115 protein-coding genes, 4 tRNA genes and 1 pseudogene (1 of these 120 only partly in view) are annotated in these 110847 nt (G+C 69.1%); 95 read left to right on the top strand and 25 right to left on the bottom strand.

Annotation, left to right across the window (positions count from 1 at the left end):
* From ACIOHP_RS03210 to ACIOHP_RS03190, 5 genes are all read right to left on the bottom strand, one after another.
* Positions 1-150, bottom strand: partial view of a 2-oxoacid:ferredoxin oxidoreductase subunit beta gene (locus ACIOHP_RS03210; RefSeq protein ID WP_401882822.1) — the beginning only. Its footprint begins 930 nt before the window's first position; only the first 150 of its 1080 coding nucleotides appear in the window; its start codon is at positions 148-150; its stop codon lies off the left edge, out of view.
* On the bottom strand, positions 143-2071 hold the full coding sequence (locus tag ACIOHP_RS03205; protein ID WP_401882819.1) for a 2-oxoacid:acceptor oxidoreductase subunit alpha: 1929 nt from the start codon (positions 2069-2071) through the stop codon (positions 143-145). Before ACIOHP_RS03205 ends, ACIOHP_RS03210 begins: the two co-directional genes overlap by 8 nt.
* A gap of 255 nt (positions 2072-2326) precedes the next feature.
* On the bottom strand, positions 2327-2986 hold the full coding sequence (locus ACIOHP_RS03200; protein WP_307037267.1) for a response regulator transcription factor: 660 nt from the start codon (positions 2984-2986) through the stop codon (positions 2327-2329).
* A gap of 305 nt (positions 2987-3291) precedes the next feature.
* A complete protein-coding gene (locus ACIOHP_RS03195) occupies positions 3292-4638 on the bottom strand; it encodes a sensor histidine kinase (RefSeq protein WP_401882817.1) in 1347 nt (448 codons plus the stop codon).
* A 149-nt stretch (positions 4639-4787) separates the two neighbouring features.
* On the bottom strand, positions 4788-5993 hold the full coding sequence (locus ACIOHP_RS03190; RefSeq protein ID WP_401882814.1) for a sensor histidine kinase: 1206 nt from the start codon (positions 5991-5993) through the stop codon (positions 4788-4790).
* Between the two features lie 204 nt (positions 5994-6197).
* On the opposite strand from ACIOHP_RS03190, the gene ACIOHP_RS03185 reads away from it, so the two are divergent.
* The 12 genes and pseudogenes from ACIOHP_RS03185 (at position 6198) to ACIOHP_RS03130 (ending at position 18532) form a co-directional block, all read left to right on the top strand.
* Positions 6198-6605, top strand: a complete 408-nt coding sequence (locus ACIOHP_RS03185) for an NADH-quinone oxidoreductase subunit A (protein WP_361481269.1) — start codon at positions 6198-6200, stop codon at positions 6603-6605.
* Positions 6596-7172, top strand: a pseudogene (locus ACIOHP_RS03180) (NADH-quinone oxidoreductase subunit B); the annotation flags it as partial. The gene ACIOHP_RS03185 and the pseudogene ACIOHP_RS03180, both read left to right, overlap by 10 nt.
* Positions 7173-7476: 304 nt before the next feature.
* A complete protein-coding gene (locus ACIOHP_RS03175) occupies positions 7477-9222 on the top strand; it encodes an NADH-quinone oxidoreductase subunit C (protein WP_401882811.1) in 1746 nt (581 codons plus the stop codon).
* Positions 9219-10187, top strand: a complete 969-nt coding sequence (locus ACIOHP_RS03170; protein WP_361481260.1) for a complex I subunit 1 family protein — start codon at positions 9219-9221, stop codon at positions 10185-10187. The genes ACIOHP_RS03175 and ACIOHP_RS03170 overlap by 4 nt, the downstream gene beginning before the upstream one ends.
* The gene (locus ACIOHP_RS03165; RefSeq protein ID WP_401882809.1) at positions 10187-10816 is read left to right on the top strand and encodes a NuoI/complex I 23 kDa subunit family protein; all 630 of its coding nucleotides are present in this window, start codon (positions 10187-10189) and stop codon (positions 10814-10816) included. Before ACIOHP_RS03170 ends, ACIOHP_RS03165 begins: the two co-directional genes overlap by 1 nt.
* A complete protein-coding gene (locus ACIOHP_RS03160) occupies positions 10813-11607 on the top strand; it encodes an NADH-quinone oxidoreductase subunit J (protein ID WP_401882806.1) in 795 nt (264 codons plus the stop codon). Before ACIOHP_RS03165 ends, ACIOHP_RS03160 begins: the two co-directional genes overlap by 4 nt.
* Entirely contained in the window at positions 11607-11990 is a 384-nt protein-coding gene (nuoK, locus tag ACIOHP_RS03155; RefSeq protein WP_046262863.1) for an NADH-quinone oxidoreductase subunit NuoK, read from the top strand. The genes ACIOHP_RS03160 and nuoK overlap by 1 nt, the downstream gene beginning before the upstream one ends.
* Positions 11987-13981 carry an NADH-quinone oxidoreductase subunit L gene (locus ACIOHP_RS03150; protein ID WP_401882802.1) on the top strand — a complete coding sequence of 665 codons (1995 nt, stop codon included), beginning with the start codon at positions 11987-11989 and terminating at the stop codon, positions 13979-13981. The genes nuoK and ACIOHP_RS03150 overlap by 4 nt, the downstream gene beginning before the upstream one ends.
* Positions 13982-13987: 6 nt before the next feature.
* Positions 13988-15562: an NADH-quinone oxidoreductase subunit M gene (locus tag ACIOHP_RS03145; protein WP_361481246.1), complete on the top strand. Its 1575-nt coding sequence runs from the start codon at positions 13988-13990 to the stop codon at positions 15560-15562.
* Complete coding sequence (locus ACIOHP_RS03140) at positions 15559-17091, top strand: NADH-quinone oxidoreductase subunit N (RefSeq protein WP_401882799.1); 1533 nt, start codon at positions 15559-15561, stop codon at positions 17089-17091. Before ACIOHP_RS03145 ends, ACIOHP_RS03140 begins: the two co-directional genes overlap by 4 nt.
* Positions 17092-17276: 185 nt before the next feature.
* On the top strand, positions 17277-18140 hold the full coding sequence (gene htpX, locus ACIOHP_RS03135; protein ID WP_361481240.1) for a zinc metalloprotease HtpX: 864 nt from the start codon (positions 17277-17279) through the stop codon (positions 18138-18140).
* The gene (locus ACIOHP_RS03130) at positions 18137-18532 is read left to right on the top strand and encodes a YccF domain-containing protein (RefSeq protein WP_266823342.1); all 396 of its coding nucleotides are present in this window, start codon (positions 18137-18139) and stop codon (positions 18530-18532) included. The genes htpX and ACIOHP_RS03130 overlap by 4 nt, the downstream gene beginning before the upstream one ends.
* 331 nt (positions 18533-18863) lie before the next feature.
* On the opposite strand, the gene ACIOHP_RS03125 is transcribed toward ACIOHP_RS03130, so the two are convergent.
* On the bottom strand, positions 18864-20114 hold the full coding sequence (locus tag ACIOHP_RS03125; RefSeq protein WP_401882794.1) for an APC family permease: 1251 nt from the start codon (positions 20112-20114) through the stop codon (positions 18864-18866).
* Between the two features lie 190 nt (positions 20115-20304).
* On the opposite strand from ACIOHP_RS03125, the gene ACIOHP_RS03120 reads away from it, so the two are divergent.
* A complete protein-coding gene (locus ACIOHP_RS03120) occupies positions 20305-20571 on the top strand; it encodes a GlsB/YeaQ/YmgE family stress response membrane protein (protein WP_046262857.1) in 267 nt (88 codons plus the stop codon).
* Between the two features lie 107 nt (positions 20572-20678).
* Here the strand turns inward: ACIOHP_RS03120 and ACIOHP_RS03115 are convergent, their stop codons facing one another.
* Entirely contained in the window at positions 20679-21167 is a 489-nt protein-coding gene (locus ACIOHP_RS03115) for a YajQ family cyclic di-GMP-binding protein (RefSeq protein ID WP_266888997.1), read from the bottom strand.
* Between the two features lie 235 nt (positions 21168-21402).
* Between ACIOHP_RS03115 and ACIOHP_RS03110 the strand changes: the two genes are divergently transcribed.
* The 3 genes from ACIOHP_RS03110 to ACIOHP_RS03100 all read left to right on the top strand — a co-directional run bounded on the left by ACIOHP_RS03110 (position 21403) and on the right by ACIOHP_RS03100 (position 22349).
* Positions 21403-21484 (top strand) — tRNA-Tyr (locus ACIOHP_RS03110).
* Positions 21485-21846: 362 nt separating this feature from the next.
* The gene (locus tag ACIOHP_RS03105; protein ID WP_401882789.1) at positions 21847-22080 is read left to right on the top strand and encodes a hypothetical protein; all 234 of its coding nucleotides are present in this window, start codon (positions 21847-21849) and stop codon (positions 22078-22080) included.
* 44 nt (positions 22081-22124) lie between these two features.
* Positions 22125-22349 (top strand): hypothetical protein, encoded by a 225-nt coding sequence (locus ACIOHP_RS03100; protein WP_401882786.1) that lies wholly within the window; start codon positions 22125-22127, stop codon positions 22347-22349.
* 260 nt (positions 22350-22609) lie between these two features.
* On the opposite strand, the gene ACIOHP_RS03095 is transcribed toward ACIOHP_RS03100, so the two are convergent.
* A complete protein-coding gene (locus ACIOHP_RS03095; protein ID WP_401882783.1) occupies positions 22610-22798 on the bottom strand; it encodes a hypothetical protein in 189 nt (62 codons plus the stop codon).
* Between the two features lie 285 nt (positions 22799-23083).
* Between ACIOHP_RS03095 and ACIOHP_RS03090 the strand changes: the two genes are divergently transcribed.
* Positions 23084-23413: a hypothetical protein gene (locus ACIOHP_RS03090; RefSeq protein WP_401882780.1), complete on the top strand. Its 330-nt coding sequence runs from the start codon at positions 23084-23086 to the stop codon at positions 23411-23413.
* 360 nt (positions 23414-23773) lie between these two features.
* Positions 23774-23986, top strand: coding sequence for a hypothetical protein (locus ACIOHP_RS03085; RefSeq protein WP_307027127.1), 213 nt, complete (start codon positions 23774-23776; stop codon positions 23984-23986).
* A 60-nt stretch (positions 23987-24046) separates the two neighbouring features.
* Here the strand turns inward: ACIOHP_RS03085 and ACIOHP_RS03080 are convergent, their stop codons facing one another.
* The 3 genes from ACIOHP_RS03080 to ACIOHP_RS03070 form a co-directional block, all read right to left on the bottom strand.
* Positions 24047-24427, bottom strand: coding sequence for a nuclear transport factor 2 family protein (locus ACIOHP_RS03080; protein WP_401882777.1), 381 nt, complete (start codon positions 24425-24427; stop codon positions 24047-24049).
* Between the two features lie 2 nt (positions 24428-24429).
* The gene (locus ACIOHP_RS03075; RefSeq protein WP_401882775.1) at positions 24430-25086 is read right to left on the bottom strand and encodes an NAD(P)H-binding protein; all 657 of its coding nucleotides are present in this window, start codon (positions 25084-25086) and stop codon (positions 24430-24432) included.
* 161 nt (positions 25087-25247) lie between these two features.
* Entirely contained in the window at positions 25248-26504 is a 1257-nt protein-coding gene (locus tag ACIOHP_RS03070; protein ID WP_401882772.1) for an amidohydrolase family protein, read from the bottom strand.
* Positions 26505-26808: 304 nt separating this feature from the next.
* Here ACIOHP_RS03070 and ACIOHP_RS03065 point away from each other — a divergent pair.
* The 9 genes from ACIOHP_RS03065 (at position 26809) to ACIOHP_RS03025 (ending at position 33150) form a co-directional block, all read left to right on the top strand.
* Positions 26809-26881: transfer RNA gene (locus ACIOHP_RS03065), tRNA-Thr, on the top strand.
* A 46-nt stretch (positions 26882-26927) separates the two neighbouring features.
* A tRNA-Met gene (locus tag ACIOHP_RS03060) sits at positions 26928-27000 on the top strand.
* A gap of 88 nt (positions 27001-27088) precedes the next feature.
* Positions 27089-27253, top strand: a complete 165-nt coding sequence (gene rpmG / locus ACIOHP_RS03055) for a 50S ribosomal protein L33 (RefSeq protein ID WP_003948671.1) — start codon at positions 27089-27091, stop codon at positions 27251-27253.
* A gap of 106 nt (positions 27254-27359) precedes the next feature.
* Complete coding sequence (locus tag ACIOHP_RS03050) at positions 27360-27812, top strand: MaoC family dehydratase N-terminal domain-containing protein (protein ID WP_361557527.1); 453 nt, start codon at positions 27360-27362, stop codon at positions 27810-27812.
* 5 nt (positions 27813-27817) lie between these two features.
* Positions 27818-28246: a MaoC family dehydratase gene (locus ACIOHP_RS03045; protein WP_361481400.1), complete on the top strand. Its 429-nt coding sequence runs from the start codon at positions 27818-27820 to the stop codon at positions 28244-28246.
* Between the two features lie 104 nt (positions 28247-28350).
* Positions 28351-28920 carry a TetR/AcrR family transcriptional regulator gene (locus ACIOHP_RS03040; protein WP_361481137.1) on the top strand — a complete coding sequence of 190 codons (570 nt, stop codon included), beginning with the start codon at positions 28351-28353 and terminating at the stop codon, positions 28918-28920.
* A gap of 82 nt (positions 28921-29002) precedes the next feature.
* Entirely contained in the window at positions 29003-30454 is a 1452-nt protein-coding gene (locus tag ACIOHP_RS03035; protein WP_401882768.1) for a DHA2 family efflux MFS transporter permease subunit, read from the top strand.
* 757 nt (positions 30455-31211) lie between these two features.
* Entirely contained in the window at positions 31212-32357 is a 1146-nt protein-coding gene (locus tag ACIOHP_RS03030) for a UDP-N-acetylmuramate dehydrogenase (RefSeq protein ID WP_401882765.1), read from the top strand.
* Positions 32358-32442: 85 nt separating this feature from the next.
* Positions 32443-33150 carry a hypothetical protein gene (locus tag ACIOHP_RS03025; RefSeq protein WP_401882762.1) on the top strand — a complete coding sequence of 236 codons (708 nt, stop codon included), beginning with the start codon at positions 32443-32445 and terminating at the stop codon, positions 33148-33150.
* Here ACIOHP_RS03025 and ACIOHP_RS03020 read toward each other — a convergent pair.
* Both ACIOHP_RS03020 and ACIOHP_RS03015 read right to left on the bottom strand, forming a co-directional pair.
* Positions 33095-34135 carry an adenosine deaminase gene (locus ACIOHP_RS03020; protein ID WP_401882760.1) on the bottom strand — a complete coding sequence of 347 codons (1041 nt, stop codon included), beginning with the start codon at positions 34133-34135 and terminating at the stop codon, positions 33095-33097. The two genes, ACIOHP_RS03025 and ACIOHP_RS03020, sit on opposite strands and share 56 nt — an antisense overlap.
* 121 nt (positions 34136-34256) lie before the next feature.
* Positions 34257-35483 (bottom strand): pyridoxal phosphate-dependent aminotransferase, encoded by a 1227-nt coding sequence (locus ACIOHP_RS03015; RefSeq protein ID WP_361557542.1) that lies wholly within the window; start codon positions 35481-35483, stop codon positions 34257-34259.
* A gap of 272 nt (positions 35484-35755) precedes the next feature.
* Between ACIOHP_RS03015 and ACIOHP_RS03010 the strand changes: the two genes are divergently transcribed.
* The 12 genes from ACIOHP_RS03010 to ACIOHP_RS02955 all read left to right on the top strand — a co-directional run bounded on the left by ACIOHP_RS03010 (position 35756) and on the right by ACIOHP_RS02955 (position 50766).
* Positions 35756-35828: transfer RNA gene (locus tag ACIOHP_RS03010), tRNA-Trp, on the top strand.
* A gap of 106 nt (positions 35829-35934) precedes the next feature.
* The gene (gene secE / locus ACIOHP_RS03005) at positions 35935-36219 is read left to right on the top strand and encodes a preprotein translocase subunit SecE (RefSeq protein ID WP_046262539.1); all 285 of its coding nucleotides are present in this window, start codon (positions 35935-35937) and stop codon (positions 36217-36219) included.
* 81 nt (positions 36220-36300) lie between these two features.
* Positions 36301-37161: a transcription termination/antitermination protein NusG gene (gene nusG, locus ACIOHP_RS03000; protein ID WP_401882756.1), complete on the top strand. Its 861-nt coding sequence runs from the start codon at positions 36301-36303 to the stop codon at positions 37159-37161.
* Between the two features lie 169 nt (positions 37162-37330).
* Positions 37331-37765 (top strand): 50S ribosomal protein L11, encoded by a 435-nt coding sequence (gene rplK, locus ACIOHP_RS02995; protein ID WP_020132675.1) that lies wholly within the window; start codon positions 37331-37333, stop codon positions 37763-37765.
* An 85-nt stretch (positions 37766-37850) separates the two neighbouring features.
* Positions 37851-38576, top strand: coding sequence for a 50S ribosomal protein L1 (rplA, locus tag ACIOHP_RS02990; RefSeq protein WP_046262541.1), 726 nt, complete (start codon positions 37851-37853; stop codon positions 38574-38576).
* A gap of 144 nt (positions 38577-38720) precedes the next feature.
* Positions 38721-39638, top strand: a complete 918-nt coding sequence (locus ACIOHP_RS02985; RefSeq protein ID WP_401882753.1) for a hypothetical protein — start codon at positions 38721-38723, stop codon at positions 39636-39638.
* A 92-nt stretch (positions 39639-39730) separates the two neighbouring features.
* Complete coding sequence (locus tag ACIOHP_RS02980; protein WP_401882750.1) at positions 39731-40672, top strand: hypothetical protein; 942 nt, start codon at positions 39731-39733, stop codon at positions 40670-40672.
* Positions 40673-40958: 286 nt separating this feature from the next.
* Complete coding sequence (gene rplJ / locus ACIOHP_RS02975; protein WP_266888980.1) at positions 40959-41489, top strand: 50S ribosomal protein L10; 531 nt, start codon at positions 40959-40961, stop codon at positions 41487-41489.
* A gap of 110 nt (positions 41490-41599) precedes the next feature.
* Positions 41600-41983, top strand: a complete 384-nt coding sequence (gene rplL, locus ACIOHP_RS02970) for a 50S ribosomal protein L7/L12 (RefSeq protein WP_266888979.1) — start codon at positions 41600-41602, stop codon at positions 41981-41983.
* A gap of 624 nt (positions 41984-42607) precedes the next feature.
* Entirely contained in the window at positions 42608-46093 is a 3486-nt protein-coding gene (gene rpoB, locus ACIOHP_RS02965) for a DNA-directed RNA polymerase subunit beta (protein ID WP_361557550.1), read from the top strand.
* A gap of 94 nt (positions 46094-46187) precedes the next feature.
* Positions 46188-50087 (top strand): DNA-directed RNA polymerase subunit beta', encoded by a 3900-nt coding sequence (locus ACIOHP_RS02960; protein ID WP_361557553.1) that lies wholly within the window; start codon positions 46188-46190, stop codon positions 50085-50087.
* A gap of 148 nt (positions 50088-50235) precedes the next feature.
* Positions 50236-50766, top strand: a complete 531-nt coding sequence (locus ACIOHP_RS02955) for a DUF1707 and DUF4190 domain-containing protein (RefSeq protein ID WP_361557556.1) — start codon at positions 50236-50238, stop codon at positions 50764-50766.
* 85 nt (positions 50767-50851) lie between these two features.
* On the opposite strand, the gene ACIOHP_RS02950 is transcribed toward ACIOHP_RS02955, so the two are convergent.
* The 6 genes from ACIOHP_RS02950 to ACIOHP_RS02925 form a co-directional block, all read right to left on the bottom strand.
* The gene (locus tag ACIOHP_RS02950) at positions 50852-52051 is read right to left on the bottom strand and encodes a M48 family metalloprotease (protein WP_401882744.1); all 1200 of its coding nucleotides are present in this window, start codon (positions 52049-52051) and stop codon (positions 50852-50854) included.
* A gap of 39 nt (positions 52052-52090) precedes the next feature.
* Positions 52091-52651, bottom strand: a complete 561-nt coding sequence (locus ACIOHP_RS02945) for a Pycsar system effector family protein (protein ID WP_401882742.1) — start codon at positions 52649-52651, stop codon at positions 52091-52093.
* A complete protein-coding gene (locus ACIOHP_RS02940; protein ID WP_401882739.1) occupies positions 52648-54339 on the bottom strand; it encodes a hypothetical protein in 1692 nt (563 codons plus the stop codon). The genes ACIOHP_RS02945 and ACIOHP_RS02940 overlap by 4 nt, the downstream gene beginning before the upstream one ends.
* Before the next feature lie 37 nt (positions 54340-54376).
* A complete protein-coding gene (locus ACIOHP_RS02935) occupies positions 54377-56623 on the bottom strand; it encodes a hypothetical protein (RefSeq protein ID WP_401882736.1) in 2247 nt (748 codons plus the stop codon).
* The gene (locus ACIOHP_RS02930) at positions 56620-57468 is read right to left on the bottom strand and encodes a hypothetical protein (protein ID WP_401882733.1); all 849 of its coding nucleotides are present in this window, start codon (positions 57466-57468) and stop codon (positions 56620-56622) included. Before ACIOHP_RS02930 ends, ACIOHP_RS02935 begins: the two co-directional genes overlap by 4 nt.
* Before the next feature lie 215 nt (positions 57469-57683).
* Positions 57684-58439 (bottom strand): Crp/Fnr family transcriptional regulator, encoded by a 756-nt coding sequence (locus ACIOHP_RS02925; RefSeq protein ID WP_361481083.1) that lies wholly within the window; start codon positions 58437-58439, stop codon positions 57684-57686.
* Positions 58440-58853: 414 nt separating this feature from the next.
* Here ACIOHP_RS02925 and rpsL point away from each other — a divergent pair, with 414 nt between their 5' ends.
* The 4 genes from rpsL to tuf all read left to right on the top strand — a co-directional run bounded on the left by rpsL (position 58854) and on the right by tuf (position 63206).
* A complete protein-coding gene (rpsL, locus tag ACIOHP_RS02920) occupies positions 58854-59225 on the top strand; it encodes a 30S ribosomal protein S12 (protein WP_003948652.1) in 372 nt (123 codons plus the stop codon).
* A 3-nt stretch (positions 59226-59228) separates the two neighbouring features.
* Entirely contained in the window at positions 59229-59699 is a 471-nt protein-coding gene (gene rpsG, locus ACIOHP_RS02915) for a 30S ribosomal protein S7 (protein ID WP_003992340.1), read from the top strand.
* 39 nt (positions 59700-59738) lie between these two features.
* On the top strand, positions 59739-61868 hold the full coding sequence (gene fusA, locus ACIOHP_RS02910) for an elongation factor G (protein ID WP_401882729.1): 2130 nt from the start codon (positions 59739-59741) through the stop codon (positions 61866-61868).
* Between the two features lie 144 nt (positions 61869-62012).
* Positions 62013-63206 (top strand): elongation factor Tu, encoded by a 1194-nt coding sequence (gene tuf / locus ACIOHP_RS02905; protein WP_307027081.1) that lies wholly within the window; start codon positions 62013-62015, stop codon positions 63204-63206.
* Positions 63207-63292: 86 nt separating this feature from the next.
* Here tuf and ACIOHP_RS02900 read toward each other — a convergent pair whose 3' ends face one another.
* Both ACIOHP_RS02900 and ACIOHP_RS02895 read right to left on the bottom strand, forming a co-directional pair.
* The gene (locus ACIOHP_RS02900) at positions 63293-63670 is read right to left on the bottom strand and encodes a phage holin family protein (protein WP_401882725.1); all 378 of its coding nucleotides are present in this window, start codon (positions 63668-63670) and stop codon (positions 63293-63295) included.
* Between the two features lie 45 nt (positions 63671-63715).
* Complete coding sequence (locus ACIOHP_RS02895) at positions 63716-64687, bottom strand: hypothetical protein (protein WP_401882722.1); 972 nt, start codon at positions 64685-64687, stop codon at positions 63716-63718.
* A 156-nt stretch (positions 64688-64843) separates the two neighbouring features.
* On the opposite strand from ACIOHP_RS02895, the gene ACIOHP_RS02890 reads away from it, so the two are divergent.
* The 42 genes from ACIOHP_RS02890 (at position 64844) to ACIOHP_RS02685 (ending at position 95549) form a co-directional block, all read left to right on the top strand.
* Positions 64844-65059: a hypothetical protein gene (locus ACIOHP_RS02890; RefSeq protein ID WP_361481069.1), complete on the top strand. Its 216-nt coding sequence runs from the start codon at positions 64844-64846 to the stop codon at positions 65057-65059.
* A gap of 23 nt (positions 65060-65082) precedes the next feature.
* Positions 65083-65730: a hypothetical protein gene (locus tag ACIOHP_RS02885; protein WP_401882718.1), complete on the top strand. Its 648-nt coding sequence runs from the start codon at positions 65083-65085 to the stop codon at positions 65728-65730.
* A gap of 115 nt (positions 65731-65845) precedes the next feature.
* Positions 65846-66568: a Crp/Fnr family transcriptional regulator gene (locus ACIOHP_RS02880; RefSeq protein ID WP_361557587.1), complete on the top strand. Its 723-nt coding sequence runs from the start codon at positions 65846-65848 to the stop codon at positions 66566-66568.
* Between the two features lie 100 nt (positions 66569-66668).
* Complete coding sequence (locus tag ACIOHP_RS02875; RefSeq protein WP_401882715.1) at positions 66669-67442, top strand: hypothetical protein; 774 nt, start codon at positions 66669-66671, stop codon at positions 67440-67442.
* On the top strand, positions 67439-69685 hold the full coding sequence (locus tag ACIOHP_RS02870) for a hypothetical protein (RefSeq protein WP_401882712.1): 2247 nt from the start codon (positions 67439-67441) through the stop codon (positions 69683-69685). The genes ACIOHP_RS02875 and ACIOHP_RS02870 overlap by 4 nt, the downstream gene beginning before the upstream one ends.
* Entirely contained in the window at positions 69682-70959 is a 1278-nt protein-coding gene (locus ACIOHP_RS02865) for a hypothetical protein (RefSeq protein ID WP_401882710.1), read from the top strand. Before ACIOHP_RS02870 ends, ACIOHP_RS02865 begins: the two co-directional genes overlap by 4 nt.
* A 479-nt stretch (positions 70960-71438) precedes the next feature.
* Entirely contained in the window at positions 71439-71747 is a 309-nt protein-coding gene (rpsJ, locus tag ACIOHP_RS02860; RefSeq protein ID WP_003948644.1) for a 30S ribosomal protein S10, read from the top strand.
* 17 nt (positions 71748-71764) lie between these two features.
* Positions 71765-72409: a 50S ribosomal protein L3 gene (gene rplC, locus ACIOHP_RS02855; protein ID WP_020135811.1), complete on the top strand. Its 645-nt coding sequence runs from the start codon at positions 71765-71767 to the stop codon at positions 72407-72409.
* Between the two features lie 7 nt (positions 72410-72416).
* Positions 72417-73073 (top strand): 50S ribosomal protein L4, encoded by a 657-nt coding sequence (rplD, locus tag ACIOHP_RS02850; RefSeq protein ID WP_266823224.1) that lies wholly within the window; start codon positions 72417-72419, stop codon positions 73071-73073.
* A complete protein-coding gene (gene rplW, locus ACIOHP_RS02845) occupies positions 73073-73492 on the top strand; it encodes a 50S ribosomal protein L23 (protein ID WP_361557600.1) in 420 nt (139 codons plus the stop codon). The genes rplD and rplW overlap by 1 nt, the downstream gene beginning before the upstream one ends.
* A 38-nt stretch (positions 73493-73530) precedes the next feature.
* Entirely contained in the window at positions 73531-74367 is an 837-nt protein-coding gene (gene rplB / locus ACIOHP_RS02840) for a 50S ribosomal protein L2 (RefSeq protein WP_059192905.1), read from the top strand.
* Between the two features lie 12 nt (positions 74368-74379).
* On the top strand, positions 74380-74661 hold the full coding sequence (gene rpsS / locus ACIOHP_RS02835; protein ID WP_003992359.1) for a 30S ribosomal protein S19: 282 nt from the start codon (positions 74380-74382) through the stop codon (positions 74659-74661).
* Positions 74662-74705: 44 nt separating this feature from the next.
* Positions 74706-75053 (top strand): 50S ribosomal protein L22, encoded by a 348-nt coding sequence (gene rplV / locus ACIOHP_RS02830; protein ID WP_030619142.1) that lies wholly within the window; start codon positions 74706-74708, stop codon positions 75051-75053.
* Positions 75053-75889 carry a 30S ribosomal protein S3 gene (gene rpsC / locus ACIOHP_RS02825; RefSeq protein ID WP_171143557.1) on the top strand — a complete coding sequence of 279 codons (837 nt, stop codon included), beginning with the start codon at positions 75053-75055 and terminating at the stop codon, positions 75887-75889. The genes rplV and rpsC overlap by 1 nt, the downstream gene beginning before the upstream one ends.
* A gap of 5 nt (positions 75890-75894) precedes the next feature.
* Entirely contained in the window at positions 75895-76314 is a 420-nt protein-coding gene (gene rplP, locus ACIOHP_RS02820; protein WP_006140905.1) for a 50S ribosomal protein L16, read from the top strand.
* Complete coding sequence (gene rpmC / locus ACIOHP_RS02815; RefSeq protein WP_005481220.1) at positions 76314-76538, top strand: 50S ribosomal protein L29; 225 nt, start codon at positions 76314-76316, stop codon at positions 76536-76538. The genes rplP and rpmC overlap by 1 nt, the downstream gene beginning before the upstream one ends.
* Positions 76538-76825: a 30S ribosomal protein S17 gene (gene rpsQ, locus ACIOHP_RS02810; protein ID WP_046263523.1), complete on the top strand. Its 288-nt coding sequence runs from the start codon at positions 76538-76540 to the stop codon at positions 76823-76825. Before rpmC ends, rpsQ begins: the two co-directional genes overlap by 1 nt.
* Positions 76826-76925: 100 nt before the next feature.
* A complete protein-coding gene (rplN, locus tag ACIOHP_RS02805) occupies positions 76926-77294 on the top strand; it encodes a 50S ribosomal protein L14 (RefSeq protein WP_003992364.1) in 369 nt (122 codons plus the stop codon).
* A 2-nt stretch (positions 77295-77296) separates the two neighbouring features.
* A complete protein-coding gene (gene rplX / locus ACIOHP_RS02800) occupies positions 77297-77620 on the top strand; it encodes a 50S ribosomal protein L24 (protein WP_046263522.1) in 324 nt (107 codons plus the stop codon).
* Complete coding sequence (gene rplE, locus ACIOHP_RS02795; RefSeq protein WP_003974255.1) at positions 77620-78177, top strand: 50S ribosomal protein L5; 558 nt, start codon at positions 77620-77622, stop codon at positions 78175-78177. The genes rplX and rplE overlap by 1 nt, the downstream gene beginning before the upstream one ends.
* A 5-nt stretch (positions 78178-78182) precedes the next feature.
* The gene (locus ACIOHP_RS02790) at positions 78183-78368 is read left to right on the top strand and encodes a type Z 30S ribosomal protein S14 (RefSeq protein WP_003948630.1); all 186 of its coding nucleotides are present in this window, start codon (positions 78183-78185) and stop codon (positions 78366-78368) included.
* A gap of 212 nt (positions 78369-78580) precedes the next feature.
* On the top strand, positions 78581-78979 hold the full coding sequence (gene rpsH, locus ACIOHP_RS02785) for a 30S ribosomal protein S8 (RefSeq protein ID WP_013001411.1): 399 nt from the start codon (positions 78581-78583) through the stop codon (positions 78977-78979).
* Between the two features lie 21 nt (positions 78980-79000).
* Positions 79001-79540, top strand: a complete 540-nt coding sequence (gene rplF / locus ACIOHP_RS02780; RefSeq protein WP_307027057.1) for a 50S ribosomal protein L6 — start codon at positions 79001-79003, stop codon at positions 79538-79540.
* 3 nt (positions 79541-79543) lie between these two features.
* Positions 79544-79927, top strand: coding sequence for a 50S ribosomal protein L18 (gene rplR, locus ACIOHP_RS02775; RefSeq protein WP_189925237.1), 384 nt, complete (start codon positions 79544-79546; stop codon positions 79925-79927).
* A 41-nt stretch (positions 79928-79968) separates the two neighbouring features.
* A complete protein-coding gene (rpsE, locus tag ACIOHP_RS02770) occupies positions 79969-80577 on the top strand; it encodes a 30S ribosomal protein S5 (protein ID WP_013001409.1) in 609 nt (202 codons plus the stop codon).
* Entirely contained in the window at positions 80577-80759 is a 183-nt protein-coding gene (rpmD, locus tag ACIOHP_RS02765; protein ID WP_005481207.1) for a 50S ribosomal protein L30, read from the top strand. The genes rpsE and rpmD overlap by 1 nt, the downstream gene beginning before the upstream one ends.
* A gap of 2 nt (positions 80760-80761) precedes the next feature.
* Positions 80762-81217, top strand: coding sequence for a 50S ribosomal protein L15 (gene rplO, locus ACIOHP_RS02760; RefSeq protein WP_361481030.1), 456 nt, complete (start codon positions 80762-80764; stop codon positions 81215-81217).
* Between the two features lie 244 nt (positions 81218-81461).
* Entirely contained in the window at positions 81462-82775 is a 1314-nt protein-coding gene (gene secY / locus ACIOHP_RS02755; protein WP_361481027.1) for a preprotein translocase subunit SecY, read from the top strand.
* Entirely contained in the window at positions 82775-83437 is a 663-nt protein-coding gene (locus ACIOHP_RS02750) for an adenylate kinase (RefSeq protein WP_046263517.1), read from the top strand. The genes secY and ACIOHP_RS02750 overlap by 1 nt, the downstream gene beginning before the upstream one ends.
* Positions 83438-83531: 94 nt before the next feature.
* Entirely contained in the window at positions 83532-84368 is an 837-nt protein-coding gene (gene map / locus ACIOHP_RS02745) for a type I methionyl aminopeptidase (RefSeq protein WP_266888952.1), read from the top strand.
* A 247-nt stretch (positions 84369-84615) separates the two neighbouring features.
* Positions 84616-84837, top strand: coding sequence for a translation initiation factor IF-1 (gene infA / locus ACIOHP_RS02740; protein ID WP_003948620.1), 222 nt, complete (start codon positions 84616-84618; stop codon positions 84835-84837).
* A 57-nt stretch (positions 84838-84894) separates the two neighbouring features.
* Positions 84895-85008, top strand: coding sequence for a 50S ribosomal protein L36 (gene rpmJ / locus ACIOHP_RS02735; RefSeq protein WP_003998809.1), 114 nt, complete (start codon positions 84895-84897; stop codon positions 85006-85008).
* A 192-nt stretch (positions 85009-85200) separates the two neighbouring features.
* Positions 85201-85581: a 30S ribosomal protein S13 gene (gene rpsM, locus ACIOHP_RS02730; protein ID WP_046263515.1), complete on the top strand. Its 381-nt coding sequence runs from the start codon at positions 85201-85203 to the stop codon at positions 85579-85581.
* Between the two features lie 70 nt (positions 85582-85651).
* On the top strand, positions 85652-86056 hold the full coding sequence (gene rpsK, locus ACIOHP_RS02725; RefSeq protein WP_003956432.1) for a 30S ribosomal protein S11: 405 nt from the start codon (positions 85652-85654) through the stop codon (positions 86054-86056).
* A 119-nt stretch (positions 86057-86175) separates the two neighbouring features.
* The gene (locus ACIOHP_RS02720; RefSeq protein WP_003966937.1) at positions 86176-87198 is read left to right on the top strand and encodes a DNA-directed RNA polymerase subunit alpha; all 1023 of its coding nucleotides are present in this window, start codon (positions 86176-86178) and stop codon (positions 87196-87198) included.
* Positions 87199-87280: 82 nt separating this feature from the next.
* Positions 87281-87790 carry a 50S ribosomal protein L17 gene (rplQ, locus tag ACIOHP_RS02715; protein WP_361550690.1) on the top strand — a complete coding sequence of 170 codons (510 nt, stop codon included), beginning with the start codon at positions 87281-87283 and terminating at the stop codon, positions 87788-87790.
* Positions 87791-87870: 80 nt separating this feature from the next.
* Positions 87871-88734, top strand: a complete 864-nt coding sequence (truA, locus tag ACIOHP_RS02710; protein ID WP_361550693.1) for a tRNA pseudouridine(38-40) synthase TruA — start codon at positions 87871-87873, stop codon at positions 88732-88734.
* Positions 88735-89119: 385 nt separating this feature from the next.
* Positions 89120-90535: a glycosyltransferase family 2 protein gene (locus ACIOHP_RS02705; RefSeq protein WP_361551066.1), complete on the top strand. Its 1416-nt coding sequence runs from the start codon at positions 89120-89122 to the stop codon at positions 90533-90535.
* Entirely contained in the window at positions 90535-91548 is a 1014-nt protein-coding gene (locus ACIOHP_RS02700; RefSeq protein WP_361550696.1) for a glycosyl hydrolase, read from the top strand. Before ACIOHP_RS02705 ends, ACIOHP_RS02700 begins: the two co-directional genes overlap by 1 nt.
* Entirely contained in the window at positions 91548-93386 is a 1839-nt protein-coding gene (locus ACIOHP_RS02695; RefSeq protein ID WP_401882692.1) for an ArnT family glycosyltransferase, read from the top strand. Before ACIOHP_RS02700 ends, ACIOHP_RS02695 begins: the two co-directional genes overlap by 1 nt.
* A gap of 56 nt (positions 93387-93442) precedes the next feature.
* Positions 93443-94759 (top strand): UDP-glucose dehydrogenase family protein, encoded by a 1317-nt coding sequence (locus ACIOHP_RS02690; RefSeq protein WP_401882689.1) that lies wholly within the window; start codon positions 93443-93445, stop codon positions 94757-94759.
* 19 nt (positions 94760-94778) lie between these two features.
* Positions 94779-95549 carry a polyprenol monophosphomannose synthase gene (locus tag ACIOHP_RS02685; RefSeq protein ID WP_401882686.1) on the top strand — a complete coding sequence of 257 codons (771 nt, stop codon included), beginning with the start codon at positions 94779-94781 and terminating at the stop codon, positions 95547-95549.
* 54 nt (positions 95550-95603) lie between these two features.
* Here the strand turns inward: ACIOHP_RS02685 and ACIOHP_RS02680 are convergent, their stop codons facing one another.
* On the bottom strand, positions 95604-96482 hold the full coding sequence (locus tag ACIOHP_RS02680) for a hypothetical protein (protein WP_401882683.1): 879 nt from the start codon (positions 96480-96482) through the stop codon (positions 95604-95606).
* A gap of 261 nt (positions 96483-96743) precedes the next feature.
* On the opposite strand from ACIOHP_RS02680, the gene rplM reads away from it, so the two are divergent.
* From rplM to glmM, 3 genes are all read left to right on the top strand, one after another.
* Positions 96744-97187, top strand: coding sequence for a 50S ribosomal protein L13 (gene rplM, locus ACIOHP_RS02675; protein WP_045559465.1), 444 nt, complete (start codon positions 96744-96746; stop codon positions 97185-97187).
* Between the two features lie 41 nt (positions 97188-97228).
* The gene (gene rpsI, locus ACIOHP_RS02670; protein ID WP_401882680.1) at positions 97229-97756 is read left to right on the top strand and encodes a 30S ribosomal protein S9; all 528 of its coding nucleotides are present in this window, start codon (positions 97229-97231) and stop codon (positions 97754-97756) included.
* 179 nt (positions 97757-97935) lie between these two features.
* Entirely contained in the window at positions 97936-99294 is a 1359-nt protein-coding gene (glmM, locus tag ACIOHP_RS02665; protein ID WP_361550712.1) for a phosphoglucosamine mutase, read from the top strand.
* Between the two features lie 80 nt (positions 99295-99374).
* Here the strand turns inward: glmM and ACIOHP_RS02660 are convergent, their stop codons facing one another.
* Positions 99375-100307 carry a DUF389 domain-containing protein gene (locus ACIOHP_RS02660; protein WP_401882676.1) on the bottom strand — a complete coding sequence of 311 codons (933 nt, stop codon included), beginning with the start codon at positions 100305-100307 and terminating at the stop codon, positions 99375-99377.
* Between the two features lie 37 nt (positions 100308-100344).
* The gene (gene coaA, locus ACIOHP_RS02655) at positions 100345-101334 is read right to left on the bottom strand and encodes a type I pantothenate kinase (RefSeq protein ID WP_307027030.1); all 990 of its coding nucleotides are present in this window, start codon (positions 101332-101334) and stop codon (positions 100345-100347) included.
* A gap of 167 nt (positions 101335-101501) precedes the next feature.
* On the opposite strand from coaA, the gene glmS reads away from it, so the two are divergent.
* Both glmS and ACIOHP_RS02645 read left to right on the top strand, forming a co-directional pair.
* Complete coding sequence (gene glmS, locus ACIOHP_RS02650) at positions 101502-103349, top strand: glutamine--fructose-6-phosphate transaminase (isomerizing) (protein WP_401882673.1); 1848 nt, start codon at positions 101502-101504, stop codon at positions 103347-103349.
* A gap of 34 nt (positions 103350-103383) precedes the next feature.
* Positions 103384-103755 carry a holo-ACP synthase gene (locus ACIOHP_RS02645; protein WP_351679577.1) on the top strand — a complete coding sequence of 124 codons (372 nt, stop codon included), beginning with the start codon at positions 103384-103386 and terminating at the stop codon, positions 103753-103755.
* A gap of 30 nt (positions 103756-103785) precedes the next feature.
* Here ACIOHP_RS02645 and ACIOHP_RS02640 read toward each other — a convergent pair whose 3' ends face one another.
* On the bottom strand, positions 103786-104931 hold the full coding sequence (locus ACIOHP_RS02640; protein ID WP_401882670.1) for a hypothetical protein: 1146 nt from the start codon (positions 104929-104931) through the stop codon (positions 103786-103788).
* A gap of 134 nt (positions 104932-105065) precedes the next feature.
* Between ACIOHP_RS02640 and ACIOHP_RS02635 the strand changes: the two genes are divergently transcribed.
* The 5 genes from ACIOHP_RS02635 (at position 105066) to tsaE (ending at position 110434) form a co-directional block, all read left to right on the top strand.
* Positions 105066-106499 (top strand): NAD(P)H-hydrate dehydratase, encoded by a 1434-nt coding sequence (locus ACIOHP_RS02635; RefSeq protein WP_401882667.1) that lies wholly within the window; start codon positions 105066-105068, stop codon positions 106497-106499.
* A 76-nt stretch (positions 106500-106575) separates the two neighbouring features.
* Positions 106576-107451, top strand: coding sequence for a L,D-transpeptidase family protein (locus ACIOHP_RS02630; protein WP_401882665.1), 876 nt, complete (start codon positions 106576-106578; stop codon positions 107449-107451).
* Between the two features lie 45 nt (positions 107452-107496).
* The gene (gene alr, locus ACIOHP_RS02625) at positions 107497-108669 is read left to right on the top strand and encodes an alanine racemase (protein ID WP_401882662.1); all 1173 of its coding nucleotides are present in this window, start codon (positions 107497-107499) and stop codon (positions 108667-108669) included.
* A 51-nt stretch (positions 108670-108720) separates the two neighbouring features.
* Complete coding sequence (locus tag ACIOHP_RS02620; protein WP_401882659.1) at positions 108721-109956, top strand: alpha/beta fold hydrolase; 1236 nt, start codon at positions 108721-108723, stop codon at positions 109954-109956.
* A complete protein-coding gene (gene tsaE, locus ACIOHP_RS02615) occupies positions 109922-110434 on the top strand; it encodes a tRNA (adenosine(37)-N6)-threonylcarbamoyltransferase complex ATPase subunit type 1 TsaE (protein WP_361480976.1) in 513 nt (170 codons plus the stop codon). Before ACIOHP_RS02620 ends, tsaE begins: the two co-directional genes overlap by 35 nt.
* The last annotated feature ends 413 nt before the right edge of the window (positions 110435-110847 follow it).

The raw sequence follows: 110847 nt of genomic DNA, 5'->3' as shown, positions 1-110847 counted from the left end.
GGCGGCGAGGATCGCGTAGTCACCGCAGCCGGGGCACCAGCGCACTTCCTGATCGGACTTGAAGTCCTTCATGGACTGCTTGGCCTCGGCCTTGGGGACGAGGGAGAGTGCCTCGATCGTGCCCGTGCCTTCCGTGGACGTCTCAGCCATCGATGGCCTCCTTGAGAGCCGTGGCGAGCTGCTCGGCCTTGAACGGCATGCCGTTCACCTGGTTGTACGAGTGGGCGTCGACCAGGTACTTCGCCCGGATCAGCGTGGCGAGCTGCCCGAGGTTCATCTCGGGGATCACCACCTTGTCGTAACGCTTCACCACCGCGCCGAGATTCCGCGGGAACGGGTTGAGGTGGCGTAGATGGGCCTGTGCGATGGACTCCCCGGCGGTCCGCAGTCGCCGTACCGCCGCCGTGATCGGTCCGTAGGTGGAGCCCCAGCCCAGGACGAGGGTGCGTGCCTCGTGCGGGTCGTCGACCTCCAGGTCCGGTACGTCGATGCCGTCGATTTTGGCTTGGCGGGTGCGGACCATGAAGTCGTGGTTGGCGGGGTCGTAGGAGATGTTGCCGGTGCCGTCCTGTTTCTCGATGCCGCCGATGCGGTGTTCCAGGCCGGGTGTGCCGGGGATGGCCCAGGGGCGGGCCAGGGTCTGCGGGTCCCGCTTGTAGGGCCAGAAGACCTCGCTGCCGTCGTCCAGGGTGTGGTTCGGTCCCTGGGCGAACTGGACGGTCAGGTCCGGGAGTTCGTCGATCTCCGGGATCCGCCAGGGCTCGGAGCCGTTGGCCAGATAGCCGTCCGACAGGAGCATCACCGGCGTGCGGTAGGTGAGTGCGATGCGGGCCGCTTCCAGGGCGGCGTCGAAGCAGTCCGCGGGCGTCTTCGGCGCGATCACCGGGACGGGGGCTTCGCCGTTGCGGCCGAACATCGCCTGGAGCAGGTCCGCCTGCTCGGTCTTGGTCGGCAGGCCGGTGGAGGGCCCGCCGCGCTGGATGTCGATCACCAGCAGCGGCAGCTCCAGCGACACCGCCAGACCGATCGTCTCCGACTTCAGCGCCACCCCGGGACCGGACGTGGTGGTCACCGCGAGGCTGCCGCCGAAGGCGGCGCCCAGGGCGGCGCCGATGCCGGCGATCTCGTCCTCGGCCTGGAAGGTGCGGACGCCGAAGTTCTTGTGGCGGCTCAGCTCGTGCAGGATGTCGGAGGCCGGGGTGATCGGGTACGAGCCCAGGAACAGCGGCAGGTCCGCCTGGCGGGACGCGGTGACCAGTCCGTAGGACAGGGCCAGGTTTCCGGAGATGTTGCGGTAGGTGCCGGTGGGGAACGCGGTGGCGGCGGGGGCGACCTCGTAGGAGACCGCGAAGTCCTCGGTGGTCTCGCCGAAGTTCCAGCCGGCGTGGAACGCGGCCAGGTTCGCCTTCATGATTTCGGGCTTCTTGGCGAACTTGGTCTTCAGGAAGCGTTCGGTGCCCGCGGTGGGGCGGTGGTACATCCAGGACAGCAGGCCGAGCGCGAACATGTTCTTGCTGCGTTCGGCTTCTTTGCGGCTGAGGTCGAATTCCTTGAGGGCCTCGACGGTCAGCGTGGTCAGGGGGACGGGGTGGAGGCTGTAGCCGTCCAGGGAGCCGTCGTCCAGGGGTGAGGCCGCGTAGCCGACCTTCTGCATGGCCCGCTTGGTGAACTCGTCGGTGTTGACGATGATCTCGGCGCCGCGTGGCAGATCGGCGATGTTGGCTTTGAGGGCGGCCGGGTTCATCGCGACCAGCACGTTGGGTGCGTCGCCGGGGGTGAGGATGTCGTGGTCGGCGAAGTGCAGCTGGAAGCTGGAGACACCCGGCAGGGTTCCGGCGGGTGCCCGGATCTCGGCGGGGAAGTTCGGCAGGGTCGACAGATCGTTGCCGAAGGTCGCTGTCTCGGAGGTGAAACGGTCACCGGTGAGCTGCATACCGTCACCCGAATCGCCCGCGAAGCGGATGATCACCCGGTCCAGCCGGCGGACGTCCTTGGTCCCTGCCGGTTTGCGCTGCTCTCCCACGACGGCTTCGTCGGCCTGCTCCGCTGGGCTACTGACCTGGCTGGTCACTGAACTGGACCTCCTTCGAGGCAGCTGTCCGGGACAGGCGCTCCCGCAGGCCCGCCCACGATCAACCCTACGTCCGTAAGGGTCGCCTTCCTGTGGCCATTCGCACGATGGACACGATTTTGAGACGGTCCGCCGCCCTGACTTGTCATGATTTACTCGCCCCCCGGCGCTTCCCTACAAGACGCTCCCCGCTGACGTTCGGTTCTGGACCCGCTTATCGGGTGTCACTCATATGGCTGACACGGTGTCAGGGCATCAGGAGTTCAGATAGGTGAGGACCGCAAGAACACGTCGGTGATCCCCGTCACTCGGGGAGAGGCCCAGCTTGAGAAAGATGTTGCTGACGTGCTTCTCGACGGCGCCGTCGCTCACCACGAGCTGGCGTGCGATCGCCGAGTTCGTCCGGCCCTCGGCCATCAGCCCCAGCACCTCCCGCTCCCGCGGGGTGAGTCCCGCGAGCACGTCCTGCTTGCGGCTGCGGCCCAGCAGCTGCGCGACGACCTCGGGGTCCAGCGCCGTGCCGCCCCCGGCGACCCGTACCACCGCGTCCACGAACTCACGAACCTCGGCTACCCGGTCCTTGAGGAGATAGCCGACGCCGGTACTGGAACCGGCGAGCAGTTCCGTCGCGTACCGCTCCTCCACGTACTGCGACAGCACCAGGACCCCGAGTCCGGGATGAGCCTTCCGCAGCTGTACGGCGGCCCGTACCCCTTCGTCGGTGTGCGTCGGCGGCATCCGCACATCGGCGACGACGACATCGGGCAGTTCCCCCTGTGCGTCCAGCTCGGTAATGGTCTTGACCAGTGCCTCACCGTCGCCGACGCCGGCGACGACGTCGTGCCCTCGGTCGGTCAACAGCCGGGTCAGCCCTTCCCTGAGCAGAACCGAATCCTCGGCGATGACCACCCGCACCCTGTCCTCCACGATCCTCGGCCCCCCACAGCCCGCCTTCGCGCCCGACTCCCCGACGGACGAAGTCCAGCATTCCAGCATTCGCACCCTGGTGCGCCGGGGCGACGGGAATCAATGGGAATACGTGCACGGCACGGCGGGTTTCGGCCTCCCGCCAGGCTTGTTGTCGATCATCCGGCGCCGATGTCGAGGGGGAAGGGCCACGCGAGGGCCGGGCCGGGGGCGAAGGGGCAGCGCCCCTGAGGATGGGAACGGGTGAGGGCGGCGGGGGCGAAAACCCCCGCCGCCCTCACCCGGGCGCCCGCTCACCCCAACGCCCGCTCCCCCCGCCAGGGCAGCTCCGCCGTGACCCGGGTAGGCCCGCCCACCGGCGAATCCACCACCAGAATCCCGTCCACCGCATCCAGCCGCTCCGCCAGCCCACCGAGCCCGGACCCCGTAGCCGCGTCGGCGCCGCCCACCCCGTTGTCCACGACCTGCAGCATCAAGCGGTTCTCCACCCGCCACACATCCACGGCCGCCCACGTCGCCCGCGAATGCTTGCTGATGTTCTGCAGCAGCTCCGACACCGTGAAGTACGCGATCCCCTCGATCGCCGGCGCCGGCCGTGCCGGAAGATCCACCTCCACCTGCACCGGCACCGTGCACCGCGACGCCACCGAGGACAACGCCGCGTCCAGCCCGCGATCCGTCAGCACCGCCGGATGAATCCCGCGCGCCAGATCCCGCAGCTCCTGGAGCGCCGTCTTCACCTCACCGTGCGCCTCGTCCACCATCCGCGCCGCGGCCTGCGGATCCTCCGTGAGCTTCTCCTTCGCCAGCCCCAGATCCATCGCCAGCGCGACGAGCCGGGCCTGCGCCCCGTCGTGCAGATCGCGCTCGATCCGCCGCAGATCCGCCGCCGCCGTATCCACCACGACCCCCCGGTCGGACTCCAGCTCCACCACCCGCGTGGCCAGCCGGGACGGCCCGAGCAGCCCGTGCACCATCACCCGGTCCACCATCGTCAGCGCCCGCACGATCCACGGCGTGGCCAGCGTGAACAACAGCCCCACCAGCGCGGTCACCCCGATCTCGAACGGGTTGTCGAGATAGATGTGGTGGGTCTGGTCGCCGTACAGCTGAAGCCCGTCCTGACCGCCGTACACCGGAAAGAGCCAGAACCACAGCGGATACGTCAGCAGCGCCCACCCGTACGCCCAGAAGTTCACGGCGACGACGAACGAGAACACCGCCCACGGCAGATGGATCACCGAGTACAGCAGCGTCCGCCAGGACGTGCCGCTCTTCAGTACGGCCCCCATCCACGCCAGAAACCCGTTCCCCCGCATCCTGAGCGGCTCCGGATCGGCGACATCGAGCTCCAGCAGCCCCCGCGCCCGCGCCCGCTCCAGCGCCCCGAACCCCCGGCACCCGGCCAGCCCCGCCGCCAGGACCGGGACCCCCAGGAACGTCACCAGCAGCCCGGCACCGATGGCCACCATCGTGACGGCGTACGTGAACAGCACGATGCTGATCGGCAGGCCCAGCAGCACATATCCGAACTCCCGCCAGGTCCGCCCCTCGAACGGCGCCCGCAGCCCCGTCGGCAGCCGGCGCCGGCGCGTCCCCTTGTCGAGGAACCCGTAGCTCTGTCCGTAGTCCGTGGCCATCGGCGTCGTCCTTCTCTCGTCCCCCGCCCGGGGTGTCTGGAGTGTGGTGTCGCTGTCGTACCTCCACCCTGCTGGGCCGCAGGTCGGCGGACCATGGAGCCCATCGGCGTCTTGGGAGGGGGGTTTTCCCTACCCCGGCCTGACCTGCGTCACCTGCGGCCCGTGTCGAACGACCGGTCCCGCCACGGCAGCTCCGCCGTCACCGTCGTAGGACCGCCCGGCGGGGAGTCGATGACGAACAGGCCGTCGACGGCGCCGAGACGTTCCGCGAGGCCCTGCATACCGGTGCCGCCGTCGAGGCGGGCGCCGCCGCGACCGTCGTCCCACACCTGGATGAGCAGCCGGTCCTCCGTGCGCCACACGTCGACGGACGCGGTCCGCGCCCCGCTGTGCTTGCTGACGTTCTGCAGCAGCTCGGACACCGTGAAGTACGCGATGCCCTCGATGGCCGCGGCCGGTCTGGCGTTCAGATCGGCCGTCACCTTCACCGGCACCGTGCAACGCGAGGCGACGGAGGACAGGGCGGCGTCGAGCCCGCGGTCGGTGAGTACGGCGGGATGGATGCCCCGCGCCAGATCCCGCAGCTCCTGCAGCGCGAGCTTCACCTCGCCGTGCGCCTCCGAGACCATCGCCGCCGCGTACTCGGGGTCCTCCAGCAGCTTCTCCTTCGCCAGACCGAGCCCCATCGCCAGATTGACCAGCCGAGCCTGCGCCCCGTCGTGCAGATCGCGCTCGATGCGCCGCAGATCGGACGCGGCCGCGTCCACCACGACCCCCCGGTCCGACTCCAGTTCGGCGATCCGCCGCTCCAGCTCGTCGGAGGGCGACAGCAGTCCGCGCACCATCGCCCGGTCCGCGTTGGTGAGGCCCCGCGCGATGAACGGCAGCACCGGCCACAGCACGAACAGCGAGGTCAGCGTGATGGTGAAGGTGAGGATGCCCCAGGGCAACCGGATGAAGTCGTACAGGATCGTGCGCCAGCCCACCGGGTCCTTCAGCATCATCCACAGCTGCTGGAAGAAACCCGAGTTGCTGGTCTTCAACGGCAGCGGACTCGGCTCGTCGATCCGCACCCCGAGCAGCTTCCGGGCCCGCGCCCGCTCCAGCGCGCCCAGCTTCCGCGCGCCCATCAGCCCGGCCGCGAGCACGGGGAACCCGATCACGGTCACCGTCAGCATGAAGCCGGTGAACAGCACTGTCGTCACATAGACGAACCCGAGCAACGCCACCGGAAGGTTGACGAGGAGATGCGTGATCTCCTTCCAGGTGTGCGCGTCGTAGGCGAACCGGGCGGGCGGAAGCGGCGCGTTGGCCTCGGCTTTCCGTTCCGGGGAGTATCTGGGGCGTTCGGTCATATGGGCTAGCGTGCCGCGCGACGCGCCGCGGCGCCATGAGGCGAGCCGCCGCGATCCCCTGGGGAAAACCCCACCCCGGCAGGTTCAGCCGTGACGGGCTGCTTACGGTCTCTTTAGCAGGCCCTAGACTCCCGTGCGTACAGATCGTCGAACAGCGGGTGTCCAGCGATCTTCGGTGTGTTCACAGGGAGCGAGGGGTCGGACGTGCCGGAACAGACCGTCGGGTCGACCGTCGTCGTTGCGGCGGACTACTTCCAGTCGTACTCGGTCGTCGGACTGCTCGCCGTCGTCGGCGTGCTGTTCGTCGCCGTGGCCTTCGGCGCGAACCGCCTGCTGCGCCCCGTCGTCCCGACCCCCGAGAAGCTCCTGACGTACGAGTGCGGCGTCGACCCCGTCGGCGAGGGCTGGGCACACACCCAGGTCCGCTACTACGTCTACGCCTTCCTCTACGTCATCTTCGCCGTCGACTCGATCTTCCTGTTCCCGTGGGCCACGGTCTTCGCCGCCCCCGGCTATGGCGCGGCCACGCTCGTAGAGATGTTCATCTTCCTCGGCTTCCTGGCCGTGGGTCTGCTGTACGCATACAAGAAGGGCGTCCTGACATGGACGTGACCCCCTCGGAACCGGTGCTGCTCCCCGAGCCGAAACGGCTGGGCGCCCTGGCCCGCCTCGCTCCCGAGCCGATGAAGGTGGTCCTCAACTGGGGCCGCCGCTACTCGCTCTGGGTCTTCAACTTCGGCCTCGCCTGCTGCGCGATCGAGTTCATCGCCGCGTCGATGGCCCGCCACGACTTCATCCGCCTCGGCGTGATCCCCTTCGCACCGGGCCCCCGCCAGGCCGACCTCATGGTCGTCTCCGGCACGGTCACCGACAAGATGGCCCCGGCGGTCAAACGTCTCTACGAGCAGATGCCGGAGCCCAAGTACGTCATCTCCTTCGGCGCCTGCTCCAACTGCGGCGGCCCCTACTGGGACTCGTACTCCGTGACGAAGGGCGTCGACCAGATCATCCCGGTCGACGTCTACGTCCCCGGCTGCCCGCCCCGCCCCGAAGCCCTCCTCCAGGGAATCCTCAAACTCCAGGAGAAGATCGCCCGCGAGTCGCTGGGGGAGCGGTACGGGGTGACCGGGGGCCGGGCGTCCACGGCCGCGCTGCAGAGCGGGTTGGTGCGGGGTCCGGGGACGGCTTCTGGAATGTCGGCCGGATCGGATTCGGACGGTGCTTCGGGGGCGGTGGCCGGGGCGGGTGCGGGGGCGGAACAGGCTTCCGGGTCGGGTGCGGGTGCGGGATCGACGGTCGGGTCGGCTTCGGAAGAGGCTCCGGGCTCGGCGGCCGGGCCGCCTCCGGGCGAGGGTTCGGGTTCGGAGCCGGCTTCGGGCCCCGCTTCAGATACGGCTTCTGATCCGGCCTCGGGCGCGACGCCCGATCGCGCCTCGGGTTCGGCTTCCGGTTCATCCGACGGCCCGGCGTCCCGGGAGGAACGATGACCGCGGTCGGCTGGCTGCCCGCCCCCGCCGAGGAACTCTTCGGCGCGGAGGCCACGGCCGAGGAGTCGTACGAGGTCCTGACGGTGGACGTGCCGCCGGCGTCCTGGATCACGGCGCTGGAGACGGCACGCGACGAACTGGGCTGCACATACTTCGACTGGCTGAGCGCGGTCGACGAACCGGGCACGGGCTTCCGCGTCGCCGTACACCTCGCGGCCCTGTCGCCGGTACGCCGCCTGCTGCTGCGCACCACCGTCCCGCACGAGTCCCCGACCCTGCCCAGCGCCGTGGACGTGTTCGCGGGCGCGGCCTGGCACGAACGCGAGACGCACGAAATGTTCGGCGTCGTCTTCGAGGGTCACCCCGCCCTGGACCACCTCCTCCTCCCCGAGAACTTCGAAGGCCACCCCCTGCGCAAGGACTTCGTCCTGGCAGCCCGGGTCGCCAAGGCCTGGCCCGGCGCCAAGGAACCGGGCGAGTCCGACCATGGCGGCCCCAAACGCCGCCAGATGCTCCCCCCAGGCGTCCCTGACCCGAACGAATGGGGCCCCCTGAAAGGCCAGCTCCCCCCAGCCCCGACCCGCCCCGCCCGAGCCGCCGGAGCCCGCGCGACGGGAACCGGGGCAGCGGGAGAACGCCCGGCCCGAGCGGCCGGCGAACGCCCGGTACGTCGCGCTCGCACCGCGGCTGCGGGTTCGGCGAGTCAGGCGGAGGAGGCCGCGACCCCGGCTGCCGCGCCGCGCCGTTCCCGCACTGCGTCGGAGGGTTCAGCGAGCCAGACGGAGACGCCCTCGTCGTCGGGTGCGCCGACGACCGGGCCACGTGGCGCCGGTACGGCGCCGGAAGACTCGGCGAGTCAGGCCGAGGGAACGGCAGCTGACGGCTCGGCAAGCCAGTCGGAGACGCCCGGGCCTTCGGGTACGGCGGCCGGGCCGCGTCGCGCTCGTACTGCCGCGGAGGGTTCCGCCAGCCAGACCGCCGCGACCGCCGAGCCTCCGGCCCCGGGTACCGTCGACGCCCCGTCGGGCACCGGCACGCCGGCCGGACCGCGTCGTGTGCGGAGCGCGAGCGAGGGCTCGGCGTCCCAGCGCCCCGGACCGGACACCACCCCCTCCGGCCCACGCCGGTCCCGCAGCGCGTCAGACGGCTCCGCGACCCAACGGGCCACGCCCGACGACCCGTCAACGCCCGCCCCGACCGAGGCCACACCCCCGAAGCCCGCCACGGCCCCCCGCAGCCCCGACGCCCCGTGGCATCACGCCCGCCCGGCCTTCGACGAACCGGAAACCGACCAAAAGCCCGAGGCCAAACCGCTCCCGGAGCCCGAGCCCGAGCCCGAGACCCGACCCGAGCCCGGAACGCAGCCCCAGCGGGAGACCGAGCCGCGCACGGGGGCCGAACCGTCCACCGGGCCCGAACCGCGCACGGAGCCGCAGCCTCGACCAGAGGCCGAACCGCGCCCGAAGGCCGGGCTGCACCGGGAGTCCGAGCGTGTGACTCAGTCGCGGCAGACGCCCGAGCCGGAGCCCGAGTCGGATTCTGAGCCGGGTTCTGAGCCGGAGCCGGATTCTGGGCGGGAGCCGGTGGCCAAGCCGCACCCGGAGTCGAAGGCTGAGCCGGAGACCCCGCCCACCGTGGCCCCCACTCCAGAAGAACCCCCGGGAACCTCCGTAAAGCCCGAAGCCCCTGAAGCGCCCGAAGACCCCGCAACTCCCGAAAACCCCGCAGGAGGCCCGCAGTGAACGACGCTCTCGACGTCGCCCTGCGACTCCTGATCGTCTTCGTCGTCTTCCTCACCTTCCCCCTGATCGTCGGCCAGACCGAACACAAGGTCATGGCTCACATGCAGGGTCGCCTCGGCCCCATGTACGCCGGCGGCTTCCACGGCTGGGCCCAACTCGTCGCGGACGGCGTCAAGTTCGTACAGAAGGAAGACGTCGTACCCGCGGGCGCGGACCGCCGTATCTTCCAACTCGCCCCCGCAGTCGCCCTCCTGCCCTACCTCCTGGTCCTCCTCGCCATCCCCATCGGCCCCGGCGAGGGCGCCGTCGGCGAGGTCGTCGACGCCGGCGTCTTCTTCGTCCTGGCCGTCATGGGCGTAGGCGTCCTCGGCTCACTCATGGCCGGCTGGGCCAGCGCCAACAAGTTCTCCCTCCTCGGCGGTCTCCGCACCGCCGCCCAACTCCTCGCCTACGAACTCCCGATGCTCCTGACCGCCGCCTCCGTCGCCATGGCGGCCGGCACGGTCTCCCTCCCCGGCATCGTCGACGCCTTCGAGTGGTGGTGGCTGCCCTGGCAGATCGTCGGCGCGATCGTCTTCTTCATCGCCGGCCTCGCCGAACTCCAGCGCCCGCCCTTCGACATGCCGGTCGCCGACTCGGAGATCATCTTCGGTGCGTACACCGAGTACACCGGCCTCCGCTTCGCTCTGTTCCTGCTCGCCGAGTACGCCGGGATCGTCGTCCTGTGCGGCCTGACCACCGTCCTCTTCCTGGGCGGCTGGCACGGCCCGTGGGGCGCCGACGGCCTGGGCTGGGTCTGGACCCTGCTGAAGGCCGCGATCCTCGCCTTCCTCGTCATCTGGCTGCGTGTGACCTATCCCCGCCTGCGCGAGGACCAGCTCCAGAAGCTCGCCTGGACCCTCCTCGTCCCCCTTTCTCTCGCTCAGATCGCCCTCACCGGCATCGTCAAGGTGGTGATCTCCTGATGGCCGAGTCGCTCCCGCCCACCCGGTCGCGGTTTCCCGGCGCCGGCCTCGCCAAGGGCCTGGCCGTCACCCTGCGGACGATGACGAAGAAGACCGTCACCGAGCAGTACCCCGACGTTCAGCCCGACCTCCCGCCCCGCACCCGCGGTGTCATCGGCCTGTTCGAGGAGAACTGCACGGTCTGCATGCTGTGCGCCCGGGAGTGCCCGGACTGGTGCATCTACATCGACTCCCACAAGGAGACGGTCCCGGCTGCCGCCCCCGGTGGCCGTGAGCGCAGCCGCAACGTCCTCGACCGCTTCGCCATCGACTTCTCCCTGTGCATGTACTGCGGTATCTGCATCGAGGTCTGTCCTTTCGACGCCCTGTTCTGGTCCCCGGAGTTCGAGTACGCCGAGACCGACATCCGCGAACTCACCCACGAACGCGACAAGCTCCGTGAGTGGATGTGGACCGTCCCGGCCCCGCCGGCCCTCGACCCCGCGGCCGAGGAACCGAAGGAGATCGCGGCCGCCCGCAAGACCGCCGAGAAACTGGCAGCGGCCCAGGCCGAACCGACCGAGCCCCGGCCAGAGCCATCGACCGGTCCGTCGACCGGTCCGACCGCACCCGGGGGAGGTGCGTCATGACCCTCGCCGCAGCCACCGCCACGACGGCCCACGCCACGCTGGCCAAAGCTCACGCCACCGTCATCGCCGCCGCCACCGAAACCCACGGGTTCCTCTCGCCGACCGGCGTCGAGATCGCCTTCCTCCTCGTCGGCCTGGTCACCTTCGGGGCCGCCCTCGTCACCGTCACCACCCGGCAGCTGGTACACGCCGCCCTGTGGCTGGTGGTGACCCTCGGCGGTCTCGCCGTCGAATACCTCCTGCTCACCGCGGAGTTCATCGCCTGGGTGCAGGTCCTCATCTACGTAGGTTCCGTCGTCGTACTCCTCCTCTTCGGTCTGATGCTCACCAGGGCCCCCATCGGCCGTTCCCCGGATGCCGACTCCGGCAACCGCTGGGCGGCCCTCACGGTCGCCGTCGCCTCGGCCGCCGCCCTGGTGTGGGTCGTCGTCGACGCTTTCCGCGCGACCTGGATCGACCTGGACGGCCCGGCCGCCGGCTCCACCGAGGCGACAGGAGCGAGCCTCTTCCAGAACTGGGTCCTCCCCTTCGAGGCCCTCTCCGTCCTCCTCCTCGCCGCACTGGTCGGCGCGATCGTCCTGTCCCGCAAGGCGAAGGCGGAGTCGAGCTCTCCCCCTGTGAACTCCCGGCCCGCGACCGGTAGTTCCCCATCCGCCCCGAATTCCCGTAATCACCCGATCGGGCGAAACAGGCCGGTCGAGCGAACCGAACCGCCCGAGCCCCACGCCCCCGCCGAGCGCACCACTCCGGCCGAGCCCGGCACCCCGGCCGAGCAGGAAGGCGCCCGCTGATGCACCTCGCCTATCCCGCCGTACTCTCCGCCCTCCTGTTCTGCACCGGCCTGTACGGCGTCCTCGCGCGCCGCAACGCGATCCTGGTCCTGATGTCGGTCGAGCTGATGCTCAACGCCGTCAACCTCAACCTGGTCGCCTTCGACGTCTGGCTCAGCAGGACCGCCGAGGAGACCCTCCACTCCGGCCAGGCCCTGACCCTGTTCACCATCGCCATCGCCGCCGCCGAGATCGGCATCGGCCTGGCGATCGTCCTCGCCGTGCACCGCAACCGCGGCACCTCGGACATCGACAGACTCCGCGACACCGCCGAGGGCCACGAGCCCGACCACGCCGACGACTCCGACGCCCCCGCGGCCGAGAAGGCTGAGGCCACCGCGTGACCACCACCACCCTCGCCGTCCTCGTCCCCCTCCTTCCATTCCTCGGCGCGGTCGCCGGCCTGCTCCTGGGCCGCACGGCGCCCGGCTTCGTCCGCCCGCTCGCCGTCCTGCCGGCGCTCACCTCCCTCGTACTGGCCGCCGTGGTCGCCGTACGACAGGGCGGCGACGAGGCCGTGAACGCCGCCACCGAGCTCACGCCCACCGGCTCGATCCCCATCGAACTCGCCCTGCACATCGACGGCTTCGCCGCCCTGGTCGCCGTACTCGTCGGCCTCGTCGCCACCTGCGTGCAGATCTACTCGACGGGCTACCTGCGCGACGACCCGCGCTACCCCTCCTATGCCGCCCTCGTCTCCCTCTTCACCGCCGCGATGCTCCTCGTCGTCTACTCCGGCGACCTGATGGTGCTGCTGGTGGGCTGGGAGATCATGGGCATCTGCTCGTACTTCCTGGTCGGCCACTACTGGGAGACCCCGGAGGCCCGCGCCGCCTCCATCAAGGCCTTCCTGGTCACCAAGCTCGGCGATGTCCCGTTTCTGATCGGCCTGTTCGCACTCGCCACCGACGCCGGCTCCTTCCGCATCACGAAGGTCCTCGGCGCCGTCGCGCACGGCGGGCTCGACCACCCGACCCTGATCGCCCTGCTGCTCCTGGCGGGCGTGGCCGGAAAGTCGGCGCAGTTCCCGCTGCACACCTGGCTCCCGGACGCGATGGCGGGCCCGACGCCCGTCTCCGCGCTCATCCACGCCGCGACCATGGTCGCCGCCGGTGTCTACTTCATCGCCCGTCTCCTCCCGGTCTTCGAGGCCTCGCGGGCCGCGATGGCGGTCCTCGCCGTGATGGCCGCCGTCACGATGGTCGGCTCGGCGCTCGCCGCACTCGCCCAGGACGACATCAAGCGCGTCCTCGCCTACTCGACGATCGGCCAGCTCGGCTACATGACCGGCGCCCTCGCCGTCGGTGATCGCGGTGCCGCCGTCTTCCACCTCCTGTCGCACGGCGCCTTCAAGGCGCTGCTGTTCCTCGCGGCCGGCGTGATCATCCACGCCGCCGGCACCAACTCGCTGGCTGCCATGTCCCGCATGGGCCACCTCCGCGACCGCGTGCCGGACGCCTTCTGGACGATGACCGTGGCGCTCCTCGCGCTCGCCGCGATCCCGCCCTTCAGTGGCTTCTTCTCCAAGGAGTCCGTCCTCGGCGCCGCCGAGCACGTCGCCACCGGCCACACCGAGCACGTCCCCGGCGCCGCCGGCTGGGTCGTCCTCGTCGCCGGCCTGCTCACGGCCCTGCTCACCGCGGCGTACGCGACGCGCCTGTGGCTGCTGGCCTTCCACGGCCGGGGTGTGGAGGCCCCCGACCACGGCCGCCAGCCGCTCACCATGACCACGGTCCTGTGGGTTCTCGCGATCCCGTCCCTCGCCGTCGGCGCATTCGCCTACCGCGTGCTCCCGGACTGGTTCGACGGCAACGACCTCACCCCGACCCTCACCACGTCCGTCGTCGGCACCGGCGTCGCCCTGGTCGGCGGCATCGTCACCTACGCAGCCTGGCGGCACACCACCGTGCTCGCCGACCGCGTCCCGCTGGGCGCGGTCGCCGCCCACCCGGACGGTGACGCCGGACGCGTCGAGGCCGAGGCCATCGCCAGCCACGAGCCCGCGTACGGAGACGTGGCCTACGCACCCGATCCCTCGGACCCGGGCCGCCTCCTGCTCGGCCCGCTGCATCGGCACGCGGCGGTCGGCTTCCACCTCGACGCCGTGTACTCGGCCCTCTTCGTCCGCCCGGTCCAGGCCGGTGCCACCCTCGTCCGATTCCTCGACCGCGAGGTCGTCGAGACCTACGTACGCGGTGCGGGCGCTCTACCCCGACTGCTGGGCACGGCCGTACGGCGTGCCCAGACCGGAAATGTGCAGACCTATGTGAGCGCGCTGCTCGCCGGCACCGTCGTCCTGGTGGTCGCCGCCGTCCTCGTCGCCACGGGAGCGTGAGCAGGCGTGATCGATATCAACGAGTCCGTGATGCAGTTCCTCCTGGCGTTCCTCGTCGTCGGTCCGCTTCTCGGCGCGGTCGCCGCTCTCCTGCCGGCCCCGCCGGGACTGAAGGGGAAGTCGCCCGAGCAGGCGGCGCTGCGGCACGGCGTGACCGTGACCGGCGTGATCCTCATCGCCGCGATCGTCCTCGCGCTCGGCTTCGACCACGACCACCCGTCGAAGATGCAGGCCACGACCGACATCAGCTGGATCCCCGCACTCGACGTGCGGATCCACCTCGGCATCGACGGCATCTCCCTCCCCCTTCTGGTCCTGACCGCGCTGCTGACCTTCCTCTGCGCGCTCTACTCGTACTTCAAGATGCCCGCGGGCCCGACCCCGAAGGCATTCGTCGCGCTGCTGCTCGTCCTCGAGTCCGGCACGCTCGCGACTTTCGCCGTCCTCGATCTGCTGCTGTTCTTCCTCGCGTTCGAGATGGTGCTCATCCCGATGTACTTCCTCATCGCCCGCTGGGGCGGCGAGGGCAGGACCCAGGCCGCCTGGCGGTTCATCCTCTACACGCTGCTCGGTTCGGTCGTCATGCTGCTCGGCCTGCTCCTGATCGGGATCAAGGCGGGCACATTCGACATGGTGGCACTCGCCACTGACAACGGCCGGTCCCTCACCTCATCCGTGCAGGTCATCGCGGTTCTGGCGATCGGCATCGGGCTCGCGGTGAAGACCCCGATGTGGCCGCTGCACAGCTGGCTGCCCGACGCCCACACCGCCGCGCCGACCGTCGGCTCGGTCCTGCTGGCCGGCGTCATGCTGAAGATGGGTACGTACGGGTTCGTCCGGATCCTCCTCCCCATCGCACCGGACGGTTTCCGCGACTTCGCGCCCTACCTCGCCGCCTTCGCCGTCGTCGGCATCATCTACGGATCCCTGGCCTGCCTCGCCCTCGCCAAGCAGGGCGCGAAGGGCGACCTCAAGCGCCTCATCGCCTACTCGTCCGTCGGCCACATGGGCTTCGTCCTGCTCGGCATCGCCACGATGACCCCGACCGGTGTGAACGGCGCCCTGTTCGCCAACATCGCCCACGGCCTCATCACCGGCCTCCTGTTCTTCCTGGTCGGCGCGCTGAAGGACCGTACGGGCAGCACCGACCTCGACGCCCTCGCCGAGCAGACCGGCGCCGCGCTGTACGGCAAGGCCCCGCGTCTCGGCGGCCTGCTCGCGTTCGCCGCGGTCGCCTCCCTCGGACTGCCGGGCCTCGCCGGGTTCTGGGGCGAGATGCTGGCGCTGTTCGGTGCGTTCGACCCCGCAGAGGGCCTCAGCCGCCCGGCGTTCCTCACGTTCATGGCGATCGCGGCCTTCGGCACCCTCCTCACGGCCGCCTACCTCCTCGTCGTGGTCCGCCGCGTCTGCATGGGCGCCGTACCGCAGGACGCCCCGAAACTCGCCGACGTCCACACGTACGAGTTCGCGGCCTGGACGCCGCTCGTCGCCCTCACCGTCGTGGCCGGCCTATGGCCGAAGGCCCTCCTCGGTCTGACCGACCCGGCCGTACAGCAGCTGCTCGCAGGAGGCACCCGATGAGCTCCCTGGCCTCCATGGCCCAGCCGATGGCCGCGAACCTCGTCCAGTCCGTGGACTGGCTCGCCATCGCACCGCCCACCATCGCGGCGGTCGTCGGCCTCGTCGTCCTCGTCGCGGACCTCTTCGTGGGCGACAACAAGAAGGCGCTGCTCGGCTGGCTGGCCGTCGCGGGTCTCGCCGCCTCCACGGCGATGCTGCTGCCCCTCCTGGACGGCGACCGCGCCACCTTCTGCCTGACCGGCGCTCCCGACGTCTGCAGCTACACCGCGGACCGCTTCACCCTCGTCCTGCAGCTCCTGGTGTTCGGGGGAGCGTTGCTGGCAGCGCTCCTGTCCGTCACCGCCCTCAAGGACGCCGACAAAGGACTCCCCGAAGGGGAGTACTGGTTCCTGCTGCTCTCCTCCGCCGCCGGCGCCGCCCTCCTGCCCGCCTCGCGCGACCTGGCGACCCTGATCGTCGCCCTGGAGGTCGCCTCCCTGCCGGCCTTCGCCCTCGTCGGCCTGCGCCACGGCGACCGCAAGTCCTCCGAAGCGGCCCTGAAGTTCTTCCTCTCCTCGGTCACCGCGACCGCGGTCAGCCTCATGGGCATCAGCTTCGTGTACGCCTCCACGGGCACCCTCTACCTGACCCAGATCGCCGACCGCATCCAGAACGTCGACGGCCAGCTCCACACCCTCGCCCAGACCGGCGTCGTCCTCACCCTCGTCGGCTTCGCCTTCAAGACGGCCGCCGTCCCCTTCCACTTCTGGGTCCCGGACACCTACGTAGGGGCGCCGCTCCCCATCGCCGCCTACTTGTCGGTCGTCGGCAAAGCGGTCGGCTTCTCGGGCCTGATCCTCGTCACGGTCGTCGCCCTCCCGTCGTACGCCGACGTCTGGGGCCCGGCGCTCGCGGCACTGGCCGCCCTCACCATGACCGTCGGCAACGTGGGCGCCCTCCGGCAGCAGGCCACGCGCGCGTACAGCGCCGTACGGCTGCTCGCCTGGTCCTCCGTCGGCCAAGCCGGCTACCTCCTCGTGCCGATCGCCGCCGCCGCGTACTCCGACGACGCCGAGCGCTCCGTCGGCTCCACCGTCGCCTACGCCCTCATGTACGCCGCCGTGAACCTCGGTGCCTTCGCGGTGGCCGCCCTGGTCGGCCGTACGAGAGCCCTCAACCGCCTCACCGACTACCGCGGCCTGTACGCCTCGAACCCCCTGGCCGCCCTCCTCCTGGCGTTCTTCCTGCTCTGCCTGGCCGGACTGCCACCGGGCATCATCGGCCTCTTCGCGAAGGTCACCGTCTTCTCCGCGGCCGTCGACGCGGGCCTCGGCTGGCTCGCCGTGGTCATGGCCGCCAACGTCGTGATCGCGCTGTTCTACTACCTCCAGTGGACGGCCCTGCTGTTCCGCGCCCCGGAAGGCGAACCCGCACGGCACCGGATCCCGGTCCCGCTCACCGCGGCCATCGCCCTCACCGGCGTCCTCGGAATCGCCCTGTCGGGCGCTCCCCAGCTGATCCTGCGCTTCACCGACACCGGACTCTTCTGAGCCCACGGCCGGACAACTTCCGAGCCCTCACCCGGACGGCCCACGCCCGCCTCCGCATGCACAAGGGAACTCGCTGCTCTCGCCTGGCGTTGACAAGAACAGGAGGGTCCACTGGTGGTGACACCAGAAGGACCGCAGATCAGCACGCAAAGGGTTCCCCTGCTGCACGATTTGGAGGGCGTACCGTGCACCGCCGGCACAACGGGCTCAGGACCGCAGTACTCCTCGGGGGACTGTCCGCACTCATCATCGTCATCGGCAGTTTCTTCGGCCGTATGGGGCTCGTGGTCGCGGTACTGATCGCCCTGGGGACCAACGCGTACGCGTACTGGAACAGCGACAAGTTGGCGCTACGCGCGATGCGCGCCCGCCCGGTCAGCGAGTTCGAGGCCCCTGCGCTCTACCGCATGGTCCGCGAACTCTCCACCCAGGCCCGCCAACCCATGCCGCGCCTGTACATCTCCCCGACGGAAGCCCCGAACGCCTTCGCGACGGGCCGCAACCCGCGCAACGCCGCCGTCTGCTGCACGGATGGCATTCTGCGCATCCTCGACGAGCGCGAACTGCGCGGGGTCATCGGCCACGAGCTCAGCCATGTCTACAACCGCGACATCCTGATCTCTTCCGTGGCCGGAGCCCTCGCCTCCGTGATCATGTTCCTGGTCAACTTCGCCTGGCTGATCCCCATCGGGCGCTCCAATGACGACGACGGCCCCGGCATCCTCGGCATGCTGCTCATCATGATTCTGGGCCCGCTCGCCGCGAGCGTCATCCAGCTGGCCATCAGCCGCTCCCGGGAGTACGAGGCCGACGCGTCCGGCGCCCAGCTGACCGGCGACCCGCTGGCCCTGGCCAGCGCGCTGCGCAAGCTCGAGATGGGCACCAAGCAGCTTCCGTTGCCCCCGGAGCCGCGTATCGAGACCGCGAGCCACATGATGATCGCGAACCCCTTCCGTCCGGGCCAGGGATTCTCGAAGATGTTCTCCACGCACCCGCCGATGGCGGACCGCATTGCCCGCCTTGAGAAGATGGCAGGTCGCCACCAGTGAAAACCATTCTGAACGTCATTTGGCTCGTCCTGAGCGGCTTCTGGCTGTTCCTCGGCTATCTGCTGGCCGGTGTGCTGCTGTGCATCACGATCATCGGCATCCCCTTCGGCATTGCCGCTTTCCGCATCGGCGTCTACGCCTTGTGGCCCTTCGGGTACACGACGGTCGAACGCCGTGACGCCGGCGCCCCTTCCTGCGTCGGCAACGTCCTGTGGCTGGTCCTCGCAGGCTGGTGGCTGGCCCTGGCCCACATCGTCACCGGCATCGCCCTGTGCGTCACGATCATCGGTATCCCGTTCGGCATCGCCAACTTCAAGCTGATCCCGGTCTCGCTGCTGCCGCTGGGCCGCGAGATCGTGTCGACCGACCAGCCGTTCTCCTCACGCTGGTAGGCCGAGTGCCGGTACCGCACAGGGTTTTCCACAGCCCGACGGTTGTCCACAGGGCCGCCCGAATGTCAGTGGCGGCCCGCATCATGAACTCATGACCGCGAACGAGCAGTTGCGGGCACAGGGGAATGCCGGGATTCATAACGTCCGCCCGTGGGCCCGCGCTTCCCACGAGTTCCCTCACCACACCGGCGTTTGGCCTGCGGGCATATCCGCCCAGCAGTTCGCTGGGCCCGGCATCCGTATACACGCGGCCTGACGGGCACTTGGCGCACAGGGGAGCCATGTGCTGTCCCGGCAAGGGCGGTCGCCTCGTCCGTCGGCGTACGCCGCTTCACCGCGCCGTCATCCACCGCCGTACGCCATACGCCACCACACCCACCACAAGCACACCCGCGCCCACGGCCACCGAAACCCCCGGCAGCGCGAACGCCAGCACCAGGCACCCGAGGAGCCCCACCGCCGGCACCACCCGTGCCGTCGCAGCGGAACCCAGAGTCCAGGCCGAGGCGTTGGCCACGGCGTAGTACGCCAGCACACCGAAGGAGGAGAACCCGATCGCGCCCCGCACATCCACCGTGGCGGCAAGAACCGCGACCACCGCGCCCACGGCCAGCTCCGCCCGGTGCGGCACCTGGAACCGCGGATGCACTTCCGCCAGAGCGCCGGGCAGATGACGGTCACGGGCCATGGCCAGCGTCGTCCGAGAGACACCCAGGATCAGCGCGAGCAATGAGCCCAGCGCCGCCACGGCAGCACCCACCCGCACAACCGGCACCAGCCCCGGCACCCCTGCGGCACGGACCGCGTCGGCCAGCGGTGCGCCCGCCCGACCCAGCTCCTCCGCTCCCAGCACAGAAAGGACGGCCACCGCCACACACGCGTACACGCCCAGTGCGATGCCCAGAGCCAGCGGGATCGCACGCGGGATGGTGCGCGCGGGATCCCGTACCTCTTCCCCGAGCGTCGCGATCCGGGCGTACCCGGCGAACGCGAAGAACAACAGACCGGCGGCCTGCAGCACCCCACCCAGGCCACCTGAGGCCCCGCTGTCCAGCCGTCCGGCCTCGGACGTCCCGGATCCCAGACACACGACCACCACGGAGGCAAGGACAGCCAGCACGACTGCCACGATTCCCCGCGTCAGCCAGGCGGACTTCTGGACCCCGCCGTAGTTCACCGCGGTCAGCGCCACCACGGCCGCGACCGCCACGGCGTGCGCCTGCTCCGGCCAGACGTACGCGCCCACGGTGAGCGCCATCGCCGCACAGGAGGCCGTCTTCCCGACCACGAACGACCAGCCCGCCAGATAACCCCAGAACGGACCGAGCCGCTCGCGCCCGTACACATACGTGCCGCCGGAGGCGGGATAGAGCGCGGCCAGCCGTGCCGACGACGTGGCGTTGCAGTAGGCGACCACGGCGGCGACCGCGAGCCCGAGCAGTAGCCCGGACCCGGCCGCGCGGGCCGCGGGTGCCAGGGCGGCGAAGATGCCGGCCCCGACCATGGAGCCGAGCCCGATGACCACGGCGTCCCCCACGCCCAGGGTGCGTCGCAGCTCGGAGGGGGAACTGGAGGGTGCCATGCGCCGCACCCTACTGATCAGTGCAACCGCCTGGTGCATCCGTGACGTCCTGTTCAGTAACGCGGCACGAACAAGTGCCGTCGCCAGGCGACGAACGCACCACGCACAACCTGTGAGCGCACAGCCGGACGGGACCAGAATCACAGCGCCGGGACAGTGCGGGCACAGTGCGGAAGGGCAGGTTCAGGGCATGAGCATCATCGGTTGGATCATCCTGGGACTTCTGGCCGGGGCCATCGCCAAGTTCCTGCTGCCGGGCCGCGACCCGGGCGGCTTCATCGGCACGACCCTCATCGGCATCACGGGCGCGTTCATCGGCGGCTGGATATCGGCCCGCTGGCTGGACCACCCGGTCACCAAGAACTTCTACGACGGCACCACCTGGGCGGCCGCGATCGGAGGCTCACTCGTCCTCCTGATCGGCTACCGCATCCTGTTCGGCAACTCGCGCAACTGAGCACACCCCGAACCGCAGCCAGCAGGCGGGAAGGGTGGGCACCGGCCAGGTGCCCACCCTTTCTCGTAGTTCCACGCGCTTTCATGCGCGACCGAATCAGGCGTCGCTCACCGGTAGTTCACGAACTGGACGGCGAAGTCGAGGTCCTTGCCCTTCAGCAGGGAGATGATGGTCTGCAGGTCGTCCCGGCTCTTCGAACTGACACGCAGCTCGTCGCCCTGGACCTGAGCCTTCACACCCTTCGGACCCTCGTCACGGATGATCTTCGCCACCTTCTTCGCGTTCTCCTGGGAGATGCCCTCCTCGATGGACGCGAAGATCTTGTACTCCTTGCCGGACAGCTGCGGCTCACCGGCGTCCAGCGCCTTCAGCGAGATCCCGCGCTTGATCAGCTTGGACTGGAAGACGTCGAGGACAGCGTTCACCCGGTCCTCGGAGTTCGCCTCCATGAGGATCTTCTCGCCGGACCACGAGATCGAGGCACCCACGCCCTTGAAGTCGTAGCGCTGGGAGATCTCCTTGGCGGTCTGGTTGAGGGCGTTGTCGACCTCCTGCCGCTCGACCTTCGAGACGATGTCGAAACTGGAGTCGGCCATGTCCTGTGGCTCCTTGTATCGGGGGGCGTATCGGGGTGCGTGTCGGGTGCGTGTCCGCGTAGTGGGCAGCCGCCGAGCCCGGTACAGTCCCCGGGCCGCACCCGGACAAGCCTAGCCACCCCACGCCCCCGGAGCGCTGATCAATCGGGTGGCGAAGCACCCCTCCACATCGGGTATTGTTTACGTCGTTGCCACAGAGCGCCGCCGAAAGACGGTTCGAAGGGCAGCGAACCCCGGCGGTGTGCCCGAGCGGCCAAAGGGAGCAGACTGTAAATCTGCCGGCTCAGCCTTCCCAGGTTCGAATCCTGGCGCCGCCACATGAAGGTAGACCCCCTCCGAACTGCGGAAACGCGGTTCGGAGGGGGTCTCTTCATGTTCCGGGACGATCTTTCGAGTCGAATCGAAACTACGTGACTGGTCTCACGCGGCGAGGCGTGGATCCCCGGGCCGGTCAGGGATTTCGGACCATGCGCGGACCGGCTTCGCCGGTGAGGTGGTGCGGGTGGCCGGAGCTTGAGGTCACGTCATCGAGGGGCAACTGCTCGAGCCCGATGCCCTGATGCCGCACCCGTCGCGCCAGTCCGCGACTCGCGGCGCCGCACGCTCAGGCGCATCGCCGAGCCACCGAATGCGATCCCCTTGCTGGCCTAATAAATCGAACACATGATTGAATTTGGGTATGCGACCGTTCCCAGACGACCTCGTCCAGGCCCAGCAGGAGTGGAGTGCTACCTATCGACAGCTCGCCGAGCGGCCCGGCAGTACCGAGCTGCGCCGGAGCCTCTACCGGCTGTCGACCCAGCTGTTCTTCCATCGCTACTGGCAGCGTCGGAGTCAAGGCCCCGCGGGTTGGTGTGAGTTGCGTGAACTGGGACGGGCGGATGGGGACGTGAGCGAGCGGCTTCACCAATGACGTCATGGAATGAGGGCCCGCAGGGCTCGGATGATCCTGAAGGTATGCCCGGACCGATTCGCGTGGTTGTGCATCCGCCCTCGCCCACGGGCGGCCGGCGCGTGCGCGTGGACGGCGAGATCCTCGGGTTGGCCCACAACATGGTCGACGTCGCGGAGTTCCTCCGTCGAGCAGGGTTGGAGATGGACCCGGCAGAGGTGGCCGAGTCACCGTGGATCGACTGGCGGGGAGGAGGGCCCGAGTGCTGGGGCCCGGAGTCGAGCAGCTGACACGTTGAAGGCGACACGCCTCAAAGGCAAGGGCCATGCGGCCACGCGGCTGCACGGCCTGCACTGACTTGCCGCGCTCTCAGCCTTGGCCGCTGCCATCAATCGAGGCCGGTTCAGCTGGCTGACGTGCGCGAACGGTCGAGGCGTGGCTCCGACCGGCTCGGCTGCTTTCCCCGTGATTCCCCGCTGATTCCTGCTCGTTCTGGAGCGGTTGTGGTACGCGCTTGATGTCTACGGGCTATCCACAGTCCGGGGGCCACCTACCGCTTCTGCGCCCTGTAGCGCTTCATCAGCGCAGTGATCCGTGCTTGGTCCGCCTGACCGTTGAGCTCGGCCAAGAGTTCGTTAGGACACAACTCGTAGAAATCGCCCCACCATCGACGTCCCCGGTTGTCCCAGATCCGGTAACCACCCGGCACGCCCCGGGCGACGTAGCGTCTCCTGCTCACGGTCCCCCGGTTCCCGGCACCACCCCGTGCCGTCCTCCAGCGAGTCACTCCCGACGCGCGACCATACGTGGGCCGCGGCCAACAGGCGAAGCAGTATGCAGCTACCGACCCACACGCTTCCCCACAGTGTTCACCTGGGTTCATTGGGAGTTGCACCCCGTGAGGCGAGCTCGGCGCGCGGTCCTCGAGGAACAGGTCACGGCCGTGAACGGGGCTGAACGAGACGGAAACCGAGGAGCCCGGGCGGCCCGGACTGGCTAGCATTCTCGGAGTCGAGGAGGAGCCATGGCACTGGGCCGCAAGGGATCGCGACGCATCGTCGTCGACGGTACGGCCTACCGCTGGCGGTTGCGACGCAGGCCGACCTACTTCCAGGCCCTGGCCTGGACACCCTGCACCTTCGCGGTCGAGCACGCAGACGTCCCCGGGGCAACACTCGTGGTCACCACCAACCAGCCGCACCCGAGCAACTGGTTCGGACGCGATGCCAAGCCCGTACTGCCATCCGACGTTGCCCAGACCATCCAGCGTGCTCTTCGCGAGGGCTGGACCCCCACGGCTCCGGGCTCCCCGTTCCACCTGAACCTCTCTACCGGCTTTACACCCTCGCCCTGAGCGAGGCGGAGGGAGAGCAGAGAACTCGGCTGCGAGAAACCCCTGTTGACCGTGGCTGGCCCCCATTTCTGGCAGCTCATAGAACCCCGTCAACGACGACCCCTGCCGCTTCAGCCGGGTACTGATCGCCTCCATCGCCTCGCCGACGACGCTGCGCACGTCGTCGGCGAGGTACGCGGTCGCCGCCCCGGACTCCTGTCCGGCGGAGTCCCATGGTCTGCCCAGCCACGTCTTGCCGACCCCCGCCTGCCCATGCACAGGGAAGGGGTAGCGGAACGCCTCGTCGCCCTCAAGGCCGAGGCCCCGGCTGCCACCCGTCCGGCACGCACAACACCGGCCCGTGCGGGGCACACTGATCACATGTCCAGCCGCCGTAGGAACTGCCCCGAATGCCGTCGCGAGATCGCCGTCGTCGCCGGTCGCTTCGCGCGACACGACCCGCCCGGCGCCCGCGAGAACGGCGCGCTCACCTCCTGCCCGGGCTCCCGTCGCCAGGCCCAACTGGGCGCGGCCCAACCGTCGTTGGACGGCTATGTTGTCCCCGACATCCCGGGCCAGATGCCCCTGTTCTGACGCACGGCTGGGTGGCTGTCCGACTGGCTTTTGGCTTTTACGACTGTCGGCGGACGATTCTTACGACCCGGCTCGCACATCCATACGAGCCACCAGCCCGTCCCCGTCGAACCGGTACACATGCTCGACCGTCCCGTCCGCCCAGTGATCCCCGCCCGCGTCCCGCATCCCCTGTCGCACGCTCGCCACCACCGACGCACCGTCCCCGTCGAGCCGCAGCCCTTCCAGCCGTACGAGGGGGTGCCCGGCCGCGAACTGCCGTGCCCAGTACGCCCGTACCGCCGCCCGCCCGTGCAACCGGACCCCGTCCAGGACGTTCGGCCAGTCCACGTCCGAGGCCAGACAGCGCGGTATGAGGGCGTCCCGACCGTCGGTAGAGAAGACCTCGTACATCCGCCGCAGCAGCTCCTCCTGCGCGGCCGGCACCCCCTCCGCGGCCACCCTCAGTTCCCGGCCACGGCCTTCACCGCCACCGACACCGGCGTCGACCCGGCGACCAGCTCCAGGGTCAGTCCGGCCGTCGCCGGGGTTTCCAGCAACTCCGCCACCACGGCGGCCACATCGTCCCGCGGGACCGAACCGCGACCCGTGCGCGCCTCGAGCCGTACGAGACCCGTACCGGCGTCGTTCGTCAGCGCGCCGGGGCGCAGGATCGTCCAGTCCAGGGCGTCGAGCCCGCGGACGTGGTCGTCGGCCTCGCCCTTGGCGCGCTGATAGACGTCGAAGACGTCGTCGCCCTGGTGGTTCGCATCGGCGCCCATCGACGACACGACCACATGGCGCCGTACGCCGGCCAGGACCGCCGCGTCCGCGAACAGCACCGCCGCACCCTTGTCCACCGTGTCCTTGCGGGCCGCGCCGCTGCCCGGGCCCGCGCCCGCCGCGAAGACCGCCGCGTCCGCGCCCCGCAGATGGGCCGCGACCTCCTCGACCGAGGCCGACTCCAGATCCAGGAGCACCGGTTCGGCACCGGCCTCCCGCAGGTCGTCGCCCTGCTCGGCCTTGCGGATGATTCCCGCGACCTCGTTACCGCGCGCGGCGAGCAGCCGCTCCAGCCGCAGCGCGATCTGACCATGACCACCAGCGATGACAATGCGCATGCGTCGACCGTACGCCGGAACGGTTGTGATTGCCGAGTTCGGTTGTTGAGCGAGCGCGGCGCCACCGCGGCTGGTCCCGCAGTAGGTCGCGCCCCTGGGTCGGTGTGGGCGGCACCCGCCCGCACCCGCACCCGCCCCACTCAACCCGCACCCGCACCCGCCTACGGCAACTCCCCCCGCCCCTGCCGCGGCAACCCCAACTCCACCGCCACCGCCGAGTCGCAGAACTCCCGCACCGCGCTCGTCCGCGCCACCACGCGCCCCCGGTGCACGACGATCCGGCTGTACGCCAGCGACAGCGCCCCCGCGAGCCGATCCCCGCGCACCGCAAGCAACTCGGCCGGAAATCCCGCCTCCACACGCACCTCGGGCAGCCCCAGGACGGCCCGGGCGGAGGTGCTCACCGCGTCGTAGGCGTCCTCGGGGCGCAGCCCGTACCGAGAGGCCAGCAGGTAGGCCGCCTCCAGCGGATCCCCGCGGCCCACCGGGTTCGACACGTCCCTCAGTGCCCCGCTGCCGGCCGCCACCCGTACCCCGGCCGCCCGCAGCAGCCGTACCGGAGCCGTACCGCGCCGCTCCACGCCCCCGCAGCCGCCCTGCGGCAGGCACACCACGGTCACCCCGGCCGCGGCGAGCTGGTCGGCGGTGCGGGAGGCGATCTCGGAGGGCAGCCGGCCCAGGAAGCCGCACGGGCCGATGGTCACCCCGGGACGCAGTCCGCCCGCCATCGCCGCGAGACGGGAGAGGCGGGCCGGGTCGGTGCCGTCGGTGTGCAGATCGACCGGGCAGCCCTGCTCGGAGGCGACATCCAGCACCGCCTGCACGTACCCCGTCGGATCGGGATCGAGATCCGGGCAGCCGCCCACCACCGAGGCGCCCATCTTCACCGCGTCCCGCAGCATTGCGAGCCCCTCCGCCCCGGCCACCCCGGTCAGTACCCGCGGCATCGCCACCGCGGTCAGCTCGGTGAGCCCGCGCAGCGACCGCCGCGCCTGCAGTACGGCCGCCAGCGCGCCCAGCCCCTGGACGTCGCCCACACGTACGTGTGCCCGCAGCGCGGTCGCCCCGTGTCCTAGTTGCAGCAGGGCCGCCTCGGTGGCCCGGCGCTGGACGTCCTGGGGGTCGTAGGAGACCGGGCCGTCCTCGTCGGCCGACAGGGCCGTGTCGCCATGGAGGTGCGGCTCGACCGGTGCCGGGAGCAGCAGATAGCCGCCGAGGTCCACGCGCGCGCCGCACGCGCGCGTGCCGTCCGCCGCCAGGCTGCCCGCCGTGCCGACCGCCTCGATGCGTCCGTCGCCCAGCCGTACGTCCACGGTCCGGCCGTCGGTCAGCCGTGCCCCGCACAGCAGGAGTGAGGCGGTGTCGGCCGGGCCCGACGAGGACGAGGAGGGGGGCGGCTGCGGCTGGCTGTCGGGCATCGCGCTCCAGGGGCTCAAGGCTCGTGGCTCGGGGCTGCGGACGGGGACGCAAGATCACGCAGAGTGAGTCGAGCCTAGGGCGGTGATCCGCTCGCGGCGGGGAGGAGCGCAATAGTCGTACCGGTGTGGTTCGTCGTACGGGAGAGGCCTCAGGGGCCGGTGGGAGGTCCCTGGAGAAGCCGCCCGACAAGCCGCGCGACAGGCGGCCGGACAGCCCTTCGGACGGGCCGCGGACGGGCCATGGACGAGGGCTCGAAACGGATTTGGGTGAACGGCGGCCGAGCGTGTAATGTCTTCATCGCTCGCCCCAATAGCTCAGTCGGTAGAGCGTCTCCATGGTAAGGAGAAGGTCTACGGTTCGATTCCGTATTGGGGCTCTGGTGTGAGAGGTTCCTGCCGCAAGGTGGGAACCGATCGCATCACAGCGGTGTAGCTCAGTCGGTAGAGCAAGCGGCTCATAATCGCTGTGTCACCGGTTCAAGTCCGGTCACCGCTACTGACAGTAGCCGATTGCGGGGTCGGTCCTTCGATCGGCTACTCTTTCATGCGTTAATCGTCCCATCCGTTCGTCAAGGAGCACTCCTGTGGCTGCCACCGACGTCCGCCCGAAGATCACGCTGGCCTGCGTGGAGTGCAAGGAGCGGAACTACATCACCAAGAAGAACCGGCGTAACAACCCGGACCGACTGGAGATGAAGAAGCACTGCCCGCGTTGCAACGCGCACACCGCGCACCGCGAAACGCGATAAATCAGGCTCGTACACGAGGCCGTCCCCTGTACTCCAGGGGGCGGCCTCGCGTCGTTTCTCTCACTTCAGCGAACGTTCGTTATCGACACCAGGAGGTGCCGGGCCCATGGCGCTCGACCAGTCCTTCGTGGGGCGGAGCTACCCGCCCACCGACCCCTATGAGGTGGGCCGGGAGAAGATCCGCGAGTTCGCGGAGGCCGTGGGGGACGCCAACCCGGCGTACACCGACCCGGACGCCGCCAAGGCGCTCGGCCACCCCGATGTGATCGCCCCGCCGACCTTTGTGTTCGCCATCACGTTCAAGGCCGCCGGACAGGTCGTGGCGGACCCGCAGCTGGGTCTGGACTACAGCCGCGTCGTGCACGGCGACCAGAAGTTCGCCTACAGCCGCCCGGTCCGCGCCGGTGACCGTCTCTCGGTCACCTCGACCATCGAGGCGATCAAGTCCATGGCGGGCAACGACATCGTGGACATCCGTGGCGAGGTTCACGACGAGGCCGGCGAGCACGTCGTGACGGCCTGGACCAAGCTGGTCGCGCGCGCGGCAGAGGGAGCGTGACGAAGATGACGGCGAAGATCGCATACGACGACGTCGAGGTCGGCACCGAACTGCCCGCCCAGACCTTTCCCGTGAGCCGCGCCACTCTCGTCCAGTACGCGGGCGCCTCCGGTGACTTCAATCCGATCCACTGGAACGAGAAGTTCGCCAAGGAGGTCGGGCTTCCGGACGTCATCGCGCACGGCATGTTCACGATGGCCGAGGCGATCCGCGTGGTGACGGACTGGGCCGGCGACCCGGCCGCCGTCGCCGAGTACGGCGTCCGCTTCACCAAGCCCGTCGTCGTCCCCAACGACGACCAGGGCGCCGTCATCGAGGTCAGCGGCAAGGTCGCGGCCAAGCTCGACGACAACACGGTCCGCGTGGACCTCACGGCGACCAGCGCCGGGCAGAAGGTGCTGGGGATGTCCCGGGCGGTCGTACGACTGGCCTGACCTGCGGGTGAAGTAAGGGGCGCTCTCCATGGCGGGGCGCCCCTTACTCGTTCTCCGGCGCACCCTCTTGACGTAGTTAGTGATTGAGTACTAACTTACTGGACATGGTCAGGATGAGCGCAGAGGAGAGGCGCGAGAGCGTGATCCGCGCGGCGACGATCGAGTTCGCCCGCGGTGGTTACCACGGCACTTCGACCGAGGTGATCGCCAAGCGGGTCGGGGTCTCGCAGCCGTATCTCTTCCGGCTCTTCCCCGGCAAGAAGGCGATCTTCCTGGCGGCCGCCCAGCGGTGCATGGAGGACACGATCCACACGTTCGCGGAGGCCGCCGAGGGACTGGAGGGCGAAGAGGCCCTGCATTCCATGGCGAACGCGTACACCAAGGTCATCGCGGAGCGGCCGGAGCGACTGATGATGCAGATGCAGATGTACGTCGCGGTGGCGGCCGCCGAGCAGGAGGGTGACCACGAGTTCGGCGCGGAGGTGCGCGACGGCTGGATGCGGCTGTGGGACACGGTCCACCTGCCGCTGGGTGCCGACGTCGACGACACGACGACCTTCATGGCGTACGGCATGCTGGTCAACTGCCTGGTCGCCATGGGGTTTCCGCCCGGGCACCGGGTGTGGGAAGGGCTGTACCCGTCGGCGCGGATCAAGGGCCGGCTGGAGCACTGAGCGGGACGGGCGTCATCGGCGCCCTTTTTCATGAGCGTGAAAGTTAGTAATCAATAACTATCCAGAAAGCTCTGGGGGAGCGATGTCACAGGCAGCCGTACAGAAGACACCACGTGGGGGAGCCGTCTGGGCTCTCGTCATCACCAGCGTCGCCGGGTTCATGGCGGCCCTCGACAACCTCGTCGTCACCACCGCCCTGCCCTCCATCCGCGAGGACCTCGGCGGCGGACTGCACGACCTGGAGTGGACGGTGAGCGCCTACACCCTCACCTTCGCCGTCCTGCTGATGTTCGGCGCGGCCCTGGGCGACCGCTTCGGCCGCCGCCGGCTCTTCCTCGCCGGACTGACGGTCTTCACCGGGGCGTCCGCCGCGGCGGCGCTGGCCCCCGGCATCGACAGCCTCATCGTGGCCCGCGCGGTCCAGGGCGTGGGCGCGGCCGTCATGATGCCGCTGACCCTCACCCTCCTGACGGCAGCCGTGCCGGCGGCCAAGCGCGGAATGGCGTACGGCATCTGGGGCGCCGTCAACGGACTGGCGGTGGCCTCCGGGCCCCTCATCGGCGGCAGCCTGACCGAACACATCTCCTGGCAGTGGATCTTCTGGCTGAACGTCCCGCTGGGCATCGTTCTCCTCCCCCTCGCCCGTCTGCGCCTTGCGGAGTCCTACGGCACCGGCGCGCCCCTCGACATCCCCGGCACCCTCCTCGCCAGCGGCGGCCTCTTCGGCATCGTCTACGGCCTGGTGCGCGGCCCCGCCGACGGCTGGACGGACAACCTCGTCCTGACCTCGCTGTTCGCCGGTACGGCGCTCCTCGCCGGCTTCGTCCTCTACAGCGCCCGTGCCAAGAACCCCATGCTGCCGATGCGGCTGTTCCGCTCCCGGGCCTTCGCCGGCATCAACGCGGCCAGCCTTCTGATGTTCCTCGGCATGTTCGGGTCGATCTTCCTGCTCAGCCAGTACATGCAGGGGGTTCTCGGGTACTCGCCCACCGAGGCGGGGCTGCGGATGCTGCCGTGGACCGGTATGCCGATGCTGGTCGCGCCGATCGCGGGCATCCTGTCCGACCGCATAGGCGGCCGGCCGGTCGTCGCCACCGGCCTCTTCCTCCAGGCGGCCGGCCTCGGCTACCTGGCCTACGTCATCACGGTGGACGCGTCCTACTCGATCCAGCTGCCCGGCCTGATCATCAGCGGCATCGGCATGGCCCTCTTCTTCGCTCCCGCCTCCAACCTGGTCATGTCCAGCGTGCGTGGGTCCGAGCAGGGTGTGGCGTCCGGTGCGAACAACGCTCTTCGCGAGGTCGGCGGTGCCCTCGGTATCGCGATCATGGGGTCGATCTTCTCCGCCCAGGGTGGCTACGAGACGGGACAGACCTTCGTGGACGGGCTGCGGCCCGCGCTGGTGACGGGGGCGGCGGTGGTGGGGCTCGCGGGTGTCGCGGCTCTGCTGATCCCGTCCAGGCGGTCCGTGCGGGTTGCGGCGAGTGCGGTGACGGAGGAGCGGGCGCCGGTCCTGGAGAGCGTCGGCGGCTGACCTCACACCACGAGACGGCTCTGCCCTGCGGGGCGGGGCCGTCTCGCGTGTGCGGCACCGCTGTGGCGTACCTCGGACGTCTTGCGCCCCCGCCGCCCTTACCCGTTCCCATCCCCAGGGGCTGCCGCCCCTTCGACCCCGCCCCCAGGGGGCTGCGCCCCCTGGACCCCCATCGGCCCAAAGGGCCTCGTCCTCAAACGCCGGACGGGCTGAGATATCTGGACCGGCATCGGGAGGCTCAGCCGCCTGCGGGTGGGCGGGGGATCGGGACGGCAGACCCTCGTCTTCGGGCGCTGGGCGGGCTGAAAGACACGGACCGGCGTCAGGAGGCTCAGCTGCCTGTGGGTGGGTGGGGGATTGGGACGGTAGGGCCTCGTTCTCGGACGCTGGGCGGCTGGAAGGCATGGACCGGCGTCGAGGGGCGCAGCCGCCTGCGGGTGAGTGCGGGACCGGGACGGTAGGGCCTCGTTCTCGGGCGCTGGGCGGGCTGGAAGGCATGGACCGGCGTCGAGGGGCGCAGCCGCTTGCGGGTGAGTGCGGGACCGGGACGGCGAGCCCCCGTCCTCGCCGTAGAGCTGTCTCCTGCGACCCCCGCCCGGGCACCACCCGCGCTTGCGCAACGGCGAGCAGGGGACGTACCGGGGGGTGTCCGCCCGCAGCGTCGGGCGACCGACCAACCGCACATCCCCAGCCCACAGCACCGCCCGACCGAGGACGGACACCCCCCGGTGCGGCACCGACCCCCAACCGGACCGGCATGCGCGACGCGAACCCCCACCGAAGCCGCCACGGGCCGCCGCAGGTATCCACCCACTCGCCGTCAGCCGCGTCTCGTACCCTTGAGCCCGTGCAGGAACGACACCACGCCCCCCTCGCCCCGCTGACCACCTTCCGCCTGGGCGGTCCCGCCGCTCGGCTGATCACGGCGACCACCGACGCCGAGGTGATCGCAGCCGTGCGCGAGGCCGACGACAGCGGTACGCCGCTCCTGCTCATCGGCGGCGGATCGAACCTCGTCATCGGCGACAAGGGCTTCGACGGCACCGCCCTGGTCATCGCCACCAAGGGCTTCGAGCTCACCGGCACCCGTCTCGAGCTCGCCGCGGGCGAGGTCTGGACCGACGCCGTCGCCCGCACCGTGGAGGCGGGACTCGCCGGCATCGAGTGCCTCGCCGGCATCCCCGGCTCCGCGGGCGCGACCCCGATCCAGAACGTCGGCGCCTACGGCCAGGAGGTCTCCGCCACGATCACCGAGGTGATCGCCTACGACCGCCGGACCCGCGAGGCGGTCACCGTCAGCAACGCCGACTGCGGGTTCTCCTACCGCCACAGCCGCTTCAAGGCCGACCCCGAGCGCTACGTCGTCCTGCGCGTCGCTTTCGAGCTCGAGGACGCCGACGGCCTCTCCGCGCCGATCAAGTACGCCGAGACCGCCCGCGCCCTCGGCGTGGAACCTGGCGACCGCGTCCTCCTCGCCGCCGCCCGCGAGACCGTACTGAAGCTGCGCGCGGGCAAGGGCATGGTGCTGGACCCGGAGGACCACGACACCTGGTCGGCGGGCTCCTTCTTCACCAACCCGATCCTCACCGACGAGCAGTTCACGGCGTTCCACGCGCGCGTGAAGACCCACCTCGGCGACACCGCCGAACCGCCCGCCTACCCGGCGGGGGACGGCCACACCAAGACCTCCGCGGCCTGGCTCATCGACAAGGCGGGCTTCACCAAGGGCTACGGCACCGGCCCCGCCCGTATCTCCACGAAGCACACCCTCGCCCTCACCAACCGCGGCGAGGCCACCACGGAGGACCTCCTCGCCCTGGCCCGCGAGGTCGTCGCCGGCGTCCACGAGACCTTCGGCGTCACGCTGGTCAACGAGCCGGTGACGGTCGGCGTCAGCCTGTAGTCCGACGCGTGGTCCGACCTTCCCGGGAATCTCCGTTGCGGCGCACCCCGCTCACCCCCGACCCTCATCCCATGAGGCACTCCGCATGCGGCTGAGGCTGCGCCAGTTCAGGCCCCGGACCGGACCGCACGAGTACCGAGTCGTCCAGCCCCGCCACCCCCTGCGCCACACCTCTCTGACCGCCCCCGACCCCATCGGCCTGCTGCTCGGCGACCACGACGGGCTCAACCGGCTGGCCGGGCTGTTCTCCTTCGCCGCCTACTCCCGCCACACCATCGTTCACGTCCCGCTGCGCGACGGAGTCCCGCCCGACGAAGGCTGGGGCGAGCGAGTCGACCTCGTCCTGGTCCACCACAGCCTCGGCCTGCGTGCCGGCCAGTGGCCCGAGCTGCGCCGAAAGCTCACCCACGCCACCCCGCTGACCGTACGCACGGACGAGGCCCGCACCGCGCGGGACGCGGAGTCCTGGCGTGCTCGCCACTCACGCGCGGACGCCCGGGACGAGCTGCGGCACGCCACCCACGCCCGGACGTTCTTCCTCTTCGGCAGCAGAGACGTCTTCGCCCAGACGGCCACCGAGTTCGCCCACGCGGCCGGCTGGGGGCCGCGTCAGAAGCGTGTCGCCGAGGGGCACATGGCGTTCATGACGGCCCTCACCCTGGCCGAGCCGCCCAACACCGGCGGGCATCCCCTCGAGGTGGACATCTGCTACAAGCCGTATCCGCCCTACGCCCACTTCAGACGGCCGGGCGAGCCAGCCACTCGTCCACCCCGGCCAGCATGCTCGCCTTGAGGCCCTCGGGCGCCGCGGAGGCCCGGACCGACTGCCGGGCCAGCTCCGCCAACTCCTGGTCCGTGAAGCCGTGGTGCTGCCGCGCGATCTCGTACTGGGCGGCCAGCCGCGACCCGAAGAGCAGCGGGTCGTCGGCGCCGAGCGCCATCGGAACCCCCGCCTCGAACATCGTCCGCAGCGGCACGTCCTCGGGCTTCTCGTAGACGCCCAGCGCCACGTTGGAGGCGGGGCAGACCTCGCACGTCACACCCCGGTCGGCGAGCCGCTTCAGCAGCCGCGGGTCGTCGGCCGCGCGCACCCCGTGCCCGATCCGGTTCGCGTCCAGGTCGTCGAGACAGTCCCGCACCGACGACGGTCCGGCCAGCTCGCCACCGTGCGGCGCCGACAGCAGCCCGCCCTCGCGCGCGATGTTGAAGGCCCGGTCGAAGTCCCGTGCCATGCCCCGGCGTTCGTCGTTCGAGAGGCCGAAGCCGACCACGCCCTTGTCCGCGTACCGCACCGCCAGCCGGGCCAGCGTGCGGGCGTCCAGCGGATGCTTCATCCGGTTCGCGGCGACCAGCACCCGCATCCCGAGCCCGGTCTCGCGCGAGGTCGTCTCCACCGCGTCCAGGATGATCTCCAGCGCCGGGATCAGCCCGCCGAGCCGGGGCGCGTACGACGTCGGGTCGACCTGGATCTCCAGCCACCCCGAGCCGTCGCGCACATCCTCCTCCGCGGCCTCCCGCACCAGCCGCCGGATGTCCTCGGGCTCGCGCAGACACGAGCGGGCCGCGTCGTACAGCCGCTGGAAACGGAACCAGCCCCGCTCGTCCGTCGCCCGCAGTCTCGGCGGTTCCCCGCTGGTCAGTGCTTCGGTCAGCGCCTCGGGCAGCCGTACTCCGTACTTGTCGGCCAGTTCCAGAACCGTCGCCGGGCGCATCGACCCGGTGAAGTGCAGGTGCAGATGGGCTTTCGGCAGCTCAGAGACATCACGTACACGCTCCATTCCAGGATCCTGCCGTACGTCACGGGTGTCCCGGTAGCGCTTTCCCCGAACGTGGTCTTGCTCGCACGCAAACACGAAGCGGGCCGCCCCCCGAAGGAGACGGCCCGCGAAACGTCCGAGGTCAGTCCGTGGCCTCGGCGAGCAGCTTCTGGATCCGCGAGACGCCCTCGACGAGATCCTCGTCACCCAGGGCGTACGACAGCCGCAGATAGCCCGGCGTACCGAAGGCCTCGCCCGGGACGACCGCGACCTCGGACTCCTCCAGGATCAGCGCGGCCAGCTCGACCGTGTCCTGCGGGCGCTTGCCGCGGATCTCCTTGCCGAGCAGACCCTTGACCGACGGGTAGGCGTAGAAGGCGCCCTCGGGCTCCGGGCAGAGCACGCCGTCGATCTCGTTGAGCATCCGCACGATCGTCTTGCGACGGCGGTCGAAGGCCTCCTTCATCTTCTCGACGGCCGACAGGTCGCCGGAGACCGCGGCCAGGGCCGCCACCTGGGCGACGTTGGAGACGTTCGACGTGGCGTGCGACTGGAGGTTCGTCGCGGCCTTGACCACGTCCTTCGGGCCGATGACCCAGCCCACGCGCCAGCCGGTCATCGCGTACGTCTTCGCGACGCCGTTGACCACGATCGTCCTGTCGGCCAGCTCCGGCACGACCACCGGCAGGGAGTGGAACTCCGCGTCGCCGTAGACGAGGTGCTCGTAGATCTCGTCGGTCAGGACCCACAGGCCCTTGTCGGCGGCCCAGCGGCCGATCTCCTCGATCTGCGCGCGGGTGTAGACGGCGCCGGTCGGGTTGGAGGGGGAGACGAAGAGGAGGACCTTCGTGTTCTCCGTACGGGCCGCCTCCAGCTGCTCCACGGAGACGCGGTAGCCGGTCGTCTCGTCCGCGACGACCTCGACCGGGACACCGCCCGCGAGGCGGATCGACTCCGGATACGTCGTCCAGTACGGGGCCGGGACGATGACCTCGTCGCCCGGGTCGAGGATCGCGGCGAAGGCTTCGTAGATGGCCTGCTTGCCGCCGTTGGTCACCAGGACCTGGGAGGCGTCGACCTCGTAGCCGGAGTCGCGCAGCGTCTTCGCGGCGATCGCGGCCTTCAGCTCGGGCAGGCCGCCGGCTGGCGTGTAGCGGTGGTACTTCGGGTTCGAGCAGGCCTCGATGGCGGCCTGGACGATGTAGTCCGGGGTCGGGAAGTCGGGCTCACCGGCGCCGAAGCCGATCACCGGACGCCCGGCGGCCTTGAGGGCCTTGGCCTTGGCGTCCACGGCGAGGGTGGCGGACTCGGAGATCGCGCCGACTCGGGCGGAGACCCGGCGCGCGGTGGGAGGGGTTGCAGCGCTCATGGGCCCATCGTTCCAGACCGGAAACGCCAGCGGCACACGGGTTTCACAGACTGAACACGCACTGAACAACCGTCCGGATTCGCGCGATGGCCTGGGTGATCTTCGGCCGCCGTACTGACGATCTTCCGTCGGCAAAGCCCGTACGGGCGCTTTCTGTTCGACGGGGGCCTCCGGAACACGTACACTCTCACCTCGTTGGCCTCACAACGGCCGCACTCATCCGGTGCACACCGAGCGCCCGGGCGGATGCGGTACGTTTGGGAGAACCACAAAGGGTCGTAGCTCAATTGGTAGAGCACCGGTCTCCAAAACCGGCGGTTGGGGGTTCAAGTCCCTCCGGCCCTGCTACACACACCGCCAGGATGTGTACGCATGTACGTACAGGTAATGCACCGCCGTGCGGCTCAGACCGGGCGCGGCACGGCCACGACCCGGGAACAGGTGAGGACGAATGGCGGACGCCGTGGGCTCCATCGACACGCCTGATGCCCAGGATGAGGCGTCAGAGTCGAAGAAGACCCGCAAGGGCGGTAAGCGTGCCAAGAAGGGCCCGCTGAAGCGCCTTGCCCTCTTCTACCGGCAGATCGTCGCGGAGCTTCGCAAGGTCGTCTGGCCGTCGCGGAGCCAGCTGACCACCTACACGACCGTGGTGATCGTCTTCGTGATCGTCATGATCGGCCTGGTCACCGTGATTGACTATGGACTCGACCACGCCGCCAAGTACGTTTTCGGCTGAGCAACGTTGCGAAGGGCGCCGCGGTTACCGGCGCCCCTTTCGCATGTTCCACCCCTATGTATCCAGGAAGAAGCAGCCACCGTGTCTGACCAGAACCTGAACGACGCCATCGAGCCGGACGAGTCCGTGGAAGACGAGCTCGACATCCTCGAGGGCGCGGACGAGGACCTGGACGAGGTCGAGGCTGCCGACGCCGAGGCGGGCGAGCCCGCCGAGGAAGCCGCTCTCCACGTCGAGGACGAGGACGCCGAGGCCGAGTCCGGCGGCGACGTCGAAGCCGTCGAGGACGAGGAAGAGGACGCCGAGGAGGAGCCGGCCGAGCCGGTGGACCCCGTCGTCGCCCTGCGCGAGGAACTGCGCACCCTCCCCGGCGAGTGGTACGTCATCCACACCTACGCCGGTTACGAGAACCGCGTGAAGACCAACCTGGAGCAGCGCGCCGTCTCGCTCAACGTCGAGGACTACATCTTCGCGGCCGAGGTGCCCCAGGAAGAGGTCGTCCAGATCAAGAACGGCGACCGCAAGACGATCCGTCAGAACAAGCTCCCCGGCTACGTGCTGGTGCGCATGGACCTGACGAACGAGTCCTGGGGCGTCGTCCGCAACACCCCCGGCGTCACCGGCTTCGTGGGCAACGCCTACGACCCGTACCCGCTGACCCTGGACGAGATCGTCAAGATGCTCGCCCCGGAGGCCGAGGAGAAGGCCGCCCGCGAGGCCGCCGAGGCCGAGGGCAAGCCGGCTCCGCAGCGCAAGGTCGAGGTCCAGGTGCTGGACTTCGAGGTCGGCGACTCGGTCACCGTCACCGACGGCCCGTTCGCCACGCTGCAGGCCACGATCAACGAGATCAACGCCGACTCGAAGAAGGTCAAGGGTCTCGTCGAGATCTTCGGCCGCGAGACGCCGGTCGAGCTCTCCTTCGACCAGATCCAGAAGAACTAGCTTCGTCTGGAGCACAAGCCTCCGATCAGGTCAGACAGGCTTTCGCAGCCGGTCTGACCTGCTCGGTTTTTGGCCGCGCAGAGATACCCGTTATCGTTGTGCGGTATGCCTCCATCCGGATCATCCGGACCGGACGGCTGAAAACTCTCACTAGGACCCGGAGAGAGCAATGCCTCCCAAGAAGAAGAAGGTCACGGGGCTCATCAAGCTCCAGATCAACGCCGGTGCGGCCAACCCCGCGCCGCCGGTCGGCCCCGCGCTCGGCCAGCACGGCGTCAACATCATGGAGTTCTGCAAGGCCTACAACGCCGCGACCGAGTCGCAGCGTGGCTGGGTGATCCCGGTGGAGATCACGGTCTACGAGGACCGCTCCTTCACCTTCATCACCAAGACGCCGCCGGCCGCGAAGATGATCCTCAAGGCCGCGGGTGTCGAGAAGGGCTCTGGCGAGCCGCACAAGACCAAGGTCGCCAAGATCACCGAGGCGCAGGTCCGTGAGATCGCCACGACCAAGCTTCCCGACCTGAACGCCAACGACCTGGACGCCGCGTCGAAGATCATCGCCGGCACCGCCCGCTCCATGGGCATCACGGTCGAGGGCTGAACCCCAGCCTCGTAGCACCTTCGTAGCACCGTGGCAGGGCCTGCTCGGCCCATACCACGACTCCTCAAGACACACTGGAGCAGTAGTGAGCAAGCGCAGCAAGTCCCTCCGCGCTGCGGACGCCAAGATCGACCGGGAAAAGCTCTACGCCCCGCTCGAGGCCGTCCGTCTCGCCAAGGAGACCTCCACGACCAAGTTCGACGGCACCGTCGAGGTCGCCTTCCGTCTGGGTGTCGACCCGCGTAAGGCCGACCAGATGGTCCGTGGCACCGTGAACCTTCCGCACGGCACCGGTAAGACCGCCCGGGTCCTGGTCTTCGCGACCGGCGACCGTGCCGAGGCCGCGCGTGCCGCGGGCGCCGACATCGTCGGCGCCGACGAGCTCATCGACGAGGTTTCGAAGGGCCGCCTGGACTTCGACGCCGTCGTCGCCACCCCGGACCTCATGGGCAAGGTCGGCCGCCTCGGCCGCGTGCTCGGTCCGCGTGGTCTGATGCCGAACCCGAAGACCGGCACCGTGACCCCGGACGTGACCAAGGCCGTCACCGAGATCAAGGGCGGCAAGATCGAGTTCCGCGTCGACAAGCACTCGAACCTGCACTTCATCATCGGCAAGACGTCCTTCGACGACGAGAAGCTGGTGGAGAACTACGGCGCCGCGCTGGAGGAGATCCTCCGTCTGAAGCCGTCCGCCGCCAAGGGCCGTTACATCAAGAAGGCCGCGGTCTCCACCACCATTGGTCCCGGCATCCCGGTCGACCCGAACCGCACCCGCAACCTCCTCGTCGAGGAGGACCCGGCCGCCGTCTGATCCTGACGGCAGTCGCGTCGCGATACGCGTTCTTGACGCGGGCCCCGCAACCTTTCGAGGTGCGGGGCCCGTCTCATTTCCCGGTACGTGTGTCAGTGCTCCGCGCTAACGTGCGGACACAGCAACCGCATTGGGGTGGGACGAATGAAGAGCACGACCATGCGCCGGACGGCTCTGGCGATCGCGACAGCGACCGCGCTGACCGGCCTGGCTGCCTGTACGTCCTCGGGTGACTCGGGAAACTCCGGCAAGGACGACAAGGCGTCCGGCAAGGACACGAGCAACCTCAGCCCCGTGGCGGCCCTGCGCTCCGCCGAGAAGTCCACCGACGCCGCCGACTCCGCCAAGGTCGAGTCCACGACCACCATGGGCACGATGATGTCCATGACCGCCGACGGAGCCCTCGGCTGGGGTGACGGCATCACCGGCACCATGACCATCGAGTACACCGGCGGCACCATGGCCGACACCATGCGGGAGCTGGGCACCACGTCGATGGAGGCCCGCTATCTGCCCGACGCCTACTACGCCAGGATGGGCGACAAGTTCGCCGAGCAGGCCGGCGGCAAGCACTGGATCCGCTACGACTACGACGACCTCGCGGACCTCGGCGGCGGCTCCGGCGCCTACCTCAGGGACCAGATGCGGAACACCACGCCCAACCAGTCGGTGAAGCTGCTGCTGGCCTCGGGGGACGTGAAGAAGGTCGGCGCGGAGAAGGTCCGCGGTCAGGAGACCACGCACTACTCGGGCACCGTCGAGCTCGCCGACCTCGCCGGCCGGAACTCCAGCCTCAGCGCGAGCCAGCTCGCCGACCTCAAGAAGCAGCTCGAACAGGCGGGCGTGACCACCCAGCAGGTCGACATCTGGGTCGACGACCAGGATCTGCTGGTCAAGAAGGTCGAGAAGGGCAAGATGGCCACCGGAGACCTGACCCAGACCGCCTACTACAGCGACTACGGCGTGAAGATCTCCGCCGAAGAGCCCGCGGCGGGCGACACCCAGGACTTCAAGGAGCTGCTGGAGAAGCAGGGCGGCACCGTCGCCGGCACCACGTCCTGACAGGGCCGGAAACCAGGGGGACGGGGGAGTCCCACGGGGGATATGGTCCTGGTCGAACTTTCAACAGACATCACTCGGTCCAGGGGGGACTCATGAGCATGTCCATACGCGGCTCGGTACGCCGTAGAGGTGCGGGGGCCGTCGCGGCGGCCATGCTGCTGACGGGCGCCGTGGCCTGCAGCGGCGGGGGAGAGAAGAACGACGCCACGGGCACGGGCGCGAAGACGGGCAAGAAACGTTCCGTCACGCAGGTCATCACCGCGGCGTACAAGAAGACGGCCGAGGCCAAGTCCGCCCGGGTCAACATGACCATGTCGGTGCCGGGCGCGGACGGCGGCAACATGACCATGAGCGGGATCATGGGCTGGGACCCGACCCTCATGGACATGACGATGAAGGGCTCCGGGCTCGCCGCGGACGCGGACATGCCCAAGAACGCCCGCATCATCTGGCAGAACGACGTCGTGTACGTCGACGCCGGAGCGGCCGCCGCCAAGGAGATGGACGGCAAGCGCTGGATGAAGCTCGACCTCGGGGCCATGGCCGAGGAGGCCGAGAAGTCCGGGGACGACGAGCTCACCAAGGGGCTGACCGGCGGCCTGGAGGACATGAACCAGGACCCCGCCCAGCAGCTGGCGATGCTCCTCGACTCGCCCAACCTCAAGCACGTGGGCAGCGAGAAGATCGACGGGGCCGACACCGAGCACTACAAGGGCACCCTCACCGTCGAGGAGATGATGGCGACCAACAAGTCGCTGGACGTCCTGGAGCCCAAGGAGCGCAAGGAGCTCCTGGCCGGTATGAAGAAGGCCGGCATCAAGGGCTACGACACCGAGGTCTGGGTCAACGAGGACGACCTCCCGGTCCGCATGGACGTCGGCATCGACAGCCCGGAGGGCAACATCGAGATGAGCATGAAGCTCTCCGACTACGGGGCGAAGGCCGAGGTCGAGGTGCCGCCGGCCGCCCAGACCTTCGACCTGATGGAGATGCTCAAGGAGCTCGGGGCGAGCGGCGATCTCAGCGGGAGCTGAGCACCGTAGGACCCGATTTGCCTGACGGCGACGGGGTCACGTACTCTCCTACAGAAGCCAAAGACCGCTGGTCGTTGCCGTGCTCTCGCAAGAGGGAGCGGTGGCCGAAGGATCCGCTGAAAATCGCGGACGACCCGCGCAGGTGACTGTGGATGTGCTCCCGGAGTTCGCTGCTCGACAGCGTGCGAGTGCCGGTCGAGCTACGCCCCGTGCGCCTGCGCCGGGGCGTTTCGTTTTCTGTAGCCCCTTCTGAGCGGTCCTCATCACCCGGAAGGAGGCCACGCTTATGGCAAGGCCCGACAAGGCTGCCGCGGTAGCCGAGCTCGCGGACCAGTTCCGCAGCTCGAACGCCGCTGTGCTGACCGAGTACCGGGGTCTCACCGTGGCGCAGCTCAAGACGCTGCGCCGTTCGCTCGGTGACGACGCCCAGTACGCCGTGGTGAAGAACACGCTGACCAAGATCGCGGCCAACGAGGCCGGGATCTCCACGCTCGACGACCTGTTCAACGGTCCGACGGCGGTTGCCTTCATCTCCGGTGACCCGGTGACGTCGGCGAAGGGTCTTCGTGACTTCGCCAAGGACAACCCGAACCTCGTCATCAAGGGCGGTGTCCTTGACGGTAAGGCGCTGTCCGCCGACGAGATCAAGAAGCTCGCGGACCTCGAGTCCCGCGAGGTTCTGCTCAGCAAGCTGGCTGGTGCGTTCAAGGGCAAGCAGTCCCAGGCTGCCTCGCTCTTCCAGGCGCTCCCCTCGAAGTTCGTCCGCACCGCGGAGGCGCTTCGTGCCAAGAAGGCCGAGCAGGGCGGTGCCGAGTAATTCGGCTCGCGCATTGACCGCCGCCTGAGGCGACGGTCGCAGCGGGCCGAACGTACGCCCGCCTCACATGTACATCCGGCACCAGCCGAATTAGTGGAAGGATCGCCCACATGGCGACGAAGCTGTCCCAGGAAGAGCTGCTCGAGCAGTTCGAGTCCCTCACCCTCATCGAGCTCTCCGAGTTCGTGAAGGCGTTCGAGGAGAAGTTCGACGTCACCGCCGCCGCCGCGGTTGCCGCCGCCCCCGCCGGCCCGGCCGCCGCCGCCGAGGTCGCTGAGGAGCAGGACGAGTTCGACGTCATCCTCACCGGCGCCGGTGACAAGAAGATCCAGGTCATCAAGGTCGTGCGTGAGCTGACCTCCCTGGGTCTGAAGGAGGCCAAGGACCTCGTGGACGGCGCCCCGAAGCCCGTCGTCGAGAAGGTCGCCAAGGAGGCCGCTGAGAAGGCCGCCGAGGCGCTCAAGGGCGCCGGCGCGTCCGTCGAGGTCAAGTAACACCTCACGGGTCCGCACGGACTCGCGCGAGCCACGGGCCTCGTAAGAGGGCTGTAACGCTGACGCACCGAAGAGCGATCATCCATCCGGGTGGTCGCTCTTCGGCGTTCCCGGGGGCGTCGTGGCGGCTGCCTTGCGGCCGGGTTCGTGGGGAGTATGGTGATCTTCGTCGTGCCCCTTGAGCGCCCCTGGTGGCAGGCCAGAGGCAGACCGCAAGTGACGAGCGCAGCACCCGGTTTGGGCAAGACAGGCCTTGACGAACCGCACGCGGCGCGCAATTCTCAGGACGCGTCGCCAGAACGGTCCGAATCCGAGGCATGGATCGGCGACGAAGAGGGCAGTATCAACGTGCGTTGAGGGCGAGCGTGCCGAAGGCGTTGAGGACAACGAGGGTCACAGAAAATCGGGGCTGGACATCAGTGCGCCATGTGGCTACACTGACCCTTTGCGCTGCCTGTTAGCTGCCCCCTGCCCGTCACCAGGGGTCTGCCCTCGCCTCAGCATCGATGATCAGAACTTCTCTGACCTGGCCGAACAGCCAGAGCAGGGGGTCCCTGTCTCTTCGGGTGCAGGAGTGGGACCGGTACGCGCGTAGTGAGTCCGAGCCCTCGGAAGGACCCCCTCTTGGCCGCCTCGCGCACTGCCTCGAACGCGAATACGAACAACGGCGCCAGCACTGCCCCGCTGCGCATCTCTTTTGCAAAGATCAAGGAGCCTCTCGAGGTTCCCAACCTGCTCGCGCTGCAGACCGAGAGCTTTGACTGGCTGCTCGGGAACACCGCCTGGCAGAGTCGGGTCGAGGAGGCTCTGGAGTCAGGTCAGGACGTCCCCACCAAGTCCGGTCTGGAGGAGATCTTCGAGGAGATCTCTCCGATCGAGGACTTCTCCGGGTCGATGTCGCTGACATTCCGCGACCACCGCTTCGAGCCGCCGAAGAACAGCATCGACGAGTGCAAGGACCGCGACTTCACGTACGCGGCCCCGCTCTTCGTGACGGCAGAGTTCACCAACAACGAGACCGGCGAGATCAAGTCCCAGACGGTCTTCATGGGCGATTTCCCGCTCATGACCCACAAGGGCACCTTCGTCATCAACGGCACCGAGCGTGTTGTGGTGTCGCAGCTGGTCCGTTCGCCGGGTGTCTACTTCGACTCCTCCATCGACAAGACGTCCGACAAGGACATCTTCTCGGCCAAGATCATCCCGTCCCGGGGTGCCTGGCTGGAGATGGAGATCGACAAGCGCGACATGGTCGGTGTGCGCATCGACCGCAAGCGCAAGCAGTCCGTGACCGTCCTCCTCAAGGCTCTCGGTTGGACCACCGAGCAGATCCTCGAGGAGTTCGGCGAGTACGAGTCCATGCGCGCCACCCTGGAGAAGGACCACACCCAGGGCCAGGACGACGCGCTGCTCGACATCTACCGCAAGCTGCGTCCGGGCGAGCCGCCCACGCGCGAGGCCGCGCAGACGCTTCTGGAGAACCTGTACTTCAACCCGAAGCGCTACGACCTCGCCAAGGTCGGCCGTTACAAGGTCAACAAGAAGCTGGGCGCGGACGCTCCGCTCGACGCCGGCATCCTGACCGTCGAGGACATCATCTCGACGATCAAGTACCTGGTGAAGCTGCACGCGGGCGAGACCGAGACGGTCGGCGACCGGGGTACGAGCATCGTCGTCGAGACCGACGACATCGACCACTTCGGCAACCGCCGTCTGCGCAGCGTCGGCGAGCTCATCCAGAACCAGGTCCGTACGGGTCTGGCCCGTATGGAGCGCGTCGTCCGTGAGCGCATGACGACCCAGGACGTCGAGGCGATCACGCCGCAGACCCTGATCAACATCCGGCCGGTCGTCGCCTCCATCAAGGAGTTCTTCGGCACCAGCCAGCTGTCGCAGTTCATGGACCAGAACAACCCGCTGTCGGGTCTCACCCACAAGCGCCGTCTGTCGGCTCTTGGCCCGGGTGGTCTCTCCCGCGAGCGGGCCGGCTTCGAGGTCCGTGACGTGCACCCGTCTCACTACGGCCGTATGTGCCCGATCGAGACGCCCGAAGGCCCGAACATCGGTCTGATCGGTTCGCTCGCCTCCTACGGCCGCGTCAACGCGTTCGGTTTCGTGGAGACGCCGTACCGCAGGGTCGACGGCGACGTCGTCACCGACGAGGTCGACTACCTCACGGCCGACGAAGAGGACCGCTTCGTCATCGCGCAGGCCAACGCCACGCTCGACGACAACATGCGTTTCACCGAGAACCGCGTCCTGGTCCGCCGTCGTGGCGGCGAGGTCGACTACGTCCCCGGTGACGACGTGGACTACATGGACGTCTCGCCGCGCCAGATGGTGTCGGTCGCGACCGCCATGATCCCGTTCCTCGAGCACGACGACGCCAACCGTGCCCTCATGGGCGCGAACATGATGCGTCAGGCCGTTCCGCTCATCAAGAGCGAGGCCCCGCTCGTCGGCACCGGCATGGAGTACCGCTCCGCCGTCGACGCCGGTGACGTGGTCAAGGCCGAGAAGGACGGCGTGGTCCAGGAGGTCTCCGCGGACTACATCACCACCGCCAACGACGACGGCACGTACATCACGTACCGCCTGGCCAAGTTCGCCCGCTCCAACCAGGGCACCTCGGTCAACCAGAAGGTCATCGTCAACGAGGGCGACCGCATCATCACGGGCCAGGTGCTCGCCGATGGTCCGGCCACCGAGAACGGCGAGATGGCCCTGGGCAAGAACCTGCTCGTGGCGTTCATGCCGTGGGAGGGTCACAACTACGAGGACGCGATCATCCTGTCGCAGCGCCTCGTGCAGGACGACGTCCTCTCCTCGATCCACATCGAGGAGCACGAGGTCGACGCCCGTGACACCAAGCTCGGCCCCGAGGAGATCACCCGGGACATCCCGAACGTCTCCGAGGAGGTCCTCGCCGACCTCGACGAGCGCGGCATCATCCGTATCGGTGCCGAGGTCGTCGCCGGCGACATCCTCGTCGGCAAGGTCACGCCCAAGGGTGAGACCGAGCTGACCCCGGAGGAGCGCCTGCTGCGCGCGATCTTCGGTGAGAAGGCCCGTGAGGTCCGTGACACCTCGCTGAAGGTCCCGCACGGCGAGATCGGCAAGGTCATCGGCGTCCGCGTCTTCGACCGCGAGGAGGGCGACGAGCTTCCCCCCGGTGTGAACCAGCTGGTGCGCGTGTACGTGGCGCAGAAGCGCAAGATCACCGACGGTGACAAGCTCGCCGGCCGTCACGGCAACAAGGGTGTTATCTCGAAGATCCTTCCCATCGAGGACATGCCGTTCCTCGAGGACGGAACTCCGGTCGACATCATCCTCAACCCGCTGGGTGTGCCGTCCCGAATGAACCCGGGACAGGTTCTGGAGATCCACCTCGGCTGGCTCGCCAGCCGCGGCTGGGACGTCTCCGGGCTCGGCGAGGAGTGGGCGCAGCGTCTGCAGGTGATCGGCGCCGACCAGGTCGCCGCCGGCACCAACGTCGCCACCCCGGTCTTCGACGGTGCGCGTGAGGACGAGCTCGCCGGTCTGCTGAACCACACCATCCCGAACCGCGACGGCGACCGCATGGTGCAGCCGACCGGTAAGGCGAGGCTGTTCGACGGCCGCTCCGGCGAGCCGTTCCCGGACCCGATCTCCATCGGGTACATGTACATCCTCAAGCTCCACCACCTGGTCGACGACAAGCTGCACGCGCGTTCGACCGGTCCGTACTCGATGATCACCCAGCAGCCGCTGGGTGGTAAGGCCCAGTTCGGTGGCCAGCGCTTCGGTGAGATGGAGGTGTGGGCGCTGGAGGCTTATGGCGCCGCGTACGCCCTCCAGGAGCTGCTGACCATCAAGTCCGACGACGTCACCGGCCGCGTGAAGGTCTACGAGGCCATCGTCAAGGGCGAGAACATCCCCGAGCCCGGCATCCCCGAGTCCTTCAAGGTGCTCATCAAGGAGATGCAGTCCCTGTGCCTCAACGTGGAGGTGCTGTCCTCGGACGGCATGTCCATCGAGATGCGCGACACCGACGAGGATGTCTTCCGCGCTGCGGAGGAGCTTGGCATCGACCTGTCCCGGCGGGAGCCGAGCAGCGTCGAAGAGGTCTGACGGGAGTTCGGAGGCCTTCACCATGAAGGCCTCCGGCCCCAGGACCCCCGTATCAGACCCCATGACTTACAACCCTGAGAGGGATTGACGCATAGTGCTCGACGTCAACTTCTTCGACGAGCTCCGGATCGGTCTGGCCACCGCTGACGACATCCGTCAGTGGAGCCACGGCGAGGTCAAGAAGCCCGAGACGATCAACTACCGCACGCTCAAGCCCGAAAAGGACGGACTCTTCTGCGAGAAGATCTTCGGTCCGACCCGGGACTGGGAGTGCTACTGCGGCAAGTACAAGCGTGTCCGGTTCAAGGGCATCATCTGTGAGCGCTGCGGCGTCGAGGTCACTCGCGCCAAGGTGCGTCGTGAGCGGATGGGCCACATCGAGCTCGCCGCGCCCGTCACGCACATCTGGTACTTCAAGGGTGTCCCGTCGCGTCTGGGCTACCTGCTCGACCTGGCCCCGAAGGACCTCGAGAAGGTCATCTACTTCGCGGCGTACATGATCACGTACGTCGACGAGGAGCGCCGCACCCGCGACCTGCCCTCCCTGGAGGCGCACGTCTCCGTGGAGCGTCAGCAGGTCGAGAACCGTCGCGACGCCGACCTCGAGGCCCGCGCCAAGAAGCTCGAGACCGACCTGGCCGAGCTCGAGGCCGAGGGCGCCAAGGCCGATGTGCGCCGCAAGGTGCGCGAGGGTGCCGAGCGTGAGATGAAGCAGCTGCGGGACCGTTCGCAGCGCGAGATCGACCGTCTCGACGAGGTGTGGACCCGGTTCAAGAACCTCAAGGTCCAGGACCTCGAGGGCGACGAGCTGCTCTACCGCGAGCTGCGCGACCGCTTCGGCACGTACTTCGACGGTTCGATGGGTGCCGCGGCGCTGCAGAAGCGCCTGGAGACCTTCGACCTCGACGAGGAGGCCGAGCGCCTCCGCGAGATCATCCGTACCGGCAAGGGCCAGAAGAAGACCCGTGCGCTGAAGCGGCTGAAGGTCGTGTCTGCGTTCCTGCAGACCTCCAACAGCCCCAAGGGCATGGTCCTCGACTGCGTCCCGGTCATCCCGCCGGACCTTCGCCCGATGGTGCAGCTGGACGGTGGCCGCTTCGCGACCTCCGACCTGAACGACCTGTACCGCCGCGTGATCAACCGCAACAACCGTCTGAAGCGGCTTCTCGACCTCGGCGCGCCCGAGATCATCGTGAACAACGAGAAGCGCATGCTTCAGGAGGCCGTTGACGCGCTGTTCGACAACGGTCGTCGTGGCCGTCCGGTCACCGGTCCCGGTAACCGCCCGCTGAAGTCCCTCAGCGACATGCTGAAGGGCAAGCAGGGTCGATTCCGTCAGAACCTGCTCGGCAAGCGTGTGGACTACTCCGCGCGTTCCGTGATCGTCGTCGGTCCGCAGCTGAAGCTGCACCAGTGCGGTCTGCCGAAGGCGATGGCGCTGGAGCTCTTCAAGCCGTTCGTGATGAAGCGCCTGGTCGACCTGAACCACGCGCAGAACATCAAGAGCGCCAAGCGCATGGTGGAGCGCGGCCGCACGGTCGTGTACGACGTCCTCGAAGAGGTCATCGCCGAGCACCCGGTTCTGCTGAACCGTGCTCCCACCCTGCACCGCCTCGGCATCCAGGCCTTCGAGCCGCAGCTGGTCGAGGGCAAGGCCATCCAGATCCACCCGCTCGTCTGCACCGCGTTCAACGCGGACTTCGACGGTGACCAGATGGCCGTCCACCTGCCGCTCTCCGCGGAGGCGCAGGCCGAGGCCCGCATCCTGATGCTGTCCTCGAACAACATCCTCAAGCCCGCCGACGGCCGTCCGGTGACGATGCCGACCCAGGACATGGTCCTCGGTCTGTTCTTCCTCACCACCGACGGCGAACTGCGTGACACCAAGGGCGAGGGCCGGTCCTTCGGCTCCACGGCCGAGGCGATCATGGCGTTCGACGCCGGCGAGCTCGCGCTCCAGTCGCAGGTCGACATCCGCTTCCCGGTGGGCACCATCCCGCCGCGCGGCTGGACCCCGCCGGTGCGCGAGGAGGGTGAGCCGGAGTGGCAGAACGGTGACTCGTTCCGTCTGAACACCACCCTGGGCCGCGCGCTCTTCAACGAGCTGCTGCCCGAGGACTACCCGTTCGTCGACTACTCGGTGGGCAAGAAGCAGCTCTCCGAGATCGTCAACGACCTCGCCGAGCGCTACCCCAAGGTCATCGTGGCGGCGACGCTCGACAACCTGAAGGCGTCCGGCTTCTTCTGGGCGACCCGTTCCGGTGTCACCGTGGCCATCTCCGACGTCGTCGTTCCCGAGGCGAAGAAGGAGATCGTCCGCGGCTACGAGGCGCAGGACGAGAAGGTCCAGAAGCAGTACGAGCGCGGTCTGATCACCAAGGAAGAGCGCACTCAGGAGCTCATCGCGATCTGGACCAAGGCGACCAACGAGGTCGCCGAGGCGATGAACGCGAACTTCCCCAAGACGAACCCCATCTTCATGATGGTTGACTCGGGTGCCCGAGGAAACATGATGCAGATGCGGCAGATCGCCGGTATGCGTGGTCTGGTGTCGAACGCCAAGAACGAGACGATTCCTCGTCCCATCAAGGCGTCCTTCCGTGAGGGCCTGTCCGTGCTGGAGTACTTCATCTCCACGCACGGTGCCCGTAAGGGTCTGGCGGACACCGCCCTGCGTACCGCCGACTCGGGTTACCTGACCCGTCGTCTGGTGGACGTCTCGCAGGACGTCATCATCCGCGAGGAGGACTGCGGCACCGAGCGCGGTCTGAAGCTGCGGATCGCCTCGAAGAACGCCGCCGGTGTGCTGATCAAGGCGGACGACGTCGAGACCAGCGTCTACGCCCGCATGCTCGCCGAGGACGTCGTCATCGACGGCAAGGTGATCGCGCCGGCCAACGTGGACCTCGGCGACGTGCTGATCGACCAGCTCGTGCACCACGGTGTCGAGGAGGTCAAGACCCGCTCGATCCTCACGTGCGAGTCCCAGGTCGGCACCTGCGCGATGTGCTACGGCCGTTCGCTGGCCACCGGCAAGCTGGTCGACATCGGTGAGGCGGTCGGCATCATCGCCGCCCAGTCCATCGGTGAGCCCGGTACCCAGCTGACGATGCGTACCTTCCACACCGGTGGTGTGGCCGGTGACGACATCACCCAGGGTCTGCCCCGTGTCGTCGAGCTCTTCGAGGCTCGTACGCCGAAGGGTGTCGCCCCGATCTCCGAGGCCCAGGGCCGCGTGCGGATCGAGGAGACCGAGAAGACCAAGAAGATCGTCGTCACCCCGGACGACGGCAGCGACGAGACGGCGTTCCCGATCTCGAAGCGTGCCCGTCTTCTGGTCAGCGAGGGCGAGCACGTCGAGGTGGGCCAGAAGCTCACCGTGGGTGCCACCAACCCGCACGACGTGCTGCGCATCCTGGGCCAGCGTGCCGTCCAGGTCCACCTGGTCGGCGAGGTCCAGAAGGTCTACAACTCGCAGGGTGTGTCGATCCACGACAAGCACATCGAGATCATCATCCGGCAGATGCTGCGCCGTGTGACGATCATCGAGTCCGGCGACGCCGAGCTGCTGCCCGGCGAGCTGGTCGAGCGCTCGAAGTTCGAGACCGAGAACCGTCGTGTGGTCCAGGAGGGCGGTCACCCGGCCTCCGGTCGTCCGCAGCTGATGGGTATCACCAAGGCCTCGCTGGCGACGGAATCCTGGCTGTCGGCCGCCTCCTTCCAGGAGACGACCCGAGTGCTGACGGACGCGGCGATCAACGCCAAGTCCGACAGCCTCATCGGCCTCAAGGAGAACGTCATCATCGGTAAGCTCATCCCGGCCGGTACGGGTCTGTCCCGCTACCGCAACATCCGGGTGGAGCCGACCGAGGAGGCCAAGGCCGCGATGTACTCGGCCGTCGGTTACGACGACATCGACTACTCGCCGTTCGGCACCGGCTCCGGCCAGGCCGTTCCGCTGGAGGACTACGACTACGGTCCGTACAACCAGTAGGCGTCGGCTCTGAAGCACTGAAGGGCGGTCACCCCGTTTCGTACGGGGTGGCCGCCCTTCGGCATGCCCGGAATGGCGACGCGGTCTGTCCCGGAATGCCGGTTCGGCGCATCATGGAGTGAGCTCGGGGGGGTTGGGGAGGTACTCCGTGTCGAATCCTTCGTGGCAGCCCGGGCAGGGCGGCGTCCCACAGCCCTGGCAGCCCTATTCCGTTCCGTCGCCCATGCTCGCCTCCCACGCCGACCGGGAGCGGGCCGTGGACGTGCTCAGAGCGGGGTACGGGGAGGGGCGGCTGGAGAAGGCGGAGTTCGACAAGCGGGTCGCCCGGGCGTACGCCGCCCGGACCGTCGGGGAGCTGGCGCTGCTCGTCGGGGATCTGCCCCAGGGGCCCCTGACGCACCCCATGGCGGTGCCGCGGACGTTTGTGGCGCTGCCCCGGCCGCGGACCAACGGGAAGGCCGTGGGGGCCGCCGTGTGCGGCGTGCTGTGCCTGCCGACCTTCGGGTTCACCGGGATCCCGGCGGTCGTGCTCGGACAGGCGGCGCGCTCGGAGATCCAGCGCACGGGGGAGGGCGGCGACGGGCTGGCGCTGATCGGGCTGGTCCTGGGGTGGATGTCGGTCGCGGCCTGGACCGTGATCCTGACGCTGATGCTCGCGGTGGCCATCGGGAGCGGGTGAGCGGCACGCGGAGGCGTTCCGTGGGGCGGTCCCCTCTCGGGGCTGCCGCCCTCGGGCGTGTCCGGACGTGGCCCGGCGTCCTGGCTCAGTACGGCTGCTGCGGCTGGAGGTACCGCTGCAGATGGTGCAGCCGGGTGTGGTGGTCCGGGTGCGAGGACAGGAGCCGGCTCAGGGCGCCCTCCTCGACGGGGACACCGCCGTTGCGGGCGGTGACCTCGGCCTGTTCGTACTGCTCCTGCCGGTGCAGTTTGTCGAGGACGGCGGCCAGCATCGGGGCGAAGCCGAGGGCGGCCGCGTGCTCGTCCGCGCGGAGCTCGGAACGGCGGCCGACGGCGGCCAGGGCGTACGGCACACCGAGGACCAGCAGCGGGAGCCCGTACAGGGTGCTGATCGTCGCGAAGGCCAGACCGCCGACGAGCAGGACGACGAAGGCCACGCCGAAGCAGTCGAAGGCCTTCGAGACGTGGAAGGCGACCGCGGAGACCGCCCTGAGCACGCGCCAGGCGACACGGCCCGGCAGGGCGTACCAGTAGCCGAGGAGACCGGACCAGGCGTGGCCGCCGACATGGTGGCCCAGCTCATGGGCCATGACGGCGGCGAGTTCGCCGTTGGGGAGCTGGTTCATGGCGAAGCGGGTGACGCCCACGATGTGGCCGGCGGCGGCGACGGCGTTCAGGCTGTCGCTGTCCTCGACCCACAGTTCGTAGGTACGGCCCTCGACTCCGGCGCGTGCCGTCACCTCGCGCCAGACCGGTTCGAGTTTGGCTCGTTCTTGCGGCGTGGGGTAGCGCAGACGGAGCAGATGGCGCGCGAGGGCGCTCTCGGTGGGGCGGTGGAAGACGAGTGCGCCGCTCGCGATCCAGAGCAGGATCACCACGAGGGCGAAGTCTCCGAAGAGCGCGGCGACCAGACCGACGACGAAGAGGCTGCACAGGAAGTTCGGCAGGTGGAGAAGGAGATTGCCGACGGCCGTGGCGTCCGTGCGGCGCTGCTGGCTGGAGAGGTGGATCCGGCGGCGGTCCGTGCTGATGTGGTGGGGGTGGACCGGGTCGGCGGGTGCGGGTGCGGGTGCGGTGTCGGGAGGCGTGGCGGGCTGGGTGTATTGCGGGGGTATGGGGGCGTAGGGCTGGGCGTACTGCGGCGGGGCCGGGGGAGGGGTCTGGTGGGGGTACTGCGGTGGGACCTGTTGTCGGGGGTACGACGGTGATGGCTGGGGGTACGGGGGCGGCGACTGCGGCTGGGGGTACTGGGGCGGCTGTTCCGGATATTGGGGTGGCTGGGTCATGTTCGGTCCTTCACGGGAGCGGTGGCCGGTCGGCGGGCCTTAGCCGAGCAGCAGTGAGGTGGGGAGCAGGACCGTGCCGACGCAGAAGGCGATCAGGCCGGTTCGGATCCACTGGTGTTTGCGTACGGCGATGCGGCTCATCTCGGTGAGCGCGAGGGTCAGTGCGGCGACGGGGGCGCGGCGGGTGTCCGTCAGCGCCGTCTCCAACTGCCCTTGCCGGACGGCCTCCTGGATGTCGCCGAAGTAGGACAGCGGGCGACCCGGGGCCCAGTGCGGGGAGCGGTAGCGGGGCAGGACCGCCAGCAGCAGGGCGAAGAGCGACAGGACGAGCGCGGCCGCTCCCGTCCACCACAGCACGGTGCCCACGGCGGACAGCGCGGCCGGGGTCCAGTCCCGGCCGACCAGCAGTCCGCTGAGGACACCGGCGGTCATCCCGAGAGCGGCGACCAGCACGGACGCCTTGGTGTCGGCCCGGGCGACCTCCGTGCGCAGGTCGGCGAGGAGGCGTTCGCAGAGGGGGACGAGGGCGTCGGGGGATGCGGGTGCGGGTGCGGGTGCGGGTGCCGGAGCGGGCGCGGGTGTCGGGTCGAGCGTTGTCATGTGCCGCTTGCCTCCCGGCCGTTGGGCCGAGTGCCGGTGCCGGTGCCGGTGCCGGTGTCGGCTTCGGTGGAGGGGACGTTGTCCGGTACGGGCGTGGTGGGCAGGGTGGGTGTGCGGCCGTAGCCCGGCGGGGGTTGCCAGGACGAGGTGCCCGGTGTCGGGGTGGGTGGGGGAGTGGGGCCGGAGGCCGGTGCCTGCGGGGGCTGCCAGGGCGGGGTGTCCGGGGCGGCCGGTGGCGGGGGCTGGGGGACCGGGTAGGGGGTGGGTGCGCCGGGATACGGGGTCTGCGCGCCCGGGGGCGGCCCGTGGGGCGTCGGGGGCTGCCAGGCAGGGGTGCCCTGGGTGCCGTACGGGCCGGGCGGGCTGTAGGGGGCGCTCGGGTACGGGGATGCCGGTCCGGGCGGGAGGGGGACGGACGGTGCCATCGGCCCGGGGAAGGGCGCGGGGGTCGGCCCTGTCGTGCCCGAGGGTGCGCCGGGCTCCGTCGCGGTCCCGGGGTGCGGCTGGCCCGGTACCACCTGACCCTCGACAGTTCCCGGCGTCCCCGGCGTCGGCTGTCCAGGGGCAGCTCCCGGCGTCCCCGGATAGCCGTCGCCCTCCGGCAGTTCCTGTTGTGCCACGCCCGGCATGCGTTGGTTGAGGATGTCGTGGACCGTGCGCAGGGCGAGTTGTTTCGGGCCCTCCAGTTCCCAGTTCTCCGCCGCCTCGCTGCCGAGGAGTTGTTTCACCAGGTCCATCTGGGCCTGGATCATGCGGAGTTGGTCGTCGCGCATGCTCTGCATGACCAGACGGGAGTCCTCGGGGTGCTGGGCGAGGTGGAGGGCCCAGGCGTGGACGCCGCCCTGCTGGAGGTGCCACTGGTAGAAGGCGATCTTCTCGGCCTCGATCTGCTGGAGTTCCAGCATCTGGCGGCCTTGCAGCAGCGCCTGCTCGTGCTGCCAGCGCTGCTGCTGGAGCAGGAGTTCCTGCTGCCGGCCGCCGTAGGCCATGGCCCGGTCGAGCTGGAGCGCGTCGTGTCGGCGTCCCCGGCGGTCCGCCTCGACGTCGATGTCCATGCCGCGCTGCGCCACCCGGATCTGTTCCTCGGCGGAGTGGTCGATGGCCTGGAGCCGGCGCTGGTGGTCGATGTTCTCCTGGTCGCGGCGGAGCCGGACGGTCCAGGTGACCTGGAGGCCCGCCGGGGCGCCCAGCGGGCCCAGCAGGCTCATCGCGTCCAGCATCTCCCGTTCGGCGGCCGCGCTGTCGGCGATCGCGAAGCGGCGGGTCACCGGACGGGCCGCCTGCTGGAGTTCACCGAGGAGCAGCCCCGGTACGTCCCGGTGGCCGCAGGCCACGAAGCGGGCCGGGTCCAGCACCTGCCAGGACAGGTCGACCTGGGCCGTGAACTCGAACGCGTCGTTGTCGCTGGGCAACGGCAGTTCGGCGGTGTGCGGGTGCACGCCCATGTCCACCTCGTACACCGCCGTGTACCGGTTGGTGGCTATCTCGCCGCGGGTCGGCCGGCGCGGCGGCAGATAGGCCTCGTACCCGCCCTTGGCCGTGGCGAAGACCAGGGCGTGGTCGATACGGACGTACGACTTGAGGTTGAACTCGAAGCGCGACAGCTGACGCACGGTCAGGACCGGGTCGATCAGTTCGGTGTGCCGGTCGGCGTTCTGCTGCCACTCGGGCTGGCGGAAGGTGGGCATGCGGTGTGTCTCCTCGGAGGTACCGGTCCGGCGCGGGTCAGCGGTGGGGCAGCGTGGTCAGCAGGCGGGCCGCGACCGGGGGCGGTGGATCGCCGTCCTCGCCGGACATGGTGCGGAGCAGGTGGCTCAGGCGCTGGTGCTCGGTGGACGTGGTGACGAGGGCGGGGAGGAGGGCGGCGAGCGCCCACTCCGCGGCCGTGGACCGGTCGGCGGTCAGCACCCACGCGCGGAGTACGTCGAGGGCGTCCCGGGTGGTGCGCGGGTCGGCGAGCGCGGTCCGCCACAGGAACGGCACGCCCTGGGCCGCCGTACCGCCCTCGGTGGCGGCGCGGGCGTACCAGCCGAGGACCAGGGGAGTGCCGTGGGGCTCGTCGTCCTCGGTGCGGGCGCAGGCCGACACGAAGCCGCCGAGGGTGAGGTCGCGTACCGCCCGGTCGTCGTCGATGTGGGCGCGCAGTTCGGCCAGGACCTGGTCGCTCGCCGAGGACAGCAGCAACAGGCCGACGGACTGGGCGAGTTCCACGACCAGTTCGTCGTCGGTGCTGTCGGGCGCGTCGGCGTAGAGCCGTCGTACGGCACCGCGCAGCGCGGCGAGGGCCTGCTCCGGGCGTTCCGGTCCGAGCAGGCCGTACGCCCGGACCGCCACCCAGCGCAGCCGTGGGTCGTCGCCCGAGCACCAGGCGTCGAGGATGCGGGGGATGTTGGGGGTGGCGATGAAGTGGGCGAGGGTGAGGGCGTTGACGGCCACGAGCCGGTGCTTGAACCGCTTGGACATGCCCCAGGGCTGGATGACCAGCGCCATCGCCGAGGGCAGGTCGGTCCGGGCCAGGACGGCCGCGGTGGACGCGGCGCGGGTGCGCACCAGGGGGCGGCCGTCGTCGGCGAGGCGGCGCAGCCAGCGGATCAGCGCGGGGCGGGCGGACGGGTGGCCCGTCCAGACCTCGCGGAGCAGTACTCCGGAGGCCCGTTCGTCCAGGAACTCGGCCTTCTTCTGTGTCACCGGCCCCCATTCCGTGTGTTCCTCCGCCAGGTAGGCCTTCGCGCGGGCGACTTGGAGACGTTTGCGGACATGGGTGCCGAAGACGGGGACCTCGGGGACGCGGGCCGGGTTCTCGGTCTCCTGGAGGAACCGGTAGAGGAGGTCGCTCAGTTCGGCGGTGAGCGCGTAGGGGCCGCCGTCGAACGCGGCGAGGGCGACGAGGAAGGCCTTGTCGCGCAGGTGCAGGGAGGTCTCGTCCTCCGCGAACCACTCCTGCACCTGGCTCTCCAGCGCCACCCCCGAGAAGTCGGCCACCGTCCGCTCGTCCGCCTCCCCGGCCGCGTACCGGGCGAGCAGTTCGGCGAAACGGGCCACCTCGCGGGGCTGGTGGCTGCGGCCCAGGAAGTCGGTGACCTGTGTGCGGGCGAGCAGGCCGGCGGCGGTCTCCGGGTCGGTGCGGGTGCGCAGATGGGCGGCGAGGACGTCGGCCGCCGCCGGGGGCGGCCACTCCTCGGGGGTGATGTCCTCGACGGGGGCGGTGGGTCCGACGGTGACGACCAGATAGGCGTCCTGCGCGGCGAGCCGGTCGCGGACGGCGAGCAGGTGGTGTTCGCGCAGCGGGCTGTCGCGGCGGGTGGTGAGGTCGTGGAGGACGTATCCGCAGGCGCGGGGCGGTTCCTCGGCCTTGTCCCCGGCTTCGTCGGCCGCCTTGTCGCCGGGGAACCCGTCGGCCAGTTGGCCCGGTCGCGTGTCGCGGTCCAGTACGCGTACGGGGGAGGCGCCGAGCCGGTGCAGCAGCATCAGGGCCGCCGTGCGTCGGCCGGTGAAGCGGCCGCCGGACAGCACCAGGACCCGCTCCTGGCGTAACCGCTCCGCCAGGCGGGCCATGAGCTCCTCGTCGGCGGCGAAGTGGGTGGCGAGCTCCTCCAGCGTGGCGCTCGGGACCTCTCCCGACGCGGCGGACGCGGGCGAGGCCAAGGACGGGAAGTTGAGCTGGAAGACCTCCGTCCTGCTGCCCAGGAAGACGTCGCCGGAGAAGTTCCCGCCGCTGATGCCGCCGTGCTGGGTGCCGCCGTGCAGCCCGCCGTTGAAGGCGGCCCGCGCGCCCACGTTCATGATCCGCGGGCTGTGGTCGACCAGGTCGCGCCGGGCCGACCAGGCGTTCTGCGGCTGGTCCCGCTCCTCCGGCTCGCCCTCCGCGTCGGGCCGTGCGCCGTCCGGGGCCTCGGCGTCGCCGCCGGGTTGCTGCGGTACGGCGTTCGCGGCGCCCGGGCGTTCGGGGGCCGGGGCCTCCGGGGTGCTCACGCGCCCTCACCCCGCCCGGCGCCGCCCAAGGTGACGTTGCCGTGGAAGTTGCCGCCGCTGATGCCGCCGTGCTGGGTGCCGCCGAGGACACCGCCGTTGAACGTGCCCCCGTGCACGTGCACGGCGGAGCCCGGCGCCGGGGCTCCCCTGTTTCCGTCCGGCGCCGGGCCGTTCTCATGCGGGCCGCCCTGTTCGGGCACCCGCGGCGCCGGGCGGTCCCCCGATCCGCCCGGCGCCTCCCCCTTTTCACGATGGTCCTGGCCGGTCGCCGCCCCGGGCACCGGTCCGTGCAGCCACGCCGTGAGCGGGCCGTTCTTGCTGTCCACGGTGACCTCGTGGAAGCCGTCGGCGGGGATTCCCGGGTGGTCGTGCCGTACGACTCCGCCGTACAGCGGGTCCGAGACGCACAGGGCGAAGTCGTCGGTGCGCTCGCGCAGGGCGACGCGCAGGACGTCGGCGTCCAGCAGGCGGCAGGCGTGGTTCAGGTCGGAGCCGACCCAGCCGTCGTGCTCGTCGACGGCGACGTAGCCGGTGGCGAGGACGGCTCGCAGCCGGATCTGGGCCGAGCGGGAGGCCATGCGGTTGACCGCCCTCAGCTGGGCCGGAACCTCGCTGAGGAGCGCGCGCAGCAGGGCTGTGACCGGGGCGTTCGCGTCGATGAGCTCCATGACCGAGTCCCCGCGATCGGCTCGTAGCCGGAGGGTCTCGTCGATGCCGGCACGCTGCAGGGTGCGGTCGGTGATGTCGTAGAGCATGCGCCGCAGATAGGCCTGCTCGACGTCGTCCCGGTCGCTGTACCTCTCGATGTCCACCAGCAGGATCGTCCGGGTCACGGGGTCGCTCATGGTCGCCTCTCGAGGGGGGTGGGGCGTGCAGACGAGAAGCGTGCGGGAGGGAGGGGTGGGACTTGGAGGGCGGATGACGCAGTTGAAATGTGACCGTGTGCACAGAAGGGGGCGGGGCAGGGGGTGCCGCCCCTGTGTCTCGTTGCCGGGTTGCGGGTGCGTTGTGGCTGGTCGCGCGGTTCCCCGCGCCCCTGAAAGCGGCTGCGCCGCCTCGATCAGTCCTCGTGTGGCTGTTGGGGGGACGGGATTGCCGTTGCCGGGCCTGTCGCGGCTATGCGGCGTAGTACGTCCGGGCGCATGATCAGCATGGCGCGCCTGCCGGTGGCGACCACGTTCTTGTCGCGGAGTTCCTTCAGGAGGCGCTGGACCATTTCGCGGGAGGCGCCCACCGAGCCCGCCAGTTCCTGCTTGCTGAGGGGGACCGCGAGTTCGATGCCCTCGGGGGTGCGGCGGCCGTGGGTGCGGGCCAGGTCCAGGAGGAGGACGGCGAAGCGCTCCCGCACGCTCATCGACGCGAACTCCAGCCGGCGCCGGTCGGCCGCGCGGGTGCGGTCCACGGTGAGACCGAGCAGGGCGAAGGAGGCCGCGGGGGAGCGGTGCAGGAAGCCCCGGAAGCGCTCCCGGTCGACGGCCACCGCCCTGACCTGCTCCAACGCGGTCACCGTCGCTCCCCGTGGCCGGCCCGTCAGCGCCGCCGACTCGCCGACCACGTCACCGGGGCCGCGCAGGGCGAGCAGTGCCTCGTAGCCGCTGGCGGCGGACGCGGTGACCTTGGTCCAGCCGTGGACGAGGAACAGGACGTGCGCGGACGGCTCCTCCTGGCGGAGCAGGACCGTGCGCGGCGGGAAGTCCAGGCCGCGGCCGAGCGCCAGCAGCGCCGAGCGGTCCTCGCTCTCCAGCCGCGCCAGGAACGGCACCCGGTCGTCCAGCCCCCCGTCGTCCGGCGAGTACGCCGGCGTCCACGTCGTCATGCTTCATCCCCCGAATCCCCCGGCGAATCCCGTACCCGGATCGGAACCCGCCACGGACCCCGTGCAGCGGACGGGTCAACGTACTGAACGCCCAAGATCGGGTGGTGCGGAAGAGCGCGAATCGGCCACCTGCGGGGGACGCACCCCTTGACAGTCAAAAGCCCGGCGTGTCGGGGCCCGCTCCATTTGTTTTGACCGAAGTCCTTGAGGTAGGTACGCTCAGACCTTGTGCCTGGGGTGTGCCCTGGCTCTCGTGCGTGCCATCAACCGCATCGCGAGCCTCCATCGGCCACCGTGAATCCGCGCCCTTCTCGCCTTCGGGTGGGAGTCTGCGGGATCCGACACACCCGACCGCGTGGGTCGGAGTTGTTCCAGGTTAGCTTCACCATTCGGCACACAGAAACCGGAGAAGTAGTGCCTACGATCCAGCAGCTGGTCCGGAAGGGCCGGCAGGACAAGGTCGAGAAGAACAAGACGCCCGCACTCGAGGGTTCGCCCCAGCGTCGCGGCGTCTGCACGCGTGTGTTCACGACCACCCCGAAGAAGCCGAACTCGGCCCTGCGTAAGGTCGCGCGTGTGCGTCTGACCAGCGGGATCGAGGTCACCGCTTACATTCCGGGTGAGGGACACAACCTGCAGGAGCACTCCATCGTGCTCGTGCGTGGTGGCCGTGTGAAGGACCTGCCGGGTGTTCGCTACAAGATCATCCGCGGTTCCCTTGACACCCAGGGTGTGAAGAACCGCAAGCAGGCCCGCAGCCGCTACGGCGCCAAGAAGGAGAAGTAGAAAATGCCTCGTAAGGGCCCCGCCCCGAAGCGCCCGGTCATCATCGACCCGGTCTACGGTTCTCCTCTTGTCACGTCGCTCATCAACAAGGTGCTGCTGAACGGCAAGCGCTCCACCGCCGAGCGCATCGTCTACGGCGCCATGGAGGGTCTGCGTGAGAAGACGGGCAACGACCCGATCATCACGCTGAAGCGCGCGCTGGAGAACATCAAGCCGACCCTCGAGGTCAAGTCCCGCCGTGTCGGTGGTGCGACGTACCAGGTTCCGATCGAGGTCAAGCCCGGTCGTGCCAACACGCTCGCGCTGCGCTGGCTGGTCGGTTACTCCCGCGCCCGTCGCGAGAAGACCATGACCGAGCGTCTGCTCAACGAGCTTCTCGACGCCTCCAACGGCCTTGGTGCCGCTGTGAAGAAGCGCGAGGACACCCACAAGATGGCCGAGTCCAACAAGGCCTTCGCGCACTACCGCTGGTAGTCGCTACCCACATCGAGACCGAGAGAAGACGAAAGCCTTATGGCTACCACTTCACTTGACCTGGCCAGGGTCCGAAACATCGGGATCATGGCCCACATCGACGCGGGCAAGACGACCACCACCGAGCGGATCCTCTTCTACACCGGCGTCAGCTACAAGATCGGTGAGGTCCACGACGGCGCTGCCACCATGGACTGGATGGAGCAGGAGCAGGAGCGTGGCATCACGATCACCTCTGCTGCCACCACCTGTCACTGGCCGCTCGAGGACAACGACTACACGATCAACATCATCGACACCCCGGGGCACGTCGACTTCACGGTCGAGGTGGAGCGTTCGCTCCGCGTCCTCGACGGTGCCGTCACGGTGTTCGACGGTGTCGCCGGTGTCGAGCCGCAGTCCGAGACGGTGTGGCGTCAGGCCGACCGTTACGGCGTGCCGCGCATCTGCTTCGTGAACAAGCTGGACCGTACCGGCGCCGAGTTCCACCGCTGCGTGGACATGATCAAGGACCGGCTCGGTGCCGTTCCGATCATCATGCAGCTGCCGATCGGTGCCGAGATGGACTTCAAGGGCGTTGTGGACCTGGTCCGCATGAAGGCGCTCGTGTGGTCGGCCGAGGCGGCGAAGGGCGAGATGTACGACGTCGTCGACATCCCCGCCACGCACGTCGAGGCTGCCGAGGAGTACCGCGGCAAGCTGGTCGAGACCGTCGCGGAGAACGACGACGAGATCATGGAGCTGTTCCTGGAGGGCCAGGAGCCCACCGAGGAGCAGCTGTACGCCGCGATCCGTCGTATCACCATTGCCTCCGGCAAGGGTGACGGCGTCACGGTCACCCCGGTGTTCTGTGGCACCGCGTTCAAGAACAAGGGCGTCCAGCCCCTGCTCGACGCGGTCGTGCGCTACCTGCCGACTCCCCTGGACGTCGAGGCCATCGAGGGCCACGACGTGAAGGACCCGGAGCTGGTCGTCAAGCGCAAGCCGTCCGACGAGGAGCCGCTCTCCGCCCTCGCGTTCAAGATCATGAGCGACCCGCACCTGGGCAAGCTCACCTTCGTCCGGGTGTACTCGGGCCGCCTGGAGTCCGGCACCGCCGTGCTGAACTCCGTCAAGGGCAAGAAGGAGCGCATCGGCAAGATCTACCGTATGCACGCGAACAAGCGTGAGGAGATCGAGTCGGTGGGCGCCGGCGACATCGTCGCCGTGATGGGCCTGAAGCAGACCACCACCGGTGAGACGCTCTCTGACGACAAGAACCCGGTCATCCTGGAGTCCATGGACTTCCCGGCGCCGGTCATCCAGGTCGCCATCGAGCCCAAGTCCAAGGGTGACCAGGAGAAGCTGGGTGTCGCCATCCAGCGTCTCGCGGAGGAGGACCCCTCCTTCCAGGTTCACTCGGACGAGGAGACCGGCCAGACCATCATCGGTGGTATGGGCGAGCTGCACCTCGAGGTGCTGGTCGACCGTATGCGCCGTGAGTTCAAGGTCGAGGCCAACGTCGGCAAGCCGCAGGTCGCGTACCGTGAGACGATCCGCAAGGTCGTCGAGCGCGTGGACTACACCCACAAGAAGCAGACCGGTGGTACCGGTCAGTTCGCCAAGGTGCAGATCGCGATCGAGCCCATCACCGAGACCGACGGTCCGGCGTACGAGTTCGTGAACAAGGTCACCGGTGGCCGTATCCCGCGGGAGTACATCCCGTCGGTGGACGCCGGTGCGCAGGAGGCCATGCAGTTCGGCATCCTCGCGGGCTACGAGATGACGGGCGTCCGCGTCACGCTTCTCGACGGTGCCTACCACGAGGTCGACTCCTCCGAGCTCGCGTTCAAGATCGCCGGTTCGCAGGCCTTCAAGGAGGCCGCGCGCAAGGCCAGCCCCGTGCTGCTCGAGCCGATGATGGCCGTCGAGGTCACCACGCCCGAGGAGTCGATGGGTGATGTCATCGGCGACCTCAACTCCCGCCGTGGCCAGATCCAGGCCATGGAGGAGCGCAGCGGCGCCCGCGTCGTGAAGGGCCTCGTGCCCCTTTCGGAGATGTTCGGCTACGTCGGAGACCTCCGCAGCAAGACGTCGGGTCGCGCAAGCTACTCGATGCAGTTCGACTCCTACGCCGAGGTTCCGCGGAACGTCGCCGAGGAGATCATCGCGAAGGCCAAGGGCGAGTAACACACACCGTTTACACGCTTTAGGCTTGACACCGACCGGCGGGGCTCACCCGGCTAGGGGAAATCCCGACGGGCGGCATCCCAGCAAAGATCACCCTGGCGCCGATGAGTAAGGCGTACCAGAACCACTCCACAGGAGGACCCAGTGGCGAAGGCGAAGTTCGAGCGGACTAAGCCCCACGTCAACATCGGCACCATCGGTCACATCGACCACGGTAAGACGACCCTCACGGCCGCCATTACCAAGGTGCTGCACGACGCGTACCCCGACCTGAACGAGGCCTCGGCCTTCGACCAGATCGACAAGGCTCCTGAGGAGCGCCAGCGCGGTATCACGATCTCCATCGCGCACGTCGAGTACCAGACGGAGACGCGTCACTACGCCCACGTCGACTGCCCCGGTCACGCGGACTACATCAAGAACATGATCACGGGTGCGGCGCAGATGGACGGCGCCATCCTCGTTGTCGCCGCGACGGACGGCCCGATGCCGCAGACCAAGGAGCACGTGCTCCTGGCCCGCCAGGTCGGCGTTCCGTACATCGTCGTCGCCCTGAACAAGGCCGACATGGTGGACGACGAGGAGATCCTGGAGCTCGTCGAGCTCGAGGTCCGTGAGCTCCTCTCCGAGTACGAGTTCCCGGGCGACGACCTGCCGGTCGTCAAGGTCTCGGCGCTCAAGGCGCTCGAGGGCGACAAGGAGTGGGGCCAGACGGTCCTGGACCTGATGGCCGCCGTCGACGAGTCGATCCCGACCCCCGAGCGTGACGTCGACAAGCCGTTCCTCATGCCCGTCGAGGACGTCTTCACGATCACCGGTCGCGGTACGGTCGTCACCGGCCGTATCGAGCGTGGTGTCCTGAAGGTCAACGAGACCGTTGACATCATCGGCATCAAGCAGGAGAAGACCACCACCACGGTCACCGGCATCGAGATGTTCCGCAAGCTGCTCGACGAGGGTCAGGCCGGTGAGAACGTCGGTCTGCTGCTTCGTGGCATCAAGCGCGAGGACGTCGAGCGCGGCCAGGTCATCATCAAGCCCGGTTCGGTCACGCCGCACACCGAGTTCGAGGCCCAGGCCTACATCCTGTCCAAGGACGAGGGTGGCCGCCACACGCCGTTCTTCAACAACTACCGTCCGCAGTTCTACTTCCGTACGACTGACGTGACCGGTGTTGTGACCCTCCCCGAGGGCACGGAGATGGTCATGCCGGGTGACAACACCGAGATGAAGGTGGAGCTCATCCAGCCCGTCGCCATGGAAGAGGGCCTGAAGTTCGCCATCCGTGAGGGTGGCCGGACCGTGGGCGCCGGCCAGGTCACCAAGATCAACAAGTAAGTCTTGTTGGCTTGAACGCCTGGTAGCTCATAGAGCTCCTGAAGGGGCCCGTACGACTTCGGTCGTGCGGGCCCTTTCGCGTTCCCCTACGCGGGCTCGGGCTGCGGGCCGAGGGCCATGACGGCGAGGGTGACGGCGCGGGTGACGACCCCGCCGAGCAGGGCGGTCAGGAAACCGTCGACATGGAGGCCGGAGTCCATCTGCCCGCTGAGCCAGGAGACGAGCAGCCATACGAGGGTGTCCTGGACGATGCCGATCGCGGCGAGGATGAGCAGCATGACCGCGGGCGCGCCGCGGATGGCGCTGGGATACGTGTGGATCAGCTGGTTGACGACGAGGAAGACGATGCCGGCCAGCATCGTCTGCCAGAACGGTCCGTCGGCGACCGCGGAGATCCCGGGGAGCAGGGCCGCGGCGAGGCCTACGCCGAGACAGGTGCCGAGTATGCGCCTTCGCTTGTGCATGGGCGTGATCTTCGGGGTGCCCCGCGGCCGGTGACAAGGGCCGGATCACTGGATGTTGCGCAGCGGGGGATGGTCGTACGACACCTCGCAGACGTAGAGCTGGAGGGCGTGGCCCCGGCCGATGCTCAGGTGGGTGGGCCGGGCCGAGCCGGTGTCGCCGAGCGGGAACCAGCTGCGGCTGCCGCCGTCGCACTCCCAGCCGTCGATGGTGAGCAGGGGTCGCACCGCCGAGCCGCACTCCTCGCAGGCCATCGGGAAGGGGTCGGTATAGCTCCACGGGGCGTGACCGCCGACCTTGCAGCCCGGGGCGACGGCGAGGTCGTACTGGTAGTCCGCCCCGTGCTCCTCGGCCCATTCCTCGACCCGGTCCGCCAGCTCCTCGGGCAGCTCGTGCGGGGCCGGGTACTCGGTGACGGGTTCCGGGTGCAGGACGCAGGGCTCGGGGAGGTAGAAGTCTCTGCCGATCACCGACGGGTGCGGGGCCGCCCCTTCGTCCAGGGGGTCGACGACATCGGCGAACGTCCGCCAGCGCAGTTCCGGGCGGGGCATCCAGCCCTCGTGGTCGAAGGGGCACCACAGGAGTTGCAGGACGTCGGTGCCGGGCGGGCGGGGGAGTCCGGGGACGTCGTGGGCGTAGAGCTGGGCGACGGGGATCAGGGGGACGGGGCCGTCCTGAGGTATCCGGCGCGGGGTCGTGGTGCGGTCGACCGCGGTCCGCTCCTGGGGGGTGAGGAAGTCGGCGCCCTCCGCACGCGGCCGGCTGTGGGCCTCGGCGAGGATACGGCGGCGCAGACGGAGGTCGTCGGGGGCGTGGCCGAGGTGCGCGGGGCCGTCGTGTTCGGGGCAGGTGGGCCAGGGCTCGTCCGCCGGCCAGAGCAGGGGGCCGCCGAGGGAGCTGTCGGTGGTGGCGGGAGCACCGGCGCGGGGGTGCAGGCGGACGGTCGTACGGGCCAGGGGGGTCAGCTCGGGGAAGGCGGCCGTCACGTCGAGGGGGCGGGGCGGGGTGGTGCGGGTCATGAGGCCGAGGTTATGGCCGAACGGCGTCCGGGAGCAGGTCAGTTGTCGGTGGCCGCCGGTCGAGTCGGACCCGAGGCGGGGTGCGTACCGTACAAGTCGCTCATGGCTGTGGATCCGGGCCGGGCTGCCCGGAGGGGAGAGGAAAGGACTCGCTCGATGATCCTGACGATCAACGTGGCGGTTCTGTTGGCCGTCGTCATCGTCCTGCGTCTGCGCCGGCGCACCCAGGCCCGTAGCCGGGCCGACGAGAGACTGACCGTGGCCCTTGTGCTGGTGTTCGGGGTGCTCATCGCTCCGACGGCGTTCGGCCAGGGGATCCTGGACGTCGTGGGGCAGGTCGTCGAGGGCGCCTCGGGGGTGGGGGAACCGTGAGCCCGCCTGTCTAGGGTGGCCGCATGAGGCGTGCGCGATGGATCTTCGGGCCGCTCGGCGGAGTCGTGGTGGCCGGGGCCGTGAACGCCACCGGCACAGGACAGCTCGCCGGCGTCTCGCCGGGGGAGTTCCTGGCACGGCGGGCGGACGACTTCGAGCGGCTCATGGACGGGATCCGGTCGGTCTGCCGGTTCGACGACGCGGCCATGGGGATCGCCGAGGAGATGGGCTGGTTCGGGGAGTACGAGGTGGACGCGGCGCATCTGGCGCTGTACTCCGGGTACCTCGCGGCCACTCCGGAGTTCCTGGACCGGCTCGACCAGCCGTCCGCCGTCCGGCGTATGTGCCGTATGGCGGCGGATCTGCAGCTGACGGAGTTCCTGGGGGCCCTGATCGGCGTCGCCGTCCAGGCAGAGGCAGAGGCAGAGGCAGAGGCAGAGACGGAGACGGAGGCCGGGCGGGGCGCGGCACGGATCGTCGATGTCCTCGCGATCGCGTGCGACCTCGCGGACCCGACGGGCGGCACCGCCCCGGCGCAGGTCCTCCGGATGTGGCGGGTCGCGCAACTGCCGGGAATCCTCGACCCGCGCTCTCCCACGCCGGCGTCCCTGAAGGGCGGGTTCCGGGCGTACGACGAGGCGCTGGAGACGCTGCTCCTCGGGGGCGCGTGACCGATGGGGGTCCGCGCCGTTGCGGAACGCACAGCGACTGCGATAAGGCCGAAGGGCTGAAAGAAGGGTGATACAGGGGCTACGCTGTGTGACGCGCGAGCCGGTGGGGGGCCACATGGGGCTGTTCGGAGAACGCCAGGCGTTTCTGGAGAAGCTGGGCGACGCCGATCGCCAGTCACTGCTGGGCCTGGGTCTCCCGCGTCTCTACCAGCCGCAGGAGGAACTCCTCGGAGAAGGCGCGGCCAACACCTTCGTGCTCGTCATCTTGAGCGGCTGGTGCACGGTGTGGCGGGCCACGGAGCGCGGGCGTCACATTCTCGCCCTGCGCCAGGCCGGAGAGCTGGTCGGGGAGATGGCGGCTCTGGACGGACGCCCCCGCAGCGCCACCGTGAGCGCCCTGGACACCGTGCGGGCACTGGCCGTGCCCGGCGACCGCTTCCGGCACTTCATGGCGGCCCGCCCTTTTGTGACCGGCCTGGTGATGGCCCAGCTCACCGAACGGCTGCGCAGCGCGGACGACCAGCGCAGCTCCCTGGCCTCGGCCACCGTCCTCGAACGGCTCGCCGCCTGTCTCGTGGAACTCGCGGACCGCACCGGCCGTAAGGAGAGCGGCGCGGTGGTCATCCGGCTGCCTCTGTCCCAGCACGAGATCGCCGCCGCGATCGGCGCGACCCGCGAGGCCGTGGCCAAAGCGCTGCGGCTCCTCCGCGAGCAGGGCCTGGTGCACACCGGACCGAAGGTGATCTCCCTCGCCGACCTGGAGCCCCTGCGGCTGCTCGGCGGCACCGGTGGCGTGCCCGGCGGGGGAAACCGGGCCTCACGGGCGCCGGGTGTGTAAACGGCTACAGCGTGGCTCGTGGTGTGCCGGGAGAGTGACGGCAGGCGGCCGGCCGGTACCGGATGTGAAGAGGCCCGGCCAGAGACAGGGGAGCGGAGCGATGCACGGCGGGACACAGTACGGATTCATCATCAACGTGGACACCCAGGGTTCGGGTACCACCCCCGACCCGGACCGTCCGGCACTGCGCGAGCGGATCTACCGGGTGGTCGAGGACGCCTTGGCCAAGGCGGACATCGCCGACGCCCGGCTCGCCCAGGAGGACCGCGGCGACGGCATCCTCGCCGTGGTGGAGCCGCACCGCCCCGGATCGATCGTCGGTGAGTGGACCGAGTACCTCCACCAGAACCTGCGCCAGGTCAACCGGGAACTGGACCGGCCGTTACGGCTGCGGGCCGGGCTCGGTGTGGGCCCGTTCACTCCCGACGGTCACGGCTTCTCCGGTGCCGCGGTCGATCTGGCCTGCCGGATCGGCAACTGCGAGGAGGCCAAGGCCGTGCTCGCCGCCGTGCCCGACGCACCGCTGCTGGTGGCCGTCACCGACCGGCTCCACCAGGACGTGGTCCGGCACGGCGGACGGTGGATCGAGCCGGCGCACTACCGGCAGTACCGGGTACGGCTGAAGGAAGGGGAGCAGCAGCCGTGGTTCACGATTCCGGGCCTCGGCGCGCCGCCGCCGGCCGCCGGGCGCGGCGGGGCGGCTCCGACGCCGGAGGACCCCGGGCCGACGGCGGCCCGAAGAAGGGACGAGTCCGCCGGCTTCCACTTCGGGAACGTCACCGCCAGTGACTCCGCGCAGGTGCTCCAGGGCCAGTTCGGGGACATCACCTTCGATCACCGCCGTGGCGGAACGGGCTCCGGAGGAAGGTCATGAGCGTCGACGCGGACGCCGCGCAGGCCCAGGCGGACCACGGGCAAGGGCACGCGCAGGAAGGGGACCAGGAGGGCGGCCAGGCGCGGTCCGGCAGGCCGCAGGGGCAGCGCGACGGGGGCAACCAGGCGTCGGCCACCCCGGCGGAGGACGACATCCTGGTCGGCTCCGACACCGACCCGTCGGCCAAGGAGGGCGGACGGGCCACCGCGGGGCCGGGGGCCGCCCACTTCGCCAGGGAGACCCGGTCGGTCTTCCTGAGGGACGCCAGCACCTACGTCGGCGGCACCATCAACTCGGTCAATTTCCGGTTCGGTGACACCGCACGCGCGTCCCTGCTCGCGGGACCGCTGCCGGACGACGAACTGCGGCGCTTACGGCGGCGGTTCACCCCGCCTCCGCACTACGACGACTGCAAGCGACAGCTGGGCGAGGACCATCTGCTGGTGCTCTGCGGCCAGCCCGGCAGCGGGCGGATGTACGCCGCCCTGTCGTTGCTCGACGACCTCAGCCGGGGCAAGGTGTCCAGGCTGGACCCCGGCTCGGACCTGACCAGCCTGGACTCCGACGGCGAGGACGGCCGCATCGCCCGGGGCCACGGCTACGCGCTGGAACCGGCCGACGGCCGGCTGCCCGAGCTGCATCTGGACCGGCTCTGCCGCCTGCTGGCCGATCGCGGCGCCTACGCGGTCCTGCTGTCCGTGCCCGAGCCGGGCGCCCGCGGAGCGGGACAGGCCCGCTACCACCGCACGCACATGTCGGCCGCCGAGGACGCCGTGCTCGACGGCCATCTGGCCGTGGAACTCGACGGCGGACCCTCCGGTGCCCGGGAGGCGGCCCGGCAGCTGGCGCGCAGCGCCCGGGTGCGGGCGGCGCTGGGCCTGGAGGTGCTGCTGCCCGCCGAGGCCGCCCGGCTCGCCGGTCTCGTCGCGCGGTGTGTCACCGGAGAGCTGACCGAGGAGGAGCTGCTGACGGAGTGCCGCGGTTTCGCCGCTGAGCAGGTGCGCGAGTGGTTCGCCGGCAGCCCTGCCGCCGAGACGCTGCCCACGCTGCGGGACGCGGCGTTCCGGGTCTCGCTCGCGGTGTTCGGCGGCAGTTCGTTCAACGTCGCCGCCGAAGCCGCGGAGCTGCTGGCCTGGGAACTGGCGGTGACCGCCGACCCCGAGCAGGTGCCCGGGCGGCCCGTGCTCAGCGACGGTCTGGAAGCCCGGCTCGCCCTGGGCCGCGCCACGACGGAGACGCGCAGACAGCCGGTGGTGGCGGGGGCGGACATCCCGGTGCGCACCGTGCGGTTCCTCGGTACCGCCCTGGCGCCGGCCGTCCTCGTGCATCTGTGGGAGCACCACCACAACATGCGTGGCCCGGTGCTGCGCTGGCTGGACTCGCTCGGCCAGGACCGGCGCGAGGACGTGTGGACCAGGGCCGCGGTGGCGGCGGGCGAACTGTGCCGGCTGGACTGCGCCCACACCCTCCAGGAGCTGCTCGTCCCGATGGCCGAGGCCGACCACGCCCGCCGGGGCCTGTTCGTCGCCACCGCCCTGCAGGGTGTGCTGGAGGACGCGGAGGTCGGGGAGGCCCTGCGCTCCCTGGTGAAGCGGTGGAGCACCAGTGACCAGGCCAATCTCCGGTGGACGGCGGCCGCCGTGCTCAGCCGGGGAACCGCGACCCGGACCGTGGGCGAGGCGCTGAACAGGCTCGGCGAGATCGGGACCTGGAAGGACGGCCGGCTGCGGACCGTCGCCGCCGAGAGCGTCGCCCACCTGGCGGGGTTCGCCACCGACCGCGAGCCGCTGGCCAGGATCAGGGCATGGCTCGGCGACAGCAGGCGGCCCCACCAGAACCTGGGCCTGGCCAGCACGCTGCTGCTGGCCGACCTGGTCGTGGAGGACGTCTGGAACCCCGCCGAGGAACTCGGCGGACGCGAGCAGTGGCCGCTGGCCCTGGCGGTCTGCGCGACGCGCCCGCAGCTGACCACCGAGGTCGCCGGGCTGCTGTGGACCGCGCTCAACACCGACCGCTCGTATCGGGTCGCGCTCGCCATCCTGGCCAAGTGGCTGCGCAAGTGCCGGGGCAAGCCGTGGGAGGCCGACCTCATGCGGTTCCTGCCGTCGCTGGTGCTGACCGAGGACGATCGGCAGCGGATGCTCTCGCTGATCAGGGACCTGTCCCAGGACCTCGACGAACCGTTGGAACCGGAGCACGCTCACCGCCTGCTGCAGGCGGCCCAGGCAGGAGGAGCCCGATGAGCCAGAACACCCACCAGGGGCCGGGCGGCGAGCCCGGGGCGGACCCCATGGAACTGCCGGACGACCTGCGAGGCCCGTTCCTGTTCGAGTTCGTCCCGGACGGCCCGTACCACCACGTCGGACTTCAGCGCGCCGCCGTGGTGCACTACCGCAACGGCGGCCACAGCATCATCACCGCGCAGCGCGCGGAGCACACGGACAGACCTCGGTTCGGCAAGCAGCCGGTATCGGTCTGCATGATCGCCCGCGGACGGCACCAGGCGTCCTTCGAGATGCAGTTGCCCAGCCTCGGCGACCAGGGCAGCTTCACCTGCGCGGTGGACGTCCACTGGGAAGTCGAGAACTTCTTCCTGGCGGCGGAGAAGCGGGTGGTGGACGTCGAGAAGATGCTGTTGGCCCCGCTGCTGGCACGGCTGCGGGTGCTGACCCGGCGCTACGGACTCGGCGCCGCCCAGCAGGCGGACGAGGCGATCCAGGCGGAGCTGGCGGGCGGGAGCTGGGCCTCGTTCGGCGCCGACCTCGGTCTGAGCACCGTGGTCTATGTGCGCATCGACCTGGGCCAGGCCGCCCTGGACCATCGCGAGGCCCTGCTGGACGTGCAGCACACCGCGATCGTGCAGTCGGCCAAGGACCAGGCGGACGCGGCACGCGTACAGGCCAACCTGTCGACGGCGCGTGAGCTCATCGCCGCGGGGGAGGCCGGTCAGTACGCGCATCTGCTCGCGCAGGACCCGACCCGGGCCGAAGAGATCCTGCGGGAGTTGCAGGGCCAGGCGCGGGAGCAGCGCCAGGGGGCGCTGGAGTACCTCTCGCGGCTGATCGACCAGGGCGTGGTGCAGCGCCACCAGGTCGAGGGGCAGGTGCAGCGGCTCATCGACTACGCCCGAGCGACCAGCGGAACACTGTTCGACAGCGGCCTGCCGCAGCCCCCGACGGCGCTTCCGGCGTCGCCCGGTGCCGACGATCGGACTCTGGGGCAGCAGACCGACACGATGTGGTACCCGACGGCGGCGGTCCTGCCACCGCAGCCGCCCGTGCCGCCGTACCAGCCGCCGTACCAGCCGCCGTACCAGCCGGAGGACGCGCCACCGGTCCCTCCCGCACGGTCCGCGCCGCCCGCGCCCCCTGCCCCGCCCGTCCCGCACGCGGCGCCGGGCACACCCGTGCAGGACGCCCCGCAGCCGGCCGCCGTCGACGGGAAGATCAACTATGTTCGGCAGGGGCGCCGCCGGTCCCGGCCGGGATCCGACGACACGGCCGGGGGCCGGGGCTGACCTGGCCCGGAGGGCGCCGGCTCGGGAGGCGGCTGTCCCCACGGACGGCCGTGCGAGCGTCTTCGTGTGTACCCCGTGGTGACGTGGGGTACAGTCATGCGCCTCGATTGGCCAGTCGCCTGCCCCATATGGCAGACTGTCCGAGTTGCTCGGTCGAGTGTTGATGCTGCGCGCCTCCCGCCGGGAGGACCGGAAGCGAGTCCCACAGTACTCGTCGCCCTAACTGCCTTACGGCAGCGCTGGGGCGGACGTACGGGAATCTTTCGGGAAGCAAGGTACGGCACAGGCCAGGCACCCGGTGGACCTTTCGTCCTCGGCTTGCGGTTCCGGAAGGGCCGTGCTCCCAGACAAGGAGTGCTCGAACAAGGGGCCTCTGTGTCAGTAAGAGCGCGACACACCCGACCGCGTGGGTCGGAGAGCGGAAGACAGGAACACCGGGTTCCAGAGCGTTAAACGAGACAAAGGACTACTGAGTAGCCATGGCGGGACAGAAGATCCGCATCCGGCTCAAGGCCTACGACCACGAGGTCATCGACAGCTCGGCGAAGAAGATCGTCGAGACGGTGACGCGTACTGGTGCGTCGGTCGCGGGCCCGGTGCCGCTGCCCACTGAGAAGAACGTGTACTGCGTCATCAAGTCGCCGCACAAGTACAAGGACTCGCGCGAGCACTTCGAGATGCGCACGCACAAGCGCCTGATCGACATTCTCGACCCGACGCCCAAGACCGTTGACTCTTTGATGCGACTCGACCTCCCGGCCGGTGTCGACATCGAGATCAAGCTCTAGGGATCGGTGATCTGAGAATGGCTAAGCAGATCAAGGGCATCCTGGGCGAGAAGCTCGGCATGACGCAGGTGTGGGACGAGAACAACCGCGTTGTTCCCGTCACCGTCGTCAAGGCCGGCCCCAATGTCGTCACCCAGGTCCGCACGAACGACGTCGACGGCTACGAGTCCGTCCAGATCGCGTTCGGCGAGATCGACCCGCGCAAGGTGAACAAGCCCCTCAAGGGCCACTTCGCCAAGGCCGACGTCACTCCCCGCCGCCACCTCGTCGAGATCCGTACCGCTGACGCCAGCGAGTACACCCTCGGCCAGGAGATCACCGCTGAGGTGTTCGAGGCCGGCATCAAGGTCGACGTGACCGGCAAGAGCAAGGGCAAGGGCTTCGCCGGTGTCATGAAGCGTCACAACTTCAAGGGCCTCGGCGCCGGACACGGCACCCAGCGCAAGCACCGCTCGCCCGGTTCCATCGGTGGCTGCGCCACCCCGGGCCGCGTGTTCAAGGGCCTCCGCATGGCGGGTCGCATGGGCAACGAGCGGGTCACCACCCAGAACCTGACCGTCCACGCCGTTGACGCGGAGAAGGGTCTGCTGCTCATCAAGGGCGCTGTCCCCGGTCCGAACGGCGGCCTCGTCCTGGTCCGCACCGCGGCCAAGGGGGCCTGAGGTACCGATGAGCACTGTTGACATCCTTTCGCCTGCCGGCGAGAAGACCGGAAGCGTCGAACTCCCCGCGGAGATCTTCGGCGTGGAGAAGATCAGCATCCCGCTGATCCACCAGGTCGTCGTTGCGCAGAACGCGGCTGCCCGCCAGGGCACGCACAAGACCAAGCGTCGCGGTGAAGTCCGTGGTGGCGGCAAGAAGCCGTACCGCCAGAAGGGCACCGGCCGCGCCCGTCAGGGCTCGACCCGCGCCCCGCAGTTCGCCGGCGGTGGCGTCGTCCACGGCCCGCAGCCGCGTGACTACTCGCAGCGGACCCCGAAGAAGATGAAGGCCGCGGCCCTGCGCCACGCCCTCACCGACCGGGCCCGCAACAACCGCATCCACGTCGTCACCGGCGTGATCGAGGGCGACTCCCCGTCCACGAAGGCCGCTCGCACGCTGTTCGGCAAGATCTCGGAGCGCAAGAACCTGCTCCTGGTCGTCGACCGCGCCGACGAGGCCGCGTGGCTGTCCGCCCGCAACCTGCCCCAGGTCCACATCCTGGAGCCGGGCCAGCTGAACACGTACGACGTGATCGTCTCGGACGACGTGGTCTTCACCCAGGCCGCTCTCGAGTCCTTCGTCGCCGGCCCGCAGGCCAACGACACCGAAGGGAGCGAGGCCTGATGGCTACGCGTCACCCGAGCATTGCCTCCAAGGCTGCCAAGGCCGCCAAGGCCGCGCGCGTCGCCAAGGCGCGTCGCCACGCCACCGAGGGCAAGAACACCGTCGTCACCGCGCCCAGCAAGGCGTACACGGACCCCCGTGACGTGCTGCTGAAGCCGGTCGTGTCGGAGAAGAGCTACGCGCTCCTCGACGAGAACAAGTACACGTTCATCGTCGACCCTAACGCCAACAAGACCCAGATCAAGCAGGCCGTCCAGGCGGTCTTCTCGGTCAAGGTCACCGGGGTCAACACGATCAACCGCCAGGGCAAGCGCAAGCGGACCCGCACCGGTTTCGGCCAGCGTGCCGGCACCAAGCGCGCGATCGTGACCCTTGCTGAGGGCGACCGTATCGACATCTTCGGCGGTCCGACCGCTTAAGCGGGTCGGATCGTCCGATATCGGACGAGGACTGAGAAATGGGAATCCGCAAGTACAAGCCGACTACGCCGGGCCGTCGTGGCTCCAGCGTCGCCGACTTCGTCGAGGTCACGCGGTCCACGCCGGAGAAGTCGCTGGTCCGCCCGCTGCACAGCAAGGGCGGCCGTAACAACGCCGGTCGTGTGACCGTTCGCCACCAGGGTGGCGGACACAAGCGCGCCTACCGAGTGATCGACTTCCGTCGTCACGACAAGGACGGCGTGCCGGCGAAGGTCGCGCACATCGAGTACGACCCCAACCGCACCGCGCGCATCGCGCTGCTGCACTACGCGGACGGCGAGAAGCGCTACATCCTCGCCCCGCGCAACCTGCAGCAGGGTGACCGCGTCGAGAACGGTCCCGGGGCCGACATCAAGCCGGGCAACAACCTGGCGCTCCGCAACATCCCGGTCGGTACCACGATCCACGCGATCGAGCTCCGCCCCGGTGGCGGCGCCAAGTTCGCCCGCTCCGCCGGTGCCTCGGTGCAGCTGCTCGCGAAGGAGGGCCAGATGGCCCACCTCCGCATGCCTTCCGGTGAGATCCGCCTGGTCGACGTGCGCTGCCGCGCCACCGTCGGCGAGGTCGGCAACGCCGAGCAGAGCAACATCAACTGGGGTAAGGCCGGCCGTAAGCGCTGGCTGGGCGTTCGCCCGACCGTTCGCGGTGTGGCGATGAACCCGGTTGACCACCCGCACGGTGGTGGTGAGGGCAAGACCTCCGGTGGTCGCCACCCGGTCTCCCCGTGGGGTCAGAAGGAGGGTCGTACTCGTTCGCCGAAGAAGGCTTCGAACAAGTACATCGTCCGCCGCCGCAAGACGAACAAGAAGCGCTAGGAGCGGGTTTAGATGCCGCGGAGTCTCAAGAAGGGGCCCTTCGTCGACGACCACCTGATCAAGAAGGTGGACGCCCAGAACGAAGCTGGCACCAAGAACGTCATCAAGACCTGGTCCCGTCGCTCCATGATCGTGCCGGCCATGCTCGGCCACACGCTCGCGGTGCACAACGGCAAGACCCACATCCCGGTGTTCGTCACCGAGTCGATGGTCGGTCACAAGCTCGGCGAGTTCTCGCCGACTCGTACCTTCCGGGGTCACGTCAAGGACGACCGGAAGTCGAAGCGCCGCTAGTAGCGGATCGCATTCAGACACGTAAGTAACTGAGAGGGACAACCATGGAAGCCAGGGCCCAGGCGCGGTACATCCGCGTTACGCCCATGAAGGCCCGCCGCGTGGTGGACCTTATCCGTGGCATGGATGCCACGGAGGCTCAGGCTGTTCTGCGATTCGCTCCGCAGGCAGCCTCAGTGCCGGTCGGCAAGGTGCTCGACAGCGCCATCGCCAACGCCGCGCACAACTACGACCACACCGACGCCGACAGCCTCGTCATCTCCGAGGCGTACGTCGACGAGGGTCCGACCCTGAAGCGGTTCCGTCCGCGCGCCCAGGGCCGTGCCTACCGGATCCGCAAGCGGACCAGCCACATCACCGTGGTCGTCAGCAGCAAGGAAGGAACCCGGTAATGGGCCAGAAGGTAAACCCGCACGGGTTCCGGCTCGGTGTCACCACGGACTTCAAGTCCCGGTGGTACGCCGACAAGCTGTACAAGGACTACGTCAAGGAAGACGTCGCCATCCGTCGGATGATGACGTCCGGCATGGAGCGCGCCGGCATCTCGAAGGTGGAGATCGAGCGCACCCGTGACCGTGTGCGTGTGGACATCCACACCGCGCGTCCGGGCATCGTCATCGGCCGCCGTGGCGCCGAGGCCGACCGCATCCGCGGTGACCTCGAGAAGCTCACGGGCAAGCAGGTCCAGCTGAACATCCTCGAGGTCAAGAACCCCGAGACGGACGCTCAGCTGGTTGCTCAGGCCGTTGCCGAGCAGCTCTCCTCCCGCGTCTCCTTCCGTCGGGCCATGCGTAAGAGCATGCAGTCCGCCATGAAGGCCGGCGCCAAGGGCATCAAGATCCAGTGCGGCGGCCGCCTCGGCGGCGCCGAGATGTCCCGCTCGGAGTTCTACCGCGAGGGCCGTGTGCCCCTGCACACGCTCCGCGCGAACGTGGACTATGGCTTCTTCGAGGCCAAGACGACCTTCGGCCGCATCGGTGTGAAGGTCTGGATCTACAAGGGCGATGTCAAGAACATCGCCGAGGTCCGCGCCGAGAACGCCGCAGCCCGCGCCGGCAACCGCCCGGCCCGTGGTGGCGGCGGCGCCGACCGCCCGGCCCGTGGTGGCCGTGGTGGCGAGCGTGGCGGTCGCGGTCGTAAGCCGCAGCAGGCTCCCGCTGCCGAGGCCCCCAAGGCCGAGGCTCCGGCGGCTGCCGCTCCGGCTGAGAGCACCGGAACGGAGGCCTGACCGACATGCTGATCCCCCGTAGGGTCAAGCACCGCAAGCAGCACCACCCGAAGCGCCGTGGTCAGGCCAAGGGCGGTACGACGGTCTCGTTCGGCGAGTACGGCATTCAGGCCCTCACGCCGGCGTACGTGACCAACCGCCAGATCGAGGCGGCCCGTATCGCGATGACCCGCCACATCAAGCGTGGCGGCAAGGTCTGGATCAACATCTACCCGGACCGCCCGCTGACGAAGAAGCCTGCCGAGACCCGCATGGGTTCCGGTAAGGGTTCTCCGGAGTGGTGGATCGCGAACGTGCACCCGGGCCGGGTCATGTTCGAACTGTCCTACCCCAACGAGAAGATCGCCCGTGAGGCCCTGACTCGCGCAGCCCACAAGCTGCCGATGAAGTGCCGGATCGTCAAGCGCGAGGCAGGTGAAGCGTGATGTCGGCCGGTACCAAGGCGTCCGAGCTGCGCGAACTGGGTGACGAGGAGCTTCTCAACAAGCTCCGCGAAGCCAAGGAAGAGCTGTTCAACCTCCGCTTCCAGGCGGCGACGGGTCAGCTCGAGAACCACGGTCGGCTCAAGGCCGTCCGTAAGGACATCGCGCGGATCTACACCCTGATGCGTGAGCGCGAGCTGGGCATCGAGACGGTGGAGAGCGCCTGATGAGTGAGAGCAACGTGACTGAGCAGACTGCAGAGGCCCGCGGCTTCCGCAAGACCCGTGAGGGTCTCGTCGTCAGCGACAAGATGGACAAGACCGTCGTCGTCGCCGTCGAGGACCGCGTCAAGCACGCGCTGTACGGCAAGGTCATCCGCCGTACCAACAAGCTCAAGGCGCACGACGAGCAGAACGCTGCCGGCGTCGGCGACCGGGTCCTCCTCGCGGAGACCCGCCCGCTGTCGGCGACCAAGCGCTGGCGCATCGTCGAGATCCTCGAGAAGGCCAAGTAATTTCCTGCGGGGGTAATCCCGCAGGTCAGTTCCGCCAGGCTCGGCAGGGGTTCCGTCACGGAACCCCTGCCGGGAACCGGCAGACAAACAGGAGATAGACGTGATCCAGCAGGAGTCGCGACTGCGTGTCGCCGACAACACTGGTGCGAAGGAAATCCTTTGCATCCGTGTGCTCGGTGGCTCCGGTCGCCGCTACGCGGGCATCGGTGACGTCATCGTCGCCACCGTCAAGGACGCGATCCCCGGCGGCAACGTGAAGAAGGGTGACGTCATCAAGGCGGTCATCGTTCGCACCGTCAAGGAGCGCCGCCGTCCCGACGGCTCGTACATCCGCTTCGACGAGAACGCCGCTGTCATTCTCAAGAACGACGGCGACCCTCGTGGCACCCGTATCTTCGGCCCGGTCGGCCGGGAGCTGCGCGAGAAGAAGTTCATGAAGATCATCTCGCTCGCGCCGGAGGTGCTGTAAGCATGAAGATCAAGAAGGGCGACCTGGTTCAGGTCATCACCGGTAAGGACAAGGGCAAGCAGGGCAAGGTCATTGCCGCTTACCCGAGCGACGAGCGCGTCCTGGTCGAGGGTGTCAACCGGGTCAAGAAGCACACCAAGGCCGGCCCGACCGCCAAGGGTTCGCAGGCCGGTGGCATCGTCACGACCGAGGCGCCGATCCACGTCTCCAACGTCCAGCTGGTCGTTGAGAAGGACGGCAACAAGGTCGTCACGCGTGTCGGTTACCGCTTCGACGACGAGGGCAACAAGGTTCGCGTTGCCAAGCGGACTGGTGAGGACATCTGATGGCTACCACCACGACTCCGCGTCTCAAGACGAAGTACCGCGAGGAGATCGCGGGCAAGCTGCGTGAGGAGTTCTCCTACGAGAACGTCATGCAGATCCCCGGCCTCGTCAAGATCGTGGTCAACATGGGTGTGGGCGACGCCGCCCGCGACTCCAAGCTGATCGAGGGCGCCATCCGCGACCTCACCACGATCACCGGTCAGAAGCCGGCCGTCACCAAGGCCCGCAAGTCCATCGCGCAGTTCAAGCTGCGCGAGGGTCAGCCGATCGGTGCCCACGTCACGCTCCGTGGCGACCGCATGTGGGAGTTCCTGGACCGCACCCTGTCGCTCGCGCTTCCGCGCATCCGCGACTTCCGTGGTCTGTCCCCCAAGCAGTTCGACGGCCGTGGCAACTACACCTTCGGTCTCACGGAGCAGGTCATGTTCCACGAGATCGACCAGGACAAGATCGACCGTACCCGGGGTATGGACATCACCGTGGTGACCACGGCGACCAACGACGCTGAGGGCCGCGCTCTCCTTCGTCACCTCGGCTTCCCCTTCAAGGAGGCGTGAGCGAGATGGCGAAGAAGGCTCTGATTGCCAAGGCTGCTCGCAAGCCCAAGTTCGGTGTTCGCGGCTACACGCGCTGCCAGCGCTGCGGCCGTCCGCACTCCGTGTACCGCAAGTTCGGCCTGTGCCGCGTGTGCCTTCGTGAGATGGCTCACCGTGGCGAGCTGCCGGGCGTGACCAAGAGCTCCTGGTAGTCCCCCCTTTAGGGACTCCAAGGGCTCTCGGTAAGCACTGGGCGTGTCAGGCGCCCTGCTCTCCATGGCTTAGGCTAGGAGGGTTGGGCGCCTGACGGTAGCCCGTACGACTTACTACGCCGTAGGTCCACCGCACCGCACCCGCCTCGTCTCGGATCGAGGAGAGGGATGGGCACCTGGAAACCCCGGCGAGAGAGGCCGAAGGCCAATTCATGACCATGACTGATCCGATCGCAGACATGCTTACGCGTCTGCGGAACGCGAACTCGGCGTACCACGACTCTGTGACGATGCCGGCGTCCAAGATCAAGTCTCACATCGCGGAGATCCTCCAGCAGGAGGGCTTCATCACGGGCTGGAAGGTCGAGGACGCCGAGGTCGGCAAGAACCTCGTCCTCGAGCTGAAGTTCGGCCCGAACCGTGAGCGCTCCATCGCGGGCATCAAGCGGATCTCCAAGCCCGGTCTCCGGGTTTACGCGAAGTCCACCTCCCTGCCCAAGGTGCTGGGTGGCCTCGGCGTGGCGATCATCTCCACGTCCCACGGGCTCCTCACCGACAAGCAGGCCGGCAAGAAGGGCGTAGGCGGAGAAGTTCTCGCCTACGTCTGGTAGCGGAAGGGAACGGAAGAAGCTATGTCGCGTATTGGCAAGCTCCCCATCACGGTTCCCGCCGGCGTGGACGTCACCATCGACGGCCAGACGGTCTCGGTGAAGGGCCCCAAGGGATCCCTGAGCCACACCGTCGTTTCGCCGATCGAGATCGCCAAGGGTGAGGACGGCGTCCTGAACGTCACCCGCCCCAACGACGAGCGTCAGAGCAAGGCCCTGCACGGCCTGTCCCGCACGCTGGTGGCGAACATGATCACCGGCGTGACCCAGGGTTACGTGAAGAAGCTCGAGATCAGCGGTGTCGGTTACCGCGTTACGGCCAAGGGATCGAACCTCGAGTTCGCTCTGGGCTACAGCCACCCGATCACCGTCGAAGCCCCCGAGGGCATCACCTTCAAGGTTGAGAACCCGACCCGTTTCTCGGTCGAGGGCATCGACAAGCAGAAGGTCGGCGAGGTTGCGGCCAACATCCGCAAGCTGCGCAAGCCCGACCCGTACAAGGCCAAGGGCGTCAAGTACGAGGGCGAAGTCATCCGCCGCAAGGTCGGAAAGGCGGGTAAGTAAGCCATGGCATACGGACAGAAGATCCTTAAGGGCGACGCCTACAAGCGCGCCGCGATCAAGCGCCGTCACATTCGTATCCGCAAGCACATCTCGGGTACGGCTGAGCGGCCGCGTCTCGTTGTGACGCGCTCGAACCGCCACATCGTGGCCCAGGTCATCGACGACATCAAGGGTCACACCCTGGCGTCGGCGTCGACCCTGGACACCTCGATCCGCGGTGGCGAGGGCGACAAGTCCGCGCAGGCGAAGTCGGTCGGCGCCCTGGTCGCCGAGCGTGCCAAGGCCGCGGGCGTCGAGGCTGTCGTATTCGACCGTGGTGGCAACCAGTACGCCGGGCGCATTGCCGCCCTGGCGGACGCCGCCCGCGAAGCCGGGCTCAAGTTCTGAGCCGCTTCCGTAGCTAGCGGAAACAGAGAGAGGTAATTCCAATGGCTGGACCCCAGCGCCGCGGTGGCGGTGCCGGTGGCGGCGAGCGGCGGGACCGGAAGGGCCGTGACGGCGGCGCAGCTGCCGCCGAGAAGACCGCTTACGTTGAGCGCGTTGTCGCGATCAACCGTGTCGCCAAGGTTGTGAAGGGTGGTCGTCGCTTCAGCTTCACTGCGCTCGTCGTAGTGGGCGATGGCGATGGCACCGTCGGTGTCGGTTACGGCAAGGCCAAGGAGGTGCCGGCCGCGATCGCCAAGGGTGTTGAAGAGGCCAAGAAGCACTTCTTCAAGGTCCCCCGTATCCAGGGCACCATCCCGCACCCGATCACGGGCGAGAAGGCCGCGGGCGTCGTCCTGCTCAAGCCTGCTTCCCCCGGTACCGGCGTTATCGCCGGTGGCCCGGTGCGTGCCGTGCTCGAGTGCGCCGGCGTTCACGACATCCTGTCGAAGTCGCTCGGTTCGTCGAACGCGATCAACATCGTGCACGCGACCGTGGAGGCCCTGAAGGGTCTGCAGCGTCCCGAGGAGATCGCGGCTCGCCGTGGTCTGCCCCTCGAGGACGTCGCTCCCGCGGCTCTGCTGCGTGCGCGTGCCGGGGCTGGTGCTGCGTAATGGCACAGCTCAAGATCACGCAGACGAAGTCGTACATCGGCAGCAAGCAGAACCACCGTGACACCCTGCGTTCCCTTGGTCTCAAGGGCATCAACACGCAGGTCGTCAAGGAGGATCGTCCCGAGTTCCGCGGCATGGTGCACACCGTCCGCCACCTCGTGACGGTCGAGGAGGTCGACTGATCATGGCGGAGAACAACCCGCTCAAGATTCACAACCTCCGTCCCGCCCCGGGCGCCAAGACCGCCAGGACCCGTGTGGGTCGTGGTGAGGCGTCGAAGGGTAAGACGGCCGGTCGTGGTACCAAGGGCACGAAGGCCCGTTACCAGGTTCCGGAGCGCTTCGAGGGTGGGCAGATGCCCCTCCACATGCGTCTTCCGAAGCTCAAGGGCTTCAAGAACCCCTTCAAGGTCGAGTTCCAGGTCGTGAACCTCGACAAGCTGGCCGCGCTCTACCCCGAGGGTGGCGAGGTCACCGTCGAGGGTCTGGTGGCCAAGGGTGCCGTTCGCAAGAACAGCCTCGTCAAGGTCCTCGGTCAGGGTGAGCTCACCGTGGCGCTGCAGGTGACGGTTGACGCCGTCTCCGGCTCCGCCAAGGAGAAGATCACCGCGGCCGGCGGCACCGTCACCGAGCTCGTCTGAACACCTCAGGCGTCTCGATGACTTGAGCGATCCCGACCGGGGATACCCCACAAATGGGGTATCCCCGGTTGGTCGTTCCTAGGGTGGCAGTCTCGCCGGTAAGGTGGCCTGCACTGCCAACTTTCACAGGGTGCTGCACCTGGGGCACCTTGAGCGGCAGTTGGCCGTTACGTATTCGTCTGTATCCGTCGAACCTCAAGACCGTCACCCTTGACGCAGTAGCGCGGGGGTCGCAGGAGGCACCGTGCTCACCGCGTTCGCCCGGGCGTTCAAGACGCCCGACCTGCGCAAGAAGCTGCTCTTCACGCTGGGCATCATCGTGGTGTACCGAGTGGGTACCCACGTCCCGATCCCCGGCGTCGACTACAAGTCCGTTCAGCAGTGCGTCGACGAGGCGTCCGCGAACCAGGGCCTCTTCGGTCTGGTCAACATGTTCAGCGGCGGAGCGCTGCTGCAGATCACCATCTTCGCGCTCGGGATCATGCCGTACATCACGGCGAGCATCATCCTTCAGCTGCTGACCGTGGTCATCCCGCGCCTGGAAGCCCTCAAGAAGGAGGGCCAGGCCGGTACCGCGAAGATCACGCAGTACACCCGCTACCTGACCGTGGCGCTCGCCATCCTTCAGGGCACGGGCCTCGTCGCCACCGCCCGCAGCGGTGCGCTGTTCTCCGGCTGCACCGCCGCGTCGTCCATCGTCCCGGACCGCTCGATCTTCTCCACGATCGTCATGGTCATCACCATGACCGCCGGTACGGCCGTCGTGATGTGGCTCGGTGAGCTCATCACCGACCGCGGTATCGGCAACGGCATGTCGATCCTGATGTTCATCTCGATCGCCGCCACCTTCCCGTCGGCGCTGTGGGCCATCAAGAAGCAGGGCACCCTGGCCGACGGCTGGATCGAGTTCGGCACCGTCGTCGCGGTCGGCCTGGTCATGGTCGGTCTGGTGGTCTTCGTCGAGCAGGCTCAGCGCCGTATCCCGGTTCAGTACGCGAAGCGGATGATCGGCCGCCGCGCCTACGGCGGGACGTCCACGTACATCCCGCTGAAGGTGAACCAGGCGGGTGTGATTCCCGTCATCTTCGCGTCGTCGCTGCTGTACATCCCGGCTCTCATTGCGCAGTTCTCGAGCAGCAACTCCGGCTGGAAGACCTGGGTCGAGCAGAATCTCACCAAGGGCGACCACCCGATTTACATCACCATGTACTTCTTGCTGATCGTTTTCTTCGCCTTCTTCTACGTCGCGATCTCCTTCAACCCCGAGGAAGTCGCCGACAACATGAAGAAGTATGGTGGCTTCATCCCGGGCATCCGGGCTGGCCGACCGACCGCTGAGTACCTCTCCTACGTACTCAACCGGATCACCTGGCCGGGTTCGCTGTACTTGGGTCTGATCGCTCTCGTCCCGACGATGGCGTTGGTTGGTTTCGGGGCAAACCAGAACTTCCCGTTCGGCGGGACCAGCATCCTGATCATCGTGGGTGTGGGTCTTGAGACGGTGAAGCAGATCGAGAGCCAGCTCCAGCAGCGCAATTACGAAGGGTTCCTCCGCTGATGCGAATCGTCCTCGTCGGGCCGCCTGGCGCCGGAAAGGGAACGCAGGCCACGCGCCTCGCCGAGAAACTGCGTGTCCCGCACATCTCCACGGGCGACCTGTTCCGCGCCAACATCAGCCAGCAGACGGACCTTGGCAAACTCGCGAAGTCCTACATGGACGCCGGCAACCTCGTCCCCGACGAGGTCACCATCGCGATGGCGAAGGACCGTATGGAACAGCCGGACGCCGTGAACGGCTTCCTGCTGGACGGCTTCCCGCGGAACGTCTCACAGGCCGAGGCGTTGGACGAGCTGCTCACCACCGAGGGCATCAAGCTGGACGCGGTGCTGGATCTGGAGGCCCCCGAGGAGGAGGTCGTCAAGCGGATCGCCGGTCGGCGCATCTGCCGTAACGACTCCTCGCACGTCTTCCACGTGACGTACAAGAAGCCGGCCAAGGAAGGCGTCTGTGACGTCTGCGGCGGCGAGCTGTACCAGCGGGACGACGACTCCGAGGCCACCGTCCGCACGCGGCTCGAGGTCTACCACACGCAGACCGAGCCGATCATCGACTACTACAAGTCGCAGGGCCTGGTCGTGACGATCGAGGCCATGGGTCCGGTGGACGAGGTCACCACTCGTGCGCTGGCCGGACTGAAGCGTGAGGGCGACGACCAGTAGTCGTCGTCCTGGTACGGCCGTGGAGTCCCGAGGGACTGCACGGCCGTACTGTTGTGTAAACCGAACCGGCGAGTGACGGAGAGCGCAGGCCCCCATGGTGCAGATCAAGACCCCCGAGCAGATCGCCAAGATGCGTGAGGCGGGACTGGTCGTCGCCGCCATCCACGCGGCCACCCGGGAGGCCGCTGTGCCCGGGGCGTCCACGAAGGACCTGGACGAGGTCGCGCGGAAGGTGCTCGCCGAGCACGGGGCGAAGTCGAACTTCCTGGGGTACGGCGGTTTCCCGGCGACGATCTGCACCTCCGTGAACGAGGTCGTGGTCCACGGCATCCCGTCCGAGGACGTGGTCCTGGCGGACGGCGACATCATCTCCATCGACTGCGGCGCGATCGTCGACGGCTGGCACGGTGACGCGGCCTACACGGCCTTCGTGGGGTCCGGTCACGCCCCGGAGCTCCTTGAGCTGTCCCGGGTGACGGAAGAGTCCATGTGGGCCGGTATCGCCGCGATGAAGCAGGGCAACCGGCTGGTGGACGTGTCGAAGGCCATCGAGACGTACATCCGTCGGCAGCCGAAGGCCGGCGGCGGGCGCTACGGGATCATCGAGGACTACGGCGGCCATGGCATCGGTACCGAGATGCACATGGACCCGCATCTGCTGAACTACGTCGACCGGCGGCGGGGGAAGGGGCCGAAGCTGGTTCCCGGGTTCTGCCTCGCGATCGAGCCGATGGTGTCGCTGGGGACGCCCAGGACCGAGGTCCTCTCCGACGACTGGACCGTCATCACGACGGACGGTACGTGGTCCTCGCACTGGGAGCACTCCGTCGCGTTGACGGTGGACGGTCCGCTGGTGCTCACCGCTCCCGACGGGGGCAAGGCGAAGCTGGCGGAGTACGGCGTCGTCGCCGCCCCGGATCCGCTGGCCTGAGCGCTTTCCGGGGAGGTTCCGTCGTCGGGCGACCGCGGGTGCGTCGTGGTTGATCGCGCGGTTCCCCGCGTCCCTGACGGAGCGCTGTCGCCCTCCGCGTGCTTAAAGATCTCCCCTCCCGGGCATTCTTCCTCGATTCGTCTTTCCGGGTGTGCTGACGTAGACTGACTCGTCGGCTCTCGTGCACCCGCATGTCTGCATGCGCTCGCGCAGAGTCGATCAAGGTAGTCGATTCGAAGGGCGAAGCGTGGCCAAGAAGCAAGGTGCCATCGAGATCGAGGGCACTGTCGTCGAGTCTCTTCCGAACGCCATGTTCAAGGTCGAGCTCCAGAACGGCCACCAGGTCCTGGCACACATCAGCGGCAAGATGCGTATGCACTACATCCGTATCCTCCCTGACGACCGGGTCGTGGTGGAGCTGTCTCCGTACGACCTGACGCGTGGCCGGATCGTCTACCGCTACAAGTAGATCTTGCCCGCATCCCGTTTCGGCGGGGTGGTGGCACTGACCCGGAGAACCTCACTAATGAAGGTCAAGCCGAGCGTCAAGAAGATCTGCGACAAGTGCAGGGTGATCCGCCGTCACGGTCGGGTCATGGTCATCTGCGAGAACCCGCGCCACAAGCAGCGCCAGGGCTGACGCACGACCTTTCCCTCTGCATCGATATCGCAGAGATTCGCGCGACGCGAGCTGAATTTGTTCATACGCAGAACCCAGGCACCACGGTGTCTGACACCCCCGGTTCGGAGGCCGGGGACCCAGTTCGTACCTGGTACGGCGGCTGGGAACCGGTTCTGTGGAAGACCTCCGAAGATCACCAGGAGCCATTGAATGGCACGCGTTTCCGGTGTTGACATCCCGCGCGAAAAGCGCGTGGAGGTCGCCCTGACCTACGTGTTCGGTATTGGCCGTACTCTCTCCCAGCTGACGCTGGCCGAGACCGGCGTCGACCCGAACACCCGCGTTCGCGACCTCTCCGAGGAGCAGCTCGTCGCGATTCGTGAGTACGTCGACAACAACATCAAGACCGAGGGTGACCTCCGTCGTGAGGTCCAGGCCGACATCCGCCGCAAGGTGGAGATCGGTTGCTACCAGGGTCTCCGTCACCGTCGTGGTCTGCCCGTCCGCGGTCAGCGCACCAGCACGAACGCTCGTACCCGCAAGGGCCCGCGTCGCGCCATCGCCGGCAAGAAGAAGCCGGGCAAGAAGTAGTCCTCAGCGGACAACGCTTCATCAGCGGTCTTCGCTGTAGGACCGACCACCTCCCCGTAGGAGTTACTAGATGCCCCCCAAGGGTCGTCAGGGCGCTGCCAAGAAGGTGCGCCGCAAGGAAAAGAAGAACGTCGCTCATGGGCACGCCCACATCAAGAGCACGTTCAACAACACGATCGTCTCGATCACGGACCCCTCGGGCAACGTGATCTCCTGGGCCTCCGCCGGCCACGTCGGCTTCAAGGGCTCGCGCAAGTCCACCCCCTTCGCCGCGCAGATGGCCGCCGAGTCGGCCGCCCGCCGCGCGCAGGAGCACGGCATGCGCAAGGTTGACGTGTTCGTCAAGGGTCCCGGCTCCGGCCGTGAGACCGCGATCCGCTCCCTCCAGGCCACCGGCCTCGAGGTCGGCTCGATCCAGGACGTCACGCCGACCCCGCACAACGGCTGCCGTCCGCCCAAGCGCCGCCGCGTCTGACGCACGGCTGCTTGGTCTGAGGTTTTCGGGCGGTATGACTCTTCGGAGTCGTATCGCCCGTACCCTTGTAACAAATCAGGGCGTCAAATAGCGGGCGCCCCTGACAGAAGGAACGCACCATGCTGATCGCTCAGCGTCCCTCGTTGACCGAAGAGGTCGTCGACGAGTTCCGCTCCCGGTTCGTGATCGAGCCGCTGGAGCCGGGCTTCGGCTACACCCTCGGCAACTCCCTCCGCCGTACCCTCCTGTCGTCGATCCCCGGCGCTGCTGTCACCAGCATCCGCATCGACGGTGTCCTGCACGAGTTCACCACCGTGCCGGGCGTCAAGGAGGACGTCACCGACCTGATCCTCAACATCAAGCAGCTGGTCGTCTCCTCGGAGCACGACGAGCCGGTCGTGATGTACCTGCGCAAGCAGGGTCCGGGTCTGGTCACCGCCGCCGACATCGCGCCTCCGGCCGGTGTCGAGGTGCACAACCCCGACCTGGTCCTGGCCACGCTGAACGGCAAGGGCAAGCTGGAGATGGAGCTGACGGTCGAGCGTGGCCGTGGCTATGTCTCCGCCGTGCAGAACAAGCAGGTCGGTCAGGAGATCGGGCGCATCCCGGTCGACTCGATCTACTCGCCGGTTCTGAAGGTCACGTACAAGGTCGAGGCGACGCGTGTCGAGCAGCGGACCGACTTCGACAAGCTGATCGTCGATGTCGAGACCAAGCAGGCGATGCGTCCGCGTGACGCCATGGCGTCGGCCGGTAAGACGCTGGTGGAGCTGTTCGGTCTCGCCCGCGAGCTGAACATCGACGCCGAGGGCATCGACATGGGCCCGTCCCCCACGGACGCTGCCCTTGCCGCTGATCTGGCGCTGCCGATCGAGGAGCTGGAGCTCACCGTTCGGTCGTACAACTGCCTCAAGCGTGAGGGCATCCACTCCGTGGGTGAGCTCGTCGCCCGCTCCGAGGCCGACCTCCTGGACATCCGTAACTTCGGTGCGAAGTCCATCGACGAGGTCAAGGCGAAGCTGGCCGGCATGGGCCTGGCCCTCAAGGACAGCCCGCCCGGATTCGACCCGACCGCCGCCGCCGACGCCTTCGGTGCCGACGACGACGCGGACGCGGGTTTCGTGGAGACCGAGCAGTACTGATCGGTCGTTGCCGGTGAGCATCCGCTCATCGGGTTCCTGACCCCGGTACCTGATACGGCCGGGGCAGACCAAGGAGAAAGAAATGCCGAAGCCCACCAAGGGTGCCCGTCTGGGCGGCAGTGCCGCGCACGAGAAGCTCCTCCTCGCGAACCTCGCGAAGGCGCTGTTCGAGCACGGCCGTATCACCACGACCGAGGCGAAGGCGCGCAAGCTGCGTCCGTACGCCGAGCGTCTGGTGACCAAGGCGAAGAAGGGCGACCTTCACAACCGCCGCCAGGTGCTCCAGGTCATCACGGACAAGGGCGTCGTCCACACGCTCTTCACCGAGATCGGCCCGCGGTACGAGAACCGTCCGGGTGGCTACACCCGTATCACCAAGATCGGTAACCGTCGTGGCGACAACGCGCCCATGGCTGTCATCGAGCTGGTCGAGGCGCTGACGGTCGCGCAGGAGGCGACGGGTGAGGCCGAGGCCGCCACCAAGCGTGCCGCGAAGGACGCCGAGGCTGCTCCGGTCGCCGAGGAGACCAAGGTCGACGTGACCAAGGCCGACGAGGCCGAGGACGCCGCCGAGGAGTCCAAGGACGCCTGAGGCTCTGCCTCGCGTTGACAAAGCGGGCCCGTTCCTTTTGGGGAGCGGGCCCGCTTTCGTGTTCCTGAGAGGATCTCTGTGTGAGTGACGAAGTAGAGCCCGGGTTCGTGCGGGTGCGGATGGATCTGTCGTACGACGGGAGCGAGTTCTCCGGGTGGGCCAAGCAGGCCGGGGGGCGGCGGACCGTGCAGGGAGAGGTCGAGGACGCGCTGCGTACGGTGACCCGGTCCCGGGAGACGTACGAGCTGACCGTGGCCGGGCGGACCGATGCCGGGGTGCATGCGCGGGGGCAGGTCGTGCATGTCGATCTGCCTCGGGAGGTCTGGGGCGAGCATCACGAGAAGTTGCTCAAGCGGCTCGCCGGGCGGCTGTCGAAGGACGTCCGGGTGTGGGCGCTGCGTGAGGCGCCCAGCGGGTTCAACGCCCGGTTCTCCGCCGTCTGGCGGCGGTACGCCTATCGCGTCACCGACAACCCCGGGGGTGTGGACCCGCTGCTGCGGAGTCATGTCCTGTGGCACGACTGGCCGCTCGACGTCGATGCGATGAACGAGGCCGCCGGGCGGCTCCTCGGGGAGCACGACTTCGCCGCCTACTGCAAGAAGCGGGAGGGTGCGACCACCATTCGTACGCTCCAGGAGCTGAGCCTGGTGCGAGGCGAGGACGGGATCATCACCGCCACGGTCCGGGCCGATGCCTTCTGCCACAACATGGTGCGCTCGCTGATCGGGGCGCTGCTGTTCGTGGGGGACGGGCACCGGGGGCCGGAGTGGCCGGGAAAGGTGCTGGCCGCGGGGGTCAGGGACTCCGCCGTGCATGTCGTACGGCCGCACGGGCTGACGCTCGAGGAAGTCGGCTACCCGGCCGACGCATTGCTGGCCGCGCGGAGCAGGGAGGCCCGGAATCGGCGCTCGTTGCCCGGGTCGTCCGGTTGTGAAACCTGTTAGTTACCCCTCATTTCGCCGCAGATAGCGGACATGTCGCGTCTTACCCGGCGTAAGCCTCCTTCCGACCCTTACGTCATCTACATAACTTCGGTTAATCTTTCGCAGCTCGGCCATTGGTTCGATTGGGGAGGCCGAGCACGGGTGGGGGTCGACGGGCCGGTGAGGCCCATGGGTGGTTTCTTTTTTCATGAGTTCAGTGGGTCCTGTACGGACCGGGGGGCGTCGCAACGCGCGCCAGAACAGTGGACGGCGCAGGGCTGGACGAAGTGGGAGCGCTCCCCTGGGGCTGCTGCCGCTGCCGCCGTCGGACAAGGAGAAGTACTCCTATGCCCGGCGGAACCTGTGGATTCTGACGATCAGCTCGCTGATCAGCTTCTGCTGCCTGGTGGTGAGCCAGTTCGAGCTGGCGAAGTCCACGCCGGTGCTTTGGATCTACACACCGCTGCTGGTCTTCACGGTCGTCTACTACTTGATATCGCTCCGGGTGAATGGTTTCACCAGGGACTTCGACATCGCGTACCACAAGCGGCTGGTCCACAACTGGCGTCCCGAGGTCTATCCCACGGTCGACGTGTTCCTGCCGGTGTGCGGTGAGCCCATCGAGGTGCTGCACAACACCTGGCGCCATGTCCGGGACATGGCCGACCACTACCCGGGCGTCTGCGTCCCGTTCGTCCTCGACGACGGCGCCGACCCCCAGCTGGAGGCGATGGCCCGGGACTTCGGGTTCCGCTACGGCACCCGCGAGAACCGCGGCTGGTTCAAGAAGGCCGGCAATCTGCACTTCGGGTTCGGGCAGTCCGACGGCAAGTACATCCTCATCCTGGACGCCGACTTCACCCCGCGTGCCGACCTGCTCCAAGAGCTGCTGCCGTACATGGAGTCCGACCCGGGCATCGGTATCGTCCAGTCCCCGCAGTACTTCCGGGTGCTGGACTCGCAGAACTGGATCGAGCGTGGCGCGGGCGCCGTGCAGGAGCTGTTCTACCGGTCCGTGCAGGTCTCCCGGCAGGGCAGTGACGGCGCGATCTGCGTGGGCTCCTGTGCCGTGTACCGGCGGGCCGCGCTGGAGACCAACGGCGGTACGACGCTGATCGAGCACTCCGAGGACGTGCACACCGGCTTCGACCTGCGGGGCCTGGGCTGGGACCTGCGGTATGTGCCGGTCGCCGTCTCCACCGGAGTGTGCCCGGACACCGCCGGCGCCTTCTTCAACCAGCAGTACCGCTGGTGCTCCGGGTCGATGAGCCTGCTCGGCAGCAAGAAGTTCTGGGAGCGCAAGATCAAGCTCTCCAGCCGGCTGTGCTACATGTCCGGGTTCTTCTACTACATCCACACCGCGCTGTTCACCTTCGCGGCGCCGGTCATCCCCATCGTGCTGCTGGTGATGATGCCGGACAAGCTCCAGGTCGAGCATCTGCTCATGGTGGCGCCCAGCATCATCTACACCACGATCGTCTTCCCGATGTGGCACAAGGCGCCCTATCGGCTGGAGGCCTGGGCCGCCCGCATGATGTACGGCTGGGCGCACGTCTTCGCCATCTGGGACATCCTGCGCAAGAACCGCATGGGCTGGCAGCCCACCGGATCCTCCGGAGCCAAGAAGAACAAGACCCGCCGCTTCTGGATCGGCATGTGGGTCTGGAGCGGCGGCACCGCCCTGATCTGGGTGGTCGGCGCCGTGTACCGGACGTTCACCATGGACGCCCCGGACTTCGCCCTGATCCTGTCCTCCGGACTCTTCTACGCCCTCGTCGTGGGCCGTGTGCTGGTCCAGCCCCGCGAGAAGGAGGCCGTCTGATGCAGCTTCGCACCCGCACGCGCACCGCACTGACCGCCGTCCTGCTCACCGCGCTGGCCCTCAGCGGCTGCTCCGTGCTCGCCGACTCGAACAACGGCTCACCGGCCGGACAGGCCGAGGGGGACGCCGATCGGTCGCAGAGCGCGGAGTCGGACGTTCCCTACGACGTCGTACCGCTGATCAAGCCGAAGAAGAAGTACTACGGGGCCGCGGTGGCGGGCGCGCCGACCTCCATGAAGGGCGTCGACGCGTACACCGAGATGACCGGCAAGCAGCCGAACCTCATCGAGTACTACGCCGCCTGGGGCGACGGCTTCGACGCCAGCGGTGTGCGCAAGGCCTGGAAGGAGGGCGCCATGACGCTGATGTCCTGGGAGCCCTTCGACACCAGTGTCGCCGACATCGCTGCCGGTGAGTCGGACGCGTACATCAAGAAGTACGCGACGGCGGTCCGCAAGCTGAACCTCCCCGTGGTGATCGACTTCGCCGACGAGTTCAACGGCCACTGGGAGAAGTGGGGGACCAAGCACACGACCCCCGAGCAGTACGTGGCAGCCTGGCGGCACATCCACGAGACCTTCATCGACGCCGGCGCCTCGAACGTGATCTGGGCCTGGTCGCCCAACATCATCAACCCGGTCAAGAGCGTCAAGCTCGAGCCGTACTACCCAGGCGATGCCTACGTCGACTGGGTCGGTCTGATCGGCTACTGGACGATCGACGACGACAACGCGTTCGACAGCGTCTTCGGTCCCACCATCGACCAGATCCGCACCTTCACCAAGAAGCCGATGCTTCTGCTGGAGACCGCGGCCATGGCGGGTGAGCGGCGACGGGCCGACATCCGCAATCTGTTCGCGGGTGTGGAGGCCGACGACGACATGCTCGGCTTCATCTGGTTCAACCACAAGAAGCGTGCCGACTGGCGGTTGGAGGCGAGCCCGCTGGCCCTTCAGGAGTTCAAGCAGCTGGCCGCGGACGACCGTTTCGGCTTCGACGTACGGAAGCCGTGATGACTTCCCGACACGATCACTACACGCCGCAGCCCTACGATCCGTACGCCGACGACGACGGCAGCTGGTTCAACTCCGACGGCCGCGCCTCGCAGCAGCAGTACCAGCAGCAGCAGTACCAGCAGCAGCCGTACCAGCAGCAGACGTACAGCTACGACAACACGCAGTACCCGTACCAGGACCCGCAGCAGCCTCACCAGGCCGCCGTCCCCGAGCAGTCGCAGAGGGGTTACGACGACCAGCCGACGTACGCCCTGCGTACGGTCGAGTACCAGCAGGTGCCCGACGACGAGCCCGGTTACCACATCCCCGAGACGCCGGACGCGGGCTGGGACGACACCCCGAGCAAGCGGCGGGCGTGGGTCAGCCGTGGTGTCCTGCTGGTCATTCTGCTGATCCAGACGGTGCTGTCGCTGCGGCTGTCCAACACCGCCTTCCAGGACGAGGCCCTCTACCTGGCCGCGGGCCACAACATCATCGACCACTGGATGAACGGCACCCCGCTGCACAGCGGGTACGAGTCGTACTTCTCCGGGTCGCCGGTCCTCTATCCGGTCGCCGCGGCTGTCGTCGACGGCTGGTTCGGGCTCTCCGGCGCCCGCGCGCTGAGCCTGCTGTGCATGCTGGGTGCGACCGCGCTGCTGTACTCCTTCAGCCGGCGCATGTTCAACGAGCGGGTGGCGCTGGTCGCCGCCGCGCTGTTCGCGGTCACGCAGCCGAGCATCGTGCTCGGCTGGTTCGCCACCTACGACGCTCCGGCGATCTTCCTGCTGGCCCTGGCCGCCTGGATCGTCGTCCGCACCAACCGGGCACCCGCGGCCGCCGTGCTGCTCGCCGCTCCGGTGATCGTGCTGGCGGTCGCGGTGAAGTACGCGTCCGCGCTGTACCTGCCCACCCTCGTCGTGCTCGCCGCGCTGACGGCCTGGCACCACAAGGGGTGGCGTTGTCTGCTCCGCGCGTTCCTGCTCGGCCTCGGCACCGCCGCGCTGGTCGGGGTCGGCCTGGTGTACACCGATGTGCTCGCCGGTGTGAAGGCGACCACCACCAACCGTGCCCACGGCACCGACACCGCGATGTCCCTGGTGGAGAAGTCCGTGGAGTGGGGCGGGCTGATGTTCGCCGCCGCCGTCGCGGGCACCGTCGCCTACGCGCTGCGCGGCCGGATGAACGAGTCCCCGCGCTCGCACGGACTGGGCGGCCCCGGCTGGCGCTGGCGCGCGCTGCTCGGCCTGGTGCTGGCGGGCACGGCGCTGCTGGCTCCGGCGTACCAGATCCACCTCAGCACCTCGGTCTCGCTCTACAAGCACCTCGACTTCGGTCTGCTCTTCGCCGCCCCGATGGCCGGCGTCGGTGTCATCCGGCTGGTCGGCAAGCACTTCCGCTATCCGCAGCTGGGCATCCTGATCTGGGTCACCGCGCTGTGCCTCGGCGTCTCGCAGTCCGAGTGGCGGTTCGGGCTGTGGCCCGACTCCACGCCGCTCGTCAAGGCCATCGAGCCGTACATGAAGCCCAAGGCCAAGTACCTCGGCGCCACGTACGAGGTGCCCGTCTACTACCTGCAGGACAAGACCAACCACGACCAGTGGACGTCGACGTACGGCATCGGCTATTCGGACAAGAAGGGCAGGATCCACCACGGCAGGGAGGGGTACCGGCTCGCCATCGAGGCCGGCTACTTCGATCTGATCGTGCTGGACGGCGTCGCGACGCCGGACCTCGACAAGTACCTCGAGCAGCAGGTGACCAAGAGCGGGCACTACCGCCTGGTCGGCAAGATCCCGTTCAAGCTCAGCTCGGGCGGCACCGGCTGGTACCAGGTCTGGACGAAGACGTCCTGAACCGGTCGCCCTCCTCTGTTCTTCCTCACCCCTGTATTCACGAAAGGCCGTAAACCATGCGGCTCACCGTCATCGGCACCGGCTACCTCGGTGCCACCCACGCCGCCTGCATGGCGGAGCTCGGTCATGAGGTGGTCGGCGTCGACGTCGACCCGGACAAGATCGCCGCGCTGCGGGCCGGCCAGGTGCCGTTCCATGAGCCCGGGCTGCCCGAGCTGATCCGGAAGCACACGGCGACCGGGCGGCTGAGGTTCACCACCGACCACACGGAGGCCGGGGCCTTCGGCGAGGTGCACTTCGTGTGTGTCGGCACCCCGCAGCGCAAGGACTCCGAGGGCGCCGACCTCACCTATGTCGACGCGGCTTTCGCGGCGATCGCCGAGCACGCGGCCGAGGGCTCGCTGCTGGTCGGGAAGTCGACCGTGCCGGTGGGCACGGCGGAGCGGCTCGCCGGGACGCTGGGCGTCGAGGTCGCCTGGAACCCGGAGTTCCTGCGGGAGGGCTTCGCCGTCGAGGACACGCTGCGGCCCGACCGGCTGGTCATCGGTGTCCGATCCGCACATGCGGAAACGATCCTCCGCAAGGTGTACGAGCCCGTGCTGGAGGCCGGCACCCCGCTGGTCACCGCCGACTTCCCGACCGCCGAGCTGGTCAAGACGGCCGCCAACGCCTTCCTCGCCACCAAGATCTCCTTCATCAACGCGATGGCCGAGCTCTGCGAGGCGACGGGCGGCGACGTCGGCGTCCTGGCCGAGGCCATCGGCCACGACGACCGGATCGGGAAGAAGTTCCTGCGGGCCGGCGTCGGCTTCGGCGGGGGCTGTCTGCCCAAGGACATCCGCGCCTTCGCGCACCGCGCCGACGAGCTGGGGGTCTCGCTGGCGTTCCTGCGCGAGGTGGACGCGATCAACATGCGCCGCCGCGACAAGGTTGTCGAGCTGGCGCGGGAGCTGTGCGGAGGTGCGGTGCTGGGGGCCCGTATCGCCGTACTGGGCGCGGCGTTCAAGCCGGACTCGGACGACATCCGGGACTCGCCCGCGCTCAACGTGGCCGCCCGTCTGCGCCTGGACGGCGCCGACGTCACGGTGTACGACCCCGAGGCGCTGGACAACGCCCGCAAGGCGTTCCCGCTCCTCGGATACGCGATGTCGGCCGAGGAGGCGCTCAGGGGAGCCGACCTCGTGCTGCATCTGACCGAGTGGCCGCAGTTCCGGGAGATCGACCCGGAACGGGCCGCGTCGCTGGTGGCCCGTCCGCTGATCGTGGACGGCCGGGGGGCGCTCGACGGGGACCGCTGGTCCGCGGCGGGCTGGCACTTCCGCGCGCTGGGCAGACCCGCGCCGGTTGAGGAGAGGCCCCTTCAGGGCCTCTAGGGGAGGGAAACGGAAAGACATGACTGCCTACGACAGACACCCCGGCGTACCGGTCACCATCGTGATGCCGACGTACAACGAGGCGGCGAACCTGCCCAGGATGGCCGAGCTCGTCCTCGGTCTGCCGATCGACGGGCTGCATCTGAAGATCGTCGACGACTCCAGCCCCGACGGGACGGGGCGGATCGCCGAGGAGCTCGCGGAGAAGTACAACGCGGACCGGGCTCACGGGCGCCGCCGCATGAGCGTGCTGCACCGCACCGAGAAGGACGGCCTCGGGCGCGCGTACGTCGCGGGCATGAGCGCCGCGCTCGCCGAGGGCGCCGAGTACGTGATCCAGATGGACGCCGACGGCAGCCACCCCGTGGAAGCGGTCCCACGCATGCTCGGCACGGCCGTGGCCTCCGGCGTCGGCCTGGTCGTCGGCAGCCGGTACGTCGAGGGCGGCTCGCTGGACGAGGAGTGGGGCAGGCACCGCGTCCTGCTGTCCCGCTTCGCCAACCGCTACGCCCGGACCGTGCTCGGCACGAAGATCCGGGACATCACGGCCGGTTTCAACCTGTGGTCGGCCGCCACGCTGCGTGACGTGGATCTGGCGACCCTGGACAGCGCCGGCTACAGCTTCCAGGTCGAGCTGAAGTTCAAGGCCGTCCGGGCCGGGCACAGCGCCGTCGAGATCCCGATCCGCTTCGAGGAGCGCACCGAGGGCGTCTCCAAGATGAACCTCTCGACGCAGATCGAGTCGGCGCTGGTGCCGCTGCGGCTGCGGATGCGCAACCGGCACAGCTGAGCGGCCCCGACCGGGATCCGCCGGCCTCCGGGGGCCGGCGGATCGACGCGCTCGCTACTCGTTCGCTGCCGCCGACGCCTGGGCCTCGCCGCGGCGGCGGATCTGGCGGAAGGTGAACTCGGCCAGGTCGTCGCCGGTGGAGAAGACCTGGGTGCTCTTCTCCGTGACGTTCTTGCCGTTGGTGAAGCCGGCGGTCGTGAAGTAGGCGTAGCGGCCGTAGGAGTTGGTCGTCGTACGGCAGATCGCGGAGTCGCAGAAGGACTTCACGCCCTTGCCGGACAGGGACCGCACGACGCTCTTGTCGTCGGCCTGGGTCTTGACCTTGGTCGCCTGTGCCTCGGTGTCGAAGACGGCCACGCCGACCGTCACCGCGACGCCGCCCTTGACGTACGTCACCCGCATCAGGCGCGTGCAGTCGTTGGCGTTGAGGATCTTCGGCAGGGTGCCCTGGGCGACCGAGGCGCAGTTCTTGGTGTCGGTCGTCGGGCCCTTCTTGTAGACCGTCTCGCCCATGGTCAGCTGCGTGCCCGGGAAGAGGATGTCCGCGCCGATCGGGGCGGTGTCCTTGGTCTTGCTGGAGACGAACTCCTTCGGGTCCAGCGGTGGCGGGGCGCTGGTCGGCGCGAAGGACGGGGCCGTGGCGGACCGGCTCGGGATGTCCGCGGTCGCGGGCAGCGAGGACGCGGTGGACGCCTCACTGTCCCCGTTCGCCGACACCACGGCCACGGCCACGGCGGTGCCTATCGCCACGGTGGCGAGGGCGCCACCGCCGATGAAAAGCAGCCTGCGGCGTTTGTTACGGGTCTCCGACGCCTCGGCGAGCGCGGCCCAGTCCGGGGTCGGGCCGTCGCCGCTGCCGGTCCACGGCTGCTGGGAATTCGGTTTCCAGGGATCCCACTGGGACGGGGGTCCCCCCTGCTGCCCAAAGCTCATGGGGCGCATCTTAGACGGGGGGCGGGAGGGGTCGAAGCGCGTACTCGTTTTGACCCGTCCGGGGCAGCGCGAGTACTCTTGCCGCTTGTTATGCGTATTGGCTTGGTCGTTCTCAGGCGAGAGGCCCTTACGTAGGTTCCCTGGAGCAGTTACCAGTGGGCGGCATACGGGCATCGGTCCCGGCACTGTCGTCCCCAGCTGCACGATCGCTTCAGTGATGCCATGTGTCAGCACCCATCCACTGAAGAAGAAGGCTGCGAAGTGCGTACGTACAGCCCCAAGCCCGGCGATGTGACTCGCCAGTGGCACGTCATTGACGCTCAGGACATCGTCCTGGGCCGTCTGGCTACCACTGCCGCGAACCTCCTCCGTGGCAAGCACAAGCCGACCTATGCCCCGCACATGGACATGGGCGACTTCGTCATCATCATCAACGCCGACAAGGTTCACCTGTCCGGCAACAAGAAGACCCAGAAGCTGGCGTACCGCCACTCCGGGTACCCGGGTGGTCTGCGCTCCGTCCGTTACGACGAGCTGCTGGCGAAGAACCCCGAGAAGGCCGTCGAGAAGGCCATCAAGGGCATGATCCCCAAGAACACCCTGGGCCGTCAGATGCTCTCGAAGCTGAAGGTCTACTCGGGCGACCAGCACCCCCACGCTGCCCAGCAGCCGGTGCCGTTCGAGATCACCCAGGTCGCGCAGTAGTTCCGGCCACACCCCTAAACAGAAAAGATCTGAGGAGAACCGTGGCCGAGACCACCGTTGAGCAGCCGGTCGAAGAGACCGAGACCGAGCTCGTCGACATGGAGAGCTACACCACCGAGTCCGAGGTCCCCCTCGAGGGTGAGTACACCTCGGAGTCCCTCGCCGGCCGCTTCGGCGACCCGCAGCCGGCCGCCGGCCTGGGCCGTCGCAAGAACGCCATCGCCCGCGTCCGGATCGTCCCGGGCACCGGCAAGTGGAAGATCAACGGTCGCACCCTTGAGGACTACTTCCCCAACAAGGTGCACCAGCAGGAAGTCAACGAGCCCTTCAAGGTGCTCGAGCTCGAGGGCCGCTACGACGTCATCGCCCGCATCGCGGGTGGCGGTGTCTCCGGCCAGGCCGGCGCCCTGCGCCTCGGCGTGGCCCGCGCGCTGAACGAGGCCGACGTGGACAACAACCGCGGCGCCCTCAAGAAGGCCGGCTTCCTCCGCCGCGACGACCGTGCGGTCGAGCGCAAGAAGGCCGGTCTCAAGAAGGCCCGCAAGGCCCCGCAGTACAGCAAGCGTTAAGCTTCGCTGCCTGCAGCTCGTACTCGCACGTCAGCAGTACGTCCGAACGCCCCGGCGGCACGCCACAGTGCCGCCGGGGCGTTCGTTTATCACAGCCTTAGGCGTATAACGGCACAAGACGTTCTAAGACTTGTGCGATCGGATGATCTCCGAGTAGCAGCGCTCTTTCAGGAGGACAAGTGGGACGACTCTTCGGCACGGACGGCGTGCGCGGCGTCGCCAACGCGGACCTGACGGCCGAGATGGCCCTGGGTCTGTCGGTAGCGGCGGCCCACGTACTGGCCGAGGCGGGTACCTTTGCGGGCCACCGGGCGACGGCGGTGGTCGGACGGGATCCGCGCGCGTCCGGGGAGTTCCTGGAGGCCGCCGTGGTCGCGGGCCTCGCGAGCGCGGGGATCGACGTCCTGCGGGTCGGCGTCCTGCCGACACCGGCCGTGGCCTATCTCACGGGCGCCCTCGGTGCCGACCTCGGCGTCATGCTGTCCGCCAGCCACAACGCCATGCCCGACAACGGCATCAAGTTCCTCGCGCGCGGCGGGCACAAGCTCGACGACGAGCTGGAGGAGCGGATCGAGTCGGTCTACGAGTCCCACCGGCACGGCGAGCCCTGGGACCGGCCGACGGGCTCGGGCGTGGGGCGCGTCCGTGAGTACCTGGAGGGCTTCGACCAGTACGTCGCCCATCTCATCGGCGTCCTCCCGAACCGGCTCGAAGGCCTGAAGATCGTCCTCGACGAGGCGCACGGTGCCGCCGCGCGGGTCTCGCCGGAGGCGTTCACGCGGGCCGGAGCCGAAGTGATCACGATCGGTGCGTCGCCGGACGGGCTCAACATCAACGACGGGTGCGGCTCGACCCACCTGGGCCTGCTGAAGGCCGCCGTCGTGGAGCACGGGGCCGACTTCGGCATCGCGCACGACGGGGACGCCGACCGCTGCCTCGCCGTGGACCACACCGGCGAAGAGGTGGACGGCGACCAGATCATGGCCGTCATCGCGCTGGCGATGCGGGAACGCTCCGCGCTCCGGGCCGACACCGTCGTCGCGACCGTCATGTCGAACCTCGGGTTCAAGCTGGCGATGGAGCGGGAGGGGATTCGCCTCATCCAGACGGCGGTGGGTGACCGGTACGTCCTGGAGGCGATGAAGGAGCACGGGTACGCGCTCGGAGGCGAGCAGTCCGGGCACGTCATCATCCTGGACCACGCCACGACCGGTGACGGGACGCTGACGGGGCTCATGCTCGCGGCCCGGGTCGCGGCCACCGGGCGGTCGTTGCGGGAGCTCGCGTCGGTGATGCAGCGGCTGCCGCAGGTGCTCATCAATGTGCCGGACGTGGATCGTGCGCGGGTGGGGACCTCGGGTGAGCTGGCTGCGGCGGTCGCCGAGGCCGAGCGGGAACTCGGTGAGACCGGGCGGGTGTTGTTGCGGCCCTCCGGGACCGAGCCGCTTGTGCGGGTGATGGTCGAGGCCGCGGACATCGATCAGGCTCGGTCTGTGGCCGGGCGGTTGGCCGATGCGGTGAAGTCGGCGCTCGGCTAGGACGCCGGGTTCGGGGTGGGGGTTCTGCGCGTGGCGGGCTTTCGGGCTCGTCGTGGCTGGTCGCGCAGTTCCCCACGCCCCTACGGGCGTTGCATCTGAGGGCGTTTCCAGAGCCACTTCTGGAGGAGCAACGTGAGGGTGCTGGCCAGGACGATGCCCAGGAGGTTCAGCAGCAACTGGTTCGTCGAGCCCACGGTCTGTTTCATGTCGCCGTAGGCCAGGGCCACCGCCGCGTTCGCCGCGGCCGGGACCGTCGTCACCGAGATGGCGACTCCCACCAGTGCGCCCGACTTCGCCGACGTCAGGGAGAGGGTGCCGGCGATGCCCGCCAGGACCGCCACCACGAACGAGAAGGCGTCGGGGGCGTAGACGAAGGCCGTGTTGGGCCGGTCGCCCTCCAGGTCGGACTTGTGGAACAGGCCCAGGGCGTCCATGAGCCAACTGAAGCCCACCGTCAGGGCCATGGCCACCGCGAAGCCCACCAGCAGCGCGATCAGTGAGCGCAGCGCCAGCCTGGGGTGGCGTTGGACGATCGCCGTGCTGAACGCGGCCAGGGGGCCGAACTCCGGGCCCACCGCCATCGCGCCCACGATCAGGATCGCGTTGTCGAGGACCACACCGCAGGCGGCGATCATCGTGGCCAGCGTGATGAACGCGACGTAGGTGACGGAGAGCGTCGACTCCTCGTGGGTCGCATCCGTCAGGTGCTCCCACAGGACCGCGTCCGCGCCCTCGCCCGGCGCCTCGTGCTCGGCCTTGTCGGCGCGCTCGGACAGCGACAGGTCGATGTTCTCGACGGCGATGGAGCCGGTCTTGTCGAGGTCCAACTCGCGCAGTAGGCCGATGAGTTCGTCGCCGGCCTCGCGGGCGACGTCGCACATCACGACGTCCCCGGCGGGGTTGCGGGCGGCGCCCGGCAGCACGACCAGGTGCGTGGTGCCGACCGTCTTCTCGATCAGCCGGACCACGTCGTCGGTCTTCCCGGCCGGGGTGATCAGGCGCAGATGCAGCATGACGCCTTTCTACAGGCAACAAGCCCGGTCCGGGAGTTCACAGCTTGCGCAGACGCAGGCGCTGGACCTTGTGGTCGGGGCCCTTGCGGACGACGAGGGTGGCGCGGCCGCGGGTGGGGGCGATGTTCTCGATCAGGTTGGGCTTGTTGATGGTGCGCCACTGGGTGCGGGCGTAGTCGAGGGCCTCCTCCTCCGACACCTGCGTCCACTTGCGGAAGTAGGAGTCGGGGTTCTGGAAGGCCGTCTCGCGCAGCTTCTTGAAGCGGTTGAGGTACCAGCGCTCGACGTCCTCGGGGCCGGCGTCGATGTACACACTGAAGTCGAAGTAGTCGGCGAGGCCGACGCGGGTGCGGCCGTCCTTGCCGGGGAGGGCCGGTTGCAGGACGTTGAGGCCCTCGACGATCAGGATGTCCGGCCGGCGCACGACGAGCTTCTCGCCGGGGACGATGTCGTAGATGAGGTGGGAGTAGACGGGGGCCGTCACCTCGTCCTTGCCCGCCTTGATGTCGGCGACGAAACGGGTCAGGGCCCGTCGGTCGTACGACTCGGGGAAACCCTTCCTCGACATCAGACCGCGGGCCTGCAACTCCTTGGTCGGCAGCAGGAAGCCGTCCGTCGTCACGCGCTCGACGCGCGGGTGCTCGGGCCAGCGGGAGAGCAGGGCCTGCAGCAGCCGGGCGACCGTGGACTTGCCGCCGGCCACCGAGCCCGCGACCCCTATGACGAAGGGGGTGCCGGACTGGGCGCCCTGTTCGCCGAGGAAGGTGTTCAGCGCCCCTCTGAGGCCGTCCGTGGCGCCGATGTAGAGATTGAGGAGCCGTGACAGCGGCAGATAGATGTCGCGCACCTCGTCGAGGTCGATCACATCGCCCAGACCGCGCAGCTTCTCGACCTCCTCGGCGGTGAGCGGCAGCGGCGTCTTGTGGCGCAGCGCGCTCCACTCGGCGCGGGTGAGGTCGACGTAGGGAGTCGCCTCCGGCTTGTGCCGGTGGGCGCTCCGGGGGATCGAGGAGACCGGAGAGATCACAGTCCATTGTTAACGGAGTTTGAACGCGATGGCGGGTGGGGTCCGTCACGCGGTGGGCCCCCGGAGCGCGGCAGGGGGCTCGTACGGCGCCGGGATTTCCGATTTCGGGCAGGCGGCGGCCGGTTCGGGCTCTGTTCTGGAGGGGTTTCGCCTTTAGGCTGCGGCGCATGTGCGGAATCGTGGGTTACGTGGGGTCGCAGTCGGCACTCGAAGTCGTGATGGCCGGACTGAAGCGGCTGGAGTACCGGGGGTACGACTCGGCGGGCGTCGCCGTGCTGGCGGACGGGGGGCTGGCGGCCGCCAAGAGGGCGGGCAAGCTCGTCAACCTGGAGAAGGAACTGGTGGACCGGCCCCTGCCCACCGGCGGGACGGGCATCGGCCACACCCGGTGGGCCACGCACGGCGCCCCGACGGACGCGAACGCGCATCCCCATCTGGACAACGCGGGCCGGGTCTCCGTCGTCCACAACGGGATCATCGAGAACTTCGCCGCGCTGCGGGCCGAGCTGACGGAGCGCGGGCATGTGCTGTCCTCCGAGACGGACACGGAGGTCGTCGCGCATCTGCTGGCGGAGGAGTTCTCCGTGACGGGCGATCTCGCGGAGGCGATGCGGCTGGTGTGCCGGCGGCTGGACGGCGCGTTCACGCTGGTCGCGGTGCACGCGGACGAGCCGGACGTGGTGGTGGGGGCGCGGCGGAACTCGCCGTTGGTGGTGGGCGTGGGGGAGGGGGAGGCGTTCCTGGCCTCCGATGTCGCCGCGTTCATCGCCCACACCCGGTCGGCGGTCGAGCTGGGCCAGGACCAGGTGGTGGAGCTGCGCCGGGACGGGGTGACGGTGACGGGCTTCGACGGCCGTCCGGCGGAGGTCAGGTCGTACCACGTGGACTGGGACGCGTCCGCCGCGGAGAAGGGCGGCTACGACTACTTCATGCTCAAGGAGATCGCCGAGCAGCCGAAGGCGGTCGCGGACACCCTGCTGGGCCGCATCGACGCGGCCGGTTCCCTCACGCTGGACGAGGTGCGGATCAGCGCGTCCGAGCTGCGCGAGGTGGACAAGGTGGTGATCGTGGCGTGCGGTACGGCCTTCCACGCGGGGCTGATCGCCAAGTACGCCATCGAGCACTGGACCCGGATCCCCTGCGAGGTGGAGCTGGCGAGCGAGTTCCGGTACCGGGACCCGATCCTGGGGGCGCGGTCCCTGGTGATCGCCATCTCGCAGTCCGGGGAGACCATGGACACGCTGATGGCGCTGCGGCATGCGCGGGAGCAGGGCTCGAAGGTGCTGGCGATCTGCAACACCAACGGTTCCACGATCCCTCGTGAGTCGGACGCGGTGCTGTACACGCACGCGGGGCCCGAGGTGGCGGTCGCGTCGACGAAGGCGTTCCTGACGCAGTTGGTGGCGTGCTATCTGGTGGCCCTGTACCTGGGTCAGGTGCGGGGCACCAAGTGGGGCGACGAGATCTCCGCCGTCATCCGGGACCTGTCGCAGATCTCCGGCGAGGTGGAGCGGGTGCTGGAGACCATGGAGCCGGTACGTGCCCTGGCCAGGTCGCTGGCCTCGAAGGACACGGTCCTCTTCCTCGGGCGGCACGTGGGGTATCCGGTGGCGCTGGAGGGGGCGCTGAAGCTGAAGGAACTCGCCTACATGCACGCCGAGGGCTTCGCGGCGGGCGAGTTGAAGCACGGGCCGATCGCGCTGATCGAGGAGGACCTGCCCGTGGTGGTGGTCGTGCCGTCGCCGCGAGGCCGGTCCGTGCTGCACGACAAGATCGTGTCCAACATCCAGGAGATCAGGGCCCGGGGAGCGCGGACGATCGTGATCGCCGAGGAGGGGGACGAGGCGGTGGTCCCGTACGCGGACCATCTGATCCGTATCCCGGCCACGCCCACGTTGCTGCAGCCGCTGGTGGCGACGGTGCCGTTGCAGGTCTTCGCGTGCGAGCTGGCCACGGCTCGGGGCAACGAGGTGGACCAGCCCCGGAACCTGGCCAAGTCGGTGACGGTGGAGTAAGGGGGCGGGAGGCGCCCCCCTTAAGGTGCTGCGCATGAGCATCATCGGTGTCGGGATCGACGTGGCGGAGATCGAGCGGTTCGCGGCGTCGTTGGAGCGCACGCCCGCGATGGCGCGGCGGCTGTTTCTCGACAGTGAGCTGTGGTTGCCCAGCGGGGAGCGGCGGGGGGTCGCCTCGCTCGCCGCCCGGTTCGCCGCCAAGGAGGCCCTGGCCAAGGCGCTCGGGGCGCCTGCCGGGCTGCACTGGACCGATGCCGAGGTGTACGTCGAGGACAGTGGGCAGCCGAGGCTGCGGGTCACCGGGACGGTGGCGGCGCGGGCCGCGCAGCTCGGGGTGCGGTCCTGGCACGTGTCGCTCAGCCATGACGCGGGGGTGGCCTCCGCCGTGGTGGTGGCGGAGGGATAGGCGGAGCCCACCCCGCGCGGCGGACCGGGGCTAGCAGACGGTCTGTGTGGTGTTGACGCGGGTGATGTTGCGGAACGTCGTGTTCGTGCCGCAGGGGCTCTCGCGGATCGACGAGTTCGTCACCGTGAGGTTCTGGACGGTGATGTTGTCGTTGTTGGGGAACTCCGAGCGGGCCGCGAGGCGCAGTTCGCCACCGCCGGTGATGGTGCCGCTCTGGGCGGCGAGGCTGACGTTGTAGCAGTTCTCGATCAGGACCGAGTTGTTGCCGGTGTTCGTGAGGGTGACCTTGTCGATGACCGCCCCGCCGCTCTCCGAGACGCAGAAGACGCCCCTGCCGCCGCCCCGCGCGATCACCTCGCCGACGCGGATGTTGGTGGGGTACGCGCTGCCCACCCGGCCGTTGCGGTTGGCCATGCGGAAGGCGGCGTACCCCGTGCCGGTGCCGGCGTTCTCCGCGTCGACCTTGGTGACCATCGCGTTGACGGTCTGGTTGAGGAGGAGGCCGGACTCGCCCACGTTGCGCGCGGTCACGGTGCCGATGGTCAGGCCGTCCACGCCGTAGGTCTCCACCGCGTGGCTCGACGCGCCGGACACGTACGCGTTGTCGATGCGGACGTTCCGCGTCCATTGCGAGGTGTCGCCGCGGTTGTCGATGCGTACGCCGAGCCCCGCCGACAGACGCATGTCGAGCTGGCCGAGGGTCGCGTTCTGGACGTTGCGCAGGAAGACGCCGTAGAGCGGGCTGCCGGTGAGGTTGAGGTGCTGGACCTCGATGTCGCGGGTGCCGCGGGAGTAGACGGGGGCCTGGTCGCCGCTGCCCGTGCCGGTGACGTTGATGGTGCCGCAGACGTCGAGGGTCGTGTAGCTGGGCAGGGAGATGCGGGAGCCGGCCGACATCGAGCCCGAGCCGCGTACGACGACCCGTTCCTTCGTGGTGCGGCCCGACGTCAGGCTGTTGACGGCCGCCTGGGCCGCGGCGCGCAGGTCCGTGCCGGTGTAGACCGTCGTGCTGCCGCGGCGGGCCGTCCAGGTGCCGCCGTTCAGTACGGCCTCGGCCTGGTAGGAGCCCTCGCCGCAGGCCGCGGCGGCGGCCTGGGGGGCGGTGGTGGCGGTGATGCCCGTTGTCATGAGGGCGGCGGCTGCGGTGCCGGCGATCAGTGCGGCTCTGCTTCGCATGGGGGTCCGTCCTGTGTGTCGAACCAATTCGACTGAATCGATTCATGCCGTGGGGAGGGGGGATTTTGGCAAAGGCGCGGTAAAGCGTCAATGGCTGCGGCGAGGTTCGTCACGCTCGGGGGAGACTCGGACCCATGCGTACTGCGTACAGCGTGGAGACGGTCAGGGCGGCCGAGCGGGAGCTCATGGCACGGCTGCCGGAGGGAGCGTTGATGCAGCGGGCGGCCGCCGGACTCGCCGCCGCCTGCGCCGACCTGCTGGGGCGGGTGTACGGCAGCCGGGTCGTGCTGCTGGTCGGCAGCGGTGACAACGGCGGGGACGCCCTGTACGCCGGGGCCCGGCTCGCGCGGCGGGGCGCCGGCGTCACCGCGGTGCTGCTCACGCCGGAGCGGGCCCACGCCGCCGGGCTCGCGGCGCTGCGGCGGGCCGGGGGCACGGTGACGGGCGTCGAAGGGGCCGAGGACCTGATCCCGCGGGCCGACCTCGTCCTCGACGGCATTGTCGGCATCGGAGGGAAGGGCGGACTGCGGCCGGACGCGGCCCGGCTCGCCCCGGTGGCCGAGGGGTCGCGCGCCGCAGTCGTCGCCGTCGACCTGCCCAGCGGCGTCGACGCCGACACGGGGGAGGTACGCGGGGCCGCGATCCGCGCCGACCTCACCGTCACCTTCGGCACGCACAAGCCGGGGCTGCTCGTGGACCCGGCCCGGGAGTACGCCGGGTCCGTGCGGCTCGTGGACATCGGGCTGGCGCTGCCCGCCGAGGCGGAGCTGGAGGCGCTGCAGCACGCGGATGTGGCCCGGCTGCTGCCGGTGCCGACGGGGGAGAGCGACAAGTACCGGCGAGGGGTCGTGGGGATCGCCGCCGGCTCCGCCCGCTATCCGGGCGCGGCCGTGCTCGCCGTCGCGGGCGCGTTGCGGGGCGGCGCGGGGGCGGTGCGCTACGTCGGGCCCGCCGGGGACGCCGTCATCGCCCGGTTTCCCGAGACGCTCGTGTCGGACCAGGGGCCGAAACGGGCGGGGCGGGTGCAGGCGTGGGTCGTCGGGCCCGGGGCGGGGGACGACGCGGCGAGCGTGGCCGAGGTGCTGGCCGCGGACGTGCCGGTGCTGCTCGACGCGGACGGGCTGCGGCTGGCGGACGCCGGTGCCGTGCGGGGGCGCCGCGCGCCGACGCTGATGACGCCGCACGCCGGGGAGGCGGCGGCGCTGCTCGGGGTGACGCGGGAGTCGGTCGAGGAGGCCCGGCTGGAGTCCGTACGGGAGCTGGCGGGGCGGTACGGGGCGACGGTGCTGCTCAAGGGGTCGACGACCTTGGTCGCGGACTCCGGGGGCGGGGCGGTGCGGGTGAACCCGACGGGGACCGCGTGGCTGGCCACGGCGGGGAGCGGGGACGTGCTGTCGGGCCTGGCGGGATCGCTGCTCGCGGCCGGGCTCCGCGCGGTGGACGCGGGAAGTACGGCGGCGTATCTGCACGGGCTCGCGGGGCGGTTCGCTGCCGACGGGGCGCCGGTGGGAGCGCATGACGTGGCGGACGGGATCCGGGGGGCCTGGAGGGACGTCCGGGCCGGGTGACCGGGGCTGCGTACGTACGAGTGACCTCCCCGCGTGGTACCCCCTGTCCTCGCGGGGCCCACGTTTCGCTGATCGCATGATCAGCAGACATATCGCCCGCCGGGGCGTCACGGCGCTCCTCGTGGCCGCCACCGTGCTGCCCGCCGGAACCGCCTCCGCCGCACCCCCGCCCCCCGCCCCCGGCTCCGAGGCCGAACTCGTCCCCGGCGAGTACCAGCCCTGGCAGATCGACAGCCCCGACCAGGCCCTCGCGCCGCAGGTGTACGAGCCCAGCGCCCAGGAGGACGCCGTCGAGCCGGCGCAGGCCGCTCCGGGGGCGTACGACCTGGTCGAGTACGTGCCGCTCGCCGACGCCGTCGCCCGGGTCTCGTGCACCACGTCCCGCGGGCCCTATCAGCGGCAGGTCGAGCGGTGGCTGAAGCTGAAGGTGGACGGGAAGCAGTCGAAGGCCGACTGCAAGGCCATCCGGGATTTCCAGGTCAAGCAGAAGATCAAGCCCGCCATCGGGTTCGCGGGGCCGGTCACCTGGTCCCGGATGCAGTACCTGTCCGCGAAGAAGAACCCCAACGCCGCCAAGAAGTGCCCGGTCCGCACCTACCGCGTCGCCTGCGTCGATCTCGACCGGCAGATCACCTGGGTGCAGAAGGGCGAGAAGGTCGTCTTCGGGCCGGTGCCCATGCGGAGCGGACGGGCCGGGTACAAGACCCGTACGGGCTGGTTCAAGATCTACTGGAAGCACAAGAACCATGTGTCCACGCTCTACCACCAGCCCATGCCCTACGCGCAGTTCTTCAGCGGCGGACAGGCCTTCCACGCCGTCTACGGCAGCATCTTCACCACCGTCGGCTCCATGGGCTGCGTCAATCTGCGGATCGGGGACGCGCGCAAGCTGTGGGGTGTGCTGAAGAAGGGCGACCGGGTCTATTCCTGGGGACGGCGACCCGGAGCGTAGGCGTCCGCGGGGACTGTCGGACCCCTCTGAGAGACTGGGGGCGCCATGAGTGAGACACCTGCCCCGCGGAGCGCGCCCCTGCGCGCCCGCGCCGAGATCGACCTGGCCGCCCTGCGGGCCAATGTGCGGGCCCTGCGCGCCCTCGCGCCGGGCGCGGCCCTGATGGCCGTGGTCAAGTCCGACGCGTACGGCCACGGGGCGGTGCCGTGCGCCCGCGCGGCCGTCGAGGCGGGGGCGACCTGGCTGGGCACAGCGACGCCCGAGGAGGCCCTCGAGCTGCGGCGCGCGGGCCTGCGCGACGTCCGCGTCATGTGCTGGCTCTGGACCCCCGGCGGACCCTGGCGGGAGGCCGTCGAGGCGGACCTCGACGTCTCCGTCAGCGGGATGTGGGCCCTGGACGAGGTCGTCGCGGCCGCCCGGGAGGCCGGCATCCCCGCGCGCGTGCAGCTCAAGGCCGACACCGGCCTGGGGCGGAACGGATGCCAGCCGGGGGACGACTGGGCCGAACTGGTCGCCCACGCCCTGCGGGCCGAGGAGGAAGGCCTCCTGCGCGTCACCGGACTCTGGTCGCACTTCGCCTGCGCCGACGAACCCGGCCATCCCTCCATCGCCGCCCAGCTCACCCTGTTCCGCGAGATGGTGTCGTACGCCGAACAGGCCGGCGTCCGGCCCGAGGTGCGGCACATCGCCAACTCACCGGCCACGCTCACCCTTCCCGAGACCCACTTCGACCTCGTGCGGACCGGCGTCGCCGTCTACGGCATCTCCCCGAGCCCCGAGCTCGGCAGCCCGGCCGACTTCGGGCTGCGCCCGGTGATGACGCTGAGCGCGTCGGTGGCGCTGGTCAAGCGGGTCCCGGGCGGGCACGGCGTCAGCTACGGACATCACTACGTCACCCCCGGCGCGACCACCCTCGCACTGGTGCCCGTCGGCTACGCGGACGGCGTCCCGCGCCACGCCTCCGGCACCGGACCCGTCCTCGTCGCCGGCAAGTGGCGGACCGTCGCGGGACGGATCGCCATGGACCAGTTCGTCGTCGACCTCGGCGGCGACGAGCCCGAGACCGGCTCCGAGGCGATCCTCTTCGGACCCGGCGACCGCGGTGAGCCCACCGCCGAGGACTGGGCCCAGGCGGCCGGGACCATCGCGTACGAAATCGTCACCCGGATCGGAAGCCGCGTTCCCCGCGTCTATGTGAATGAGGGACAACCGGGGTAACCGACCCAGCAGCAAGTGGTGGTCCAGCAGTCCGGCGAAGAGGAGCGGTACGTGAGCGAGAGCAGCGCGGAGGCTGTCGTAGCCGTGGTCTCCGCCACGGGGGCGGCCGGGAACTGGCGCAGGGCGACCGGGATCGCGGGTGCCGCGATAGGCGTGGTCGCGGCGGGAGCGGCCGCCGGTGTCGCCCTCGAGCGGATGACCGTCGGGCGCGGTATGCGGAAGAAGGCGCGGCTCGCGCTCGACTCCGCCGGGCCCTACGGCTCGCTGCGCGGGATGCCCGGCAAGGCGTACGCCGACGACGGCACCGAGCTGTACTACGAGGTCGACGACGTGGAGCCGGAGGGCGGGTCCGCCCCGCGCCGGCGCCGGCTCTTCGGACGCAAGGCCCCGCTGCCCGTCACCGTCGTCTTCAGCCACGGCTACTGCCTCAGCCAGGACTCCTGGCACTTCCAGCGGGCCGCACTGCGCGGGGTCGTGCGGACCGTCCACTGGGACCAGCGCAGCCACGGCCGGTCCGGGCGCGGGGTGCAGCAGGTGCAGGACGATGTGCCGGTCAGCATCGACGAGTTGGGGCGCGATCTGAAGGCCGTCATCGACGCCGCCGCGCCCGAGGGACCGATCGTGCTCGTGGGGCACTCCATGGGCGGGATGACCGTCATGGCGCTCGCCGACGCGTTTCCCGAACTCATCCGTGAGCGGGTGGTCGCCGTCGCCCTCGTCGGCACGTCGTCGGGGCGGCTCGGCGAGGTCAACTTCGGGCTGCCCGTCGCGGGAGTGAATGCCGTACGCCGGATTCTGCCCGGGGTGCTGAAGGCGCTGGGGCAGCGGGCCGATCTGGTGGAGAAGGGCCGGCAGGCCACCGCCGATCTGTTCACGGGGATCATCAAGCGGTACTCGTTCGCGAGCCGGGACGTGGACCCGGCCGTCGCCCGGTTCGCCGAGCGGATGATCGAGGGGACGCCGATCGACGTGGTCGCCGAGTTCTATCCGGCGTTCACCGACCACGACAAGACCGAGGCGCTCGCCCACTTCATGGACCTCCCGGTGCTCGTGCTGGCCGGGATCGGGGACCTCGTCACGCCCAGCGAGCACAGCGAGGCCATCGCCGGGCTGCTGCCGGACGCCGAACTGGTGCTCGTGCCGGACGCCGGGCACCTGGTGATGCTGGAACACCCGGAAGTGGTCACCGACCGCATCGCGGACCTCCTCACCCGCGCGGGTGCCGTGCCGGCAGGAGCTACCGTGGGTGGCTATGGAAGCACCAGCAGCACCGCACAACCCGGTTGAGACCGAACTGACCGTCACCTCCCCCGAGCAGATGCGTGAGCTGGGCCTGAAGCTGGCCAAGCTGCTGCGCGCCGGGGATCTCGTGATGCTCAGCGGCGAGCTCGGGGCGGGCAAGACGACGCTGACCCGGGGACTGGGCGAGGGGCTGGGCGTGCGGGGTGCCGTCACGTCCCCGACCTTCGTGATCGCCCGGGTGCACCCCTCCCTCGGTGGCGGTCCGCCGCTCGTCCACGTCGACGCGTACCGCCTGGGCGGCGGGCTCGACGAGATGGAGGACCTCGATCTCGATGTCTCGCTGTCCGACTCGGTGATCGTCGTGGAGTGGGGCGAGGGCAAGGTCGAGGAGCTCACCGACGAGCGGCTCCAGGTGTGGATCCACCGTGCCGTCGGGGACACCACCGACGAGGTGCGGCACGTGACGCTGACCGGGCTCGGAGAGCGCTGGGCCACCGCCGACCTCGGTGCGCTGACCGCCTGAGCCTGCGCGCGCTGCCCCGCTTGAGCATCGGTGGATGAATATTCCGACAAGACGTCGGCAAGTTATTGCATTTGCGGTCGTGTGCGTGGTCACATGGTATCCAGTTCGTAGTTAGGTCTACCTAACTACGTCCGCCCCCGGTGCTCAGGAGGCGTCCATGGCGGCCACGGAACGAGACGAGGCGGCGCCGCGTGTGGTGTCCGCGGTGCCGGTTCCCATGCGGGACTTGCTGGCGGCCTGTGCTGCGGCGAACGTGATTTCCACGCCGCCGCGGTTGCCTGACCGGGAAGCGCTACGGCCGCGTGGGGCGGAGCGGCGAAAAGCAGCCTGAGGCCCGTTGTTCGTCCGCGGCGCCGTTGTGGCCGGTCGCGCCCGCGCGGCGGAGCCGCATAGCGATACAGCCCCGCGCCCCT

This window comes from Streptomyces sp. NPDC087859 (assembly GCF_044742595.1).
GTDB lineage: Bacteria > Actinomycetota > Actinomycetes > Streptomycetales > Streptomycetaceae > Streptomyces > Streptomyces canus_F.
The sequence above is the reverse complement of the archived record's forward strand: the minus strand, read 5'-3'. Positions and strand labels throughout refer to the sequence as shown.

Bases quoted from the DNA above. Each gene is read 5' to 3' on its own strand.
- ACIOHP_RS03195 (WP_401882817.1), bottom strand. From the start codon at position 4,638: ATGGCCACGGACTACGGACAGAGCTACGGGTTCCTCGACAAGGGGACG.
- ACIOHP_RS03190 (WP_401882814.1), bottom strand. From the start codon at position 5,993: ATGACCGAACGCCCCAGATACTCCCCGGAACGGAAAGCCGAGGCCAAC.
- ACIOHP_RS03175 (WP_401882811.1), top strand. From the start codon at position 7,477: ATGACCGCGGTCGGCTGGCTGCCCGCCCCCGCCGAGGAACTCTTCGGC.
- ACIOHP_RS03165 (WP_401882809.1), top strand. From the start codon at position 10,187: ATGGCCGAGTCGCTCCCGCCCACCCGGTCGCGGTTTCCCGGCGCCGGC.
- ACIOHP_RS03160 (WP_401882806.1), top strand. From the start codon at position 10,813: ATGACCCTCGCCGCAGCCACCGCCACGACGGCCCACGCCACGCTGGCC.
- nuoK (WP_046262863.1), top strand. From the start codon at position 11,607: ATGCACCTCGCCTATCCCGCCGTACTCTCCGCCCTCCTGTTCTGCACC.
- ACIOHP_RS03140 (WP_401882799.1), top strand. From the start codon at position 15,559: ATGAGCTCCCTGGCCTCCATGGCCCAGCCGATGGCCGCGAACCTCGTC.
- ACIOHP_RS03125 (WP_401882794.1), bottom strand. From the start codon at position 20,114: ATGGCACCCTCCAGTTCCCCCTCCGAGCTGCGACGCACCCTGGGCGTG.
- ACIOHP_RS03120 (WP_046262857.1), top strand. From the start codon at position 20,305: ATGAGCATCATCGGTTGGATCATCCTGGGACTTCTGGCCGGGGCCATC.
- ACIOHP_RS03115 (WP_266888997.1), bottom strand. From the start codon at position 21,167: ATGGCCGACTCCAGTTTCGACATCGTCTCGAAGGTCGAGCGGCAGGAG.
- ACIOHP_RS03105 (WP_401882789.1), top strand. From the start codon at position 21,847: ATGCGACCGTTCCCAGACGACCTCGTCCAGGCCCAGCAGGAGTGGAGT.
- ACIOHP_RS03100 (WP_401882786.1), top strand. From the start codon at position 22,125: ATGCCCGGACCGATTCGCGTGGTTGTGCATCCGCCCTCGCCCACGGGC.
- ACIOHP_RS03090 (WP_401882780.1), top strand. From the start codon at position 23,084: ATGGCACTGGGCCGCAAGGGATCGCGACGCATCGTCGTCGACGGTACG.
- ACIOHP_RS03085 (WP_307027127.1), top strand. From the start codon at position 23,774: ATGTCCAGCCGCCGTAGGAACTGCCCCGAATGCCGTCGCGAGATCGCC.
- ACIOHP_RS03075 (WP_401882775.1), bottom strand. From the start codon at position 25,086: ATGCGCATTGTCATCGCTGGTGGTCATGGTCAGATCGCGCTGCGGCTG.
- ACIOHP_RS03070 (WP_401882772.1), bottom strand. From the start codon at position 26,504: ATGCCCGACAGCCAGCCGCAGCCGCCCCCCTCCTCGTCCTCGTCGGGC.
- ACIOHP_RS03050 (WP_361557527.1), top strand. From the start codon at position 27,360: ATGGCGCTCGACCAGTCCTTCGTGGGGCGGAGCTACCCGCCCACCGAC.
- ACIOHP_RS03045 (WP_361481400.1), top strand. From the start codon at position 27,818: ATGACGGCGAAGATCGCATACGACGACGTCGAGGTCGGCACCGAACTG.
- ACIOHP_RS03040 (WP_361481137.1), top strand. From the start codon at position 28,351: ATGGTCAGGATGAGCGCAGAGGAGAGGCGCGAGAGCGTGATCCGCGCG.
- ACIOHP_RS03035 (WP_401882768.1), top strand. From the start codon at position 29,003: ATGTCACAGGCAGCCGTACAGAAGACACCACGTGGGGGAGCCGTCTGG.
- ACIOHP_RS03030 (WP_401882765.1), top strand. From the start codon at position 31,212: ATGCGCGACGCGAACCCCCACCGAAGCCGCCACGGGCCGCCGCAGGTA.
- ACIOHP_RS03025 (WP_401882762.1), top strand. From the start codon at position 32,443: ATGCGGCTGAGGCTGCGCCAGTTCAGGCCCCGGACCGGACCGCACGAG.
- ACIOHP_RS03020 (WP_401882760.1), bottom strand. From the start codon at position 34,135: ATGGAGCGTGTACGTGATGTCTCTGAGCTGCCGAAAGCCCATCTGCAC.
- ACIOHP_RS03015 (WP_361557542.1), bottom strand. From the start codon at position 35,483: ATGAGCGCTGCAACCCCTCCCACCGCGCGCCGGGTCTCCGCCCGAGTC.
- secE (WP_046262539.1), top strand. From the start codon at position 35,935: ATGGCGGACGCCGTGGGCTCCATCGACACGCCTGATGCCCAGGATGAG.
- rplK (WP_020132675.1), top strand. From the start codon at position 37,331: ATGCCTCCCAAGAAGAAGAAGGTCACGGGGCTCATCAAGCTCCAGATC.
- ACIOHP_RS02985 (WP_401882753.1), top strand. From the start codon at position 38,721: ATGAAGAGCACGACCATGCGCCGGACGGCTCTGGCGATCGCGACAGCG.
- ACIOHP_RS02980 (WP_401882750.1), top strand. From the start codon at position 39,731: ATGAGCATGTCCATACGCGGCTCGGTACGCCGTAGAGGTGCGGGGGCC.
- rplJ (WP_266888980.1), top strand. From the start codon at position 40,959: ATGGCAAGGCCCGACAAGGCTGCCGCGGTAGCCGAGCTCGCGGACCAG.
- rplL (WP_266888979.1), top strand. From the start codon at position 41,600: ATGGCGACGAAGCTGTCCCAGGAAGAGCTGCTCGAGCAGTTCGAGTCC.
- ACIOHP_RS02950 (WP_401882744.1), bottom strand. From the start codon at position 52,051: ATGACCCAGCCACCCCAATATCCGGAACAGCCGCCCCAGTACCCCCAG.
- ACIOHP_RS02945 (WP_401882742.1), bottom strand. From the start codon at position 52,651: ATGACAACGCTCGACCCGACACCCGCGCCCGCTCCGGCACCCGCACCC.
- ACIOHP_RS02940 (WP_401882739.1), bottom strand. From the start codon at position 54,339: ATGCCCACCTTCCGCCAGCCCGAGTGGCAGCAGAACGCCGACCGGCAC.
- ACIOHP_RS02930 (WP_401882733.1), bottom strand. From the start codon at position 57,468: ATGAGCGACCCCGTGACCCGGACGATCCTGCTGGTGGACATCGAGAGG.
- ACIOHP_RS02925 (WP_361481083.1), bottom strand. From the start codon at position 58,439: ATGACGACGTGGACGCCGGCGTACTCGCCGGACGACGGGGGGCTGGAC.
- rpsG (WP_003992340.1), top strand. From the start codon at position 59,229: ATGCCTCGTAAGGGCCCCGCCCCGAAGCGCCCGGTCATCATCGACCCG.
- fusA (WP_401882729.1), top strand. From the start codon at position 59,739: ATGGCTACCACTTCACTTGACCTGGCCAGGGTCCGAAACATCGGGATC.
- ACIOHP_RS02900 (WP_401882725.1), bottom strand. From the start codon at position 63,670: ATGCACAAGCGAAGGCGCATACTCGGCACCTGTCTCGGCGTAGGCCTC.
- ACIOHP_RS02895 (WP_401882722.1), bottom strand. From the start codon at position 64,687: ATGACCCGCACCACCCCGCCCCGCCCCCTCGACGTGACGGCCGCCTTC.
- ACIOHP_RS02890 (WP_361481069.1), top strand. From the start codon at position 64,844: ATGATCCTGACGATCAACGTGGCGGTTCTGTTGGCCGTCGTCATCGTC.
- ACIOHP_RS02885 (WP_401882718.1), top strand. From the start codon at position 65,083: ATGAGGCGTGCGCGATGGATCTTCGGGCCGCTCGGCGGAGTCGTGGTG.
- ACIOHP_RS02880 (WP_361557587.1), top strand. From the start codon at position 65,846: ATGGGGCTGTTCGGAGAACGCCAGGCGTTTCTGGAGAAGCTGGGCGAC.
- ACIOHP_RS02875 (WP_401882715.1), top strand. From the start codon at position 66,669: ATGCACGGCGGGACACAGTACGGATTCATCATCAACGTGGACACCCAG.
- ACIOHP_RS02870 (WP_401882712.1), top strand. From the start codon at position 67,439: ATGAGCGTCGACGCGGACGCCGCGCAGGCCCAGGCGGACCACGGGCAA.
- ACIOHP_RS02865 (WP_401882710.1), top strand. From the start codon at position 69,682: ATGAGCCAGAACACCCACCAGGGGCCGGGCGGCGAGCCCGGGGCGGAC.
- rpsJ (WP_003948644.1), top strand. From the start codon at position 71,439: ATGGCGGGACAGAAGATCCGCATCCGGCTCAAGGCCTACGACCACGAG.
- rplC (WP_020135811.1), top strand. From the start codon at position 71,765: ATGGCTAAGCAGATCAAGGGCATCCTGGGCGAGAAGCTCGGCATGACG.
- rplD (WP_266823224.1), top strand. From the start codon at position 72,417: ATGAGCACTGTTGACATCCTTTCGCCTGCCGGCGAGAAGACCGGAAGC.
- rplW (WP_361557600.1), top strand. From the start codon at position 73,073: ATGGCTACGCGTCACCCGAGCATTGCCTCCAAGGCTGCCAAGGCCGCC.
- rplB (WP_059192905.1), top strand. From the start codon at position 73,531: ATGGGAATCCGCAAGTACAAGCCGACTACGCCGGGCCGTCGTGGCTCC.
- rpsS (WP_003992359.1), top strand. From the start codon at position 74,380: ATGCCGCGGAGTCTCAAGAAGGGGCCCTTCGTCGACGACCACCTGATC.
- rplV (WP_030619142.1), top strand. From the start codon at position 74,706: ATGGAAGCCAGGGCCCAGGCGCGGTACATCCGCGTTACGCCCATGAAG.
- rpsC (WP_171143557.1), top strand. From the start codon at position 75,053: ATGGGCCAGAAGGTAAACCCGCACGGGTTCCGGCTCGGTGTCACCACG.
- rplP (WP_006140905.1), top strand. From the start codon at position 75,895: ATGCTGATCCCCCGTAGGGTCAAGCACCGCAAGCAGCACCACCCGAAG.
- rpmC (WP_005481220.1), top strand. From the start codon at position 76,314: ATGTCGGCCGGTACCAAGGCGTCCGAGCTGCGCGAACTGGGTGACGAG.
- rpsQ (WP_046263523.1), top strand. From the start codon at position 76,538: ATGAGTGAGAGCAACGTGACTGAGCAGACTGCAGAGGCCCGCGGCTTC.
- rplX (WP_046263522.1), top strand. From the start codon at position 77,297: ATGAAGATCAAGAAGGGCGACCTGGTTCAGGTCATCACCGGTAAGGAC.
- rplE (WP_003974255.1), top strand. From the start codon at position 77,620: ATGGCTACCACCACGACTCCGCGTCTCAAGACGAAGTACCGCGAGGAG.
- ACIOHP_RS02790 (WP_003948630.1), top strand. From the start codon at position 78,183: ATGGCGAAGAAGGCTCTGATTGCCAAGGCTGCTCGCAAGCCCAAGTTC.
- rpsH (WP_013001411.1), top strand. From the start codon at position 78,581: ATGACCATGACTGATCCGATCGCAGACATGCTTACGCGTCTGCGGAAC.
- rplF (WP_307027057.1), top strand. From the start codon at position 79,001: ATGTCGCGTATTGGCAAGCTCCCCATCACGGTTCCCGCCGGCGTGGAC.
- rplR (WP_189925237.1), top strand. From the start codon at position 79,544: ATGGCATACGGACAGAAGATCCTTAAGGGCGACGCCTACAAGCGCGCC.
- rpsE (WP_013001409.1), top strand. From the start codon at position 79,969: ATGGCTGGACCCCAGCGCCGCGGTGGCGGTGCCGGTGGCGGCGAGCGG.
- rpmD (WP_005481207.1), top strand. From the start codon at position 80,577: ATGGCACAGCTCAAGATCACGCAGACGAAGTCGTACATCGGCAGCAAG.
- rplO (WP_361481030.1), top strand. From the start codon at position 80,762: ATGGCGGAGAACAACCCGCTCAAGATTCACAACCTCCGTCCCGCCCCG.
- ACIOHP_RS02750 (WP_046263517.1), top strand. From the start codon at position 82,775: ATGCGAATCGTCCTCGTCGGGCCGCCTGGCGCCGGAAAGGGAACGCAG.
- map (WP_266888952.1), top strand. From the start codon at position 83,532: ATGGTGCAGATCAAGACCCCCGAGCAGATCGCCAAGATGCGTGAGGCG.
- rpmJ (WP_003998809.1), top strand. From the start codon at position 84,895: ATGAAGGTCAAGCCGAGCGTCAAGAAGATCTGCGACAAGTGCAGGGTG.
- rpsM (WP_046263515.1), top strand. From the start codon at position 85,201: ATGGCACGCGTTTCCGGTGTTGACATCCCGCGCGAAAAGCGCGTGGAG.
- rpsK (WP_003956432.1), top strand. From the start codon at position 85,652: ATGCCCCCCAAGGGTCGTCAGGGCGCTGCCAAGAAGGTGCGCCGCAAG.
- ACIOHP_RS02720 (WP_003966937.1), top strand. From the start codon at position 86,176: ATGCTGATCGCTCAGCGTCCCTCGTTGACCGAAGAGGTCGTCGACGAG.
- rplQ (WP_361550690.1), top strand. From the start codon at position 87,281: ATGCCGAAGCCCACCAAGGGTGCCCGTCTGGGCGGCAGTGCCGCGCAC.
- ACIOHP_RS02700 (WP_361550696.1), top strand. From the start codon at position 90,535: ATGCAGCTTCGCACCCGCACGCGCACCGCACTGACCGCCGTCCTGCTC.
- ACIOHP_RS02695 (WP_401882692.1), top strand. From the start codon at position 91,548: ATGACTTCCCGACACGATCACTACACGCCGCAGCCCTACGATCCGTAC.
- ACIOHP_RS02690 (WP_401882689.1), top strand. From the start codon at position 93,443: ATGCGGCTCACCGTCATCGGCACCGGCTACCTCGGTGCCACCCACGCC.
- ACIOHP_RS02685 (WP_401882686.1), top strand. From the start codon at position 94,779: ATGACTGCCTACGACAGACACCCCGGCGTACCGGTCACCATCGTGATG.
- ACIOHP_RS02680 (WP_401882683.1), bottom strand. From the start codon at position 96,482: ATGAGCTTTGGGCAGCAGGGGGGACCCCCGTCCCAGTGGGATCCCTGG.
- ACIOHP_RS02660 (WP_401882676.1), bottom strand. From the start codon at position 100,307: ATGCTGCATCTGCGCCTGATCACCCCGGCCGGGAAGACCGACGACGTG.
- glmS (WP_401882673.1), top strand. From the start codon at position 101,502: ATGTGCGGAATCGTGGGTTACGTGGGGTCGCAGTCGGCACTCGAAGTC.
- ACIOHP_RS02645 (WP_351679577.1), top strand. From the start codon at position 103,384: ATGAGCATCATCGGTGTCGGGATCGACGTGGCGGAGATCGAGCGGTTC.
- ACIOHP_RS02640 (WP_401882670.1), bottom strand. From the start codon at position 104,931: ATGCGAAGCAGAGCCGCACTGATCGCCGGCACCGCAGCCGCCGCCCTC.
- ACIOHP_RS02635 (WP_401882667.1), top strand. From the start codon at position 105,066: ATGCGTACTGCGTACAGCGTGGAGACGGTCAGGGCGGCCGAGCGGGAG.
- ACIOHP_RS02630 (WP_401882665.1), top strand. From the start codon at position 106,576: ATGATCAGCAGACATATCGCCCGCCGGGGCGTCACGGCGCTCCTCGTG.
- alr (WP_401882662.1), top strand. From the start codon at position 107,497: ATGAGTGAGACACCTGCCCCGCGGAGCGCGCCCCTGCGCGCCCGCGCC.
- tsaE (WP_361480976.1), top strand. From the start codon at position 109,922: ATGGAAGCACCAGCAGCACCGCACAACCCGGTTGAGACCGAACTGACC.